Origin of the sequence: Anaerobacillus sp., from assembly GCF_046314235.1 — a bacterium.
Taxonomy (GTDB): Bacteria; Bacillota; Bacilli; order Bacillales; family Anaerobacillaceae; genus Anaerobacillus.
The window spans coordinates 1-115343 of sequence record NZ_JBKBWN010000010.1; the positions used below are offsets into that span (position 1 = coordinate 1).

98 protein-coding genes, 6 tRNA genes, 1 rRNA gene, 4 pseudogenes, 1 riboswitch and 1 other annotated feature (1 of these 111 running past the window's edge) are annotated in these 115343 nt (G+C 35.6%); of the genes and pseudogenes, 81 read left to right on the plus strand and 28 right to left on the minus strand.

What is annotated here, in order from left to right:
* The 9 genes from ACK4M9_RS14315 to dnaA all read right to left on the minus strand — a co-directional run.
* Window positions 1–96, minus strand: a 16S ribosomal RNA gene (locus ACK4M9_RS14315); the annotation flags it as partial.
* 521 nt (window positions 97–617) lie between these two features.
* A complete protein-coding gene (locus ACK4M9_RS14320) occupies window positions 618–1706 on the minus strand; it encodes an HD-GYP domain-containing protein (protein WP_409851862.1) in 1089 nt (362 codons plus the stop codon).
* 223 nt (window positions 1707–1929) lie between these two features.
* Complete coding sequence (gene gyrA / locus ACK4M9_RS14325) at window positions 1930–4446, minus strand: DNA gyrase subunit A (protein ID WP_409851864.1); 2517 nt, start codon at window positions 4444–4446, stop codon at window positions 1930–1932.
* A gap of 199 nt (window positions 4447–4645) precedes the next feature.
* Window positions 4646–6559, minus strand: coding sequence for a DNA topoisomerase (ATP-hydrolyzing) subunit B (gene gyrB, locus ACK4M9_RS14330; RefSeq protein WP_409852226.1), 1914 nt, complete (start codon window positions 6557–6559; stop codon window positions 4646–4648).
* A gap of 116 nt (window positions 6560–6675) precedes the next feature.
* Entirely contained in the window at window positions 6676–6933 is a 258-nt protein-coding gene (remB, locus tag ACK4M9_RS14335) for an extracellular matrix regulator RemB (protein ID WP_409851867.1), read from the minus strand.
* A 9-nt stretch (window positions 6934–6942) separates the two neighbouring features.
* The gene (gene recF / locus ACK4M9_RS14340) at window positions 6943–8058 is read right to left on the minus strand and encodes a DNA replication/repair protein RecF (RefSeq protein WP_409851870.1); all 1116 of its coding nucleotides are present in this window, start codon (window positions 8056–8058) and stop codon (window positions 6943–6945) included.
* A gap of 110 nt (window positions 8059–8168) precedes the next feature.
* Window positions 8169–8390, minus strand: coding sequence for a S4 domain-containing protein YaaA (gene yaaA, locus ACK4M9_RS14345; protein WP_409851873.1), 222 nt, complete (start codon window positions 8388–8390; stop codon window positions 8169–8171).
* Between the two features lie 245 nt (window positions 8391–8635).
* Window positions 8636–9778, minus strand: a complete 1143-nt coding sequence (gene dnaN / locus ACK4M9_RS14350) for a DNA polymerase III subunit beta (protein ID WP_409851876.1) — start codon at window positions 9776–9778, stop codon at window positions 8636–8638.
* A 235-nt stretch (window positions 9779–10013) separates the two neighbouring features.
* Complete coding sequence (dnaA, locus tag ACK4M9_RS14355; RefSeq protein WP_409851878.1) at window positions 10014–11366, minus strand: chromosomal replication initiator protein DnaA; 1353 nt, start codon at window positions 11364–11366, stop codon at window positions 10014–10016.
* A gap of 798 nt (window positions 11367–12164) precedes the next feature.
* Here dnaA and rpmH point away from each other — a divergent pair.
* The 13 genes from rpmH to ACK4M9_RS14420 all read left to right on the plus strand — a co-directional run bounded on the left by rpmH (window position 12165) and on the right by ACK4M9_RS14420 (window position 24099).
* Entirely contained in the window at window positions 12165–12302 is a 138-nt protein-coding gene (gene rpmH / locus ACK4M9_RS14360; protein ID WP_071315349.1) for a 50S ribosomal protein L34, read from the plus strand.
* Window positions 12303–12572: 270 nt separating this feature from the next.
* Complete coding sequence (rnpA, locus tag ACK4M9_RS14365; protein WP_409851881.1) at window positions 12573–12923, plus strand: ribonuclease P protein component; 351 nt, start codon at window positions 12573–12575, stop codon at window positions 12921–12923.
* Window positions 12924–12936: 13 nt separating this feature from the next.
* Entirely contained in the window at window positions 12937–13185 is a 249-nt protein-coding gene (gene yidD / locus ACK4M9_RS14370) for a membrane protein insertion efficiency factor YidD (protein WP_409852228.1), read from the plus strand.
* Between the two features lie 94 nt (window positions 13186–13279).
* Entirely contained in the window at window positions 13280–14053 is a 774-nt protein-coding gene (gene spoIIIJ, locus ACK4M9_RS14375) for a YidC family membrane integrase SpoIIIJ (RefSeq protein ID WP_409851883.1), read from the plus strand.
* Window positions 14050–14673 carry an RNA-binding cell elongation regulator Jag/EloR gene (jag, locus tag ACK4M9_RS14380; RefSeq protein WP_409851886.1) on the plus strand — a complete coding sequence of 208 codons (624 nt, stop codon included), beginning with the start codon at window positions 14050–14052 and terminating at the stop codon, window positions 14671–14673. The genes spoIIIJ and jag overlap by 4 nt, the downstream gene beginning before the upstream one ends.
* 412 nt (window positions 14674–15085) lie before the next feature.
* A complete protein-coding gene (gene mnmE, locus ACK4M9_RS14385; protein WP_409851889.1) occupies window positions 15086–16462 on the plus strand; it encodes a tRNA uridine-5-carboxymethylaminomethyl(34) synthesis GTPase MnmE in 1377 nt (458 codons plus the stop codon).
* A 71-nt stretch (window positions 16463–16533) separates the two neighbouring features.
* Window positions 16534–18438 (plus strand): tRNA uridine-5-carboxymethylaminomethyl(34) synthesis enzyme MnmG, encoded by a 1905-nt coding sequence (mnmG, locus tag ACK4M9_RS14390; RefSeq protein WP_409851892.1) that lies wholly within the window; start codon window positions 16534–16536, stop codon window positions 18436–18438.
* Window positions 18431–19144, plus strand: a complete 714-nt coding sequence (gene rsmG, locus ACK4M9_RS14395) for a 16S rRNA (guanine(527)-N(7))-methyltransferase RsmG (protein ID WP_409851895.1) — start codon at window positions 18431–18433, stop codon at window positions 19142–19144. The genes mnmG and rsmG overlap by 8 nt, the downstream gene beginning before the upstream one ends.
* Before the next feature lie 226 nt (window positions 19145–19370).
* Window positions 19371–20231: a nucleoid occlusion protein gene (gene noc / locus ACK4M9_RS14400; RefSeq protein ID WP_409851898.1), complete on the plus strand. Its 861-nt coding sequence runs from the start codon at window positions 19371–19373 to the stop codon at window positions 20229–20231.
* Between the two features lie 250 nt (window positions 20232–20481).
* Window positions 20482–21243, plus strand: coding sequence for a ParA family protein (locus ACK4M9_RS14405; RefSeq protein ID WP_409851901.1), 762 nt, complete (start codon window positions 20482–20484; stop codon window positions 21241–21243).
* The gene (locus ACK4M9_RS14410; RefSeq protein WP_409851904.1) at window positions 21236–22081 is read left to right on the plus strand and encodes a ParB/RepB/Spo0J family partition protein; all 846 of its coding nucleotides are present in this window, start codon (window positions 21236–21238) and stop codon (window positions 22079–22081) included. Before ACK4M9_RS14405 ends, ACK4M9_RS14410 begins: the two co-directional genes overlap by 8 nt.
* 142 nt (window positions 22082–22223) lie before the next feature.
* On the plus strand, window positions 22224–23384 hold the full coding sequence (locus ACK4M9_RS14415) for an aminotransferase class V-fold PLP-dependent enzyme (RefSeq protein ID WP_409851907.1): 1161 nt from the start codon (window positions 22224–22226) through the stop codon (window positions 23382–23384).
* 13 nt (window positions 23385–23397) lie between these two features.
* A complete protein-coding gene (locus tag ACK4M9_RS14420) occupies window positions 23398–24099 on the plus strand; it encodes a DUF554 domain-containing protein (RefSeq protein WP_409851909.1) in 702 nt (233 codons plus the stop codon).
* A 101-nt stretch (window positions 24100–24200) separates the two neighbouring features.
* Here ACK4M9_RS14420 and yyaC read toward each other — a convergent pair whose 3' ends face one another.
* Complete coding sequence (yyaC, locus tag ACK4M9_RS14425; RefSeq protein ID WP_409851912.1) at window positions 24201–24821, minus strand: spore protease YyaC; 621 nt, start codon at window positions 24819–24821, stop codon at window positions 24201–24203.
* A 98-nt stretch (window positions 24822–24919) separates the two neighbouring features.
* On the opposite strand from yyaC, the gene ACK4M9_RS14430 reads away from it, so the two are divergent.
* From ACK4M9_RS14430 to rlmH, 33 genes and pseudogenes are all read left to right on the plus strand, one after another.
* A complete protein-coding gene (locus tag ACK4M9_RS14430; RefSeq protein ID WP_409851914.1) occupies window positions 24920–25936 on the plus strand; it encodes a YkvI family membrane protein in 1017 nt (338 codons plus the stop codon).
* 250 nt (window positions 25937–26186) lie between these two features.
* Window positions 26187–26387 carry a DUF951 domain-containing protein gene (locus ACK4M9_RS14435; protein WP_409851917.1) on the plus strand — a complete coding sequence of 67 codons (201 nt, stop codon included), beginning with the start codon at window positions 26187–26189 and terminating at the stop codon, window positions 26385–26387.
* A 74-nt stretch (window positions 26388–26461) separates the two neighbouring features.
* On the plus strand, window positions 26462–28468 hold the full coding sequence (locus ACK4M9_RS14440) for a molybdopterin-dependent oxidoreductase (RefSeq protein ID WP_409851920.1): 2007 nt from the start codon (window positions 26462–26464) through the stop codon (window positions 28466–28468).
* A gap of 387 nt (window positions 28469–28855) precedes the next feature.
* Complete coding sequence (gene ychF, locus ACK4M9_RS14445; protein ID WP_409851923.1) at window positions 28856–29956, plus strand: redox-regulated ATPase YchF; 1101 nt, start codon at window positions 28856–28858, stop codon at window positions 29954–29956.
* Between the two features lie 204 nt (window positions 29957–30160).
* On the plus strand, window positions 30161–30448 hold the full coding sequence (gene rpsF / locus ACK4M9_RS14450; RefSeq protein ID WP_261180264.1) for a 30S ribosomal protein S6: 288 nt from the start codon (window positions 30161–30163) through the stop codon (window positions 30446–30448).
* Between the two features lie 33 nt (window positions 30449–30481).
* Window positions 30482–30973, plus strand: coding sequence for a single-stranded DNA-binding protein (gene ssb / locus ACK4M9_RS14455; protein ID WP_409851925.1), 492 nt, complete (start codon window positions 30482–30484; stop codon window positions 30971–30973).
* 97 nt (window positions 30974–31070) lie between these two features.
* Window positions 31071–31310, plus strand: a complete 240-nt coding sequence (gene rpsR / locus ACK4M9_RS14460) for a 30S ribosomal protein S18 (protein ID WP_238938037.1) — start codon at window positions 31071–31073, stop codon at window positions 31308–31310.
* Between the two features lie 327 nt (window positions 31311–31637).
* Window positions 31638–32294 carry a potassium channel family protein gene (locus ACK4M9_RS14465; RefSeq protein ID WP_409851928.1) on the plus strand — a complete coding sequence of 219 codons (657 nt, stop codon included), beginning with the start codon at window positions 31638–31640 and terminating at the stop codon, window positions 32292–32294.
* 162 nt (window positions 32295–32456) lie between these two features.
* Complete coding sequence (locus ACK4M9_RS14470) at window positions 32457–33389, plus strand: YybS family protein (RefSeq protein WP_409851930.1); 933 nt, start codon at window positions 32457–32459, stop codon at window positions 33387–33389.
* Window positions 33390–33404: 15 nt separating this feature from the next.
* Window positions 33405–35375 carry a DHH family phosphoesterase gene (locus tag ACK4M9_RS14475; RefSeq protein WP_409851932.1) on the plus strand — a complete coding sequence of 657 codons (1971 nt, stop codon included), beginning with the start codon at window positions 33405–33407 and terminating at the stop codon, window positions 35373–35375.
* Window positions 35372–35815: a 50S ribosomal protein L9 gene (rplI, locus tag ACK4M9_RS14480; RefSeq protein ID WP_409851935.1), complete on the plus strand. Its 444-nt coding sequence runs from the start codon at window positions 35372–35374 to the stop codon at window positions 35813–35815. Before ACK4M9_RS14475 ends, rplI begins: the two co-directional genes overlap by 4 nt.
* A gap of 101 nt (window positions 35816–35916) precedes the next feature.
* Entirely contained in the window at window positions 35917–37278 is a 1362-nt protein-coding gene (gene dnaB, locus ACK4M9_RS14485; protein WP_409851938.1) for a replicative DNA helicase, read from the plus strand.
* 234 nt (window positions 37279–37512) lie between these two features.
* Window positions 37513–38184, plus strand: a pseudogene (gene queC / locus ACK4M9_RS14490) (7-cyano-7-deazaguanine synthase QueC); the annotation flags it as partial.
* On the plus strand, window positions 38177–38665 hold the full coding sequence (gene queD, locus ACK4M9_RS14495; protein ID WP_409851941.1) for a 6-carboxytetrahydropterin synthase QueD: 489 nt from the start codon (window positions 38177–38179) through the stop codon (window positions 38663–38665). The pseudogene queC and the gene queD, both read left to right, overlap by 8 nt.
* A complete protein-coding gene (gene queE / locus ACK4M9_RS14500; RefSeq protein ID WP_409851942.1) occupies window positions 38662–39387 on the plus strand; it encodes a 7-carboxy-7-deazaguanine synthase QueE in 726 nt (241 codons plus the stop codon). Before queD ends, queE begins: the two co-directional genes overlap by 4 nt.
* Window positions 39388–39390: 3 nt before the next feature.
* Window positions 39391–39882, plus strand: a complete 492-nt coding sequence (gene queF / locus ACK4M9_RS14505) for a preQ(1) synthase (protein ID WP_409851945.1) — start codon at window positions 39391–39393, stop codon at window positions 39880–39882.
* A 377-nt stretch (window positions 39883–40259) separates the two neighbouring features.
* A complete protein-coding gene (locus ACK4M9_RS14510; RefSeq protein WP_409851947.1) occupies window positions 40260–41546 on the plus strand; it encodes an adenylosuccinate synthase in 1287 nt (428 codons plus the stop codon).
* A gap of 215 nt (window positions 41547–41761) precedes the next feature.
* Window positions 41762–41837: transfer RNA gene (locus tag ACK4M9_RS14515), tRNA-Lys, on the plus strand.
* Between the two features lie 13 nt (window positions 41838–41850).
* Window positions 41851–41925 (plus strand) — tRNA-Glu (locus tag ACK4M9_RS14520).
* Window positions 41926–42085: 160 nt separating this feature from the next.
* Window positions 42086–42162: transfer RNA gene (locus ACK4M9_RS14525), tRNA-Met, on the plus strand.
* Window positions 42163–42299: 137 nt separating this feature from the next.
* Window positions 42300–42375 (plus strand) — tRNA-Asp (locus ACK4M9_RS14530).
* Between the two features lie 42 nt (window positions 42376–42417).
* Window positions 42418–42493: transfer RNA gene (locus tag ACK4M9_RS14535), tRNA-Phe, on the plus strand.
* Window positions 42494–42509: 16 nt separating this feature from the next.
* A tRNA-Thr gene (locus ACK4M9_RS14540) sits at window positions 42510–42582 on the plus strand.
* Window positions 42583–42789: 207 nt separating this feature from the next.
* A complete protein-coding gene (locus ACK4M9_RS14545) occupies window positions 42790–44304 on the plus strand; it encodes a peptidoglycan DD-metalloendopeptidase family protein (RefSeq protein WP_409851950.1) in 1515 nt (504 codons plus the stop codon).
* A gap of 194 nt (window positions 44305–44498) precedes the next feature.
* Window positions 44499–45200 (plus strand): response regulator YycF, encoded by a 702-nt coding sequence (gene yycF / locus ACK4M9_RS14550; RefSeq protein ID WP_409851952.1) that lies wholly within the window; start codon window positions 44499–44501, stop codon window positions 45198–45200.
* Window positions 45201–45205: 5 nt separating this feature from the next.
* Window positions 45206–47035, plus strand: coding sequence for a cell wall metabolism sensor histidine kinase WalK (gene walK / locus ACK4M9_RS14555; RefSeq protein WP_409852231.1), 1830 nt, complete (start codon window positions 45206–45208; stop codon window positions 47033–47035).
* Window positions 47028–48392, plus strand: a complete 1365-nt coding sequence (locus ACK4M9_RS14560) for a YycH family regulatory protein (protein ID WP_409851954.1) — start codon at window positions 47028–47030, stop codon at window positions 48390–48392. Before walK ends, ACK4M9_RS14560 begins: the two co-directional genes overlap by 8 nt.
* A complete protein-coding gene (locus ACK4M9_RS14565) occupies window positions 48379–49176 on the plus strand; it encodes a two-component system regulatory protein YycI (RefSeq protein ID WP_409851956.1) in 798 nt (265 codons plus the stop codon). The genes ACK4M9_RS14560 and ACK4M9_RS14565 overlap by 14 nt, the downstream gene beginning before the upstream one ends.
* 13 nt (window positions 49177–49189) lie before the next feature.
* Window positions 49190–49984, plus strand: a complete 795-nt coding sequence (locus ACK4M9_RS14570) for an MBL fold metallo-hydrolase (RefSeq protein ID WP_409851958.1) — start codon at window positions 49190–49192, stop codon at window positions 49982–49984.
* Between the two features lie 235 nt (window positions 49985–50219).
* Window positions 50220–51437, plus strand: coding sequence for a S1C family serine protease (locus ACK4M9_RS14575; RefSeq protein WP_409851960.1), 1218 nt, complete (start codon window positions 50220–50222; stop codon window positions 51435–51437).
* Window positions 51438–51576: 139 nt separating this feature from the next.
* Complete coding sequence (locus ACK4M9_RS14580) at window positions 51577–52995, plus strand: sodium/glutamate symporter (RefSeq protein ID WP_409851963.1); 1419 nt, start codon at window positions 51577–51579, stop codon at window positions 52993–52995.
* Window positions 52996–53176: 181 nt separating this feature from the next.
* Window positions 53177–53335 carry a CxxH/CxxC protein gene (locus ACK4M9_RS14585; RefSeq protein ID WP_409851965.1) on the plus strand — a complete coding sequence of 53 codons (159 nt, stop codon included), beginning with the start codon at window positions 53177–53179 and terminating at the stop codon, window positions 53333–53335.
* Between the two features lie 68 nt (window positions 53336–53403).
* Window positions 53404–53883, plus strand: coding sequence for a 23S rRNA (pseudouridine(1915)-N(3))-methyltransferase RlmH (gene rlmH, locus ACK4M9_RS14590; protein WP_409851968.1), 480 nt, complete (start codon window positions 53404–53406; stop codon window positions 53881–53883).
* 474 nt (window positions 53884–54357) lie between these two features.
* Here the strand turns inward: rlmH and ACK4M9_RS14595 are convergent, their stop codons facing one another.
* On the minus strand, window positions 54358–55269 hold the full coding sequence (locus ACK4M9_RS14595) for a nuclease-related domain-containing protein (RefSeq protein ID WP_409851970.1): 912 nt from the start codon (window positions 55267–55269) through the stop codon (window positions 54358–54360).
* A gap of 311 nt (window positions 55270–55580) precedes the next feature.
* Window positions 55581–55680, plus strand: a riboswitch (purine riboswitch).
* 20 nt (window positions 55681–55700) lie between these two features.
* Between ACK4M9_RS14595 and ACK4M9_RS14600 the strand changes: the two genes are divergently transcribed.
* Window positions 55701–56990: an NCS2 family permease gene (locus ACK4M9_RS14600; RefSeq protein WP_409851972.1), complete on the plus strand. Its 1290-nt coding sequence runs from the start codon at window positions 55701–55703 to the stop codon at window positions 56988–56990.
* A 580-nt stretch (window positions 56991–57570) separates the two neighbouring features.
* Here ACK4M9_RS14600 and ACK4M9_RS14605 read toward each other — a convergent pair.
* The gene (locus tag ACK4M9_RS14605) at window positions 57571–58020 is read right to left on the minus strand and encodes a hypothetical protein (RefSeq protein ID WP_409851975.1); all 450 of its coding nucleotides are present in this window, start codon (window positions 58018–58020) and stop codon (window positions 57571–57573) included.
* 671 nt (window positions 58021–58691) lie between these two features.
* On the opposite strand from ACK4M9_RS14605, the gene ACK4M9_RS14610 reads away from it, so the two are divergent.
* The 11 genes and pseudogenes from ACK4M9_RS14610 (at window position 58692) to ACK4M9_RS14660 (ending at window position 75511) form a co-directional block, all read left to right on the plus strand.
* Window positions 58692–59918 carry a GGDEF domain-containing protein gene (locus ACK4M9_RS14610; RefSeq protein ID WP_409851977.1) on the plus strand — a complete coding sequence of 409 codons (1227 nt, stop codon included), beginning with the start codon at window positions 58692–58694 and terminating at the stop codon, window positions 59916–59918.
* Window positions 59919–60570: 652 nt separating this feature from the next.
* Complete coding sequence (locus tag ACK4M9_RS14615) at window positions 60571–61839, plus strand: response regulator (RefSeq protein ID WP_409851980.1); 1269 nt, start codon at window positions 60571–60573, stop codon at window positions 61837–61839.
* Window position 61840: 1 nt separating this feature from the next.
* Window positions 61841–62920: a HEAT repeat domain-containing protein gene (locus ACK4M9_RS14620; RefSeq protein ID WP_409851983.1), complete on the plus strand. Its 1080-nt coding sequence runs from the start codon at window positions 61841–61843 to the stop codon at window positions 62918–62920.
* Window positions 62913–64358 (plus strand): glycosyltransferase family 2 protein, encoded by a 1446-nt coding sequence (locus ACK4M9_RS14625; protein WP_409851985.1) that lies wholly within the window; start codon window positions 62913–62915, stop codon window positions 64356–64358. Before ACK4M9_RS14620 ends, ACK4M9_RS14625 begins: the two co-directional genes overlap by 8 nt.
* Window positions 64359–64373: 15 nt before the next feature.
* Window positions 64374–67592 (plus strand): hypothetical protein, encoded by a 3219-nt coding sequence (locus ACK4M9_RS14630; protein ID WP_409851988.1) that lies wholly within the window; start codon window positions 64374–64376, stop codon window positions 67590–67592.
* 70 nt (window positions 67593–67662) lie between these two features.
* The gene (locus ACK4M9_RS14635; RefSeq protein ID WP_409851990.1) at window positions 67663–68547 is read left to right on the plus strand and encodes a hypothetical protein; all 885 of its coding nucleotides are present in this window, start codon (window positions 67663–67665) and stop codon (window positions 68545–68547) included.
* Between the two features lie 77 nt (window positions 68548–68624).
* Window positions 68625–68819, plus strand: a pseudogene (locus ACK4M9_RS14640) (nucleotide excision repair endonuclease); the annotation flags it as partial.
* A 238-nt stretch (window positions 68820–69057) separates the two neighbouring features.
* Window positions 69058–69405: pseudogene (locus ACK4M9_RS14645) on the plus strand (CDP-alcohol phosphatidyltransferase family protein); the annotation flags it as partial.
* Between the two features lie 351 nt (window positions 69406–69756).
* Window positions 69757–70821 carry a diguanylate cyclase gene (locus ACK4M9_RS14650; RefSeq protein WP_409851993.1) on the plus strand — a complete coding sequence of 355 codons (1065 nt, stop codon included), beginning with the start codon at window positions 69757–69759 and terminating at the stop codon, window positions 70819–70821.
* Between the two features lie 219 nt (window positions 70822–71040).
* A complete protein-coding gene (locus ACK4M9_RS14655) occupies window positions 71041–73866 on the plus strand; it encodes a sensor domain-containing phosphodiesterase (protein ID WP_409851996.1) in 2826 nt (941 codons plus the stop codon).
* Window positions 73867–73876: 10 nt separating this feature from the next.
* Window positions 73877–75511, plus strand: coding sequence for a thiamine pyrophosphate-binding protein (locus ACK4M9_RS14660; RefSeq protein ID WP_409851998.1), 1635 nt, complete (start codon window positions 73877–73879; stop codon window positions 75509–75511).
* 82 nt (window positions 75512–75593) lie between these two features.
* Here the strand turns inward: ACK4M9_RS14660 and ACK4M9_RS14665 are convergent, their stop codons facing one another.
* A complete protein-coding gene (locus tag ACK4M9_RS14665) occupies window positions 75594–75890 on the minus strand; it encodes a hypothetical protein (protein ID WP_409852001.1) in 297 nt (98 codons plus the stop codon).
* 159 nt (window positions 75891–76049) lie between these two features.
* Here ACK4M9_RS14665 and ACK4M9_RS14670 point away from each other — a divergent pair, with 159 nt between their 5' ends.
* Entirely contained in the window at window positions 76050–76607 is a 558-nt protein-coding gene (locus tag ACK4M9_RS14670) for a DUF6944 family repetitive protein (RefSeq protein WP_409852004.1), read from the plus strand.
* A 54-nt stretch (window positions 76608–76661) separates the two neighbouring features.
* Here ACK4M9_RS14670 and ACK4M9_RS14675 read toward each other — a convergent pair whose 3' ends face one another.
* Entirely contained in the window at window positions 76662–78584 is a 1923-nt protein-coding gene (locus tag ACK4M9_RS14675; protein WP_409852006.1) for a triple tyrosine motif-containing protein, read from the minus strand.
* Between the two features lie 362 nt (window positions 78585–78946).
* Between ACK4M9_RS14675 and ACK4M9_RS14680 the strand changes: the two genes are divergently transcribed.
* Window positions 78947–80605 (plus strand): glutamine--tRNA ligase/YqeY domain fusion protein, encoded by a 1659-nt coding sequence (locus tag ACK4M9_RS14680; RefSeq protein ID WP_409852009.1) that lies wholly within the window; start codon window positions 78947–78949, stop codon window positions 80603–80605.
* 978 nt (window positions 80606–81583) lie between these two features.
* Here the strand turns inward: ACK4M9_RS14680 and ACK4M9_RS14685 are convergent.
* Both ACK4M9_RS14685 and ACK4M9_RS14690 read right to left on the minus strand, forming a co-directional pair.
* A complete protein-coding gene (locus ACK4M9_RS14685) occupies window positions 81584–82405 on the minus strand; it encodes a histidinol-phosphatase HisJ family protein (RefSeq protein WP_409852233.1) in 822 nt (273 codons plus the stop codon).
* A 108-nt stretch (window positions 82406–82513) separates the two neighbouring features.
* A complete protein-coding gene (locus ACK4M9_RS14690) occupies window positions 82514–83719 on the minus strand; it encodes an NAD(P)/FAD-dependent oxidoreductase (protein ID WP_409852012.1) in 1206 nt (401 codons plus the stop codon).
* A 427-nt stretch (window positions 83720–84146) separates the two neighbouring features.
* Here ACK4M9_RS14690 and cshA point away from each other — a divergent pair, with 427 nt between their 5' ends.
* The 3 genes from cshA (at window position 84147) to ACK4M9_RS14705 (ending at window position 87428) form a co-directional block, all read left to right on the plus strand.
* A complete protein-coding gene (cshA, locus tag ACK4M9_RS14695) occupies window positions 84147–85664 on the plus strand; it encodes a degradosome RNA helicase CshA (RefSeq protein WP_409852236.1) in 1518 nt (505 codons plus the stop codon).
* 152 nt (window positions 85665–85816) lie between these two features.
* Window positions 85817–86497 carry a beta-phosphoglucomutase gene (gene pgmB, locus ACK4M9_RS14700; RefSeq protein ID WP_409852014.1) on the plus strand — a complete coding sequence of 227 codons (681 nt, stop codon included), beginning with the start codon at window positions 85817–85819 and terminating at the stop codon, window positions 86495–86497.
* Entirely contained in the window at window positions 86478–87428 is a 951-nt protein-coding gene (locus ACK4M9_RS14705) for an aminoimidazole riboside kinase (protein WP_409852017.1), read from the plus strand. The genes pgmB and ACK4M9_RS14705 overlap by 20 nt, the downstream gene beginning before the upstream one ends.
* 67 nt (window positions 87429–87495) lie before the next feature.
* Here the strand turns inward: ACK4M9_RS14705 and ACK4M9_RS14710 are convergent, their stop codons facing one another.
* The gene (locus tag ACK4M9_RS14710; protein ID WP_409852020.1) at window positions 87496–87636 is read right to left on the minus strand and encodes a YfhD family protein; all 141 of its coding nucleotides are present in this window, start codon (window positions 87634–87636) and stop codon (window positions 87496–87498) included.
* A 158-nt stretch (window positions 87637–87794) separates the two neighbouring features.
* Window positions 87795–87973, plus strand: a binding site (T-box leader).
* A gap of 254 nt (window positions 87974–88227) precedes the next feature.
* On the opposite strand from ACK4M9_RS14710, the gene ACK4M9_RS14715 reads away from it, so the two are divergent.
* Window positions 88228–89613: a glycine--tRNA ligase gene (locus ACK4M9_RS14715; protein ID WP_409852023.1), complete on the plus strand. Its 1386-nt coding sequence runs from the start codon at window positions 88228–88230 to the stop codon at window positions 89611–89613.
* A gap of 346 nt (window positions 89614–89959) precedes the next feature.
* Window positions 89960–91978 (plus strand): methyl-accepting chemotaxis protein, encoded by a 2019-nt coding sequence (locus ACK4M9_RS14720; protein WP_409852026.1) that lies wholly within the window; start codon window positions 89960–89962, stop codon window positions 91976–91978.
* A 149-nt stretch (window positions 91979–92127) separates the two neighbouring features.
* On the opposite strand, the gene mutT is transcribed toward ACK4M9_RS14720, so the two are convergent.
* Complete coding sequence (mutT, locus tag ACK4M9_RS14725; RefSeq protein WP_409852029.1) at window positions 92128–92520, minus strand: 8-oxo-dGTP diphosphatase MutT; 393 nt, start codon at window positions 92518–92520, stop codon at window positions 92128–92130.
* 116 nt (window positions 92521–92636) lie between these two features.
* On the opposite strand from mutT, the gene ACK4M9_RS14730 reads away from it, so the two are divergent.
* The 5 genes from ACK4M9_RS14730 (at window position 92637) to ACK4M9_RS14750 (ending at window position 95361) form a co-directional block, all read left to right on the plus strand.
* Window positions 92637–93317 (plus strand): uracil-DNA glycosylase, encoded by a 681-nt coding sequence (locus ACK4M9_RS14730; protein ID WP_409852032.1) that lies wholly within the window; start codon window positions 92637–92639, stop codon window positions 93315–93317.
* Window positions 93318–93352: 35 nt separating this feature from the next.
* Window positions 93353–94219: an NAD(P)-dependent oxidoreductase gene (locus tag ACK4M9_RS14735; RefSeq protein WP_409852034.1), complete on the plus strand. Its 867-nt coding sequence runs from the start codon at window positions 93353–93355 to the stop codon at window positions 94217–94219.
* Between the two features lie 35 nt (window positions 94220–94254).
* Window positions 94255–94524 (plus strand): DUF5327 family protein, encoded by a 270-nt coding sequence (locus tag ACK4M9_RS14740; protein ID WP_409852037.1) that lies wholly within the window; start codon window positions 94255–94257, stop codon window positions 94522–94524.
* A 67-nt stretch (window positions 94525–94591) separates the two neighbouring features.
* Window positions 94592–94906, plus strand: a complete 315-nt coding sequence (locus ACK4M9_RS14745) for a hypothetical protein (protein ID WP_409852040.1) — start codon at window positions 94592–94594, stop codon at window positions 94904–94906.
* Between the two features lie 80 nt (window positions 94907–94986).
* Window positions 94987–95361: a DUF423 domain-containing protein gene (locus ACK4M9_RS14750; RefSeq protein WP_409852043.1), complete on the plus strand. Its 375-nt coding sequence runs from the start codon at window positions 94987–94989 to the stop codon at window positions 95359–95361.
* Between the two features lie 90 nt (window positions 95362–95451).
* Here ACK4M9_RS14750 and gerQ read toward each other — a convergent pair whose 3' ends face one another.
* The 6 genes from gerQ to ACK4M9_RS14780 all read right to left on the minus strand — a co-directional run bounded on the left by gerQ (window position 95452) and on the right by ACK4M9_RS14780 (window position 100963).
* Window positions 95452–95889 (minus strand): spore coat protein GerQ, encoded by a 438-nt coding sequence (gene gerQ, locus ACK4M9_RS14755; protein WP_409852238.1) that lies wholly within the window; start codon window positions 95887–95889, stop codon window positions 95452–95454.
* Window positions 95890–95940: 51 nt separating this feature from the next.
* Complete coding sequence (locus ACK4M9_RS14760) at window positions 95941–96372, minus strand: cell wall hydrolase (RefSeq protein ID WP_409852046.1); 432 nt, start codon at window positions 96370–96372, stop codon at window positions 95941–95943.
* A gap of 251 nt (window positions 96373–96623) precedes the next feature.
* Window positions 96624–97367 (minus strand): hydrogen peroxide-dependent heme synthase, encoded by a 744-nt coding sequence (hemQ, locus tag ACK4M9_RS14765; RefSeq protein WP_409852048.1) that lies wholly within the window; start codon window positions 97365–97367, stop codon window positions 96624–96626.
* A 213-nt stretch (window positions 97368–97580) separates the two neighbouring features.
* Window positions 97581–98327 carry an enoyl-CoA hydratase/isomerase family protein gene (locus tag ACK4M9_RS14770; RefSeq protein WP_409852051.1) on the minus strand — a complete coding sequence of 249 codons (747 nt, stop codon included), beginning with the start codon at window positions 98325–98327 and terminating at the stop codon, window positions 97581–97583.
* Window positions 98328–98344: 17 nt separating this feature from the next.
* A complete protein-coding gene (locus ACK4M9_RS14775) occupies window positions 98345–100273 on the minus strand; it encodes an oxidoreductase (RefSeq protein ID WP_409852053.1) in 1929 nt (642 codons plus the stop codon).
* Window positions 100274–100369: 96 nt separating this feature from the next.
* Window positions 100370–100963, minus strand: a complete 594-nt coding sequence (locus ACK4M9_RS14780) for a TetR/AcrR family transcriptional regulator (RefSeq protein ID WP_409852054.1) — start codon at window positions 100961–100963, stop codon at window positions 100370–100372.
* Window positions 100964–101167: 204 nt separating this feature from the next.
* Here ACK4M9_RS14780 and pta point away from each other — a divergent pair, with 204 nt between their 5' ends.
* Window positions 101168–102145 (plus strand): phosphate acetyltransferase, encoded by a 978-nt coding sequence (gene pta / locus ACK4M9_RS14785; RefSeq protein ID WP_409852056.1) that lies wholly within the window; start codon window positions 101168–101170, stop codon window positions 102143–102145.
* Between the two features lie 76 nt (window positions 102146–102221).
* Here the strand turns inward: pta and lipL are convergent, their stop codons facing one another.
* Window positions 102222–103043 (minus strand): octanoyl-[GcvH]:protein N-octanoyltransferase, encoded by an 822-nt coding sequence (gene lipL / locus ACK4M9_RS14790; protein WP_409852058.1) that lies wholly within the window; start codon window positions 103041–103043, stop codon window positions 102222–102224.
* 181 nt (window positions 103044–103224) lie between these two features.
* On the opposite strand from lipL, the gene ACK4M9_RS14795 reads away from it, so the two are divergent.
* The 3 genes from ACK4M9_RS14795 (at window position 103225) to ACK4M9_RS14805 (ending at window position 105453) form a co-directional block, all read left to right on the plus strand.
* Complete coding sequence (locus tag ACK4M9_RS14795; protein WP_409852059.1) at window positions 103225–103446, plus strand: YuzB family protein; 222 nt, start codon at window positions 103225–103227, stop codon at window positions 103444–103446.
* 198 nt (window positions 103447–103644) lie between these two features.
* Entirely contained in the window at window positions 103645–104940 is a 1296-nt protein-coding gene (locus tag ACK4M9_RS14800; protein WP_409852061.1) for an HD domain-containing protein, read from the plus strand.
* A gap of 12 nt (window positions 104941–104952) precedes the next feature.
* Complete coding sequence (locus ACK4M9_RS14805) at window positions 104953–105453, plus strand: YwgA family protein (RefSeq protein WP_409852064.1); 501 nt, start codon at window positions 104953–104955, stop codon at window positions 105451–105453.
* Window positions 105454–105574: 121 nt separating this feature from the next.
* On the opposite strand, the pseudogene ACK4M9_RS14810 reads toward ACK4M9_RS14805, so the two are convergent.
* Window positions 105575–105763: pseudogene (locus ACK4M9_RS14810) on the minus strand (2-hydroxymuconate tautomerase); the annotation flags it as partial.
* Between the two features lie 160 nt (window positions 105764–105923).
* Between ACK4M9_RS14810 and ACK4M9_RS14815 the strand changes: the two are divergent.
* Entirely contained in the window at window positions 105924–106439 is a 516-nt protein-coding gene (locus tag ACK4M9_RS14815; RefSeq protein WP_409852070.1) for a YwhD family protein, read from the plus strand.
* Between the two features lie 156 nt (window positions 106440–106595).
* Here ACK4M9_RS14815 and ACK4M9_RS14820 read toward each other — a convergent pair whose 3' ends face one another.
* On the minus strand, window positions 106596–108683 hold the full coding sequence (locus tag ACK4M9_RS14820) for a transglycosylase domain-containing protein (protein WP_409852072.1): 2088 nt from the start codon (window positions 108681–108683) through the stop codon (window positions 106596–106598).
* 466 nt (window positions 108684–109149) lie between these two features.
* Between ACK4M9_RS14820 and speE the strand changes: the two genes are divergently transcribed.
* The 6 genes from speE (at window position 109150) to ACK4M9_RS14850 (ending at window position 114790) form a co-directional block, all read left to right on the plus strand.
* On the plus strand, window positions 109150–109977 hold the full coding sequence (speE, locus tag ACK4M9_RS14825; RefSeq protein WP_409852074.1) for a spermidine synthase: 828 nt from the start codon (window positions 109150–109152) through the stop codon (window positions 109975–109977).
* A gap of 13 nt (window positions 109978–109990) precedes the next feature.
* Window positions 109991–110863: an agmatinase gene (speB, locus tag ACK4M9_RS14830; RefSeq protein WP_261180350.1), complete on the plus strand. Its 873-nt coding sequence runs from the start codon at window positions 109991–109993 to the stop codon at window positions 110861–110863.
* 371 nt (window positions 110864–111234) lie between these two features.
* Window positions 111235–111678 carry a YwiB family protein gene (locus ACK4M9_RS14835; protein ID WP_409852077.1) on the plus strand — a complete coding sequence of 148 codons (444 nt, stop codon included), beginning with the start codon at window positions 111235–111237 and terminating at the stop codon, window positions 111676–111678.
* Complete coding sequence (gene argS, locus ACK4M9_RS14840; protein ID WP_409852080.1) at window positions 111675–113345, plus strand: arginine--tRNA ligase; 1671 nt, start codon at window positions 111675–111677, stop codon at window positions 113343–113345. The genes ACK4M9_RS14835 and argS overlap by 4 nt, the downstream gene beginning before the upstream one ends.
* 343 nt (window positions 113346–113688) lie before the next feature.
* A complete protein-coding gene (locus tag ACK4M9_RS14845; RefSeq protein WP_409852082.1) occupies window positions 113689–113859 on the plus strand; it encodes a XapX domain-containing protein in 171 nt (56 codons plus the stop codon).
* A 151-nt stretch (window positions 113860–114010) separates the two neighbouring features.
* Window positions 114011–114790 (plus strand): alpha/beta fold hydrolase, encoded by a 780-nt coding sequence (locus ACK4M9_RS14850; protein ID WP_409852085.1) that lies wholly within the window; start codon window positions 114011–114013, stop codon window positions 114788–114790.
* Window positions 114791–114846: 56 nt separating this feature from the next.
* Here the strand turns inward: ACK4M9_RS14850 and ACK4M9_RS14855 are convergent, their stop codons facing one another.
* Window positions 114847–115343, minus strand: the end of a protein-coding gene (locus ACK4M9_RS14855) for a heavy metal translocating P-type ATPase (protein WP_409852088.1). Its footprint extends 1420 nt past the window's final position; 497 of the gene's 1917 nt are visible here — the last part of the coding sequence; its start codon lies beyond the right edge, outside the window; it ends in the stop codon at window positions 114847–114849.

The following is a 115343-nucleotide window of genomic DNA, read 5'->3' on the forward strand; positions in this document are numbered from 1 at the left end:
AGAAAAAAAGTAAACTTTTTTTCAACTCCGCTCGACTTGCATGTATTAGGCACGCCGCCAGCGTTCGTCCTGAGCCAGGATCAAACTCTCCATAAAAGTGTTTGATATAGCTCAAAAAAATGTTACATTGACGAGATATTACTATCTCTTTAATTCGCTTGGCTGTGTGTTCAGTTTTCAAAGAACAAAGCTACTGACCTCAATCACATCATGTGAAAACTTCTTAGAATTTACTTCGTGCAGCTTTGCGACGAGAAAGTGACGCAAGGAACGCGCAGGAGCAATTTACTAAGTTATTGTCAGTACACTACTTAACTTTTGTTGTTGTCATTTCAACGACAAGAAATTAATTATATCACAATAATTTGTTTTCGTCAATAGTTTTCTTTTTATCAAAAAATATTGTTGTCGTTTGAAGCAACCTAGTTAGTATATCATCTAGTTTCTAACGTGTCAACATTTATATTAACTATAATGTCATCTCGTCGTTGCGTGAAAGTCATCATAGCATGGCTCTTGTTATTATGTAATAGTTTTATACAACAACTTAACAGGTGTATCAACACTAGTTGTGTAATTACTTCTTTTTTAATAGTATTCACAACTAGCATTGTTTTTTAACGATTGACTACTTCTTCTATATAAAGATCACTTCGATTTGCTAATTTTACATATTCATTAGTTGTTTGAATTCTAATCATCGGACGGTTAGGTACATGAGGCTCTAGAAAAACAACTTCACCAATATCTCCGTTATTAAGCCTTATAATTGTACCTACTGAAAAGTTTGAAATAAGCATTGCTAACATTTGCACAACTTTTATATCAAACAGTCCGAAATTATCTTTTTCAATTAATTCGATTACTCTAAAAGGTGATTGCTTTATTTTATAATATCGTTCTGATGTCATTGCGTGAAATACATCAACGACTGCAATGATTTTACTAAACTTATGTAACTTTTGGGATGATACTGACATTGGATACCCACTTCCATCCACACGCTCATGGTGCTGTAATACGCCTAACAAAACACCATCTGTCACTCCTGGGATACCTTTAATCATTTGATAACTAAACATAGAATGATTTTTCATTTCTTCATATTCTGAGCTAGTAAGGTGCCCCTTTTTACTTAATATACTATTTGGTATCTTAGCCATTCCACTATCAGACATCATTCCAGCAATTCCAACTTGGATTTGTTCTGCTGAAGTATAGTTAAGTTTTCTTGCTAGATAAGCAGATAGAACGCCTACTGAAACTGCATGGTGAAAAATATAATCCTCTTTTGTTGCATAGTGATGAATTGAAGTGATTTCATCCGGATCCTCATTTAACTTTTCAAGAAGCGAAAGTAGTGTCTTTCTAATTATTAAAATATCTACCTTCATTCCAGCTTGCCAGCCTTGAAAAAGTTTTTTATATATTTGAACAGCCTGTAAATATTCCTCCATAAATGATTTCTTTTCAAGCGGAATATTTTTCGTTTTTTCAACCTCAGACTCATTTACCTCTTTAGGCAAGTATGGCTTCCCGTTTGCAAGCGTCCCCTCTACTTCAACTTCTTCAATTAAAAAGGCTTTTAATACATTTATATATTTCTCATGTAGTACAGTTTTTTTACGGATTAATTGATTCGAAAAACAGTTTACATCTTTAGACAATATACATCCAACATCAAGCTGATTTGGTTTAACTCTCATAATAGCCTTCCTCCAAAACCAAAACTTTCAAATATAAATTATTATATCATATTTAAAAAGATCTTTTCCGTAAAAAAAAGAGGCTTATCCCCTTTATAAAATGTCAGTTACCACAAGCCTGAAGATAGAGACATTTATATCTCTAATTAATATCATGCCGTAATTAACTGAAATTTCTAGGTCAGCCTCTTTAAAGAATTGTTCTTATTCTTATTCTTAATTCCTATTCCTCTTCATCATCTTCAATAATAGGGTCTTGGTCTTCAACTGAATTGATAATTGGTGTTTCACCTTGTTCTTCTAGCTCAGCTTCAATGGCTTCCTCATCAATATCAACTTTAGCTACAGTTGCTACACCTTCACCTTCGCCTATTCTAATTAAACGAACACCTTGTGTATTTCTACCTGTTCTCGAAATATCTTGAACATGCAAGCGAATAATAACACCATTTACAGAAATAATCATTAAATCATGTTCGTCTGAAACAACACGCAATGATACAACATGACCATTTTTTTCCGTAATATTACATGTTCTAATTCCCTTACCACCACGATTTTGGATACGGTATTCTTCGATAGGTGTTTTCTTTCCATATCCTTTTTCAGTTACAGTTAGAACATCAAAGCCTTCTTCGATAATATCCATTCCAACAACTTGATCATCCTTAGAGAGTGAGATACCTTTTACGCCACCAGCTGTTCTTCCCATTAGACGTACATCATTTTCATGGAAATGAATCGACATTCCCTTTTTCGTACCAATAATTATTTGTTTATCACCATCTGTTAGACGTACCCCATGCAATTCATCATCATCACGTAAATTGATTGCAAAAAGACCACCTTTACGAATATTAGCAAATGAACTCAATTCAGTACGCTTAGTGATACCATGTTTTGTCATGAAGATTAAATAGTTACTATTAAATTCTTCTATAGGAATAACCGTACTAATATACTCACCAGGCTCAATTTGTAATAAATTAATAATTGGTATTCCTTTTGCAGTTCTACCTAACTCAGGGATTTCATAACCTTTTAAGCGGTATACCTTCCCCTTATTTGTGAAGAATAACAATGTGTGATGCGTACACGTTGTAAATAAGTGTTCAACAAAGTCATCATCATTTGTTCCCATACCTTGGATACCGCGTCCCCCTCGTTTTTGACTACGATATGTGGAAATTGGAAGGCGTTTAATGTAGCCATTATGGGTAAGAGTGATAATAATATTTGTTCTTGGGATAAGATCCTCATCTTCAAAACTATCTTCATCAATAGAGATAATAGTTTTTCTTTCATCATTAAATCTTTCTTTAACTTCCGTTAGCTCTTCACGAATAATTTCTAGAACTTTTTCCTCATCAGCTAAAATTGCTTTTAACTCAGCTATTCTCGCTACCAACTCTGCATATTCATTTTCAATTTTGTCACGTTCTAGACCAGTTAAACGTTGAAGACGCATTTCTAAAATGGCTTGAGCTTGTTCAAAGCTTAAAGAGAATTGCTCCATTAAACCAGTTCTTGCAATATCAGTTGTTTGAGATGCACGAATTAAAGCTATTACTGCATCTAAATGATCAAGAGCTATTCTTAATCCTTCTAGTATATGTGCTCTAGCTTCTGCTTTTCTTAATTCAAATGCTGTACGACGCTTTATAACTACTTTTTGATGCTCTAAATAATACTCTAGGCATTCCTTTAAATTTAAAACTTTAGGTTGGCCATCAACTAAAGCAAGTAAGTTAATTCCAAAACTTGTTTGCATTGCTGTTTGTTTATAAAGATTATTTAAAAGTACATTAGCATTTACATCCCGACGTAATTCAATGCAAATACGCATACCAGTCCTGTCAGATTCATCGCGTAAATCAGTAATACCATCAATTTTCTTTTCCCTAACTAATTCAGCAATTTTTTCAATCAATTTTGCTTTATTGACTTGGTAAGGAATTTCAGAAACAATGATACGTTGCTTGCCGCCATTCATATCTTCAATAGCAGCTTTTGCTCTTAGTACAATTGAACCTCTACCAGTTTGATAGGCACGACGGATACCTGAGATACCAACAATTTCAGCTCCAGTAGGGAAATCTGGACCAGGAATAACTTCCATTAATTCAGGTAAAGTTATATCTGGATTATGACTAACAGCTAGTACACCATCAATAATTTCCCCTAACTGATGTGGGGGAATATTTGTCGCCATACCAACAGCAATTCCAGTAGCTCCGTTTACTAGCAAATTAGGAAATCTAGCAGGTAAAACCTTTGGCTCACGTTCTGAACCATCGTAATTATCTTGATAGTCAATGGTATCCTTATTTATATCACGAACCATTTCCATTGAGATTTTTGACATTCTTGCTTCTGTATAACGCATTGCAGCCGCAGAATCTCCATCAACTGAACCGAAGTTACCATGCCCATCAACAAGCATGTACCGGTAACTAAAATCTTGTGCCATCCTAACCATTGTTTCGTAAACAGCAGAATCACCATGAGGGTGATACTTACCAATTACTTCACCAACGATACGTGCAGACTTTTTATAAGCTTTATCGGAAGTCATTCCTAGTTCATTCATTGCAAATAAAATACGACGATGAACAGGCTTCAAACCATCACGAACATCAGGCAGCGCACGACTTACGATTACACTCATGGCATAATCCATAAACGACGTTTTCATTTCCTGACTGATATTTATCTCTTTAACTCTAGATTGATTTTCCATCTAGTCCTACCTCCACTTCCCTTTATCCAAAACATTTAATGTAGACTTTAGGATTAGAATTCGGCGCAAATAATGTTTGGTAGCAAACCGTATAATTCTTAGATCGTAAAATACTAGTGATATATTTTTGGATGGAGTAAACTATCATAATTCAACTTATAATTGCTCATTTATCACTTCATACAAGCAATTGGAATTTTTAAATATCTAAATTTTTCACATAGATTGCATTTTCCTGAATGAAATCTCGACGTGGTTCAACTTTGTCTCCCATTAATGTCTCAAAAGTTTCATCCGCTTTTATCGCGTCTTCTAACGTTACCTGTAAAAGTGTTCGCGTACTCGGATCCATTGTTGTTTCCCAAAGTTGAGTTGGATTCATTTCCCCTAAACCTTTATAACGTTGAACATTTGGCTTTGGATTTTCTGCCATTTGTGAAAAGACTTCATTCAATTCTTTATCGTTATAAGCATATTCAACTCGTTTTCCTTGTTGAATTTTATATAAAGGCGGTTGAGCGATATAAATATATCCATTTTCAAGTAGTGGTTTCATATAGCGGTAGAAAAACGTTAGTATTAATGTCCGAATATGAGCACCATCTACATCAGCATCCGTCATAATAATCGTTTTATGATAACGAGCTTTTGTGATATCAAAATCTTCGCCAATTCCTGTCCCTAATGCCGTAATAATAGCTCTAATTTCTGTATTAGACAAAATTTTATCTAAACGAGCTTTCTCTACATTTATAATTTTCCCACGTAAAGGTAAAATCGCTTGGAAATGGCGGTCACGTCCTTGTTTTGCCGACCCACCTGCCGAGTCTCCCTCTACGATATAAATTTCACTGATTGTAGCATCTTTTGAAGAACAGTCTGCAAGCTTACCAGGTAATGAACTAACCTCTAAAGCACTTTTACGTCTTGTTAATTCCCTTGCTTTTTTAGCAGCTTCTCTTGCTCTTGAAGCCATAACACCTTTTTCTACTATTTTTTTTGCAACAGCTGGGTTTTCCCCCAAGAATTTTGCAAAGCATTCACTAAAAACAGAATCGGTAATTGTACGTGCTTCACTGTTACCCAATTTCGTTTTCGTTTGTCCTTCAAACTGTGGGTCTGGAATTTTCACTGAGATGATCGCAGTTAATCCCTCACGAACATCATCACCAGTTAAGTTTGCATCATTATCTTTAAATAGATTATTTTTCCTCGCATAATCATTTATTACACGAGTTAAACCAGTTTTAAAACCTGATTCATGAGTACCACCTTCGTGGGTATTAATGTTGTTAGCAAAAGAATAGATGTTACTCGTGTAACTGTCATTATATTGAATAGCTACTTCTACGTGTAAACCCTCTTTCTCAGCTTCAATAAAAATCGGTGGTTCATGAAGAGCTTCACGTGTACGGTTTAAATGCTCAACAAAAGAAGCAATTCCACCTTCGTAATAATATTCCTTATGTTTACCATTTTCTCGCTTATCTTCAATAATGATTGTTAGACCTCGATTTAAGAAAGCTAATTCTCGTAAACGAGTTGCTAAAATATCAAATTCATAAACAATAGTTTCTGTAAAAATTTCTGTATCAGGCTGAAAACGAACCTGCGTTCCACGTCTTTGGGTTTCACCAATAACAGCTAAATCGGCTTGTGGGACACCACGTTGAAATTCTTGATAATAAATTTTTCCGTCTCTGTGAACTTCAACCTCTAACTTACTAGATAGGGCATTTACAACGGAAGCTCCAACACCATGAAGTCCTCCAGAAACTTTATAACCACCACCGCCAAACTTACCACCGGCATGCAGTACTGTCATAATAACTTCAACAGCTGGTCGTCCCATTTTTTCATGTATCCCTACAGGTATTCCTCGTCCATTATCAACTACAGTAATACTATTATTTTCTTCAATTGTCACAGAAATTGTATCACAATGACCAGCTAAAGCTTCATCAATACTATTGTCTACGATTTCCCATACTAAATGATGAAGTCCACGGCTACTCGTTGAACCGATATACATTCCTGGACGTTTTCTTACGGCTTCTAAACCTTCTAGGACCTGAATTTGACTTTCATCATAACTTTGAGCTTGTTGTTCAATTGTCAATATCTTCACCCACTTCTAAATTTGAATATAGCGTTTAAATGTTAAGTGTAGAATTATGAGCAGTCATATTTAAAAGCTTTAACTCACACCATTTTAACTTCTACATTTTCTTATATATCTTCAATATCTGAAACAAAAAGCGCTCTTCGCTTTAAAGTCGAAGAGGAAATAGGAGATAAATAAACTTTTTCGCTTGTAATTACAATAGATTTACTCATATCCTTAGCAATCTCTTCTACTTTGTCTTCTTGTTGATAAAATTCTAGAAATTCACCAATAGTTTCTGATGTTTCCTTTACTTGGCGATCTAAAATGGCAATAACATCTTTGGAACGAATTACAGTGTCTCCTCCTAAATGAATAAACACCTAAACACCTCATTTCAATTTTTGTATATTCCCTTTTTCAACCAAATAAGTAGAAGCCTCTCTCAATGTTTGGTGATCAATACCATCTACACTAGTTGTTGTAACAAATGTTTGTACTTTTCCTTGAATAGTATTTAATAAGTGAGATTGGCGAAAATCATCTAATTCTGATAACACATCATCTAGTAAAAGAATTGGATATTCACCAATTTTATCATGAATTAATTCTAACTCTGCCATTTTTAAGGAAAGAGCTGTTGTTCGTTGTTGCCCTTGTGAACCATAAGTTTGGACATCACGTCCATTGACATGGAAAAGGAGATCATCGCGATGAGGACCAACTAACGAAGTTCCACGTTCTATTTCCTTCGTTTTCATTTTACTAAAGTTTTCTTCTAATATCTCTTCTATTTTCGACAATTCTCTAGTTTCTGATACCTTAATTGATGGTTTATATTCAATTACTAAATCTTCTAAACCCCTACTAATATCATGGTGAATTGGCTTTGCCCAATGCTCTAGCATCCCAATAAACTCATAGCGCTTAGCAATTACTTTTGCTGCTTGTTCTATGAGTTGATAAGTTAATATATCTAGTAGGCCATTATCTGTTTTTTTACGTTGTAAATCTTTCAACAGATGATTTCTTTGTTGTAGTATTTTTTGGTACAGTGACAAATTATACAGGTAAAGCGGATTAATTTGCCCTATTTCCATATCAATAAAACGACGTCGTACTTGTGGACTTCCTTTTACGAGATTTAGATCTTCAGGTGCAAACATAACAATATTTAAAGCACCTATATATTCGCTAAGTTTACGTTGTTCTAAGCGATTTAACTTAACTTTTTTTCCTTTAGTTGATATGATCACTTCTAACGTTAAGGGGCCGGTACGCTTTTGGACTCTACCTTCTATTTTAGCATATTCTTCATCCCAGTATATAAGCTCTCTGTCACGGGTAGTACGATGCGACTTTGCTAAACCAAGAACGTAAATCGATTCCATGACATTTGTTTTACCTTGAGCATTTTCCCCTAAAATAACATTTACGCTATTTTCAAAGGTTACTTGTTGTTTTTTATAGTTACGATAATTAGTTAAAGTAAGATCATTTATATGCAAAACTTTCCCCCACTTTAGTTAGAAACATCCAAGCATTTTATATTTAAAATATTTTAAATTAAGTAAGTATTTTTCCCTCTAGTTCATGTTGTCGTATAACACTTTGAGAACTAGCTGTCGGTTACTATGCGAAATGTACCATGTGAAGGAATCAAAATAACATCGCCGTTATACAGCTTCTTCCCCCGCCTATTCTCAAGCTCGTTATTTAAGAAAACTTCATGTTCACTTAAAAACCATTTAGCCATACCACCAGTATCTATAATTCCTACTTCTTTAAGTAATTGACCTAAAGTAATAAACTCCGTTGAAACATTTATGTTTGTTTCCACTATTACACCTTCTTTCTATTGGCTGAAGGAATTAGTTTCAAAAGTTTTAAAATCCCTTAATATTGTCTACAATTCTATACGTTCTTATTTTGCCCTTAAATTACATTGTACTAAACTCAAGAGACTAACACAAACTCATTTTGACCAAATTTAACAGTTAAAAAGCTACCTTGAAAATACAATGTAAGGTAGCTTTTTTAACATTAAATAGTTTTCGTATCGATAAATGATGTCTTTTTTTTATATTAGTAGGTTCTTACAGGTGAAAATAAATGTAATGCTTTATCACTTTCACTTGGTTTTAATAAAAACGGACTCATCGCGCCTGTGAATGATATTTTAATTTCATTACTATCAACAACTTTTAACGCATCGATAATATTTTTCCCGTTAAAAGAAATTCTCAATTCTTCGCCATTCAAATGTTTTGTATTAATTTTTTCTGTAACACGTCCAATTTCAGGGGTTACCGATGTAATTTCAATAACGCCATTTTCTAATGTTTTAAAATTAACAACATTATTCTTTCCGTCACGAGAGAGTAGAAGTGCTCTTTCAATCGCTTGTAAAAAACCCTTTGTCTCTAAAATAATTTCCGTTTTAGAATGATCAGGTATCATATTTTTTGTTGCAGGATAATTCCCATCTAATAACCTTGAGAAGAATAATAAGTTTTTTGATTTAAATAATATTTGGTTTTCAGTAACGATAATATCTAGCAGCTCATTATTGTCATCAATTATTTTACTTAATTCATTTAAACTTTTTCCTGGTATAACCACATTGCTAAAACTTAAGCCTTCTACATTAGTTTCTATTGTTGCTTTTCTCATCGCCAGTCGATGACTATCTGTTGCAGTACAGATCAACTGCTTACTATCTACTTGCCAGTTTACACCTGTCAAGATAGGGCGTGTTTCTGCCGCGGACACAGCAAATACTGTTTGTCTAATAATATTTTTCATCAAGTCATTTTGTATCTGGAATAAATTATCTTCTTCCACTTGTGGTAAACGTGGATACTCTTCAGGATCAAGACCGTTTAGATTAAAAACGGAAGAACCAGATCTTAATGTCGTAGCAAATTGATCTTGAACGACAACTTCTATTTTATCTTCAGGTAATTTTTTTACAATTTCAGCAAAAAACCTTGCTTGTAGAACAATACTGCCTTCTTCGATAATTTCTACTAGTTGTTTTCCATCTTCTTCAACCGGAATAAAACATTCAATTGATATATCAGAATCACTACCTGTTAACGTGACTCCTTCATGATCTGCAACGATTTTAATACCGGTTAAAATAGGAATCGTAGTTCTTGACGAGATCGCTTTTGAAACATTTTGGACACTATGAACAAAATAATCTCGATTAATGACAAATTGCATTGTAAACCTCCTGATACTTAATAATTTTTTAGTTATATTTATTATTATTTTTTATAAAAAAAAGTAATAGTAATAGTAATAGGGCCTGTTAATTTGTGGATAACTGGTTGAAGTCTAATGTTACCAACTTATACACATGTTGATAACGTGTTAGTAAACTCAACCACTTTATTAACAAATTTCCCGGTTGAGCTTTTGAGTTTTTGGTACCGCTGATTTCTAAATTTCAAAAAAACTAAATTTTAAGTTGCTCTTTAATTTCAGCTATTTGTTTTTGAAATTCTAAATCTGAAGATAATAATTTTGATATTTTTTCGTGTGCATGAATGACTGTTGTATGATCTCGCCCACCAAATTCACTCCCGATTTTTGGTAACGAAAACTCGGTAAGCTCTCTTGATAAATACATCGCAATTTGTCTTGGAAAGGCAACGCTTTTTGTTCGCTTTTTAGCCTTGAAATCATCTAGTTTTATACTATAGTGATCACCAACAACACGTTGAATATCGCTAATCGTAACTACTTTTGGTTTAGAATTAGGAACAATATCTTTAAGTGCCACTGCAGCTAGATCGGCATTCATATCTTGATTAATTAATGATGAATAAGCGACAACTCGAATCAATGCTCCCTCTAACTCACGAATGTTTGTATCAATTTGATTTGCAATATACAACATAACTTCGTTAGGAATATCCAAATTTTCTGCTTTTGCCTTTTTCCGTAAAATAGCAATTCTTGTTTCTAAGTCTGGAGGTGTAATATCAGTAATCAACCCCCATTCAAAGCGAGACCTAAGTCGATCTTCAAGCGTGGGTATCTCTTTTGGCGGTCGATCACTAGAAATAACAATTTGTTTACTATCATCATGTAGTGCATTAAAAGTATGGAAAAATTCTTCTTGAGTTTGTTCTTTTCCAGCTAAAAATTGAATATCATCAATTAATAGAACATCGACGTTTCGATATTTGTTACGAAAATTTACAGCCTTATTATCACGAATCGAGTTAATAAATTCATTTGTAAACTTTTCTGAAGACAAATAAACAACCTTAGCATTTGGATTATGTTCGATTACATAGTGGCCAATCGCATGCATAAGATGTGTTTTACCTAATCCAACACCACCATAAATAAATAAGGGATTATACGCTTTCGCTGGAGCTTCGGCAACTGCTAATGAAGCAGCATGTGCAAAGCGATTACCGGCTCCAATAACAAAGGTATTAAAAGTGTACTTCTGATTAAGCATGTTTTTAGGGGTTTCTTCATAATTAGGGTTAACTTTTGGTGGTACTTTCGAAATATTTTCAATAATCTCGTCATCATCTTCCTCAATGTTTTTGGGAATAACAATCTTCACTTTAAGCTCAGCACCAGTAATATCTTGTAATGTTTCAGATATAAACTTGATGTAACGATTTTCTAACCAATCTCTTGCAAATTCATTAGGAGCGGTGATGGTTATCGTATCATTTTTAATCATTTCAGCCTTTGTTGCTTTCAACCAAGTATCGAAGCTCGGTTTACTAACTTTGGATTCCATTTCTGCTAAAGCCTTATTCCATAAGTCAGTTATATTTTGCAAACTGCTCCCTCCTTACCTTTAGAAAAACGCGGCTTGTTACGTCAGCCTTAAATACATAACTATAAGTGCTTATAGTAATTTTTTGGTTAATAACTTATTCTTCTAAATAAAGTTCATGTTTAACCAAGCGTTATTCGACGAAATGTCGTCTGTACAACAAATGTATAACACAAGTGAATAACACTGAATAAATATAAATTAACAAAAGATGTGGAAATATATATAATATAGTAGAAAAGTGTAGAATACAAGCCTATTAACAATCCTGTGGACAAGCAATAAACACCAATTAGAAAATGTCCACAACCTTACCCACAGGTTGTGGACAACTTCCAGTACAAAAAACATATCCACCGCTGAAAACATTTTAATAATAGCAGAAAAAACATTGATATGCAATGGTTTCTGAGTACTTATCCACACCCAACTACACCTTGTGTTTAGAAGTTGTCCACAACACAAGATACTGTGTGAAACATGTCAATAAGTGAGGAAGAAGAGAAAAAAATGTCAAAAATGTTATCCACAGTTTAAAAAACTCCCAAATTGCAGATTAAAAGTTATTGTAGGAATTTATTGATTATTCTAGGTAGGGTAGACATTCTTGAATTCAAATAATAATTTACTGAAGGAAAACCAAGGACTGAAGATCGAATAGATATTTAAAATGCCGGTATACTGTTTTGGTAGCATATATAAAATATAGTTACTTTTTGGGGGGACTTGACATTTGTGGGCATAGTCCTTATAATTTACAAGACTGTCTTAATCGAGTATTTCCTCAGGGAGGTGTAATAAATGGGAAAACCAACTTTCCAACCAAACAATCGTAAGCGTAAAAAAGTCCACGGTTTCCGTGCAAGAATGGCTACTGCAAATGGTCGTAAAGTACTAGCGCGTCGTCGTCGTAAAGGAAGAAAAGTATTGTCTGCATAGGCCACTGTTGTCAGTGGTCTTTTTTTCTAGTACTAAACCAGCCCTGGTTTTTTATTTTTTTTGTAGTACCGGGGTTTACATATTATTAAATTCTTTGAATGGTGTTTAGAAACGCAAATTTTTGATATGATGAGAATATACTCGAAAAATCAGAAAGCGTTTTATTTTTGGAATTACGTCATCCGCTTTTAAGGTAACTGCAACAGTTTGGTATTTTGAACTTCTGTTTAGTTCCAGTGGTCTTTCGCTTTTATAATTGAGGTGTAGTGGTTGAAGAAAGAATATCGAGTCAAAAAAAATGATGAGATTTCTCTGATCTTTAAAGAGGGGAAGTCTGTTGCAAACAAACAGTTTGTTCTATATATGTTAGAAAAAAAGGAGCAGACTCATTTAAGGTTAGGTGTATCTGTTAGTAAAAAACTAGGCAATGCAGTTACTAGAAATCGAATTAAAAGGTTAATGAGAGAATCTGTATTTCAACTAAGTGACGAGTTGAAACAATCTTATGATTATCTACTTATTGCGAGAATGCCTTGTGTAGAAATGGATTTCCATGAAATGAAAAAAAGTATTTCCCACGTTTTTTATCGGAGCTATGCTTTTAAAAAGAAGGGTGAGTAAACTTTTGAAGTTTATTAAAGCGTTGTTAATTGGGATTATTCTTTTCTATCAAAGATATATTTCAAGATTTACACCCCCTACTTGCCGTTTCTATCCAACTTGCTCCCATTATGGCTTAGAAGCAATAAAACGCTTCGGTCCGATTAAAGGCAGCTGGTTAACTTTGAAACGTATTTTCAAATGTCATCCGTTTCATCCGGGGGGCTTTGATTTAGTACCAGAAAAAAAAGAAGAATTTAGTAGTCATAATAAACATAAGTAGGCTTGTATTATTACCTTAGTATGCGTTATCTTTAAGTTAGAGTTTATGGCTCTTTTTTTAATAGAATTTGTTGGATTGCAGGGAGGAAGTATTGGTGAAGAAAAAGTTATTGTTATTGGCAATGCTGCTTGGTTTTGTTCTACTTGCAGTAGGTTGTGGGAATCTTGAAGTTCCGATTACTCCAGAGAATAAATCCGGTATCTGGGAAAATTATTTTGTGTATCCTTTATCTTGGCTAATTATAGAAGTAGCTACATTTTTTAATGAAAATTACGGGCTATCAATTATTATTGTTACTATAATTATTCGTATTGTTCTATTACCTTTAATGATTAAACAAACAAAAAGTTCTAAAGCAATGCAAGCAATACAGCCTGAAATGGCGAAGTTAAAAGAGAAATATAGTGCTAAAGATCAAAAAACACAGCAAAAGCTTCAACAAGAAACAATGAAGTTATTCCAAGATCATAAAGTAAACCCACTCGCTGGGTGTTTACCAATTTTTGTACAAATGCCAATCTTATTTGCATTTTATCATGCGATTATTCGTACAGGTGAAATTGCTGAGCACCAATTTTTATGGTTTGATTTAGGATCTGCTGATCCATACTATATTTTACCGCTTGTAGCAGGTGCTACAACTTTTATCCAACAAAAGATGATGATGATCACGGATAACCCGCAAATGAAAGCACTACTATATATCATGCCAGTGATGATTATTGCATTTGCAGCCTTTTTCCCATCAGCGCTAGCGTTATATTGGGTAGTAGGTAATATTTTTATGATCGTTCAAACATATTTTATTACTGGACCGAATGTAGGCAAAGATAAAGTTGATGCTAAAACAGGGGGAACAAAAAAGTGAAAAAAGTAACTGTTTCAGGGAAAACTGTTGATGAAGCTGTTCAATCTGCTATAACGCAATTAAATACAACGAGAGAAAGAGTTTCAATTCAAATTGTAGAAGAACCTCAAAAAGGATTTTTAGGTTTAATTGGTGTAAAGCCAGCGGTCGTTGAAGTTGAAATTGTACCTGATGCAGCAGAAGAAGCTGTTAATTTTCTTCAAGATGTTACGAAAAATATGGGTGTTTCAGTAGAGATTAATAAAATTGAAACAAAAGATGGTTTAATCTTAAATCTGAGTGGAGAAGGCATTGGTATGCTTATTGGTAAAAGAGGTCAAACCCTTGATTCACTTCAATATTTAGTAAACTTAGTAGCAAATCGGTATTCGGAGCAATATATGCGAATTGTATTAGATGCTGAAAGTTATCGTGATCGTCGTAAAGAATCGCTGGAGCAATTAGCAAAGCGTCTCGGTCATAAAGCAATCAGAACGCGAAAAGAAGTTATCCTAGAACCAATGAATGCTCTAGAAAGAAAAATCATTCATACTGCATTACAAGAAATAAAGGGTGTAAAAACGTTTTCCGAAGGTGTAGAGCCAAATCGTAGAATTGTTGTTGCGCCAGCTAATAAATAAATAAATAAATAAATAAATAAATAAATAATTCAAAAGCCAATACCAGTGATGTCAAGCTGGTATTGGCTTTTTTGTAGTAATGTAGTAACCAATAGTGGTTATTACATCTATCAAGAATTTGTCTCTGGACTGTCTTAAATACTATCTATAATTAGTTAGAGTTTTACAGAGAAATGAAAGGAATACCAGTGAATTTTATTGTTAATTCAAGATTTATTCACATGTGGAAAACTTGTTAATTGACGAAAAAACAAACAAAGAAACTTGTTGTGGATATGTTTATGGTTGATAACAATAAAAAACGGTGATAATAGTAGGATAGAGTAAATGGAAAATCTTTTTATTAGGTGAAGACTGTGGTATTCTTGTTAGTTAGGGACAGTAGGTGTTTTATTATAACGAGGTGAGGATTATGGAGTTTGATTCAATTGCAGCAATTTCCACAGCGATGGGGGAAGGAGCGATCGCGATTGTTCGCGTTAGTGGTGAAGAAGCGGTTGCGAATGTGAATAAAATTTTTAAAGGGAAAAATTCTTTGATAGAGGTGGAAAGTCATACGATCCACTACGGTTATATTATCGATAAAAATACAGAACAAATTATAGATGAAGTAATGGTGACTGTACTGAAGGCACCAAGAACGTTTACAAGAGAAGATATCGTTGAAATAAATTGCCATGGTGGCTTAGTATCAGTAAACCGTGTATTGCAACAAGTATTAAAGACTGGGGTACGTTTAGCGGAGCCAGGAGAATTTACAAAACGAGCATTTTTAAATGGAAGAATTGATTTGTCACAAGCAGAAGGTGTCATTGATTTAATTCGCGCAAAAACAGATAAAGCAATGAATATAGCGATTGGTCAAGTAGAAGGTAAATTATCGAAAAAGGTACAAAAATTACGGCAAGCATTACTGGAAACAGTAGCTCATGTTGAGGTAAATATTGATTACCCAGAATACGATGCTGAGGAAATGACAACTAATCTGCTTTTAGAGAAAGCTAAGTATGTTAAGGATGAAATAACAAAAATTCTCAACACTGCTCAGCAAGGTAAAATATTAAGAGAAGGTCTATCAACCGTCATAATTGGAAGGCCCAACGTAGGGAAATCTTCATTATTAAATAGTTTAGTTCATGAAGCAAAGGCAATTGTCACGGATATTCCTGGGACAACAAGAGATGTTATTGAGGAATATGTTAATGTTAGAGGTGTACCGCTACGTTTATTAGACACTGCTGGTATTAGAGAAACAGAAGATATCGTTGAAAAAATAGGTGTTGAACGATCACGCAAAGTTGTAAAAGAAGCTGAGCTTGTTTTACTTGTCTTAAATTATGGTGAGCACTTAACAAAAGAAGATGAGAGTCTGTTTGAAATTGTAGAAAATATGGATGCTATCATTATTGTCAACAAAACTGACATCTCTCAAAAAATCGATTTAGAAAAGGTTAAAGAACTTGCAAAAGGAAGACCGATTGTTACTACTTCATTAATAGAAGATGAAGGTATTGACGAATTAGAAGATGCAATTTCAAAACTATTTTTCCAAGGAAATATTGAAGGTGGAGACTTAACATATGTATCTAACTCAAGACATATAGGTTTATTGCATCAAGCCCTAGAAACGATCGAAGATGCAATTTTAGCACTAGAGTCAGCTGTACCAATTGATATGGTTCAAATTGATATAACAAGAACATGGGAAATTTTAGGTGAGATTATTGGCGATACTGTATCGGAAAGTTTAATCGATCAACTTTTTTCACAATTTTGTTTAGGTAAGTAGATGTTATGGTTTAGAGATTAATGTTCTTTATATAAAATAAGCTTTATACTGCAATAAGAGGAGGAAATTAGATGGAATACCATGCTGGTGAGTTTGACGTTATCGTTATTGGAGCGGGGCATGCAGGGGTAGAGGCTGGCTTAGCAGCAGCTCGAATGGGTGCAAATACATTAATGTTAACGTTAAATTTAGATGCAGTCGCTTATATGCCCTGTAATCCTTCTGTAGGTGGGCCTGCAAAAGGAATTGTTGTTCGAGAAATAGACGCTCTCGGTGGAGAGATGGGTAGAAATATTGATAAAACCCATATCCAAATGAGAATGTTAAACACTGCAAAGGGGCCTGCAGTACGTGCACTGCGTGCTCAAGCGGATAAATATTTATATCAACATGAAATGAAAAAAACAATTGAAGAACAAGATAATTTATTGTTACGTCAAGGAATGGTAGAAAAACTAATTGTTGAAGATGGTGTTTGCAAAGGAGTTGTTACTAATACGGGTGCTACATATAAAGCCAAAGCAGTCATTATTACAACTGGTACTTATTTACGAGGGAAAGTTATTCTTGGTGATTTAGCCTATGAAAGTGGACCGAACAATCAACAGCCGTCTGTTAATCTAGCTTATGATTTGATAAATCACGGTTTCCAACTAGTTAGATTTAAAACAGGAACTCCTCCACGTGTTCAAGGGGATACGATTGACTATACTGTGACAGAAATTCAACCTGGTGACGATGAACCTCGAGCTTTTTCATATGAAACGAAAGAATTTAATGTCGATCACCAATTACCTTGTTGGTTAACGTATACGACAGAAGAAACTCATGGTATTATTAATGCCAATTTGCACCGTTCACCTATGTACTCAGGTGTAATAGAAGGGACTGGTCCAAGGTATTGCCCATCAATTGAAGATAAAATTGTTCGTTTTAGCGATAAGCCAAGACATCAAATCTTCTTAGAACCCGAAGGCAAAAATACATCTGAAGTTTATGTTCAAGGGTTTTCAACAAGCTTACCGGAAGAAGTGCAGCTAGAAATGCTAAAAACGATTAAAGGGTTGGAAAATGTAAAAATGATGCGACCAGGTTATGCTATTGAGTATGATGCAGTCGTACCAACTCAACTTTGGCCAACTCTTGAGACCAAACTAGTTCAAAACCTGTTTACAGCAGGTCAAATTAATGGTACATCAGGTTATGAAGAGGCTGCAGGGCAAGGGATTTTTGCAGGGATTAATGCAGCGTTAAAAGCATCGGACCGCGAGCCAATAATTCTTGATCGTTCAGAAGCTTATATTGGTGTTTTAGTTGATGACTTAGTTACCAAAGGTACGAATGAACCTTACCGTTTACTTACTTCAAGAGCAGAGCATCGCTTAGTGCTGCGTCATGATAATGCTGATTTAAGACTTACAGAAATTGGATATAAAGTCGGGCTTATATCTGATGAACGTTACCTACGTTTTGTTGCAAAGCAAGACCAAGTTAAACGGGAAATAGAGCGTTTAGAACAAACGATGATTAGGCCAACAAGTGAAGTGCAGTCATTACTTGCCGATATAGGATCTTCACCTTTGCAAGATGGTTATAAAGCGTCTGTGCTATTAAAACGCCCTGAAATTACGTATCAATTTATTGCGAACCTTTTCCCTAATGAAGAAGAAGTTTCGGCCGAAGTTGCTGAACAAGTTGAAATTCAAATTAAGTATGCTGGATATATTGAAAAGCAATATCAACAAGTTGAAAAAATGAAGAAAATGGATGATAAAAAAATACCTGAAAATCTTGATTATCATGCAATTTCTGGACTAGCAACGGAAGCTCGTCAGAAATTAAGTGAAGTAAGACCACTTTCTGTTGGGCAGGCTTCAAGGGTTTCGGGCGTTAATCCGGCTGACGTATCAATTTTATTAGTCTATTTAGAGCAAGGTAAATTAAAAAGAACGAAAGAAAGTGATGTTCATGAATAAATTACAGTTTCATTCTAGCTTAGCAGAAAAGGGGATTGTTCTGAATGAAACCCAAATGCAACAATTTGAGTCATATTTCCGTGAATTAGTTGAGTGGAATAATAAAATGAATTTAACCGCAATTACTGATGAAGAATCCGTGTATTTAAAGCATTTTTATGATTCGGTTAGTGCAACTTTTTTTCATGATTTTACTAAGCAGTTGCGTCTTGTAGATGTAGGTGCAGGTGCTGGATTTCCAAGTATACCCATTAAAATTTGTTTTCCTCAATTAAACGTAACGATTGTCGATTCTTTAAACAAACGAATATCCTTTTTACAACATTTAGCTACGACGTTAAAGTTAAAAAATGTGTCATTTTTTCATGATCGTGCTGAATCTTTTGCAAAGAAAAAAGAACATCGTGAAAATTATGATTTAGTAATAGCAAGGGCTGTGGCGAGAATGCCGGTTTTAGCTGAACTTTGTTTGCCTTTAGCGAAAGTTGGTGGCTTATTCTTAGCAATGAAAGGTCCAGAAGTAGTTAATGAAATTGCAGATAGTAAAAAGGCGATTGCTACTCTCGGTGGGAAAGTTGTTAGAAATGAAAGCTTATTATTGCCATTTGAAGAGAGTACAAGACATTTTGTTTTTATAGAAAAATCCAAGAAAACACCGAATTCCTACCCAAGGAAACCGGGAACACCTAATAAACAGCCATTATAACAGTTGAATTGGAAGCTGGAGTTAATGAATACAGCTTCCTCTCTAAATCGAGCTGTCTTTTAGTGTAATTATTGTTTCACTAGAGTAGTAGTCTTGATTAAGTTTTTTCAATAAAAATGTTTCACGTGAAACATTTTTGTTGATAATCATGTTATTATAAAGAAGGACTTTCTATCAGTCATGTAGAATTATGGTAGAAAGGTAGTTATCAGAGGGTGGTGTCGCGATGAAGCCGTTTTCACGCCTGTTCGGTTTTAATGAAAAGAGCGAAGAAATAATTGAGCAAGTAGAAAAAATTGAAGAAATTAGTGAAAATGAAGAAGTGAAGCAAATTGCTGTTAAGGATATAGTTCCTAACCGTTTTCAACCACGCACAGTTTTTGTTGATGAACGAATTGACGAATTAGCTCAAACAATAAGAACACATGGGGTAATACAGCCGATTGTTGTCCGTGAACGAGACGGCAGATTTGAAATTATTGCTGGTGAACGACGTTGGAGAGCTGTGACAAAATTAGGGTGGGACAATATTCCTGCGATTGTTAAAGAGTTTAATGATTCGCAAACAGCTTCGGTGGCTTTGATCGAAAATTTACAGCGTGAAGGGTTAACAGCTATTGAAGAAGCGATGGCTTATGCAAAGTTACTAGAATTACACAATTTAACTCAAGAGAGTTTGGCACAACGTCTTGGTAAAGGTCAATCTACTATAGCTAACAAACTTCGTTTACTACAATTACCAGAGAAGGTACAGGAAGCTATTTTAAATCGAGTGATTTCAGAACGTCACGCAAGAGCTCTTCTTTCTGTAAAGGATTTAGTAATACAAGAAAAAATCTTAACTGAAGTTATTGAAAAAGGGTTAAATGTTAAACAAACAGAGGAACTTGTGAAAAAAATTTTAGAAGGTCCTGTTAAGAAGAAAAAACCACAAAGAAAAGCATTCTCAAGAGATATGCGGTTAGCGATGAATACTATCCGTCACTCTTTAGATATGGTAATGAAAAGTGGACTAACGATTGATACAGATGAGGAAGATCACGACGATTATTATCAGTTTACAATTAAAATACCGAAAAATAAATAATTATTGACTAATAAAATTTATGATTATTCTTATTGCTCACTTCCTCGGATTTGAGTTCTTTTTTTGTCCATCACTTCAGAATTTAATAGAAACTGGTTTTTTTTGATTTTTTATTTTAAAAAAATACCTTAGTTTTAAATTTTCATGATAAAATGATACTAATGCAATTTTCGTTAATATACTTTTTCAAACTATTTATTAATATATTTAATTGTAAGATAGAAAGACATGTAAGAGAGTAGGTGAAAGAATGGGGAAAGTAATTGCAATTGCCAATCAAAAAGGCGGTGTCGGTAAAACAACCACAGCAGTCAATTTAAGTGCTTGTCTAGCTCACATTGGGAAAAAGGTATTATTGATAGATGTCGACCCTCAAGGTAATACTACTAGTGGAATCGGAATAGATAAGGGTGATGTAGATAATTGTATTTATAACATTTTAGTCGATGATATAAGCACAAAAGAAGTAATTAGGAAAACATCAGTAGAAGGCCTACATATTATTCCTTCAACTATTCAACTAGCAGGTGCAGAAATAGAACTTGTTCCAACTATTTCAAGGGAAGTTCGTTTAAGAAGAGCTCTTGAACAGGTTGAACTACAGTATGATTACATTATTATTGACTGTCCACCATCATTAGGTTTACTGACAATTAATTCATTAACAGCTGCAAATTCCGTATTGATACCAGTTCAATGTGAGTATTACGCCCTTGAAGGCTTAAGTCAACTTTTGAATACTGTTAGATTGGTTCAGAAGCATTTAAATAAAAACTTAGAAATTGAAGGTGTTTTATTGACAATGCTAGATGCCAGAACTAATTTGGGAATACAAGTGATTGATGAAGTGAAAAAGTATTTCCGAGAAAAGGTTTTTAAAACGATAATTCCAAGAAATGTCCGCTTGAGTGAAGCGCCAAGTCATGGACAACCGATTATTAGTTATGACCCAAAATCTAGGGGTGCTGAAGTATATGTAGATTTGGCAAAGGAAGTGGTTGCGAATGGCTAAAGGTCTAGGCAAGGGAATATCAGCATTTTTTCCAGATGCTATGGACGATAAGCAAGAGCAAATTCAAGAGATTTCTTTAAGTGAATTAAGACCAAATCCTTATCAACCACGAAAATTTTTCTCGGAAGAGTCAATAACAGAGTTGAAGGAGTCCATTTTAAATCATGGAATTTTACAACCATTACTAGTTCGTAAAAGTATTAAAGGCTACGAAATTGTAGTAGGAGAGCGTCGTTTTCGTGCTGCTACAGAAGCGGGTCTAAAAGCAGTCCCTGTTGTTATCAAAGATTTAACAGAAGACAAAATGATGGAATTTGCTCTTATTGAGAACCTTCAACGGGAAGATTTAAATCCTATTGAGGAAGCTGTTGCTTATGATAAACTTATGAAACATTTACAAGTTACTCAAGAACAACTAGCTAAGCGCGTAGGGAAGAGTCGCCCACATATTGCTAACCATTTACGTTTGTTGCAATTACCAAATCAAGTTCAAGCATTAGTCGAAAATGGACAACTTTCAATGGGGCATGGACGGGCTTTACTTGGCCTGAAGAACAAAGAAAAACTGGCGCTTCTACTTAAAAAAGTGCTAGACGAAAACTTAAATGTTCGTCAGTTAGAACAACTAGTTCAGAGTTTAAATGAAAATGTTTCACGTGAAACAATTCGTAAAAAACCGGAACCTTCAATATTTATTAAAGAAAAAGAAGAGTATTTAAGAGAACGATTCGGTACTGCTGTTGCAATAAAAAAGAATAAAAAAAGAGGAAAAATTGAAATTCAATTTTATTCGGAAGATGATTTAGAACGAATATTATCTTTAATAGAAGGATCATAATAGAAGCATCGATTGATCTACTCTATGATCTAATATAGATGTCTCTTAAGAGGTCTGACCCAATCCTTAAGGGTGAGTCTCTTTTTTTATTTACTGTATAACTGTATGAAGTATTGAAAGGTTCATGTAAGGAGGGTAATTTGTGCCAATTATTTATTTTGATCAAGCGGCTTCTTCTTTTCCAAAACCACCAACCGTTGCTAATGCTGTTGCTAAAGCAATCAATGAGTATGGAGCGAATCCTGGACGAGGTGGACATCAATTAGCGAATGATGCGGCATCTGTAATTTATGAAACAAGAGTAAAGTTAGCGAAGCTTTTTGGTGAAAAAGATCCAAAAAATGTTATCTTTTGTCATAATGCAACCCATGCATTAAATCAAGCTATTATGGGTTTTAACTTTAATAAAGGTGATCACATTCTTTCGACATCTTATGAACATAATTCAGTACGAAGACCATTAGAATATTTAAAAAAACAAAAAGGTGTTAAAGTTACGTATTTAAATAGTAATCACAATGGTTACATATCTAGAGAACAGTTATTAAAGGCTATTTCACCTGGGACTAAAATGATTGTTGCAACACATGGTTCTAATCTAACAGGGACAATTTTCCCTATAGAGATGATTGGATCTGTTTGTAAGGAAAAAGGTATTACGTTCTTAGTAGATGCTTCACAAACTGCAGGGATCCTTCCAATTCATATGGGAGAGATGAATATTGATATGCTAGCATTTCCAGGGCATAAGGGCTTACTCGGGCCACAAGGTACTGGTGCACTCATTATAAAGAAATCAGTTGAACTAACGCCACTTTTTTTTGGTGGAACTGGCAGTCACTCTGAGGAAAAAGACCAACCTAATGTGCGTCCTGACCGATATGAAAGTGGTACCCTAAATACACCAGGCATTGCAGGGTTATCTGCGGGAATTGATGAAGTTATTAGTCGAGGTATAGATAACATTTTTCAACACGAGTGGGAGTTAACAAAATATTGTTTAGAAAGACTTCAAAAAATCGCAGGGGTAACATTTTTTGGTCCAGATGTTGATATCAAAAGGTTAGCAGTAATTCCTTTCATTATAGACGGAACAGATGTCCAAGAAATTGCTATGATATTTGACCAACACTATCAAGTAGCACTAAGGGCAGGTCTTCATTGTACACCATTAGCACATGAAACAATTGGAACGTTGGAAGGTGGAACATTACGAGCTAGTTTTGGTTTATATAATACAATAGAAGAGATTGATCAGTGGATTACGATGGTTGAAGAGATAAAAGAAAGTTTAATGGGATAGGAGAAGAAAGTAAATGGTGTTGTTGGGGACAATTGTTAATGGTTTAGCAATTATTATTGGCTCTTTAATTGGTACAAAACTAAGGAATATCCCAGAGAAAGTAAAGGTAACAGTAATGCAAGCTATTGCCTTGGCTGTTATTATCATTGGAGTTGGAATGGGTTTAAAAAGTGAAAACTTCTTAATTGTTATTGGTAGTTTAGCAATCGGCGCAGTTTTAGGTGAAAGATGGGATTTAGAAGATAAACTCAATAGGTTAGGGAAGTGGTTAGAGCTTAAAACAGGCGCGAAAGAACAAGGATCATTTGCTAAAGGGTTTGTAACGGCGACATTAATTTATGTAGTAGGTGCGATGGCTATCGTTGGGGCCCTAGATAGTGGACTTAGAAATGACCATGCAGTACTTTATACTAAATCAATGCTAGATGGTTTTTCTGCGATCTTGTTTACTAGTACACTTGGAATAGGTGTGCTATTTTCAGCTTTCCCTGTGATAATATATCAAGGTACAATTGCTGTTCTTGCGACACAAATTACTCAATTTGTGCCTCAGGAAATAATGGATGCATTTATCGTCGAAATGACTGCAACTGGTGGTGTGATGATATTAGCTATTGGTCTAAACATCCTTGGAGTAACTAAAATAAGAGTAGCAAACTTATTACCAGCAATTCTAGTAGTAGCGGTAATTGTTTCTCTCTTAAGTTTAATTTAACTTTTTTTCACAAAAGATCATACACAAATAATTTACTCATAAAAGAAGACAACCTTTACATATACATGTAAGGAGTTGTCTTTTTTCTATGATTTAAGTAATTAACTAGAAAATAAATTAGGTTTTATACTCTTTAGCATTGAACGTTGTCTTTCTTTATTTAGTTTCAAATCAGTAAGCAGGATACTATCAGCAATTTTGTTGGCCATTTTAATCACGAAGTGAAGTCGAGTGTTCTGAAGAACCATATACTCCATAAATCCACCAACATTTACAATCCCGGTAATATGAATATCTCCGACAGGTGGAAGATTTTTATTTACAGCTGCCCCTGGTTTAACAGGGCCATCAGCAATTGAAATAAAACCAACACTTGTAGAACGTCCTAGACAAGCATCAATTCCAATTACAAAAGAATCAGGATGTTTAGCGTTAATTTCTGATAGTTTTTCTTCTAAGTTTACTGCGTGAATGGGATCTTCTAAAGTTCCGTAAATGTGAAAGAAATTAAGTTTTCTTTCTCTCAATTTTGAACCGATCAATGGACCTAATGAATCGCCTGTTGACCGATCAGTTCCTATGCAGACTATAACAATATCTTTATTTGGTAGTTTTGGTATAAGGTCTAGAAGTTGGATAGAAAAGTCATGTGCGGCATTGCTTTCATCAATATGAACTCGAAAAGGTAGTTGTCTCTTTTTAAAGAGATTACGTGAAATCATCCTATGACCTCCCATCTAATAAATAGTAGTAATAGTATACGGATTAATTTTCCTTTCTATACATATCGTGCGAATAAATTTTGAAAGGTTGGGTTTATATGATAAAAGCAGGACTAAAATGGATGTTTTTAATAATAGGTACGATGATTGGTGCAGGATATGCATCTGGTAGAGAGTTATGGGAGTTTTTTGGTAATGAAAGTGGATTTGCGATTGTATTATTTTCTGTTTTGTTTAGTATATGCTGTTCAGTAATAATGAGAATAAGTTACAGTCAAAAAACAATTCACTACTTGCCAGTGCTACAACTTTTAATGGGAAAAAAGCTAACTAAATTATATGACTACATGATTATTTTGTACTTATTTTCAGTTACAGTCATTATGTTAGCAGGTGGGGGCGCTACATTAGAGGTTTTTAACTTGCCTTATTGGCTAGGTATAATTATTATTTCAGGTTTATTAATTGTATTGTTTTTTTGGGATACAAAGGGGATAACTTCAATGAATTCTATAGTTGTTCCAGTTTTAATTACCTTTTTATTATCAATTTTGCTTTCGTTTCAATTTAAAGAGGGTTTTTCAATTAATTTAAACTTGAATAGTCAAGGGAATTGGCCTTCGGCATTTACTTTTACAGCACTAAACATTTTACCTCTTGTCGCAGTATTAGCTGGAATTGGAAGTGAAATAAAATCCAAAGCAGAAATTTGGATTGCAAGTGTTGGAAGTGGTTTAGTATTAGGGGGGATTTCCTTTCTTTATAACGAATCTTTATTAAAGGTTGCGCATGATATTATGTTTTATGAAATTCCCTTATTTGCAATTCTAAAACAATATCCGTATTTCATGGTACTTGTAATGTCGGTTCTTCTATGGGTTGCAATTTATACAACTGCAGCTTCAGGGCTATTTGGCTTAACAACAAGATTTAGAAGATATCTTTCAGTACCACTATGGGCGTTAGCTTTTTTCTTAATCTTAGCTATGATTCCATTGACAAAAATCGGCTTCTCAACGTTAATTGCGGTTCTATATCCACTTTATGGTGTGCTTAATTTATATATCTTAGCGTCAATCCTTCTATATCCAATAGCAAAGAATTATAGTAGTTAAACAAAGTGGAGGAGAGTACAAAATGTGTTCTCTTCCACATTTATTTTTAAAAGGATGTATTAAATAATAAACTAGGCATCAGTACGTTGATATTTGCGATATATGTTAACTGTTAATGTTTTTGTCTATGAATGAATTTCATTATTGTGCACATTGTTTTACAATAGTTCTTAAGTGATGTGTATTGTATAATAACATATAGATAATGTAGTAAAGATCTGCAATATATAAATTAAAGGAGGGGACGTAAATGGAAAATCAAAAACAATTTGAATTAAATGACGTTGTTGAAATGAAAAAACCTCATCCTTGTGGAGAAAATCGCTGGAAAATCATTCGTTTGGGCATGGATATACGAATAAAATGCCTTGGTTGTGAACATAGTGTATTAATTCCTCGTAAAGAGTTTGGAAGAAAAATAAAAAAAATACTGATAAAGCACGTAGAATAACAATTTAGCAAAAAAGTTAGCACGTTGATAGAAAAATAAACTAAATAGTGCATATGTTGAAGGGAGAGGTTTATATGGAGAAGAAAAGTATATCAGCCTGTCCCCTTAATTGCTGGGATACATGTAGCTTCACTGTAACAGTAGAAAATGACGCTGTAGTCAAGGTAGATGGAAACAAACAACACCCTATCACGAAGGGGCATATATGTAGTAGAGGGAGAATGCTAGAAACACGGACAAACTCTAGTTCCCGAATTATAAAGCCAATGAAGAAGATTGCAGGTAAATTTTCAGAAATAACCTGGGAGCAAGCACTTGATGAAATATCTGATAAGCTAATTTTCAATAAACAAAATTATCGATCTACATCAATTCTTCATAGCCACGACTACTCTAATAATGGTTTATTAAAAAATTTAGATCAGCGCTTTTTTAATTGTTTTGGTGGAGTTACAGAAGTGATAGGTAGTTTATGTTGGGGTTCAGGTATCGAAGCGCAAATATGGGATTTTGGCAATAGTGAGGCACATGCTCCAGAGGATATATTTAATAGCAAGTATACTATCATATGGGGAAGAAATGCTGCTAGTACAAATATTCATTTATACGCTAACTTAATAGAAGCGAAAAAAAGAGGGGTTCATGTAACCGTAATTGATCCACTTTTTCATCAAACGGCCAAATTAGCCGATACCTATATTACTGTTCGGCCGGGGATGGATGGTCTTTTAGCAATTGGTATTATAAAACAGTTAAAAGAGTTAAATTCAATAGATAGCAATTTTGTAGAGAACTACTCATATGGTTTTCAAGAGTTCTCAGAGTATCTTGATACAATTAAAATGTCAGAAATTGTGGCGCAAACCTCAGTTTCTGAAGAAATAATAACGTTATTAGCTAAACAATATAAAAATGGCCCTACTTCTACTTATTTAGGTTTAGGCATACAAAGGTACGCTAATGGTGGACACACAATTAGATTAATAGATGCACTAGTTGCATTAAGTGGAAATGTTGGCATAAAAGGTGGTGGAGCGAATTATGGACATCTCCCAGTAGGCCAATCTTTTGATGTTTCAAACTTAACTTTATCTAATCTAAAGCTTGAGAGTAGGACGTTTACACGAATGAATCAAGCAGAAAAAATATTATCTGAGCAAGACCCGCCTATTAAAATGGCTTTTGTAACTAGAGGTAATCCACTAACACAATTACCAGATACAAACCGTGTAGAAGAAGCATTTAGGTCGATAGAGACGTTAGTTGTTATTGACCAGTTTATGACGGATACTGCAGAATTAGCGGACTACGTACTTCCTTGTACAACAGTATTTGAGGAAGAGGATATTTACTATGCTTCTATGTATCATAGTTATGTAAATTATGGGCCAAAACTTGTAACACCAAAGGGTGAAGCAAGATCTGATCGATGGATTTGGACAGAGCTAGCGAAGCGTTTAGGATTTGGAGAAGATTTCGCTTTTAGTGATGAAGAGTTTTTTCAAATGGGATTACAGTCGTTAAATAAGCACGGGTTTACCTTAGAGAAAATAAAATCAGAAGGATTTCTAAAGCTTCCGATTCAAGAAGTGCCGTGGGCTGATTATAAGTTTAAAACACCAACAGGAAAATACGAGTTTAATTCAACCCTAGCTATAAAAGAAGGAGATGAAGGACAGCTTATCTTTAAATTTCCTTTGGAGTCGAAAAAAAGTCGAAAGGCAAAAGAATATCCGTATCATCTATTGTCGAAGCACCCAAGTAGGTCAAACCATTCGCAAAATTATCATCTAATTGGAGATGACAAATTGGTTGTAGAAATATCTGAAAATATTGCCATTGAACAAAACATTACTGAAGGAGAGGAAATTATTATTTGGAACGACCGTGGCGAGCTCACAGGTTTTGTTAAGATTATGAAAAATTCTCATCCTGAAACGATAAACATTGATGAAGGAAGATGGAAAAAGCTTGGTGGCTCTGTAAATGTACTAACATCATCCGGACAATCGGAAATTGGGTTAGGTGGTATTCAGTATGACTGTTTAGTTGCAATCAAGAAAAAACAAGCTGCGTTATAGAGCTTGTTTTTTCTTTTATGATGCAACGCAGATACCATCGTTTCACTAGAAGTAAATAGAATTGTCCCTATACGATTTGAAAAAGTTGGAGTAGAAAAGCAATCTATTGATAATTTAATGCGTGCTTGTCGTAGCTTACAGGGGTGCTTGCACTTTTCTTGTTTAATCAATATAATTGGGAAGGATTAGAAAGTTTTAGTAAACGTTGAAATAATACTTAAATGTATATAAAAGAGTGAATTTCATAATTACCTTAATCGAGCTATTTCAATCTAAATGTAGTGGCGAATGGTTTTAACGCCACTACATTTAGAACTTAGTAGCGAAAATAATCAATTATGAAATTCATTGAAATACTAATATATTAATGAAGGAAGTGTACGTCGAATGGCTTTAACAACTGGAATTGTTGGTTTGCCTAACGTAGGAAAATCAACATTATTTAATGCAATTACTCAAGCAGGAGCTGAATCTGCTAACTACCCATTTTGTACAATTGATCCTAATGTCGGAATCGTTGAAGTTCCAGATCATCGTTTAACAAAGCTAACGGAGCTGATTGTACCGAAAAAAACAGTTCCAACAGCATTTGAATTTACTGATATTGCTGGAATTGTAGAAGGGGCAAGTAAAGGTGAAGGACTAGGAAATAAATTTTTATCGCATATTCGTCAAGTTGATGCCATCTCACATGTTGTTCGTTGTTTTGAAGATGAAAATATTACGCATGTCTCAGGAAGTGTTGATCCAATTCGTGATATTGAAGTTATTAACTTAGAATTAATTCTTGCTGACCTTGACTCAGCGGAAAAGCGGATTATGCGTGTAGAAAAATTATTGAAACAAAAAGATAAAGAAGCAATGGCCGAGTACGAGATTTTAATTTTACTTAAAGAAGCATTCGAAAATGAGAAACCAGCTAGAAGTGTAGATCTAACAGATGAGCAGAAAAAGATCGTTCAAGGTATGCATTTCTTAACGATGAAACCAGTATTATATGTGGCAAACGTTAATGAAGATGGTTTGCTAGTCGCTGATGAAAACCCACTAGTTCAAAAAGTAAGAGAATTTGCAGCAGCAGAAAACTCTGAAGTTATTGTCGTTTGTGCAAAAATTGAAGAGGAAATCTCTGAGCTAGATGGCGATGAAAAGGCTATGTTCCTTGAGGAGTTAGGGATTAAAGAATCTGGTTTAGATCAACTTATTCGTGCTGCGTATAGCTTATTGGGATTATCAACCTATTTTACTGCAGGTGTTCAAGAAGTTCGGGCATGGACAATACGTAAAGGTACAAAAGCACCACAAGCTGCTGGAGTTATTCATACCGACTTTGAACGTGGTTTTATCCGTGCTGAAGTAGTTGCGTATGATGATTTAGTTGAAGCAGGTTCCCATGCTGCCGCTAAGGAAAAAGGAAAAGTAAGATTAGAAGGAAAAGAATATGTAGTTGCAGATGGCGACGTTATTCATTTTAGATTTAACGTATAGAAGGATACTAATTGATTAGGTAATAAAGACTGTCAAGCTATTATTTAATAAATGTTGATGTTGCATAGAAAATAAGCTTGTTTTGAGGAAACGTTTCTGTTATAATCGATAAATGCGAGTAAATGACTTTTTAAAATTGTTATTATTCGCCCCTTGCTCCTCGATAGAAGAGGGGCCGTTAGACCAAAAGGAGGTGACGTACAAATGCGTAAATATGAAATCATGTACATTATTCGACCAAACCTAGAAGAGGCTGCAACGAAGGAATTAGTTGAACGTTTTAACAATGTTTTAACTGATAACGGAGCTACTCTTGATAAGGTTCAGGAAATGGGTAAGCGTCGTTTAGCTTATGAAATTGAAGACTTCCGTGAAGGCTTCTATGTATTACTAAACGTAACAGCTGAGCCAGCAGCAATCGCTGAATTCGATCGTTTGATTAAAATCAACGAAGATGTAATTCGTTTACTTATCACTAAAGACGAAGAATAAGAACTAGTAGATATATAATGGGGAGGGGTTCTGATGCTTAACCGTGTCGTTTTGGTAGGTCGCCTCACAAGAGATCCTGAACTTAAGTACACGCCGAATGGAATTGCTGTAGCAAGTATTACACTTGCTGTAAATAGACCATTCTCAAATCAACAAGGCAACCGAGAAGCAGACTTTATTAACGTAGTCATTTGGCGTAAACAGGCAGAAAATGTTGCAAATTACTTACGTAAAGGAAGCTTAGCTGGTATTGATGGTCGACTACAAACTCGTAACTATGAAAACAATGAAGGTAAGAAAGTTTTTATAACAGAAGTTGTAGCAGACAGTGTGCAATTTCTTGAATCTAAAGGCTCTAATAATCCTGGTGGAAATCAGGGTGGTGGAGACTATTATGGCTCTCCTAATCAAGGAGGAAATCCTAACAACCAGAATCAAGGCCGTAGTAATCAGTCATTTTCTGATGATCCTTTTGCTAGTGATGGCAAGCCAATTGACATCTCAGATGATGATTTACCATTCTAGATCTATTGGCTTTCTAAATTAAATTTTTATAGGGGAAACCCTTTTGGCAGATATAAAGCTAACATCATCTTTAACAAAGGAGGTTTTTTGAATGGCAATGGGAGGACGTCGTGGTGGCCGTGGTGCGAAACGCCGTAAAGTATGTTACTTTACTGTAAACAAAATCACGAAAATCGACTACAAAAACGTAGAATTACTTAAGCGTTTCGTTTCAGAGCGTGGTAAAATTTTACCTCGCCGTGTAACTGGAACGTCTGCTAAGTACCAACGTCAGTTAACAACTGCAATTAAGCGTGCACGTCAAATCGCTTTATTACCGTATGTTAGTGGCGAATAATTAATGTGAAAGGGGATGGCTTATAAGTCTATCTCCTTTTTTTATTTAAGAGAATTAAGAACGATGTTAATTTCTAATCTGAAAACTTAATTCGTTAAAGAGGGTTTCTAGTTGCTTGATTAAGCTTTATTATTAGAAAACACATTGTAGCGAAAAATTTGTTTAAACTATACATAGGAGTGAATTTCATAATTACCTTAATCGAGCTATTTCAAATTAAATGTAATTGCGAATGGCTTTAACGCAACTACATTTAGAACTTAGTAGCGAAAATAATCAATTATGAAATTCATTGATAGAACAAGTATTATAGTGAGGGGGGATAGTATGAGGAAACAATTTGCAGTAGTTGGCCTTGGTAGGTTCGGTGGAAGTGTGTGTAGGGAGCTTTATTCGATGGGACATGAGGTTTTAGCGATTGATGTTAACGAAGATCGAGTACATGACTTTGCAAACTATTCCACTCATGCTGTGGTCGCAAATGCTACAGATGAAAATACATTATTATCTTTAGGAATAAGAAACTTTGAGTATGTCATTGTTGCCATTGGTGATAATATACAGGCTAGTATCCTTTGTACGTTGCTATTAAAGGAATTAAATGTAAAGCACGTATGGGTAAAGGCTCAAAATCATTATCACCATAAAGTAGTTGAAAAAATTGGTGCTGACCGAATTATACATCCTGAAAAGGATATGGGTGTAAGAATTGCGCATTATTTAGTTTCAGAAAAAATAATTGACTACATCGAACTTTCTCCTGATTATAGTATCATGGAGCTTATTGCCTCAAACAAAGTTGCAAACAAAACCATTGCCCAACTAAATATACGTGCTAAGTTTGGTTGTACAATTTTAGGTATAAAAAGAGGCGAAGAAGTGATCGTTACCCCTTTCCCAGAGCAATTGATTTTGGAAAAAGATATCTTAATTTTAATTGGGCATAACAATGACTTGAAACGTTTTGAGGAAGAAGGCATTTAATTGCGTTAGTTAGGAGATTTTTCTTATACTATCAAAGAAGAGTTGAAGCATCTAAATGCAGAAAAAACCGATTAGAAAAGAATTAATAACTCTGATAGTATAAGAAAAGTTCGATTTTATTGCCCTTATAGTATTTGTATTTATGGAAATGAGGTAAGCAAAATGAAGAAAACAAAGGTTCTGACTGAAGGGGCAATTTTTGCAGCGATTTATGCAATAATGGCCTTTATGACTGTTATCATACCAATTTTAGCTACAGTATTACTATGGATCCTTCCATTACCTTTTATTATTTATACGGTTAGGAATGGCTGGAAGGCTGGTTTGATGCTATGGATTGTTGCCTCATTTGTATCCTTTATTATTGGCGGATTAGTTCTAATTTTTAGCGCAATTATCTTTGGAAGTACTGGAATTATGATTGGGCAGCTATATAGAAGTAAGAAGTCGGCATTTACAGTCCTATTTGGCGGAAGTATAGCGTCTATTGCTAATTTAATCTTATTTTTTATTCTAAGCATCGTTGTTTTAGATATTCACCCAATTGAAGGGATACAAGAGTTGATGAGAACTTCAGTTGAGACAGCGGAAGTTATACTTATTTCAATAGGGCAAGATGGTAAACAACTTGAGGAATTTTTAACTTTCATAGACCGTCTTATGGTTTTAGCTCCAGCGTTATTGATTTCAACAGGAATATTTTATGCTCTTTTTATACAATTAATAGCATATGCTGTTTTAAAGCGAATTGGTGAAAAAGTTGCTCGTTTTCAACCTTTTAGAGATTGGTCTTTCCCTAAGTCTTTTCTATGGTATTATTTAGTTGCATCTATTCTTATTTTAATAGGTTTAGATGAAGGAACAGCTCTTTATATGGTAATGTGGAACCTTTTTCCGCTTTTAGAAATTGCTATGACAGTTCAAGGATTAGCTGTTATTATGTTTTATTGCCACGCTAAGGGTCTAAATAAATCAATTCCAGTATTTATTATTATCGTTACATTTATTGCCCCATTTCTTCTTTATATCTATCGAATATTAGGTATAATTGATTTAGGGTTTGAACTTAGGAAAAGAATAAAAAACGTGGATTAATTAGGAGTTGAAATTATGCCAGAGTTCTTATTAAAACGGTGGCATGGATACCATATAATTGCTTTATTTGTTATGGCAGTTATTTTTGTTGTGATTTTAACTATATACGAATGGGTAATTGGCTTACTCGGTTTTTTAAGCTTAGCTATTCTACTTTTTTACACTATACAGGCAAAGAATTCCTTTAAAAAGGATTTAGAACAATATATATCGACACTGTCATATCGTGTAAATAAAGCTGGAGAAGAAGCAGTTTCCAAGCTTCCAATAGGAATGCTTCTTTATAATGAAGATAAGGTAATTCAATGGGCTAACCATATGGTGATGTCAATTATTGAAGCAGATTGTATTGGTGAACCGGTTTCTCAAATTGCTGATGAACTGGAGAACGCTCTTGGTAGTGACCAAAAAGAAATATCAATTCAAATTGGTGAGCATGTCTTCCAGGCTATCTTTAGACGAGAAGAAAGGCTAATTTATTTCTTCGACATTACTGAAGAAGTTAAAGTGAAAAAGCTGTACGAAAAGGAACAAACTGTTATTGCTATTATCTATTTAGACAATTATGATGAAGTTACTCAAGGAATGGAAGATCAGATTAGAAGTAAATTAATGAGCCAAGTCACATCATCTCTTAATAGCTGGTCTAAAGAACATGGGGTCTTTTTAAGAAGAACATCTTCAGATCGGTTTTTAGCCATTTTTCGACATGAGGTTTTAGAAAAACTTGAAGAAACGAAATTTGACTTACTTGATGAAGTTAGAGAAGCAACTGCTAGACAAAAAATCCCAATTACATTAAGTATTGGCGTTGGTAGTGGACAAGGAACGCTTCAAGAAATTGGCACTCTTGCTCAATCAAGTTTAGATTTAGCACTTGGTAGAGGTGGTGACCAAGTTGCAATTAAGCAAAAAAATGGGAAAGTTCGCTTTTATGGTGGGAAGTCTAATGCTGTAGAAAAAAGGACTAGAGTAAGGGCAAGAGTAATTTCTCATGCCATTCGGGACTTTATATTAGAAAGCGATCGTGTCATGATTATGGGACACGTTAGTCCAGACATGGATGCTATTGGTGCCTCAATTGGTGTATTAAAATTAGCTGAGTTAAATGGTAAAGAAGGTTATATTATATTAGATCGCAATAATATTAGTAGAGATGTTAGGAAACTAATGGAGGAAGTAGAAAAACATGACCGCTTATGGGCACATTTTATTACCCCTGAAGAAGCATTAGAAGAAGTAACACCTAATACACTTTTGGTTGTTGTTGATACCCATAAACCTTCTTTAGTCATTGAACCAAAATTATTAGATAAAATTGATCGTGTGATTGTTTTGGACCACCATCGTCGTGGTGAAGAGTTTATTGATGAAGCAGTACTTGTCTATATGGAGCCATATGCATCTTCAACTGCGGAGCTAGTAACAGAACTTCTAGAGTATCAACCTAAGCAAACAAAACTCGATTTACTTGAAGCAACTGCTTTGTTAGCAGGGATAATTGTCGATACGAAAAGCTTTGCTGTCCGTACAGGCTCACGAACCTTTGATGCTGCCTCTTATCTAAGGTCGCAAGGGGCCGATACTAGTTTAGTTCAAAACCTATTAAAGCAAGATTTAGAGCAATATATTAAACGATCACGCTTAATTGAGAGTGCTCATATATATCGAAATGGTGTAGCTATTGCCAAGGGAAATCCTAATGAAGTATGTAGCCAAGTACTTATCGCTCAGGCAGCTGATACTCTTCTTTCAATGAATGGTGTTGTCGCTTCTTTTGTTATCTCGAAACGAAAAGATGGCGCAATAAGTATTAGTGCGAGGTCACTAGGTGATGTGAATGTACAATTAATAATGGAAATGCTCGACGGTGGAGGGCATTTATCAAATGCTGCAACTCAGTTAGGTGATGTCACCTTAGATGAAGCTGAAACTTTATTAATGGAAAAAATAGATGAGTATATTGAAGGGGGAAAAGAGGAATGAAAGTAATTTTTCTTCAAGATGTTAAAGGTAAAGGGAAAAAGGGTGAAGTTAAAAATGTCTCAGAAGGGTATGCGAGAAATTTCTTACTTCCTAATAAGCTAGCTGCAGAAGCAAATGCAGGAAATTTAAAAACGTTAGAAGTGAAAAAGCAGGGTGAAGAAAAGCGGGCTGAAGAATTACTTAATGAAGCAAAAGCTTATAAGGAAGATTTGGAGAAATTAACGGTAGAAATTAAGGCTAAATCTGGAGAAGGTGGTCGTCTTTTTGGTGCCGTTACAAGTAAGCAAATCGCAGACACTTTAGGCGCAATGAAGAAAAAAGTAGACAAGCGTAAGATTGAATTGGACGAGCCTATTAGAGCATTAGGTTTCACCAATGTTCCAATAAAACTGCACCCAGAAGTGACCGCAACAATTAAGGTCCATGTTATTGAAGGGTAATCTAAAAATAAGAGTGATAACTTTAAGGGTTGTCACTTCGTTTTACTAAATAAATTATATATTCTAGGTCACTATTAATATAAAAGGTAGGTGAAACCATCATGAGTGAATTGTATGCTGATCGCACCCCACCACAAAATATTGAGGCGGAACAAGCGGTATTAGGAGCAATATTTCTTGAACCAGAGGCTCTTGTTACAGCGTCAGAAAGACTTGCATCGGAAGATTTTTATAGAGCGGCACATCAGCGAATTTACAGCGTGATGATCCATTTAGCCGAAAGAGGTAAACCTGTTGATTTAATTACAGTTACAGCTGAGTTACAGGATAAAAAATGGCTTGAGGAAATAGGTGGAGTTTCTTACTTAAGTGACTTAGCGAGTTCGGTTCCTACTGCTGCAAATGTTGAATACTATAGCAAAATTGTTGAAGAAAAGTCTTTGTTAAGAAGGTTAATCAGAGTAGCGACAAACATTGCTGCCGATGGTTATGCTGAAGAAGAAGAAGTAGATACAATTCTAAATGAAGCAGAGAAAACGATTTTAGAAGTTTCCAATAAAAAGAATGCAAGTGCCTTTGTATCGATAAAGGATGTTCTTGTTGAAGCATATGATAATATTGAAAAACTTCAAAATAGAACTGGAGATATTACAGGCATTCCAACAGGGTTTTCTGAACTAGATCGGATGACTGCAGGCTTTCAACGCAATGATTTAATCATTGTTGCTGCACGTCCATCTGTTGGTAAGACGGCTTTTGCCTTAAACATTGCTCAAAATGTAGCAACAAAAACAGATGAAAATGTGGCTATTTTTAGCCTAGAGATGGGTGCTTCCCAACTTGTTATGAGGATGATTTGTGCAGAAGGGAATCTTGACGCACAACGATTACGGACAGGGTCGCTTATAGAAGAGGATTGGACCAAGTTGACGATGGCAATGGGAAGCCTCTCAAAAGCAGGTATTTATATTGACGATACGCCCGGAATTCGTGTTAATGATATTCGTGCAAAGTGTCGAAGGTTGAGCCAGGAAAAGGGCTTAGGAATGATTTTGATAGACTATCTACAGCTAATTCGTGGTGATGGCAGAAGTGGTGAAAACCGTCAGCAGGAAGTTTCTGAGATTTCAAGATCTCTTAAGTCATTAGCGAGGGAGTTAGAAGTCCCTGTTATTGCTCTTTCTCAGCTTTCCCGTGGTGTAGAATCTCGTCAAGATAAGCGTCCAATGATGTCTGACATTCGTGAGTCAGGAAGTATTGAGCAGGATGCTGATATTGTTGCTTTCTTATATCGTGATGATTATTATGATAAAGAAAGTGAAAACAAAGATATTATTGAAATTATTATTGCAAAACAAAGGAATGGTCCTGTTGGAACGGTTGAGCTTGCCTTCGTAAAGGAGTACAATAAATTCGTAAATTTAGAACGCCGTTTTGATGAACCAGTAGGTGCAGGAGCATAACTTTAATATAGAAAAAGGAAAGCAATTGTTTTGCTAGTGCCCCATCAATTGAATGGAACAGCAACTTACCAATTCCCCTTTAGTGCTTATAGTACTGGAGGGGGATTATTGTATTAATTTGATCAAATATAGGGACTAACATATAATGAAATGTACATTAAGTGACAACAAAAGTTAGTAAGTCACAAGACTCGAGAGTTCGCGATCTCCTCTCGTTAAAAAAAACTAGGGAGTGTTAAAATGAAAAAAGCAGTGGTGGTGTTCAGTGGCGGTCAAGATTCAACGACTTGTCTTTTTTGGGCATTGAAAAACTTTGATGAAGTAGAAACAGTGACGTTTGACTATAATCAAAGGCACAAACAAGAAATAGAAGTAGCGAAGAAAATTGCTCATGATCAAGGTATCCAAAACACGGTCATAGATATGAGCCTTTTAAATCAACTTACCTCAAATGCATTAACAAGAAATGATATCGAAATAGAAGATGGAGGAGCTGGGAGTTTACCGACTACCTTTGTTGATGGTCGTAATCATCTCTTCTTATCTTTTGCAGCGATTATGGCAAAATCGAAAGGGATCAATCATCTAATTACAGGTGTGTGTGAGACAGATTTTTCAGGTTATCCAGATTGTCGTGATATGTTTGTTAAATCGCTAAATGTTACGTTAAATTTGGCAATGGATTATAACTTTGTTATCCATACTCCGTTAATGTGGATTGATAAAAAAGAAACGTGGGCTCTAGCAAATGAGCTTGGAGCATTTAAGTATATAAGAGAAAATACTCTTACTTGTTATAACGGCATAATTGGTGATGGTTGTGGAGAGTGTCCTGCTTGTAAACTTCGTAGTGAAGGGTTACAAAAATTCTTAAACGAACAAGAAGGAGGGAAACTCGATGTGTAGTAATGATGGTTTATTTGGTTTTCGTATCGTTGATAAGCTTCAGAAACTTGGTGAAGACATTCAAATTGAAGACCTAAAGTACCATAATAAACGTGTGTTAGTAAGCAAAGAGTTTACCTTTGATTCAGCTCACCATCTTCATCACTATGAAGGAAAGTGTAAAAATTTACACGGCCACACGTATAAAGTTATTTTTGGCATCAGTTCATTAACAGATGAGATTGGAATCGCTATTGATTTCGGTGATATAAAAAAGATCTGGAAGGAACAAATTGAAATATATTTGGATCATCGTTACTTAAATGAGACTTTACCGCCGATGAATACGACTGCAGAAAATATGGTTGTTTGGATCTATGAGAAAATGGCTGACTTTTTAAAGGAAAGTCAATTTAAGAGATTAAAACCGAGAGTCGAATTTGTTCGCCTTTTTGAAACTCCGACAAGTTATGCTGAAGCTAGAAGAGAGTGGATGGAATGAAAATACCTGTACTAGAAATCTTCGGCCCGACGATTCAAGGTGAAGGAGCAGTAATCGGAAAGAAAACAGTGTTTATCCGCACCGCAGGTTGTGATTTCCAATGTTCTTGGTGTGATTCTGCATTTACTTGGGATGGAACTGGTAAAGATGATATAAAAATGATGACAACTAATGAAATAATTGCTGAATTAAAAAAAATTGGATTAGAACGGTTTCAGCATGTAACCATTTCTGGAGGTAATCCTGCCTTATTGAAACAGCTTGATGGTCTAATTGAAAGTCTAAAAACTTTAAACCTAAACATTGGTCTTGAAACACAAGGAAGTGTTTGGCAAGACTGGATGGCGGCGATTGATGATTTAACAATTTCACCAAAGCCACCTAGTAGTGGCATGGAGACGGATTATAACCGTTTAACATTAATACTGGATAATTTAACCGAGAGTATTAACAAAGGTCGTGTCAGTTTAAAGGTTGTTATTTTCGATGAAAAAGATTTGCAATATGCAAAATTTGTTCATAGAAAGTACGCCAATATACCTTTTTACTTGTCAGTTGGTAACGAAAATTTAGCAATGCAAGATGAAGAAGAACTTGCTCAAAAATTATTAAAAAAGTTAAACTGGCTCGTAAATAAAGTTATTATAGATGAAGACTTCAACAACGTAAGAGTATTGCCACAACTACATGCCCTACTCTGGGGTAATAAAAAAGGAGTGTAGAAAGTGAGAAAAGATCATGAATTAGAAGGTGTATCGTTACTAGGTAATCAAAATGTAGAATACAAATTTGAATACGATAAATCGATCTTAGAATCGTTTGAAAATAAGCATATAGACAATGATTATTGGGTGAAGTTTAATTGTCCTGAATTCACTAGTCTTTGTCCTAAAACTGGTCAGCCTGATTTTGCAGCTATCTATATTTCATATATACCGAGTCAAAGAATGGTGGAAAGTAAATCGCTAAAGCTGTACTTGTTTAGTTTCCGTAATCAAGGCGACTTTCATGAGGATTGCATAAACATTATTATGAAAGACTTAATTGAATTAATGGACCCAAAATATATTGAAGTTTGGGGGAAATTTACACCGCGTGGTGGTATTTCCATTGATCCTTACGCAAACTACGGAAAAAAAGGCACGATCTTTGAAGAAATGGCAAAACACCGCATGTTTAATCATGACATGTATCCAGAGAAAATAGATAATCGTTAAATGTAAGAGGCTTTCCCAGAAGGGTCAGAGAAACTCGAAGTGCTACTATATAGAAGTGTATGTAGTAGACGAGGTGACTGATACTTGCTTTTGGAATAGCCTCTTTTTCATTATATTTTTTGTCAGATGACTTATGAGCAAGCTTTCTATACTTAAACTCGATACCAGCGTTCTAGATGGTGGCGTCAAATTTTTGCTTGGCCATAGACGTTTTTATATGAAAGTAGTTATCCGAACAAATAAATATTTAATATGAAAATTGTTCGGATTTCATTGACTTCAGCAGAGTAAATTGTTACACTAGCTTTGGTTTTGAATGAATAAAGTAGAACTAGTTAAAAATATATATGCATTGATTATTTTGGAGGTGTACATAAATGGCATCAGTTGTTGTTGTTGGAACGCAATGGGGAGACGAGGGAAAAGGAAAAATCACAGACTACCTGTCAGAAAAGGCGGAAGTTGTAGCAAGGTACCAAGGTGGGAATAATGCAGGCCATACAATTGTATTTGGCGGTAAAAAGTACAAATTACATTTAATTCCTTCTGGAATTTTCTATAAAGATAAAATTTGCGTCATTGGAAATGGTTTAGTGATAGATCCAAAAGCATTGGTTCAAGAGTTAAAATATCTACATGACCAAGACGTTGATACTAGTAATTTAAGAATTAGCAACCGTGCTCACGTTATTCTTCCGTATCATATTAAGCTTGATATCGTAGAAGAAGAGAGCAAGGGTGAGAATAAGATTGGAACAACGAAAAAAGGTATTGGTCCTGCTTACATGGATAAAGTAGCCCGTGTAGGAATTCGGATTGCTGATTTATTAGATAAAGAGGAATTCGAAATAAAGCTTGAGAGAAACTTGAAGGAAAAAAATCGTTTATTTGAAAAATACTACGAAGTAGATGGTTTTACAAAAGAAGAGATTTTTGAGGAATACTTTGAATATGGCCAACAAATTGCAAAATACGTTTGTGACACGTCAGTTGTCTTAAATGATGCTGCTGATGAAGGAAAACATATTTTATTCGAAGGCGCTCAAGGCGTTATGTTAGACATTGATCAGGGGACTTACCCATTCGTTACATCTTCTAACCCGATTGCAGGTGGAGTAACAATTGGTTCAGGAGTAGGCCCTTCTAAAATAAATCGCGTTGTAGGAGTATCAAAAGCGTACACAACTCGTGTTGGTGACGGTCCATTTCCAACTGAATTAAATAATGAAATTGGTAATCGTATTCGTGAAGTCGGGAATGAGTATGGTACAACCACTGGCCGCCCACGACGTGTAGGCTGGTTTGATAGTGTGGTTGTTCGTCATGCCCGAAGAGTAAGTGGGATTACTGATCTTTCCTTAAACTCGATAGACGTTTTAACAGGAATTGAGAAATTAAAAATCTGTGTTGCTTACGAGTATCGTGGTGAAGTAATTAAAGAATTCCCAGCAAGTCTCAAAATGTTAGCAGAGTGTAAACCAGTATATGAGGAGTTACCAGGGTGGGTTGAAGATATTACTGGCGTAAAATCTTTAGATGAGCTACCTGAAAATGCACGTAACTATGTAGAACGTATATCTCAACTTACAGAAATTCCATTAACAATTTTTTCTGTAGGACCAGATCGTAATCAAACGAACTTACTGAAGAGCGTATTTGCGTAACCTTAGCAGGGTGGCTATTTTAGCCACCCATTTTTAATATTAAGCTTTCGATATCCAACTATTTACTTTTAAAAACACTTGCTTTCCATGTAAAACTTCTGTAACATATGAAAAGTGGAAAAACACGTATTGAGGAATTATTTCAAAAAAGTTTTTTAAAAAACTATTGCATTAACTATTTTAATATGTTATTATTAATCTTGTCGTCACGAGATGAGCCATTAGCTCAGTTGGTAGAGCATCTGACTTTTAATCAGAGGGTCGAAGGTTCGAATCCTTCATGGCTCACCATTTTCATCTTAGTGGCCCGTTGGTCAAGCGGTTAAGACACCGCCCTTTCACGGCGGTAACACGGGTTCGAATCCCGTACGGGTCACCAATTATTTAGATCTATATTATCGCGGGGTGGAGCAACGAGCGTTACATCATTGAGTACGCAACGAGTTGTTTCGACGCATATGGCTTCGGAGAGTTACTGGCAGAGGAAGAAACAGTCTGTAATTTATAGGAGCAGGATTTAACAAATTTATATTAATTATCGCGGGGTGGAGCAGTCTGGCAGCTCGTCGGGCTCATAACCCGAAGGTCGCAGGTTCAAATCCTGCCCCCGCAACCAATCCGTAAACATCACTGAATATGCTTCTTAGTAGGATTTGCGACGAGGATACGACGTAAGGAGTGCCGCAGGAGCAGAAAAAACCAAGTGATTTTGAAATTCTAAGTTTTTCGTGAGATTTATTGTCTAATTAATACGGACCCGTGGTGTAGCGGTTAACATGCCTGCCTGTCACGCAGGAGATCGCCGGTTCGATCCCGGTCGGGTCCGCCATCTTTATTGATTCATTAGAAAATAGAAAATTTTATAATTGATGGCTCGGTAGCTCAGTCGGTAGAGCAGAGGACTGAAAATCCTCGTGTCGGCGGTTCGATTCCGTCCCGAGCCACCATTTCAAATTATTACATGCCGGCCTAGCTCAATTGGTAGAGCAACTGACTTGTAATCAGTAGGTTGGGGGTTCAAGTCCTCTGGCCGGCACTCTTATATATAACATTTTAAGTCTATCAATTACTTGATAGACTTTTATTTTTGTAAAATTATACCATAAATGATACATTTATATTACGTTTATCTAAATTTAAGACATATAATTACATCTTATGATAAAATACAAGAGGTTATACTTTCGATTCGATATTTTAATAGTTTATATTTTAGACCGTATAGTAGTGTAGGAGGAGAACCATGGAAAGTAATAATAACAGGTTAGATCAACTACAGGAAAAACTAAAAAGCATAACAGATAAGAGTTTAAATTCATTTAAGCAGATTTCAACTAAATATAAGAAAGCTTTAGTAACTAGTCTATGCATAGGAACTATATTAACAACTAGTGTACATACTGATAATGTAAAAGCAGAGGACACGTCTAAACTAAAAGTAGAGACTATTTATCATGTATATGTTGATGATAGTAGAGTTGGTTCGGTAGACAATAAAGAGCTTGTCGATAGCTTAATTGCTAAAAAAATTGAAGAATACAGTAAGAAGTTCTCTGATATAGAGCTTGTTGTAAATGAGGACATTAAGCTAATTCCTGAAGTTGTTTTTAAATCCAGAGCTAATAGTAGTGTAACACTTAGTGAACTAGAGAATAAAATTACAATTAAAGCCGAAGCCGTTGCCTTAAAGGTTGAAGGTAAAGAGGTTGCTTATTTACGTTCAGAAGAGGACCTTGAAACGGTAATAAAGGATTTAAAGTTACAGTATGTTTCGGAAGAAGAATTAGCTATTGTTATGAAAGCAAAAGAAGAAAATACTAAGGTTGCAGAGCCAAAAACTGGTGAAAGTGCAATTTTGGCCGTTGAGTTATCAAAGGAAATTGAGTTTGATAGAGTAACTATTAATCCAACTGAGATATTATCGATAGAGGATACGGTTAAGCAACTTAACCTAGGGACACTAGAAGATGACGTATATGTTGTTGAACCTGGAGATGTGTTGGGGACAATTGCACAAGCGCATGGACTTTCAGTCGAGGAAGTTATCGCACTAAATCCGGAAATTACCGAGAATTCGTTACTTCAAATTGGTGATGAATTAAATGTAACTATATATGAGCCAATCATAAAAGTTATTGTTGAAGAAGCATCTGTTGTAAGTGAAGAAGTCCCATTCCAAACAGAAACAAAAGAAGATTCAAGCATGTGGCGTGGTGACACAAAAATTGAGCAAACCGGCGAAAAGGGCGAAAGAATTGTAAGTTACCTTATTGCCCGGGAAAACGGAAGAACGATTAGTCGAAAAATTGTAAGTGAAGAAGTTACTAAGGAACCTAAAAATCATATTGTTGTAAAAGGTACAAAGGTGTCGCCTTCACGAGGAAGTGGAAAACTAGCATGGCCAGCTGTTGGTGGGTACATCTCAAGTTACCAAGGTACTCGTTGGGGCAGATTTCATAGAGGAATTGACATAGCTAGGCCAACAAATACAAACATTTTAGCTGCAGATAATGGTACAGTCTCATTTGCAGGCTGGGATGGCGGTTATGGTAATAAAGTTATTGTTAATCATAATAATGGTATGACCACCTTGTATGCTCACTTAGCATCAATCGATGTAAACGTAGGGGACTCAGTCGCTCAAGGACAAAAAATCGGTGTAATGGGTAAAACCGGAAATTCCACTGGAGTACATTTACACTTTGAAGTTTATCAAGATGGCGACTTGAAAAATCCGATGGATTATTTAAATAGATAATAATGATGTGTGAGGTCTGACTTACTGGGCAAAAGTATTGGTGAATATATCAATCCTTCTTTGCTAGGAAGTCAGGCCTTTTATTTTGTACCAACTTCTAAACGGAAAATTAAATTAATAGTATGATAAAATATATTAAGATGGTTAATTGGATTTAAATCTTTTTTACATTTAAGTAAGGGGTTGAAGAAGGAATGGAAAAGAAAATTTTAGTGGTTGATGATGAACAACCAATTGCAGATATATTAAAATTCAGTTTAGAAAAAGAAGGCTTTATCGTAGAATGTGCTCACGATGGCGAAGAAGCGATTAAAAAGGTAGTTGAATTAGTGCCGGACTTAATTTTGTTGGATATAATGCTACCTTTAAGAGATGGAATGGAAGTCTGTCGTGAAGTGAGAAAAAAATATGATATGCCTATTATTATGTTGACTGCAAAAGATTCTGAGATTGATAAGGTTTTGGGACTAGAATTAGGTGCTGATGATTATGTAACAAAGCCATTTAGTACAAGGGAGTTATTAGCTCGAGTCAAGGCTAATTTGAGGCGTCATCAGCAAAAGAATGAAGAAGTTATTCCAGATAAAAAGGATTTATATATTGGTGCGCTTGTAATTCAGCCTGATGCCTATTTAGTGACAAAACGAGGCGAAGCTATAGAGCTTACACACCGAGAATTTGAACTGATTTATTATTTAGCAAAACATTTAGGTCAGGTAATGACAAGGGAACACTTACTTCAAGCTGTTTGGGGTTATGACTATTTTGGCGATGTTCGAACTGTTGATGTAACGGTGAGACGGTTAAGAGAAAAAGTTGAAGATAATCCTAGTCATCCAAATTGGATTATAACAAGAAGAGGCGTAGGGTATTATTTAAAGAATTATGAGGAGTAACTATGATGGATAAAGTCGGTTTTTTTAAATCGATACATGTAAAAATAGTAATTATTTATGTATTACTAATTTTAATTGCGATGCAAGTAATAGGTGTTTATTTTACTAAACAGCTTGAAGATCAACTTGTTGACAACTTTTTTGAAATGCTTGATGAAAGAGCCAATTTACTTGCTTATAATGTCGAGCAGGAAATGAAAAAAAATCGTGATCAAACAACATCTTCGTTAAGGGGAGATATTGATAATCTCCTCCGTGAATTTTTTTCTATTGATAATGCGGAAGTACAAGTAGTAGACAAAAACAAGGTCGTTTTAAGTGTATCTAATTTCCAAAAACGACATGTAATTGGGCAAAGGACAACAGAAGTACGTGTAAAAAGGGCACTGCTTGGTTCTGATGATGAAGACATCCTTCGTGATCCTACTACAGGACATCGAATGAGAATATTGGCTGTTCCTGTTAAATCTGATAATGAAACATTGGGTGCTATTTATATTGAGGCCTCAATGGAGGAAATATATGAGCAGATGAGGCAGATCAACCAAATTTTAATGACGGGGACAATTATTTCCTTGTCAATAACAGCTGCTTTAGGAATTTTTCTTGCAAGAACAATCACAAGACCAATCCTTGATATGCGTAGGCAGGCACAAGTACTAGGTAAAGGTGATTTTTCAAGAAAAGTCCATGTATATGGAAGAGATGAAATCGGTCAGTTAGCAATTACTTTTAATGAATTAACAAATAAACTTAAAGATGCTAATGCGACTACGGAAGCAGAAAAGCGCAAATTAACATCTGTTCTCTCTCATATGACTGACGGTGTTATAGCTACTGATAAAGAAGGGCAAATAATTTTAATTAATAAAAAGGGAGAGTTACTTCTCAATGTTATTCAAGAAGATATCATTGGCACTTCAATAGTAGATCTGCTTAACCTCTCTGGAACATTTGAACTAGAAGATCTAATTAAAAACTCAGATTCTTTACTGTTAGACTTTGGAGATCATGATAGGGAATTCTTGTTAGAAGCTAGCTTTTCCGTTATTCAAAAGGACGAGGGTGATTTCAATGGCCTTATAACTGTCCTTCATGATGTTACTGAGCAAGAAAAAGTTGAACAAGAACGTCGAGAATTTGTAGCAAATGTTTCTCACGAACTTAGAACACCACTTACTTCAATGAAAAGTTATTTGGAGGCACTTGAAGATGGGGCATTAAATGATCCAACAATTGCGCCTAAATTTTTAAACGTAGCGCAAACAGAAACGGAACGAATGATTAGGCTTGTTAATGATTTATTGCAATTATCCAAGATGGATAGTAAAGATTATCGTCTAAACATCAATACAATTGATGTAACATCATTATTAAATAGTATCATTGATCGTTATGAGCTAGTGTCTGATAGTGAAAGAATCACGTTCAAACGGAATATTGCTGTAGAACAAGTTACATTTGCAGCTATCGACCGAGACAAGCTAATTCAAGTTCTCGATAATATTATCTCAAATGCCGTTAAGTATTCGCCAGAAGGTGGGAAGATTTCAGTTTCTTTAACAGAAAACGAGAAAGATTTGAGTATAAGCGTTAGTGATGAAGGAGTTGGGATTCCTAAGGAGAGCTTACCATTTGTGTTTGATCGTTTTTATCGTGTTGATAAGGCTCGTTCAAGAAAGTTAGGTGGAACTGGTCTTGGGTTAGCAATAGCGAAGCAGATTATTCTCGCGCACGGTGGTAGCATTTCGATTGATAGCGAATGGAATATTGGAACTACTATCACGTTAACATTACCTTATTCTGACGACAAGGTGGTGGAATACAATGATTGAGCATATAAAGACGACCACGCTATGGTTTTTAATTTTACTAAGTATATTTCTGACTTTTCAAATATGGACCTTCCAACCGAACTATGCTACTTTGAAAAGCACTGAGTACATTGCAAATGCTCATATTGGCGATGAAAAGAAGTTACAGGAAGTAATTAGACCAAAACATATTGTTATCAATCAGGAGGACCTCGTTTTTTCGCCTATCAATAATAAGGCTTTTCTAGAACAATTTTATGAAAAATATTTAGGTTTTTCATTAGAAAGGTTTACACTTACTCCCAATCTAAGGACGTTTAATCGTAACATAAAGGAGTATAAAATAGAATTTGTTTTTCCGACAAGTATACCAGTTGAAGCATTAAAAGACATTTTTCAAATAAGTAGCAGTGATCAATTTTTTATTAGTAATATAGACCGAATTATTTTTTATGTAGTAAAAGAACAAGAACAAGAACAAGTTCATGTGAAGTTAATTTCTGATGAAGCAAAACTAGTTGTCGATGGTCAAACAAATATATCATTGAGCCAATTTAAGGAAGATTTTAATACTATTAATCTTGAAAATTTTTATGAAGTTTTCCCTTATGATATAACCCATTACGGAAATGGGTTTAAAAAGACAGTTTATTTGCCGGTTGAAGCACATTTCCTAGATAGTGTAACTTATTTAGCGAAACCAATTTCAACCGAATTATTTAAACAACTGTTATTTAGTGATCCAAATTTCGTTAAACAATACGTACAATCGAATGGTGAAGAATCTTTTACTGATGGAAATCGAATGGTAAATATTCTACACAGTGGCAACGTTTTAAAGTATATTAACCCTACATTTGGTGATATGATTGAACGTACGGGGAAGCATGTATTATTTAGTGCCTTTGATTTTCTAAACGCTCATGGTGGATTAACAAATTCATTCTACTTTGATTCGAAAAAGTCATTAGGAACTACAGATGAAGTTACCTTTCGCCTATCAATTGATGATATCCCAGTTTACAGAGCTAATCTTTCCGATGTTAATAATTTATTTGAAATTACCTTACAACGGGGAGTGGGACATCAGATTGAACAATACGTTCGACCACTTTTCTTTGTTGAGGAAGAACCAATTAATATAACTAAATCGACTAAGTTACCATCTGGTAAACTATTAATTGAAGCGTTAAATGCTAGGGAGAACTTAGATCCGTATTTATTAACTGATATAACCTATGGGTATTTCATGATAAAACGCCAGTCATTTGTGCTCTTTGAACCTCGCTGGTTCATTGAATATGATGGGGCTTGGGAATTTGTTCATGTTGTAGATGATGAAGGTGATAGTGAGGCGATCAATAGTGGATTGGAGTAGAGCAAAATCAATTTTCATTATTACATTTTTATTACTTAACCTTTTTCTTGGCTATCAACTAAATGAGAAAAGGGATGCTAGTAACATAAGTGTGCTATTAGAGGCAACCTTACATGAAAGACTTTCTGAAATGAATATAGCCATTGCTGTCGAACTTATCGAGGAGCAGATTACTGGGACATATATAAGTGGCTCTAGTGACCTTTCTCTTGAAACAACTATTGATAGTGAGAACCCTACCCAACAATTAGTAGAAGCTGGAGATGAGTTTGTAACGGTAGAACTAAAAGAACCATTTCCACTAATTTATAATGAACACAATAGTATTTCAGTACAAGCACAGGAATTTATTCGCCAACAAATTGTAAATGGTGATGAATATCGCTTTAGTCATTTCGATGAAGAGTTAAAACAAATTTATTTTTATCAAACTTACGAAGGAAAAAAGGTTGATAATTATGAAAGTGGTCGCTTCCCACTTTTACTGCAGTTAGATAAAAAATCGCAAGTTATCTCTTATGAACAAAATTATTTAACAATCCAACCAATCCATCCACAAGGTAAAGAACAAGAGGTTATCACAAGTATTAAAGCGATTGAGAAACTATTTAATGAACAACTAATACCACCAGATAGCGAAATTAACAAGGTTGAACTTAGTTATTTTAGTTTCTTTAATCCACTTGGAGAAGTACAAGTATTTGCTCCGATGTGGAATATCGGAGTAAATGAACAGGTTTATTATGTAAATGCCATTGATGGGGCGATTCAAAATATACAATAATGGAGAGAAAAAAATGAACTTAAAATTCAGTGTTTTAGCAAGTGGTAGCTCTGGGAATGCCATTTATGTAGCTACTGAGAAACAACGAATTTTAGTAGATGCAGGCTTAAGTGGAAAGGCAATGGACGAGCTTTTTAAAAAAATTGATTGCTGTCCTAGCGACTTAGATGCAATACTTGTGACTCATGAGCATAGTGACCACATTAAGGGAGTAGGAATATTAGCTAGAAAGTACAATATTCCAATTTTCGCAAATGAAAAAACGTGGCATGCTATGGATACCGCATTGGGAAATATCCCTTTAGAGCAAAAGTTTATCTTTAATATGGAGGAAACAAAAGTTTTCGGCGACATCGATATTGAATCCTTCGGAGTTTCACATGATGCAGCAGAACCAATGTTTTATGTCTTTCATCATGAAGGTAAAAAACTATCAGTTATTACCGATACAGGTTATGTTAGTGATCGGATGAAGGGTACGATTAGAGAATCGGATGTTTATATCTTTGAATCAAACCATGATATGAACATGCTAAGAATGGGTAAATATCCATGGAGTGTAAAACGGCGAATCTTAAGTGATGTTGGACATGTTTCGAATGAAGATGCTGGACTTGCTTTAGCAGAAGTAATTGGAACAAAACCGACTCGGGTTTATTTAGCGCATTTAAGTAAAGATAATAATATGAAGGATCTTGCCCATCTAACGGTTAAACAAACTTTAGCGGAACAAGGCTTTGAAGTTGGAGATGATTTAAAGTTATATGATACCGATCCTGCCAAACCTACGGAATTATTAACAGTTTAAAAGATTAATATATTGGAAATAACTGACCAAGAAAAAATAAATGAAAATACTGGATTTTTTCGTTAAATTTGATAAATTATATATGATTGAATGAATTTCATAATTACCTTAATCGAGCTATATCAATCTAAATGTAGTTCGAATGGTTTCTACGCAACTACATTTAGACCTTAGTAGCGGAAATAATGATTTATGAAATTCATTATATATGAATAAATTTAAGGAGGGTATTTTTTTGGGATACTACGATGAGCATTATCAAACAGAAACAAGAAAAGAGAAAAATACTGTTAAAAGCATTGGAGCAGCTTTCTTAACTTCCGTTGTCGGAGGATTGCTTGTCATCCTATCAGTTCCATTTCTCTCCAATGCCGGTTTACTTCCATATGAAGTTGTTCCGAAAGGGCAAAGCTCTGAAACTATACCTACTGAAAGTGAGCCTGTATCTTCTCAGGTTGGTAGTACAATAAATGTAACGGTAAATTCAGATGTTATCAATGCTGTAGAACGTGTATCTGATGCTGTAGTAGGGGTTATTAATATTCAACAATCTAATTTCTGGACAGCGACACAAGGTGAAGGAACAGGTTCTGGTGTAATTTATAAAAAAACAAATGATCATGCTTATATAGTTACTAATCATCACGTTATTGAAGGTGCCAATCAAATTGAAGTATCTTTAAGTGATGGTTCAAGAGTTCCAGCTGAATTACTTGGAACTGATATTATTACCGATTTAGCTGTCTTGAAAATATCTGCAAAAGGTATTAATGTCGTTGCTGAATTTGGCAATTCAGAGTTACTTCGTGTCGGTGAACCAGCAATTGCAATTGGAAATCCATTAGGATTACAATTTTCTAGAACCGTTACACAAGGAATTATTAGTGCAACAGAAAGAAGTGTGCCAGTCGATTTAAATAAAGACGGTCGTGTTGATTGGGAAGCAGAAGTATTACAAACTGATGCTGCAATTAATCCCGGAAACAGTGGAGGAGCACTCATTAACATTCAAGGTCAAGTCATTGGAATTAACTCGATGAAAATTGCTGGCTCTGTTGAGGGTATTGGCTTTTCAATCCCTAGTGCTATTGCCATTCCAGTTATAAACGACTTAGAGACCTATGGCGAGGTTCAGCGTCCGCAAATGGGTGTTGTCATTCGATCATTATCTGAAATTCCAAGCTTTCACTGGAAAGAAACATTTAATCTTCCTGATGAAGTAAAAAAGGGAGTTATTTTAGAGCGTGTTGAGCCAATGTCTCCAGCAGATCGAGCAGGGTTACAACAATATGATGTCATTGTAGCTTTAGATGGCACGGAAATTCAAGACACTCATGACCTTCGTAAGCATCTTTACACAAAAAAGAAGATCGGTGATGAGTTGGAAGTAACATTCTACCGTGATGGTAAAAAAGAAACGACAACAATTACATTAGTAAAGCAAACTTTATAAACTGAGAGGCTGCAAAAGGGGAAGCCCTAATTTGTAGCCTTTTGTTTTAGAATGAGAATCTTTGCATCATTTTTAGACGTTTATAGACATAGTATTAGGGTAAAGAATTAGAGAATGTACATATTTAGGAGGGAAAACATTGTCACCGAATATGATTGGCTTTAGTTTTATTTTGTTAGGGATTTTTCTCATTATCGGAAAACTTTTTAGAAGTAAAATTGAAGTCTTAAGGAAACTATTTTTACCTAGTTCTATTATCGCAGGATTTGTCGCTCTCCTTGTTGGTCCTGAAGTTTTAGGAAGAATAACTAGTAGATTTTTTGCTGAAGAGTCATTTTTCTATACGGGGTTACTTCCTGAATTTATTTTAAACGTTTGGAGTACACTTCCTGGCCTTTTCATTAATGTTGTATTTGCTGCTTTATTTTTAGGGAAAGTTGTCCCTAATTTAAAGAAAATCTGGCTTATTGCTGGTCCACAAGTGGTCATGGGACAAACTGTTTCTTGGGGGCAATATGTTGTAGGCATCATGCTCACATTGTTTGTTTTAACACCGTTTTTTGGAATGAATCCATTAACAGGAGCACTAATAGAAATTAGCTTTGTTGGGGGGCATGGGACTGCAGCTGGTTTATCAGGAACGTTTGAGGAATTAAACTTTGCTGAAGGTGCAGATTTGGCAGTCGGTCTTGCAACAATTGGGATTGTTTCGGGTGTTATTATCGGAATTATTTTAATTAATTGGGGGGCTAGAACGAACCGGGCAAAATTTGTTGGTGGAAAAACGCCCTTAACTAAGGAAGAAAAAGAAAAGCTTGCAGAGTTAGAAGAAAGAGAAACAGATCAGAAAACGAAGCATACAACATCAATGGAACCGTTAGCCTTCCACCTAGCAATTGTTGGAGCTGCTATTGCTCTAGGGTATGTTTTATTAAAGCTAATCGTGTTGCTTGAAAGTTATACGTGGGGTGCATGGACCGGTACACATCTTTTTCCTTATGTACCTTTATTCCCACTAGCCATGATTGGCGGCATGCTCATTCAAATTGGTCTTGATCATTACGGAAAAAGTCATTTTATTGATCGAGAAATGGTTAACCGAATTTCAGGGTTTTCCCTAGACATTTTGATTGTCAGTGCATTGGGTACTCTGTCGTTAGCTGTGATTGGTGATAATCTTGTTCCATTCTTATTATTAGCGATTGTAGCAATTGCTTGGAATGTATTTGCATTTCTCGTATTAGCACCACGTATGATTCCACAATTTTGGTTTGAACGGGGAATAGGTGATCTCGGTCAAGCAATGGGAATGACAGCAACAGGCTTATTGCTGATGAAGATTGCAGACCCTGATAATGAGTCGCCAGCCCTAGAAGGTTTTGGGTATAAGCAACTATTATTTGAACCGTTAGTAGGCGGAGGACTGTTTACAGCAGCATCACTGCCACTAATATATCAATTTGGACCTGTGGCAATATTGATTGTATCCATCATTGTTATGACATTCTTTTTACTTTTTGGGATCTTATACTTTGGCGGGAATAAAGCAAAAGCATAGCTAATTTTCCAAATCATTAGAAGTGCAAATAATGGCGACGAAGTCAGCTTAGCTAGAAGTATAAAAAGATCTGTTCACAAGTTGAGCAGATCTTTTTTCTGATTGTGGATAAAATTGTGGAAAATAGTTAAAATGGGTTAATGACTAATTTAAGTTATTATTAAGAAAGAAGTGATTTGGAATGTATAATTGCTGTGAAGAGCATGTAGATTTAGCGATAGATATAGTAGTAGACGAAACGGAGTTAGCACCAGTGATGGTGAAATTGGAAGCTGAAGAACGTTTATCCACAACATGCGATTTCTGTAATGAACAGGCAATTTATAAAATAAGTGGATAAAATGACAGTTTCCTGTTGATATGTGGATAACTATTGTGGATAAACTCTAAAAAGTGGTGAATAAAGCTGTGAATATCTCAATTATTACTGTAGGAAAACTAAAAGAAAAATATTTAATAAACGGTATTAACGAATACATAAAAAGAATGAGCCCATATGCAAAGATTGAAATGATCGAAGTTGCCGATGAAAAGGCGCCCGAGCAATTAAGTGAAGCAGAGATGATTCAAGTCAAAGACAAAGAAGGTGAGCGAATTTTATCTAAAGTTTCTCAAGATGCCTTTGTAATTGCTTTAGCTATTGAAGGTGAGATGTGGAGCTCTGAAAAGTTGGCAAAAGAAATAGACAAGCTAGCGACATATGGCCGCAGTAAAGTAGCATTTATTATTGGCGGATCGTTAGGCTTAAGCCGTGCAGTCATGCAGCGCGCCGATGCAGCCTTATCATTTTCTAAAATGACCTTTCCCCACCAGTTGATGCGGCTAGTTTTAGTCGAGCAAGTATATCGGGCGTTTCGAATCAATAGGAATGAACCGTACCATAAATAGATTTTTTTTTAGGTTAATGTAAATCAAGGTTAACCTGACCATAAATAGACGCGGTTTTTTGTTAGCATAAATCAAGGTTAACCGTATCATAAATAGGGTGGTTGTTTCTAGAAAAAGCAATTTATTATTATGAACACTACCTATTTTGGGCGGGGGGAGGAGCATATTAACCAAGTTCGAACAGGATTAGACCTAGAAGAACGAAAGTAGTCTGAACTTGAGGTAGGTTCGGACCGGATAAGGAGTAGAAGAAGGAAAGTAGTCTGAACCTGAGCTAGGTTCGGACAGTATTAGGGCTAGAAGAAAGAAAGTAGTCTGAACCTGAGCCAAGTTCGGACAGTATTAGGCATAGAGGGAAGAAAGTAGTCTGAACCTGAGCTAGGTTCGGACCGGATTAGGCTGAGAAGAATTAAAGTAGTCTGAACCTAAGCTAGGTTCGGACCGACTCTTAAATACTAGGAATTAAACTAACGGTTATTCAAAATAAGTATTACTTGTATTCCCGAATACTTTAAAGTGTTTCTTTAAAACTCTAAAAATTGTCTTTCTATTTAAATCTATTCTGCACCAATCAGAGATAACTTGTGTAGTAATCTTTCGATCAGGAAATAGCAATTTAAACTCCTTCACACTCCGTAAGACAGCTAATTGGATTTTTTCCTGCCCTCCACAAGTTCTACAAATCAAATCATAATTATGTTTACTAACTAAAAACGAATTACATTTATAACAATAAACTCCTTTTTGTAGCTGTTCATAAGTATACTGAGGTAGTTTGGTGTAAGGATTTTTAGGTTGATGTAGCGAAAGTAACTTTTTTGCTAGTTTCAAATGTCCGTCATCTAATTTAGAAGAAGATTGATTGAGATCTTTCAAAAAACGGTTTACTTGTGTTGGAAAAATGATAGGTTGGTCCATTGGGGCTTGGTATAAGGTGAACTCAGGGTTGATAAAGATAACGTAGGATTCAACTAGGTAATTTTGTTTGAGGTTTTGAAGCAATTGGCGGAATAGAGTGGCACACCTTTTTAACTGGTCTACGGGGTTTTTATATTCTCGATCGGTTGCCACGGCATACAGTTTGTCCGATTTTATGTAGTAATCGCCGTTAAAATACTTTACATCCAAAAGATGTATAACCCTTTGCGAGATAATCAAATTATCAATTTGAAAATAGGAATTGTTTATCTCAAGCAGCAAGTCATTGATGATATACCTTTCTTCTTGTAGGTCTTTTGCCAGCATATCATCAAATATCAACTCTCCTTGAAAGCCTTTTTCAAGGTTTAAATAGTGGAACTTCTCCTTTTCACTTAACTCCATTCGTATGTTTAAATATCGTAAAATTAACAATTCATCCGACTCAGATCGATCTTTAAGTAACATGTTTCACGTCCTTTCTTAATATGTAAGCTAATTTTATAAAAAAATTGACACCATTTTATATAAGAAATTTGAAAATATTGTTAAAGTTTGAGCAATTTTTGGTGATGCTTATCCTGCTGATTACAGAGTATTAGTTATTATAACTGTAGTATGAGATAATGCCTCTCGGAGAATTTTCAAGGCTGTAATAATTATAAGTTCTATTAGCTAACTTTAAAATGTAATATAATTTAATTATTTACAAAAATACGAACTATTTTCATTGACATCTTATTAATGTTCGCTTAATATTAAATTCGTTGTGAAAATAAGTTCATATTAAATGTTTCGTTCGTATATTCCTGGTAATATGGGCTAGGAGTTTCTACAAGGGACCGAAAATTCCTAACTACGATTGTAGCTAGGAATCTATACTTATGGAGGTTTTGTAGATGGAACGGTTATTTAAGTTAAATGAGTTAGGAACAAATGTCAGAACAGAAGTGATTGCTGGTTTTACGACATTTTTGACGATGGTATACATCGTAGTTGTTAATCCGGCGATTTTATCAGCTGCAGGAGTTCCGTTTGATCAAGTGTTTATTGCCACAATTTTAGCAGCCGTTATTGGTACGTTAATCATGGCCTTTTCAGCAAATTATCCGATTGCAGTTGCTCCTGGGATGGGATTGAATGCTTATTTTACAAGTGTTGTTATCTCCCAAGGAGTCAGCTACCAAGTCGTTTTTGGTACCGTCTTTTTAGCTGGTCTTTTGTTTTTACTATTAACATTCACAAAGTTCCGCGAAATGCTAATTCAATCCATTCCAGCTTCTATTAAATATGGTATTACTTCAGGGATCGGTCTATTTATCGCATTTATTGGGTTACAAATGTCAGGGTTAGTGGTAGCGAGCCCAGCGACACTCGTAACAATTGGAGATTTACGCTCGCCAATTACGGCATTAACGATGCTTGGTTTATTTATTACCTTCGTTTTAATTGCTAGAAATATTAAAGGTGCGTTGTTTATTGGGATGCTAGTAACAGCACTTGTTGGTTATTTTACAGGGCATCTAGAAATCAATGGGATAGTTTCGACACCACCACCGATCGTTTTCTTTGACATCGACATTGCAGGAGTTTTTTCACATGCCTTATATACGGTCGTGTTTGCCTTTTTACTCGTAACGATTTTTGATACAACAGGAACACTAATTGGTGTAGCGGAGCAAGCAGGCTTGATGAAAGACGGAAAAATGAAAAAAGCTAAATCGGCCCTAACAGCTGATGCGGTCGCTACTACGGTAGGGTCTGCGTTAGGTACTAGTCCATCTACAGCTTATATCGAATCATCCGCAGGTGTCGCAGCTGGTGGACGTTCAGGATTAACAGCATTGGTCGTAGCAATCCTTTTCATGGTTGCATTATTCTTCTCACCGCTAGTTTCAGCTATTTCAGCGCTTCCAGCGATCACAGCTCCGGCATTAATCATTGTTGGCTGCTACATGATGGAAGGCTTAGCAAAAATAAATTGGAAGAAGTTTGACGATGCCTTTCCATCATTTGCGATTATCTTAACAATGCCACTAACATCAAGTATTGCTACTGGAATTGCAATTGGATTTATTACCTATCCAGTGATTAAGCTAGTAAGTGGAAAAGGGAAAGAAGTACACCCAATTCTTTATATCTTTGGTATTATCTTCGCGATCCAAATGGTGTTTTTCCCAGCGCATTAAAGTGGCATTTTACAGAAATAAATATTTTTTAAGAAGAGTTGTTCTCAATGGTATTGGGGGGCAACTTTTTTCGTTGTTTAGAATGAAATGAAAACTAAGGGGAGTTTCATCAGTAGTAGACGATAACCGGAGTGGAAGCTGTTTTCAATCAACGCAACATAATAAGCCGTGAATTTTTTTGTGAGACAAGATTTCTTCGGGCAGCCAATGTGACCAAAGTAATGAAGTCTTATCATTTTCCAAAATGACTTTTCCACACTAGTTGATGCGGCTAGTTTTAGTGATAAATTAAATCGGGTGTTTATAATCATTAGGAATGACCCGTATCATAAATATAAGCATAAGCAAGGAGTATCATTTTATTCAGAGGAGATCCTTGTGGTAAATGCACTAATCATCTTCGCAATAAAAAAGTCTAGCAAGGTGCAGGCAAAACCAATGTAGAATGTACAGGATCTCTTGCTTGATAAAGCTTGTGGAGCAAGGTAAATGCTATTATAAAGTCAACGTCGACAAGTCTTTGACTAGGAGATATCCATGTTTTAGGTTACTTCACTTTCCTTCTCAAATGAAGGGTACATCAAGTTAGTTCTTGATCATTTTTGAGATTCGATTTGGGTTGTTTGAACACTTCGTCCTGCCACAGTTGATACAGATAGATGATTAAAGCAAAACCGATCATCATAGCAACAATAGCTATTGTAGACACAGTCGATTCACTCGAAACAAGCCCAATCTTTTGCAATATTGGGTAACCGATATACATAAATAACCCGTCTAAAAGTACATTGACAGTCAAATACAACCGGAATTTTCCGAAAGTAAAGTGGAATACCCAAATAACTATAACTAAATATGCACCATACACCCAAGGAACCGGGATGACTTTATCCCACCCGAAAAGACTGGAATCTGTCTCTTTCCACCATCCGTAATGGTAAGCAGCTTGATATGATAATGTATGAATAACGGTCATAAATAGAGCGACCGGCATGTACCTACGCACAGTATCCATTTTCAAAAAGCACAAGGACCCCCAAGGTAATATCAAGAGTGACCAGAGAATAATCTGTTTCATGTCATTAGAACCCCCAATAGTTTTATGTGTAGTGTTACTCACGGTTCATATATTTATTCGATTTATCCGATTAAAGTAACTGAAAAACCGACTTGGTTTACAGAATTACATAATGCTTGCGGTTCAATACTAAACTTGGCGTTTCAATATTTATGCTGATATTTACTTAATCAAATTGAAATTTGTATTTACATACAATACTGTGAACCTTACTATAAGTAATCGCGATAAATAATAATACAACATTTAAGAAATTGTATGGTTTCTTTTATTATGAAAAGAAGATACTTTTAGTAGGCAAGTTATTATGAATTTATTAGAAATTAAATTCTAGTATCGAGGAAAAATAGAGAATTTTGTGTAAATTCTTATAAATTTATGTTAAAATATTGTATTGTGAAAGATAAGTTGGTTGGTATTTGGTTTGAATAACACTCTGCATGAACGTTGTAAAGACTGCTTAAATTCTGGGGCGGTTGCAAAGCATAGAACGCTTCTGTTAGAGCATAATAGGTTGTTTTTTCTCTAATCATAGTTACAGTAATCTAATATTATTTATAAGAAAGAAATGTATTGTAAAGTCTAGGCTGACAGATATACAATCGGCAAGGTGGAATGTAACGATGACCATTATCAATTTATACAAGCTCAGTCTTTTTGTCACTGTAGTAGTAATAGCTCTATTGGCAAAACCGGTAGAGATTAGTGCGGTAGACTTTGTGATATCGCTTTCCCTGTTCATACTCTTTTCTATCTTTTATGACCGTCTTAGAGTCAGCTTGAAAGAGGGGGATACAGATCTTGAATATGCAATAAATTATGGGCTTTCTATTGCACTCTTTACTGGACCTATTGGAATAATCATTTATGAGATTGTTTTTAGAGTGCTAACACATTGTCTTAATAAATTGAGGGATACAGAATACAACAAGCCGCTCAAGTTTACCTTTTATAATATTAGTACATTTACCTCTGCGAACATAGCCGCATATTATTTGTATATTTGGCTATGGCCTTATTTTATGGACCTTCCCTTTGGTTTCTGGTTGCTCTTCGCACTGCTCGTATTGGTAACAAATTTTCTGTCCGATTCAATTATTCTTATTTATTTTTTCTTAATAAAAGAAATTCGGACATTCAAAGCTGTTTTAGAGTTTTATAAACATTGGAATTTTCTCGACCTTGGAAAAACTGGTTTGATTAACGGGCTTCTGTTTATATTCCTCATAAATGGTCAATGGGAATATCTCGTTGGAGTGTTTATGTTAAATTATTTTGTAAGTCGCTCTATTATATCAAAAACGCAGAATATGAGGGATAGAGATGAGCGGGACAAGTTCAAGGAAATGGCGTATAGAGACTCTTTAACAGGCGCCAATAACCGTGCATATATGGATAGAATGATGGAGGAACTTGGGGAAAAAGGTGAAACTTTTGGTATTGTCGTTGCTGATATTGACCATTTCAAAGTGATTAATGATACCTATAATCATGCAGTTGGTGATGAAGTACTTAGACATTTCACCAAGTTTCTTAAGAGTCATATCCAAGAGGATGACTTTGTTTTCAGGAGCGGAGGAGAAGAATTTACCTTGTTCTTAAAGAACCGCAGTTTTGATGAAATGTATGAACTGCTAGAAACAATTAAACAGGAGCTAGAAGACAGCTTTGTCATGTTGGATTTTAATGGAGTAGAAAAAAGAATTAAATACACATCTTCATTCGGTTTCTACTACAAACATTTCAGTGACCACTCAGCTATTGAAAAAGGGTATATTTACGCAGATAACCTCTTGTTTCAATCAAAGCGGTTAGGACGTAATCGTATTACTGCGGAAAACGGCATGTGAGAATAGACGTAACAGTTTGGCGGATATAAAAAAGAAGTATCCTAACCCTTAAATTCTAAAGGGGTGATGGCTACTTCTTTTTTTATTTTACATATAGGGAAAAGGGACTAAGGTTAGTATTTATAGGCACTTTTAGCGTCTCCAACAACGTGAAGGGTAGGATTTTTTTACTAGATCTTTGAGGGGGGCGTGATTTTTCCTCATTATTATATTTTTAATATATTCTCCTTAGGTGAAAAGTAATAATTATATATTTCAATAAAGTAGTAAAATGACTAGTCAACTTGCATTCAATAGCTTCTGCAACATCACAAGTAAATTTGGTAGTAGAAGCTAAAATTCAATTTTAAAACTTTTGTCATGTATCAGTTCAGTTGAAATTCTAGCGTTGTAATTCAAAGAGGGGAAAACACACAACTAACGAACTAAATTTAAGTGATATTTTCAAGAAGATAAAAAATATATAGTGCTAGGAAGAAAGATATATAGAATAAAGATATTTATACGTTTATAATAGTGTTTATAGTATGAATAGGGATTTTGGACTATAGAGGAAGCTCTACCTTTATTATCACCCACTTAATACATTAAATGTAAATTATGCAGGTACAACTTGCCGATTTAAAAATATTATGTAAAGGATGAAAGTAGTATGTCTAAAAATCAAACTAAACTTTTTGTGATTAATGAAGATTTGGAGTTCCATTCATTTTTAACAAAACATGTAAACGCGTTTACACTTTATTTTTATAATAATCAAGACGATTTATTAAAGCAATTGTATTTAGAACGCCCAGACTGTTTAGTTTTAAACATTGATCAATTATCTGTTGAAAGTGAAACGAGCCTTCAAGATGTATTTGTTTGGAGTCAGTCAAATTTTACTCCAACTATTACAGTGATGAACCGATTTGAACAAAAAGACCGAACAAAATATTTATCCTGTTCTGACAGTGTTTTTAATCATCCTTTAAAAGTTGATGAATTGCTAGCTAGTATTCATATGCATACGCAAAAACGTGCTCAATTCCTTGCTCACTCTTTAGTAGATTCTTTAACAACTGCTTATAATAGTCACTACTTGAGGGATGAGTTACAACGTCAACTTAACGATATGAAGCGTTCACATGAGCCATTAACCTTAGTTTATCTCGAGACTGAAGTAAATAATGTTAACACTCTAAGAGAAATTCAGGTGGTAAAGAGTTTTGTAACTTGTATTAAAAATAGCATTCGTCCGACAGATTTTCTTGGTCAGTACGGTCCTTCTAACGGCTTTGCCTTACTATTACCTAAAACAGTTAAAGAAGATGCGAGAAAGTTACTTAATCGCTTAACGAAAATAGTCTTAGAAAAGGGTGATATCTTATTTGAAAAATCTTCTTTTTCTTTTTCAGCTAAGATTGTAGAAGTGACAGAGCATAATGTTTCACCAGAGGAATGTTTGTCTGCGCTCCCCTTTACTAATAAGGAAGAAGGAGGACAAATTGTTGAAGGAAGCTTAAGTGAAGATGGTATTGGTTTAAAGAGATTAAACATTGCGATCATAGATGACGACCGTTTAATCCGCGAATTATTGAAACATCAACTCGAGGACATTGCAGAAGATGAATATAAGCTTGAGATTAAAACGTTCGCTGAAGGTGAGGAATTTTTCAGTGATCCTTGGCACCGTCAAAATGAGAGATTTATATTAATTATAGATAGAATTATGCCTAAAATGGATGGACTTGAAATACTAAGGAAAATAAGAGCAGAATATGATCGGAAAAGGTATCTTTGCTTTATGCTGACGAGTAGAGGTTCAGAGGCAGATGTGGCCTTAGCTATTCAAAAAGGAGCAAATGACTATATGACTAAACCGTTTAGTTTAAAAGAATTAGAAGTGCGTATAAAAAGACTTTTAAGAGGAAGTCGATAAGATGATGTCAATTGCTGCAATTATTAAAATCACTAGTTTTCTTGGTTTCCTTTTGCTCTGTGCTTATATTTATTTAGTTATTATAAAAATACGTAATACACAAATAAAACAGAAAAAACAAAGTTGGATTGACCAACATCAAGAAGAAATTGAGGCATACTTTTTACATGGTGATATAGAAAAAGTTACGTTTAGACCAACTAAACCTTATCACTTTAGTGCATTAGAAGACTTTTTTAGCTTGTATTTAACTAACTATAAAGTTGATAAAGCGAATGACCCTATAAAAAGATTTATTGAACACTTCTTTTTAGATGAATATCGGAAAAGGTTAAAAGATCCGGTTTGGAGTGTTAGAATGAATACCCTTTACTTTTTAGACTTATTTCAAATAGAGGAAATGCAAAATGATTTATTAGATCATTTAAATAGTAAAGACCTGACGAATGAGGAAGAATATCAAATTTATATTTTATTAGCTTCGTTAGGTTATGAAAGACTGTATGAACTTTTTAAAGAATCAAAAGGATTACCGCCATTCCTATTAAATGTTATGTTAAATCGGTTAGTCCATGAAGAAAATATAGATGATTACATTGATAATTTTTATCAGTTTCAACTTTCCTGGCAATTAAGCCTATTAGATTTAATTCGCAATAAGAATTTACGATCGTGGAAAATAGTCAATTTTTTAGAAGGTTTACTGCATACGGAGGATATGGAGTTGAGAATAAGAGCTTTAAAGACTTTTGCACATATCGGTTATGTAAGCTCTAGCCAAGTGATCAGCAAATGGTATGAAGAAAACTCTAACCGAGAAGATTGGTTGAGCAATGCAGCAACTGGTGAACGACTGATATTCGCTCGCTTGTTAGGAATGATAAAAGATGAAAGTTTCCTACCCTTACTAGAAGAACTTATTACAGATGCAAAATATAATGTTCGTGCTGAAGCAGCTAAATCAATTCGAAAATATAAAAATGGGAAAAATAAGTTACAGGAAATTGCTGCTAATCATTCCGATAAATACTCAAGAAATATTGCAATGGAGTGGGTAGAAAGGAGTCTAGATTATGAGTGAAATATGGGAATTGGGAAGAAGTCTATTAATCTTCTTTAATAAATTTGTAATATACTACATTATTTTAGCTTGTTTCATTTATTTAGTCTTTTTTCTTTTTTCCTTTGTGAGAATTAAAAAAGAAAGAGGCCTTCATAAAGTAGAGCCCTACAAGCAGTTAAAAAGCTCTCGATTTACCCCACCTTTATCAATTTTAGTACCAGCGTATAATGAAGAAAAGGGGATTATCGGCACTGTACTATCGCTTATTACTGGTAGTGGTCGTTTAGATTATCCAGAGTTTGAAGTGATTGTTATTAACGATGGTTCGAAAGATACAACAATAGAAATAATGATGCAAAGGTTTCAAATGAAAGAAATGAAAAATAAAGTATATGAAAAAAGAAACGGAATTGCAACACAACCCATTAAAGCTGTTTTCCAATCTGAAATTTACCCCTATTTATTAATGATAGATAAAGAAAATGGAGGGAAATCTGACGCTTTAAATGCGGGGATAAATTTTGCGAAATACCCATATTTCGCTTCGATTGATGGGGATACGATTTTGGAACCAGATTCATTTCTTAAAATAATGAAACCAATTATTGAAAATCCAGATGATGAAATATTGGCTACAGGTGGAAATGTTTTAATTGCAAATGGAAGTATGATAGATAAAGGCCAGTTGCAAGAGAAAAGACTATCAAACAAACCTTTAGTCATAATGCAAACGATTGAGTACATGAGGGCCTTTTTATTAGGAAGAATTGGCTTAAGTAATAACAACATACTTCTAATTATATCTGGTGCTTTTGGGGTCTTTAAAACATCGAGAGTCATTCAAGCTGGTGGGTATAGAGTTAAAACAGTTGGAGAAGATATGGAGTTAGTTGTAAGGCTACATGAAATGAATATAGATAATAAGTTGGGCGCAAAAATAATGTTTGTTGCTGATCCTGTTTGTTATACTGAAGTGCCTGAAAAACTAAAAGATTTAAAAACACAGCGAATGCGTTGGCATCGTGGGTTATTTGAAAGTTTATGGTACCATAAGAAAATGTTTTTTAATCCAAGATATAAAGGTGTCGGACTGTTTGCAATGCCTTATTTTTTATTTATTGAGCTTCTTGGTCCACTTATCGAGGTTATAGGTTATTTAGTTGTTGTTCTAGGATTAATTTTAGGAGTTGTAAACATTGAATATTCTATCCTACTTTTAGTAATGCTCATTATTTACGGTTCATTCCTTTCGTTAGGAGCCGTATTATTAGAAGAATGGCGTTTAGGAAGATATCAACGAGTTTCTGAATTAAATCGGCTAGCTTTCTATTCTCTAACTGAATCTTTGTGGTATCGTCCACTTTTAGCCATTTGGCGTGTAGAAGCATTTTTTATTTCGATCTTTAAAAAAGATCAAAGCTGGGGTGAAATGAAACGTAAAGGCGTTTCTACGTAGAAGGAGGAAATTATTTTGAGATGGAAAAAGAGTCTATTTTTGCTAACTGTGCTTGCTGTTTCCCTTCCTTTCATTTTATGGTGGATAGAAAAGCCTACAAAACTAGAAGTTGTAATTATTAATAAGACTGCTCATGATCAGTCATTTCAAGAACATTCTGGGATAACATGGCTTTTAAACCATCTCCGTTATGTGAAAGAAGAGAATGTGAAATACCAAAAAGATTTAGACTATTATGGTTTTTTCTCTGATAGTCAGAATAAAACGTATACTATTCGGGATTTGCCGCCTTCAATGGAGAATATTGATCTGTTTTATATTGGTAATTTATATGGTGTGTATGAAGACGATCTAGAGTTTATTGAAGAAGATACTACAAGCCCACTAATCTACGGCGGACTAAACGAAGAAGAATGGCAATCAATTCTTACAAGAATATCAAGTCAAAAAAGAAGTACTTTAATTATGGAAAACAACGTGTTTAGTACCGCAACAGCAGATTATGTTCAAGAAGATGTTAGTGAGTATCTTCAGCTAGATTTGTCAGGATGGTCCGGGAAATTTTATGAAGAACTTGATCCATTGATAAATGAAGATATTCCTCAATCATTGTTACAACTGAATGAAAAAGTTTTCAAAACGGCTTGGGATTATCAGGGGGCAGGTTTTGTCTTAGTAAACGAGCAAACAGAACAGCTTCAAGTTTTATTGGATGAACATTATCTTGGAGATGGAATTAATGTAAAGTTTACAGAAGCAGGTTTAGAAAAGTTTAAACTAAATAATGAGTACATTTACACAGATTGGTTTACCATTGTTACTGCAAAAAGACCAGAGGATGTCTTAGCTGAATTTTCATGGAACCTAACCGATTTAGGTATAGCAGAGTTAAAAAGGCTAAATATTCCGGTAGAATTTGCGGCAATTATTGGCCAAAATCGTTCTAGTTCACAAAACTATTTTTTTGCAGGTAACTTCTCAAAGAATAGTAAGGTTCCTAATTTTTATCAATTAAAAGGATTAAGTAAGCTGAAAAGTGTATTTAATTGGAATTTTTCCGCTGAGGAAAAGTTTTTTTGGCAATTATATGTTCCAGTCTTAACAACGATACTGGGAGAAAGTTTAGATGAAATAGATAATACTGATAGTTCTCAAGTATCAGTTGCAACAGAAGGAACGTTAGCTTATACATCCCGCATCCATGATAATTCATTCGAAGTGTTTTTAAACGGGAGTTGGAGTAAGTTACAGATAAAGGGTGTAAATATGGGGATGGGCAAGCCAGGTGCTTTTCCGGGAGAAGCAGCGATAAATGAAGCTGAATATTTCCGCTGGTTTCAATCTATAGGAGAAATGGGCGCAAATACAATTAGGGTTTATACACTTCACCCTCCTAGCTTTTATAATGCACTTAAGGATTATAATGAACAACATGATGACCCAATTTATTTACTTCATGGGGTATGGATAGATGAAGAACCTTTAGAAGAAAGCTTGGATGCATTTATACCAGAAATAACGAAAGAGTTTCAAGAAGAAATGAAACGTATCGTAGATGTCATTCACGGAAATGCATTTATTGAAAGACGTCCTGGCCATGCTTATGGCTTTTATCAAGCTGATGTATCTTCTTATGTAATTGGTTGGATATTAGGGATTGAGTGGTATCCTTTCATGGTAAAAGAAACGAATGAAAAGCATGTTTCAATAGGAGACTACGATGGAAAGTATGTTATGACAAATGGAGCTCTTCCATTTGAACATTGGCTTGCAGCACAGTTTGATAAAATAATCGACTATGAAATAGAGCAATATCAATGGATTAGGCCGATGAGTTTTACTAACTGGGTAACAACCGATTTACTTAACCATCCTGCAGAGCCTAATGAAGAAGAAGACATGGTTAGTGTTGATCCAAATGTAATAAAGTTAAAAGGTCCACTTATGGCTACTAACCAATTTGCATCATATCATGTTTATCCTTATTACCCTGATTTTCTAAACTATGAAGAAGATTATGTAAATTACATAGATCACCGTGGAGAATTAAATAACTATGCAGCCTATTTAAAGGACTTGCATGCGGCTCACACAATTCCGGTTTTAATAGCTGAGTTTGGTGTTCCTGCGTCAAGAGGCATAACACATGAAAATCCATTTGGTTGGAACCAAGGCTTTTTAAATGAAGAAGAACAAGGTGAAATTATTGTTCGGCTTTATGAAGATATCGTTCACGAAGGATTGCTTGGTGGGCTCATTTTTACTTGGCAGGATGAGTGGTTTAAAAGAACTTGGAACACGAAGGATTATGATAATCCAGAGCGTAGGCCATATTGGTCGAATGCTCAAACAAATGAGCAACAGTTTGGGTTGTTAAGTTTCGATCGTCATAAGATTAAAGTAGATGGTGAAATAAACGATTGGGAGACTGTTTCGCCGTTTATTACAAAAGAATTAGGATTATTGAGAAACCTTTATATGGATCATGATGAACGATACCTTTATTTCCGTTTAGACATAAGTTCAACAAATGAAGATTTTTTTACAAAAGGTTTTCCATTAATTCTACTAGACACAGTTCCCAATCAAGGTAATTCTAAGCCTGAAATGATTGAGGAAGTAACGTTTGAAAACGGTATTGATTTTATCATTAACTTAAATGGTCTAAATCAATCTAGAGTATTAGTTGATACCTATTATGATTTGTTTTCTTTACAATACCGTAAGGATTTACAATTAAGTGAAGATCCTCCTATTAATAATAGCGGGAAATTTGCGCCAATCCATTATGCTCTTAATAGAGAAATGACAATACCATCACAAAATAAAACATACCCTTTCAGCTATTATGAAACTGGGAAATTACGATATGGTAATGGTAATCCTCATTCTTCAGACTATGACTCGTTAGCAGACTTTTATATTGATCAAAATCAAGAAGTACTTGAAATTCGAATTCCTTGGTTATTACTTAATTATAGGGATCCAAGTCAACGTGAAGTAATTTCTGATATTTATGTTGAAAAGGAAGGAGAAGAGGAAGAGGAAGGAGAAAAGACAGATGGAATTTTCGTCAGTGCATTGTTAGTGAAGCCTTCAGATTCCGAAGGACTTAAGGTCATAGATTCTTTCCCTTCATTTAAACTATATTCGTGGGAAGAGTGGGACCTTCCAGTTTATGAAGAAAGGTTGAAGAAATCCTATGAAATCGTAAAAAAGACATTTTCAAAATGATAAATTGTTGCTCTAGAGGATGTATAGTTACATCCTCTAGTTTACTTTTTTATGGAACGAGTTGGGAAAAATGAAAAAAAGAAACTATAAACTAGTTAGCATCGTATTTTTAGTAGCAATTTTATTTCTTTTATATTCCTTTATTCAAGAAAATAAGGAATTAGAACGTGCTACTTGGTTGTGGGATACTCAATTGATTAAAGATGATGCAAAAACAATTACAAATTTAATTAAAGAAAAAAATCTTACGACTGTTTATGTCCAAGTTTCAACGGACATTGAGATGAGTTATTACCAGAAATTCATCAAGGAATTAAAGTTGATAGGTGTCAATGTTCACGCATTAGATGGTTCACCTACATGGGCAAACTCACTCGATGAAGAAGAAAACTTTCTGACATGGTTTCGTACATATCAACAAAACTCAAACCCAGAAGAACAATTTAAAGGAATCCACTTAGATGTAGAACCTTATTTGCAAGAAGGGTGGGAGTCAAAACAAGAAGAGATAGTAGAAGAGTATCAAGCAATGGTAAAAAGGGTAAACGAGATAAGTATTGAATTGAACGTTGTTTTCGGTCTTGATATTCCATTTTGGTATGAAGAAATTAATTTTTATAATCAATTTGGACAAGGGAATCTTGCAAAATGGTTAATAGAAACCGTTGATGAAATAACAATTATGGCATACCGTAATTTCACCAAAGGTGAAGGCGGCATAATTGAAATTAGTCAAAATGAAATAAAATGGGCAAACGAAGCAAATAAAAAAGTAATCATAGCTGTTGAAACAGTAGAATTACCTGAAACCTATACTTCTTTTTATGGGATGTCCAGTAATTACTTAGATAATGAGTTAGAGATTTTGAGGACAAATTTTAATAGAGATAAATCTTTTTCGGGAATAGCTGTTCATCACTTAATATCTTGGAAAGAACTGAATATGGACAGGTAATAAATAAAAAGAAATATTGAGGGACACCTATTTAAATCATTAGCCCCCTCCTGTAAAGACCTAGGGCTAACCAGTAAAGACCTAGAATAAAAAAACGTTTTGAGGATACTGTATCTTTCATCAAAAACCACAGAGGTGAAGTAACTAAAATAGCTGTTTGTTTTGATGAAAACCCTGTTAATAGAGAAATCTATGAAACGTATATTATTAATAAGCTTAAGGCAAAGTACAATCTGGAGAAAGTGTTTTTTAAAATAAAAACCGCGAAATAAAGTAATAAGTGTAGTCATGGTGACTATATTTATTGCTTTATTGTAAATGTCAACCTAAAAGTTGACCACCCTCTTGTTAGTACGAATAGGTTTCTTTGAGACGATAGTTTTCATCGAAAATAGGTGGCATTGTGAGTGATTCGATCTAAGAAGGCGGCGGTCATTTGATCATCGTGAAAGCTTCATTCCATCTGCTGAATTCTACTTTGCTTGTGATAATCATACTTCCCGGCTCGTAACGAAGATGACTCCTTTCGGTACCGTCTTAGACGTTAGTTATGATCGCTTAGTTAAGTGTAATTCTAGGATTAGCATTTCGGTTTCCAGAAGCGATGTGGGCCCTGCTTTTATTAAGCGTTTCAATAATATGCAATGACAATCTTTTTAACCGTAGGTGCAGTAACCGAAAAAAGTGGTTTATTACCAGCCAGGACTCGCAGAAAGAACAGAAGGATTTATCCTGTTTTTGTTAATGATTTTACTACCTAATTACATGATCTGGATAACGCTTGTCTTTTTAGCTGTAGAGATCTTTACTTCATTACAGAGATTGAAAGAGGCGAAGCGGATACTAAAGGGGTCATGAATGTAGCAGAGGATATTTTAAGATTTGCAAGAACTATTGTTGCTTTAATATTATAAAGTACCTTGTCATTGAAGCATCCTTATAGCCTTTATTTTGTGTTAGAAAATTGTTTAAGATTGATAATTAGATAATAAGCAGCCCAAGGATAAAATTCTCTAGATTGTATTTCTGCATATTTGACCAGTAATAACAGACAACTATAAATAAAAATCTATATTCGAATATTCTTCTCTTCAGTAATGCATTTAACGAAACTTTTCCTCAAAAATTTTAATTTACATAATCTTCTAATGTACGTATAATTTGTTTAGTAGTAGAAGTTTTAGAAGGGGAGTGAGTACGCTGAGTACAATGAAAAGACTAGTAAAACAAGCTTATCAATCAGACCATGGTCTTGAAATCATTTTCTCTTCGTTAAGATGGTTATTTCTTTTGTTGTCTATCCTGGTTTTTTACATACAATATAAGAGTAATCCAGTAGATTTATACTTATACTTGTTTATAACCCTAGTAATCTTTGGATTTATCTATATGGCTTTATCGGACCTTTGTTTACACCTGACTCCAGAAAATTCATTTGTTTATAATACGATGACAAAAGGTGGGCCATTTTTTGATTATATTTCTTATTTTGCCCTAATCGCACTAACTGGTGGAATATATAGTCCACTAATTCCAATTGCATATTTAATTATTTTACATGTGACGGTTTATTGGAAATTCATTGGTGGAATGATAGCTTCGCTCTTGTTTATGGTAGGGTATACAATCGTTTTTATGATCCAAGCTAGTAATAAATTATCATATGACTATATGACTTACTCAACACAACTTGTGTTTTTGCTGCTGATTGGCTTTTTAGGAGGCATTGTTGTATCTAGAGAAAGACAGCTTTTTACTGAAAAGAATGTTTTAGAAAACTTGGCCAATAAGGATCACCTTACCAATCTTCATAATCACCGCTCTTTTCAAGAACAGCTAAGAGTATCAAAAGAAAAGAATTTAGTATTCTATCTTGTATTTGCTGATATTGACGAGTTTAAGAAAATAAATGATAAATACGGACATGTTGTTGGAGATCTCGTCTTGAAGAAGATTGCTAAAGTTCTAAGTACAAACATTCCCCAAAACGTTGGAACCGTTTATCGTTACGGTGGAGAAGAGTTCGCTATTTTATTATTTACAGATCAGTATTGTCTTGTAGAGAGACTTCTTGAAAATCTAAAGCTGAAAATTTCTGAAGAAGTTCATTACTGTCATGGTGGTAAGTTTTCAGTAACGATGAGTTTTGGTTGTAGTAAAAATGGGAGTGAAGAACCAATTCAGTTAATTGAAGAAGCAGACCGGTTATTATACGAAGCAAAACGGCAGGGTCGTAACCGGATTATACATAAACAAGAGCTTAAAAGCGGGTAATTATCTTCGGAATCAATTCGAGTCTTTGTCGACATAGAAATTAAATTAACATTCAGAAGCTGTCCTAGAATATTTCTAGGCCTTTTGTCGTTTTTTTAATAAAAAAAACAAAAAATAGCAAGCTTACTCGAATTGTAGCAGGAAGAAGTAGCGAAGATGTCGAATTATATAAGGATATATTATAAACATTCACGGTTTCGCATAGGAGGAAAGAACCAAATGCCCCGACACAAAATGAGAAATTCACGTCTTGTCAAAATTACAAAGTTAATAAGTACAAGTATAGAAGTACAGGAAGTATTTGAGCATGTAGTTAATGCTATTTCGGAAGAGTTTGTAAACTGTAATTCGGTGGGGATTTTCTTGCTACAGCAAGATGGGACATTTCAATGGTTCTTTGGTAAGACAGATTTGCTCTATGGAGCATTGTTGGAAAAGCATGTTATTGACCCGAAAAACGATATGCTAGCTAAAGAAGTTATTGAAACGAACAAAACGGTTACTGTTTGTAAAATAAAAAAGGAAGACCTTTTAGATAAGCAGCTAGTTGATGCTTTACATGTTAATTCGTTACTTGTTTCACCTATTTCAAATGGTGATGAAGTATACGGCCTCATATACTTAATCGACCATGAAAATCCATTAGGGATAACTGAAAAAGATATAGTTTCAGTAGAAAGAAATATTAATTTGGCTGCAGTAGCTATGTTAAATGCTGACAACTTAACACCTGTAGAAACTTTACTTTATGAGAAGCAGTTGTTACTAGACGTTACAAGAGATTTAGCACTTTGCTCAACAATGCAAGAAGTCTTAGATAAATGTTTCTATTACCTATCACAAGTCTTAAATAACGATAATATAGGTGCTCATATTTTAGATCCAATTGCTGATAGAAAAATTAAGCCGGCCCGACTAAATAGGGATAGTGATATGTCTGAGGAAGAATGGTTAGAAAAACATCGACAGTTAGAGATTGATCATAGCAAAGACCCGCTATTCCAAGAGGCTGTTAAAACGAAAAAATCGATATTTATTCCCGATGTTTTTGCCGATGCAAGACCTAATCATAAAGCATGTCGAGCATTTGGAATTAAAGGCTTATTCCGAATTCCTTTAGTTGCTATGGGAGAAGTTCTTGGTATTATATCTGTTGTAAATTTAGATGATAAGAATAGAACTTATTCAAAAGTTGAAATGCGCTTAGCACAATCTATCGTGGATGCAACTGCATTAGCATTGTCTAATTTACTTTTCCGAGAAAAACAAGAGATTATTATTCAAGAACGAACAGAAGAAATAACCTTAAAAAATAATGAACTAGAGAAAGTTGTTAGGGAACTGCAGCGTTTAAGTCGAGAAAAAGAACTAATTCTAAATTCAGCTGGAGAAGGGATTTTCGGATTAGGAACTGAGGGTGAGATTACGTTTTGTAACCCGGCTGCAGCAACGATGTTAGGCTATGAAAACAAGGAAGAATTGATAGGTAAAACATATTATAGTATTTTTCTTCGAATTAAAACGAGAAACTTACGTAAACATAAAAATTTCTCATTATACATTGAGAACAATCTTAGCAGTCAAAGTAATAATGAAGAATTTTTTAGGAAAGATGGAACACGTTTTCCTGTTGAATATGCAGTATCACCGATAAAAGAAGGTAAAAAACTAACCGGTTATGTAGTCATTTTTAAAGATATAACAGTCCGTAAGCAAATGGAAGAAAAGATTAAATACCATGCTTATTATGATAATTTAACGAATTTACCAAATCGTGTTCTATTAAAGGATCGCTTAAGTCAGGCACTTACGTATGCTCAGTTACATAACGAAAAATTAGCAGTTATGTTTATTGATTTAGACCGTTTTAAGCTAGTTAATGATACTCTTGGCCATAGTTATGGAGACTATTTATTACAACAAGTAGCGAAGCGTCTAAGAGGTTGCGTTCAAAAAGGATCTACTGTTTCAAGGCAAGGCGGCGATGAATTTACGATTATTTTGCCTAGTATTCATAAAGAAGCTGAAATTACAGCGGTCACGGATAGGATTTTAAAAGCTTTTTCTAGTTCCTTTGATTTGAAAGGGAATGAGGTTTTTATTAAACCTAGTATTGGAATTAGTATTTTCCCTGAAGACGGTGATTCAGTGGATTCCTTAATTAAAAATGCCGATACCGCGATGTATAAATCAAAAGAATTACACGGAAACAACTATCAATTCTATAAACCGTCGATGGAGAAGCGAAATTTAAAGAGTGTAAAAGTAGAAAATGCCCTTTATAGAGCATTAGATAATGACGAGTTTATCTTACATTATCAACCACAGATTAATTCCAGGACGAATAAGGTGGTTGGTGTTGAAGCCTTATTACGCTGGAATCACCCGACAATGGGGTTGATTTCACCGGCCGAATTTATTCCTGTTGCAGAGGAGACGGGTTTAATTGTTCCAATTGGGGAATGGGTACTTCGTAATGCTTGCAAACAGGTTAAGGCTTGGCATGAATTAGGTTTCACCTCAATCGTTATGTCTGTGAATTTATCGGCAAGGCAGTTTGAGAAGAAAAATTTAGTTGAATTAGTGGAAAGTATTTTAGTAGAAACAAAGTTGGATCCAAGTTTCCTAGAGTTAGAGCTTACTGAAAATTTAATTATAAAAAATACAGAATCTACGCTAGAAACAATGGAAAAGTTATGCGATTTAGGTATTAAAATATCTATTGATGATTTTGGAACTGGTTACTCATCATTAGGATATTTAAAGAGTTTTCCAATTAATACGTTAAAAATTGACCGTTCCTTTGTACACAATGTCATCGGTGACTTAGCAGATGCAGCGATAACCAATACAATTATTACTTTGGCTGATAATTTAAGTTTAAATGTTATTGCCGAAGGAGTAGAAACAGAAGATCAAAAGAACTTTCTCTCTTCTAAAGGATGCTTCCTTATGCAAGGCTATATGTTCAGTCCACCGATTAGAGCCGAGGAATTCAAGGAGAAATATTTTACGCATAAAGAAGAGAACATACTTTTGAATTAAGGAGACCACTATGAAAGCCGTACGTGCAGTATTGCATTTTTTAAAAAGGGGCGGAGTTAAGTATATTTTCGGAATACCAGCGGGTTCCGTAAATGCCTTTTTTGATGAATTGTATGATATGAAAGAATTAACGCCAATCATCGTAAAGCATGAGGGGGCCGCGTCTTATATGGCTGCGTCTTATGCAAAATACGGTAATGGTTTAAGTGTTTGCATTGCTAGTAGCGGTCCGGGTGCTACTAACTTACTTAGTGGCTGCGCAAACGCGATGCGTGAGCATCTCCCGGTATTGTTTTTAACAGGTGCAGTACCTGTGCAGGCAGTAGGGTTGAATGCATCGCAAGAGCTTAATGCAGTGCCAATTTTTCGTTCAATTACAAAGTATAGTGTAACGGTGAACAACTCTAAGGATTTACTTTCAGAAGTAGCGAAAGCTGTTGAGATTGCGATAAGTGGTGTACCTGGACCTGTTCATATTGAAATGCCTATTGATGTACAGCTTGATCAAGTAGATTTAGCTAATATCCCACCATTTCCAAAACGCGAACCCGTTTATCCCGATATGACAATTATCAAGCAAGCAGCTATCGCCTTACGGAGTGGTGAGACAGGCTATATTTTCGTAGGGCAAGGAGTCAGGGGTTCTGTTTCTGCGTTATTAGAAGTGGCAGAACTGCTACAATGGCCGATCATTGTCACTCCTCAAGGAAAAGGGTTAATCCCTGACGATCATCCACTATTTGCTGGAGTTTATGGCTTTGCTGGTCATGAATCTGCTTCTAAGTTAATTAATGATCAAGATCGAAAGGTTGTCCTTATTGTAGGTTCCAGTTTAGGAGAAACGGCAACAAATAATTGGAATGAAAATATAACAAAAGATCGCTTTACACTTCAGCTAGATTTTGATAGTACGGTTTTTCACCGCAAATATCATATTGATCTTCCGATACTAGGTGATATTGACTTAAGCTTACTATACTTAATTGAATACCTAAAAGATTTAGGTTTATCGAAAGAGAACGGAAAACAAATCGAGAAAAGCACATATATTTCAGCGAAGGAATATATTTCTCAAGATGTATTGTTAAAATTGCAGGAGCATTTACCATCATCAACTCGTTATACGATAGATGTTGGCGAGTTTATGGCGTATGTAATTCATTATATGAATGTCAAAGATTCGGATACGTTTGATATTAATATTCACTTTGGTGCTATGGGACAGGGGATAAGTGCCGCCTTTGGTTCAAAACTAGCTGAACCTGACAGGCCGGTTGTTTGCATTACTGGAGATGGCTGCTTTTTCATGCACGGTATGGAAATGTTAACAGCCAAGGAATATAAACTACCTATTTTATTTGTGATTATGAATAACGCACGTTTAGGGATGGTTTATCATGGTCATTCGCTACAGTATAATCGTTCCCATCCCCGCTTTGAGCAGCAGGCAGTAAATATTACGGCTATGGCTGAAGCCCTTGGAATTCCAAGTGTTCGGGTTGAAAGTATGGATGATATTAATAAATTTATTATGAATCATCTAATGAGTTTTGAGGGACCAGCAATTTTAGAAGTCTCATTAGTAGATGATAATCCACCGCCTATGGGCGAAAGAGTTAAGTTTCTCTCTTCATTTGGTAAGTAGTCTTTAAAGCCCCTTTAAAAAGGGGCTGTTTTATTTTGGAAAGGATATTTTAAAAGTCGTATTAAAATATATGTGTATAACTTTATTCTCCACTCAACGCCCTCAAATAACCTTTTTGACCTAATGTTTCTTTACCATTAATACAATCTAATATATATTCTCTTAAACGTTGATTTTGTTTAAACATTTGCTCGTTAGCCGCTGTTAGATATTCAATTTTTGTATTAGTAGATTGTGTAAGGTCTTGATTTGAAACTGAATTTGGTTGAAATTTTTCAATTAGAAGCTGAAGTTCATGGATATGTGCAATCATATGCTTTCGGTCTTTTTCGAGCTGTAGTAAACGAGTTTCAATAGTCTCTAGCCGTTGTTCAATCATTTTTTCCCCCTTAAACATAATTACTTGTTTTTTACTGATGTATGAATAATAAAGATATATTATTCCTATTTATGATTTTCTACGCACCTGACTTCACTAAACTACGATAAGACGAATATAAATAACTATTCAAAGTTAAATTGGATTGGTGGGAAACAGGTGACAGACGATTACAAACTTGTAACAGGCGCCTGGATGGAGGCAATCGGGACAATCATCTCAGCACTTGCTGAAACGAGGGAATTGGTTGGAATTACGGAATTTAATAATAGAATAGTTGCTGTAGGCAAAGGTCTTCAGGCTGTTGGCTCTATGTTAATCGGGACTGTTGAAACAGATGACCCACTCAATTTTGCTGGGAATTGGATTGATGGAGCGGGGGCAGCAGGGAGTTCAATTGCATCTTACTTGAAATATCTTGAACCTGAAAACAGGGAGGCGAATATTCGCCTTGAAATACTCGGGGACTCTTTCCAATCGATGGGAGCATCAATTAGTGCCCTAGCTGACCATTTAGCAGGTGAGGAAGCTTTAGCACTAGGTAACGCGGCACAAGGCTTAGGCGCTGGGCTAGAAGCTATCGGTGCAAATTATCGCTTAAAAGATCGCAGAGAAGAAGGTCAATCTCTGATTACAATTGGAGCGATTATCCAAGCTATTGGTGCTAATTCTAACGCTATTGTCATAACAAGGCAACTAATTGATACTGAAAGTTAAGAAAGCTACTCAACCGTTAATAAAGGAGAGTAGCTTTTTAGTGTTGTTAATAAATTATTCTATTACAAAAGTCATTTCTTTACTATCGTCGAAATTGTCATTAGACAACCTATGCTTTACTTCAGTCCTAATTGTATAAGTACCAGTATTTGTAGGGTACCAATTGTAGTAGTTTTGCTGAGAATAGTCCTGAAGAACAGACCATTCTACGCCGTTGTAAATAGAAAATTTATATAAGTGGTCATTTGTCTCGTTTGACTGAGCAGAAAATTGAATTTCAGTATTAGCCAATTCCGGACTAGTTTTATCTACATCGAAATTCGTTAGCAGTGCAGGTGTGAAAACGGTGTAATCAATTGTTTTTTGACTATCATATTTATTCTTTGAATCTTTATGTTTGGCAAGTACCTTGATTTGGTATGAACCGGCTTTAGTTGGTTTCCAAGATGTTTGGTTTTTACTAGCAAAGTCTTGGATGGTTACCCACTTATCACCGTTATAGATTTGAAATTTGAATACGTTATTGTTTTTGCTGTTAGATTGAGCTGTTATATTAATAGTACTATTAATAGGTTGCGGGCTTTGCTTATTTACCAATAGTTTGTTTATTTTAGCCTCGTTGAAAATGTCATAACTGATAATAGTTTCTGACTCAAACTTTTTATTGGAATTTTTATTTTTAGCTAGAACTTTAATTTGATAGGATCCAGCTTTAGTAGGTTTCCATGTTGCTTTATTTTTACTAGAAAAGTCTTGAATAGTAACCCATTTGTTACCATTGAAAACTTGGAATTTGAATAGATTATTTTTGTTATTATTAGATGAAGCTGTGATACGTAAAGAGCTATTAATAGGTTGCGGGCTTTGCTGGCTGACTACAACTTCATTTATTTTAGCTTTATCAAAGATTTTATAGTTAATTATCTTTTCACTATCAAATTTTTTCTTCGAAAGTTTATGCTTGACTTGAACTCGAATTTTATAAGATCCTGACTTTTTAGGAGTCCATGTAGCTTTAGATTTTGTAGAGAAATCTTGGATAGTAACCCATTTCTCGCCATTGTAATAGGAAAACTTATATATGTTATCCGATTTATGATTCGTTTGAGCTGAAATTGTTAACGTTGTTTTAGTAGGTTGAGGACTAACTTTATGAACTTTTAAAGAATTAACTTTAGCTTGTTCAAAAACAACGAAATTCAATATTTCTTTCTCATCATCAAAACTATTTTTTGAATGTTTATTTTTAACTTGGACTTTAAGCGTATACAATCCAGGTTTGGCTGGTTTCCACTCAATTTTATTAGTTTTTGAAAAATTATTAAGAGTAGTCCACGATTTGCCATCATGCACCATAAACTTATATAACGTATCTGATGTAGATCCACTAGATAAAGATGTAGTAACTGTTATGGAGGTATTGACTGGCTGCGGACTTGTCTTATTGACTATTATTTTATTAATCTTACTTCCTACAATATAGCCATTAGCTGTTGCGATGCGATCAAAACTATCTTTTGAACTTGTAATAATGACAGGAGTATTTAGACTAACTTGTTCGAACAACCAACGTACATCGTCATTGTACATCCGAACACAGCCAGCACTGGCATATGTTCCAATAGAATTTGGATTATTATTACCGTGTATTGCATAAGTAGTTCCATAAGTTCCTCGAGCATTTAGGCCAAGCCAACGATCTCCTAATGGGTTGCTTGGATCTCCACCAGGGATATTATCCTTATAATATGGACGGTTTTTAATCTTGTTAACAATCTTAAAGCTACCTTCAGGAGTGTAGTTACTCTGTCTACCTGTGGTGACTTTGAATTTTTTTTCAAGTTTACCTTGATTATAGTAGGCAAGCTCGTTTGAGTTTTTATTAATAATAATCATTTTACTACTATTACTTGCAAAAGCAGAAGTACCTCCAACAAAAAGGAAAAGCAATAGAAATAAACATGTTAATTTTTTCATAATCCACCCCGATTTATACAATAAATATTGGATTCTATCATAAAAGTAAGTGTATTTTAAAATAATAGAAATATTTGTAAAAAGGTAGGGTGAAAACAATAAAATGTTTCGACAATTTTTATGGGAAGTTTACAGGTTTCAAGAACAAAAAAGTTGTTTTATAAAGATTGACCTATTAACTAGGGTGAACTTTTAACTAAATAAATAACCAATTCTTTTAGTTCAAAGCGAAGTTATGAAAATTAAATTGACGGGTTTATTCTTTTACGGACTCAGATACAATACATACATAGATATATTTGATTTTTTATGATATAACTACAATTAATGTTAACTAGAGACTGGAGAAAGGTTGGTATTAAATGGAGAATAAATCGAGCAGTTCTAATTTTATAAAACATATTGTCGTAGAAGACTTGAAAGCAGGAAAGTATGATCAAATTGTTACTCGCTTTCCCCCAGAGCCCAACGGATATTTACATATTGGACATGCAAAATCAATCGTACTTAATTTCGAATTAGCTGACGAGTTTAAAGGAAGAACAAACTTACGTTTTGATGATACGAATCCTTTAAAAGAAGATGTAGAGTTTGTTGAATCTATTAAAGAAGATGTGAAATGGCTTGGATTCGGTTGGGATGGATTATTTTTTGCATCTGATTACTTTGATGAAATGTACGATCGAGCAGTTCTTCTTATTAAAAAGGGGCTTGCTTACGTTGAAGATATGTCACAAGAGGAAATTCGCGCTTACCGTGGTACATTAACTGAGCCGGGTAAGGAAAGTCCGTCTAGAAGCCGTTCTATGGAAGAAAATTTAGACCTTTTTGAAAGAATGAAAAATGGTGAATTCCAAAATGGTGAAAAAGTTCTCCGTGCAAAAATAGATATGGCGTCGCCAAATATCAACCTACGTGATCCAGTTATCTACCGTATTTCACATACAACTCACCATAATACTGGTGATAAGTGGTGCATTTATCCGATGTATGCTTTTGCACACCCATTAGAAGATGCAATTGAAGGTGTGACTCATTCTATTTGTACGTTAGAGTTTGAAGACCAACGCCCATTTTATGATTGGGTGGTAGAACAATGTGAAATGGAATCAACGCCAAGACAATATGAGTTTGCGCGCTTAAACTTAACGAATACGGTTATGAGTAAAAGGAAGCTTAAGCAATTCGTTGATGAAAATATTGTTGATGGTTGGGACGACCCAAGGATGCCAACAATTTCTGGCTTAAGAAGAAAAGGCTATACGCCAGAAGCGATCCGTCAATTTTGCCGTGAAATAGGTGTTTCCCGTGCATTTAGTACAGTTGACGAACAAATGTTAGAGCACTTTATTCGTGAAGATTTGAAGTTAAAAGCACCTAGAACAATGGCTGTTTTGGAACCATTAAAAGTTGTAATTACAAACTACCCAGAAGGACAAGTTGAGTGGTTAGATGCTGAGATTAACCCTGAAAACGAAGAAATGGGCTCGCGTAAAATCCCATTTTCCCGTGAAATCTATATTGAACAAGATGATTTTATGGAAAATCCACCGAAAAAATACTTCCGCTTATTCCCGGGAAATGAAGTCCGCTTAAAGCATGCGTATTTTATTAAATGTGAGGAAGTAATTAAAGATGAGAATGGAAAAGTTGTTGAACTTCATTGCACGTATGATCCTGATACAAAGAGTGGTTCAGGATTTACTGGCCGCAAAGTAAAAGGAACGCTTCATTGGGTAGAGGCAACAAATGCAATTGAAACTGAGTTTCGTTTATATGAGCCGTTAATTCTTGACGATGCTGGGGACGATGGCGAAGATAAGAACTTCCTTGAAAAAGTTAATCCTAATTCAATGGAGATCTTGAAAGGGTTTATTGAGCCGAATATGGCTGATTCAAAAGGTCATGATAAATTCCAATTCTTTAGACACGGATATTTCAATGTTGATCCGAAGCAAACGATTGAAGGCAAACCAGTTTTTAATCGAATTGTTTCGCTGAAAAGCTCGTTTAAAATATAAGATTATAAAAACCAAGTCTTAGAAGGAAGTGCTTCTAAGACTTGGTTTTTTTAGTGTATTGAAAAGGTCATTTGCAGAGAGCGTTGCCAAACAAGGCTTGGTTGTTCATGCATAGTGTGCGAAGTTTGTAGCCTATTTAGGTGGTGGGATATAAAAAAAGCACGAGGGATTATTCTGGGTATTGTCAGTTTCTATTCAAATAAAATTTAGGGATGTACGCACTCGAATTCTTAAAATCAGCCTCTATTCTGTCCAAGGTTGGGACAACCTTACTCTTTTTCAGCTAGAAGCAATCCGAAGTTGACTAAGTTTTGGACTACTTTTCGTTTTTTCAGCTAGAACTGCCCGAAGTTGACCAAGGTTGGGACTACTTTTCGTTTCTTCAGCTAGAACCTGTCCGAAGTTGACCAAGGTTGGGACTACTTTTCGTTTTTTCAGCTAGAACCTGTCCGAAGTTGACCAAGGTTGGGACTACTTTTCGTTTTTTCAGCTAGAACCTGTCCGAAGTTGACCAAGTTTTGGACTACTTTTCGTTTCTTCAGCTAGAACCTGTCCGAAGTTGACCAAGGTTGGGACTACTTTTCGTTTCTTCAGCTAGAACCTGTCCGAAGTTGACCAAGGTTGGGACTACTTTTCGTTTTTTCAGCTAGAACCTGTCCGAAGTTGACCAAGGTTGGGACTACTTTTCATTTTTTTAACCTGCTCCTGTCCAAATCTCAACCGCAGTCGTTACTAATTTATCCTGCATTGATAACCACTAATTGACATAGGCTGTACCGCACGGAAGTATGACTGCAGGCCATGTGACAAGTATAGTTACAAGTGAGATTGATATAGATATCTATAAAGACCCAGAACAACAAATTGAAATTTCAGCATAAATAAAATAGGAGGCTGACGTTGTATCAGTCTCCTACTTTTCATGGGTTTTTGATCTTGATCAAATCAGAAAATTTTAGGTCAGTCCTGCTCAAAAAATTACTTTAATATTCCACTCAAAGAAACAAAGGTTGGTTTTCGTTGACGAAACGTCGTAACATACTTAAACCCTGCTTGCTCCAATAACTGATAGCCAAATTCCAAATGTTTGCCAACAAAATGCTTGCTATGGGCATCAGTTCCGACAGTGATAATTTCACCGCCGACATCCTTGTAGAGTTTGAGAAAAGGAAGGTCCGGTAGAGCGCAATCGATCCGGTACCGAAACCCGGACATATTGACCTCAATGCCTCGTTCAGATTCAATCAGAATTTTAAATGTATTCTCAATAATGTCGTAATAATTTTTCCACTGCACATCAGCCCAATAAGCTTTTACATAATGCAAATAACGCTTAATAAGAGTCAAATGACCCAACACATTAAAGTCAGCAAATTCCTTCACATATTGATTAATCGTTAGAAAGTATGTTTCGAGAGCCTCGTCCAAGGATTTTCCCTTAAAGTAGTCGCCATTATGAAGATCAAGGTCGTCAGCTAGGTGTACCGAACCAATGATAAAATCAAAATCATTAGCTTTAGCAAACATGCTGTTCTCTTTGTGTTTAAACGGATGGATTCCAATTTCCACCGCTTTAAGGATCTTGAGTTTATTTAAATATTGTTCTTGGACCTGGTCAATGGCTTTAGCATATTCCTGATAATCAAAGTCAAAAATAAGATCACAATTCGGATAAAAATAGTCAATGTGCTCAGTGAAGGCAATTTCCTTTACTCCGGCTTCAATAGCAGCTTCACATGCTTCTGCTAACTTCATTTTTGAATCGGCGCTAAACAGTGAATGTACATGATAATCAAACATACCCAAAATCCTCTCCATGTAGTTTGATCATATTTTACCACATAACAATTCTGAATAAGTGAAAATGAGGTCCTCCAAGTAAAGCCGATGTATTGTTTTTCTATTAAGCTAACGTAGTGAACGTGTTTGAATATATAGATCTAGGTTAGGGTTTGCACCTTGAACAATTAAGTCACGGATTATTTTGGCCAGCACCATATTGTAGACGGTCCCATTATCACCGTAGCCGTAAAGGAAGTAACAGTTAGGATGGTCATCGTACAAGCCGAGTATTGGCATTCCATCATGAGTACCACCGTAAAAAGCAGCTAAGTAAAATTCAGGTTTGAAGTGGATATTAGGAAAAAATTTATTAAATTCTTTGACTAACTGATCACGTTTATGGAGTAACATTGAGTCACGTCGGTCTACGAATGAAGTAGACTCGTCTAGCCCACCAAAAATAATTCGATTGTCATGGGTTGTTCGCATATAGAAATAAGGGCGGTCAGTCTCCCAAATTAACGTTCGATTATACCAAAATTCTTCAACAGGGTTACTAATAATTGCATAAGAGCTAGTTATATCAGCATTTTTTTCTTTTTTAAATTCCAATCCTTCATACCCAGCAGCAATAATGACATGCTTTGCCTTAATAGTTTTCTGTTCTTTCGTTACAAATTGTACAAAATCGGGTGCAATTTTTTTCTTGCTTACTTCAGTGTTGGAATAAACTCTTACACCGTTACTCTCTGCTTTTTCTAAAAGTCCGTAAGTAAAAGCTAATGGATTAAGTTCAGCGTCGTTTAAAGAGTAGATAGCAGCAGGTGCATAAAAAGGGTAATGCTTTTTAACTTTATTTTCATCAAAATATACAACATTAAAATCATGCTTTTTCAACAAATTATATTCCCTATCAATTTTTTCTATATCTTCTAAAGAGCTAGCAAAATACAAACTATCTCTCCGTGTAAAGTGGCAGTCAAGGGGAAGTTCTTTTGCTGCTTTTTCAATTTCATTAATCGCTTGCTCGCAAAGCTTTAGATGACGAGTTGCCCGGTCTTCACCAAATGTTTGAGCAAGCTCAAAAAACATTTTATCACCTGAATATTGAATTAAAGCAGTATTTGTACTTGTACTTCCTAAGCCAATCTCTCGTTTATCAACGACAACAACATTCAAATTATCTTGAGATAAATAATAGGCACATTGTGCCCCTGAACTACCGCCACCAATAATTAAAACATCACAAGATACATCTTCTTCTAACGGTGGATATGTAGGTTTATTTGTAATCGTTGTAGGCCAATAAAATTTGCCACTCTGTAGGTCCATTTACTTACAACTCCTTAAAAAAATTGTACCGTTAAATAGTTTCTCCTATTAAAAAATAAAAATAATCCTTTATTTAATTGTTAAATAGTAGTAAGATAGGTAGGTTGCATTCATTCTTGAATTTTATGGTTAAAAAACTGTTAGGTAGGGAATGAATGAAATGAGATGAAAGAAATGTTAGAAACATCGTTTTTAATGGGCGGTTATGGGGTTGACTTGGATGGAGATAAATTCTCCCATGTTAAGTGCGCTAAAATTGGGCACTCTATTTTTATACTTAAGTTAGATAATGAAGTATAAAATGGCAAGTTTTATTGTAAACTTGGTTGTTGTTATTTACAACAACCAAGTGGGGAAGTTTAATAAAGTCAACCTCTTATACCGCCCGTCAGAAGGGATAAAAACCACTTATAAAGGAGAAATGAATTTGGCAACTTTTAACGACTTTGGTTTAGACCAAAAAATTATTCGCGCAATATCAGATATGGGATTTGAGGAAGCAACTCCGATACAAGCACAGACGATTCCTACGGCAATCGCAGGTAAGGATTTAATTGGACAAGCGCAAACAGGAACAGGGAAGACAGCAGCATTTGGTATCCCACTTATTGAAAAAGCAGATACTAGTCAAGCGGATATTCAATCAGTTATCCTTACACCAACACGAGAATTAGCAGTCCAAATCGCAGAAGAAATAAACAAAATCGGTCAATATAAAGGTGTAAAAGCATTACCAATTTACGGTGGGCAAGATATCAGTCGTCAACTTAGAGCATTAAAGCAAAGACCGCAAATCGTTGTTGCAACACCTGGTCGTTTTATGGACCATATGCGTCGTAAAACAATCAACCTACAATCGATTAGTATTGTTGTTCTTGATGAAGCAGATGAAATGTTAAATATGGGCTTTGTTGAAGATATTGAAACAATCTTAAAAGAGGTTCCTGCATCTCGCCAGACATTACTTTTCTCTGCAACAATGCCAAAACGTATTCAAACTCTTGCTCAAAAGTTTTTACGTGAGCCAGAATTTATTACTGTAAAAGCAAAAGAGATGACAGTAGAAAATATTGAGCAACAGTACATGGAAGTTTCAGAAAAACAGAAATTTGATGCACTATGCCGTATGCTTGACATTCATACACCAGATCTTGCAATTATTTTTGGACGCACAAAGCGTCGTGTTGACGAGCTTTCAGAAGCGCTACTTAAACGCGGTTATATTGCTGAAGGAATCCATGGCGATTTAAACCAAGCAAAGCGTGATAGTGTTATTCGTAAGTTTAAGGAATCAACAATTGAAGTCCTTGTAGCAACTGACGTAGCTGCCCGTGGTATTGACGTTAGTGGCGTAACTCACGTTTACAACTTTGATATTCCGCAAGACCCTGAGAGCTATGTTCACCGTATTGGGCGTACAGGTCGTGCTGGGAAAACAGGTTTAGCATTAATGTTTGTAACACCGAGAGAAATTGACCACTTGAAGTCAATTGAAAAGATGACAAATCGTAAAATTACTCGTATTGCAGTACCGACTTTTGCTGAGGCGATTGAAGGTCAGCAACGATTAACGATTGATAAACTTTTAGAAACTATTGAAGAAAAAGAATATTTAGCTTATAAAAATAGTGCAGAGCAGCTTTTAGAAGAAATTGACTCGGTAACGCTTGTAGCTGCAGCTTTAAAAATGTTGGTAAAAGAACCGAATACAACACCTGTAAAAATTACTGGTGAAGCGCCACTTCGTGTCAAAAAAGCCAAGTTTGATGGTAAAAAAGGCGGCGGTGGTAACTACCGTGGTGGTGGTAGCGGCGGCGGAAGAGACCGTGATCGTGATCGCAACCGTGGTGGGGGCGGTAGTCGTCCACGTAAAGAGGGCGAAGGACGTCCACCAAGAAATAATGCAGAACGTAGCTTTAAAAAGAGAAATAAGAGTAAAGAATAAGAAAAAGGGGGATCCAAATTGGATCTCCCTTCTTTCATTACTAGCAATAAGATGTTGATCATCTATATTATTAGGGTTAAAATTACGGTTGGAGTCTTCTTTTTGTTTACTATACCTGAAGTTTTTTAGATGAGAAGGATTGATGAAATATTATGAAAAAGTTAGCAGCGGTTATTTTTGATTTAGACGGTGTCATCGCTAATACAGTCGAATTATATTTTGAAGCAGGAAAACGGCTTGCCGATGAACTAAATGTCCCTTATAGCAGAGAATTAAATCAAAAACTTCAAGGTTTAAACCGTTATAAAACAGTGGAGATTATGTTAGGAGACAAAGTTAATCTATATAGTGAGGCTGAAATTTGCTCGCACGGGGACCTGAAAAGTGAATATTACCGAGAATTGCTGGAAACATTATCAGAAAAAGACGTCCTCCCAGGGATATTAGACTTTCTTAATGAAATTAAAGAATTTCGAATTAAAACTGCGCTTGCTTCTTCAAGCTCTAATGCTGATCTAGTGCTTAAGAAACTAGGAGTTGAAAAATACATAGATTATGTTGTTGATATTAGAGAAGTAAAAAACGGCAAACCGTCACCAGAGATCTTCTTATTGGCAGCAGAAGGTTTAGGTATTGCCCCACATAATTGTGCCGCAATAGAAGATGGGGAAGCAGGGTTAGCGGGCATTATGGCAACAGAGATGTTTTCAATTGGAGTTGGAAAACATAAAGAAATGGCTAAAGCTAATTGGTATATTGAATCGACTACAGAATTGCAGCTAAATACATTACTAGAAAAATGGGGGGATTTTCATGAAAAAAGGTGTTATTAGTTTAGGAGAAGCGTTAGTTGACTTTATTCCAGTAGATAGTACAAATACGAGCTACATGAAAAGTCCAGGAGGGGCACCAGCAAACGTAGCTGTGGGTGTTGCCCGACTAGGAGCAAGTTCAACTTTCCTTGGTAAGGTGGGTGATGATGTTTTAGGGCAATTCCTAAAGCAGACACTGAAAATAAATGGAGTTTGGACAGATCAATTATTTTTTACTGATGCTGCAAAAACAAATTTGGTGTTTGTAACGTTAGGTGAAAATGGTGAGCGAAGCTTTGATTTTTTCATAAAGCCTAGCGCAGATCAATTACTACATGAGGATGATATTCAAGAACGGGTTTTTCAAATTAGTAAAATTTTGCACTTTGGTTCAATTAGTTTAATTAATGAACCAGCAAGAACTGCGACAAAAAAGGCCGTGCAGATAGCTAAAAAAAATGGCATGATTGTATCATATGATCCAAACATACGCTTGGGGCTGTGGGAAAATGAAGACATAGCACGTCAAACAATCATATCCATGTTACGTGAAGCAGATGTGTTAAAAATTTCCGAGGAAGAGCTTGAATTCATAACTGGAGAAAAAGATATTGAAAAAGGCTTAGCTAATTTAGCTGAACACCAAATTACTTTAATCCTCGTTACATTAGGTAGCGAAGGGAGTTATCTATATTTAAATGGCGAAATAGCTCATGTAGAAGCGATGAAGGTTGAAGCGATCGATACGACTGGGTCTGGAGATGCTTTTGTTTCAGCGATATTATATAAATTAGAAAAGCGAGGCAAGGGTCTCCTAAACTTGACGCTAAATGATGCGATAGAGATCGTGCGTTTTGCAAGTGTTTCCGGTGCTCTTGCAGCATCTACAAAAGGAGCAATGACAGCCTTGCCAACATTAGCACAAGTAAAAGAGATATTAGAAGGAAAATAAAACAGTGTATAAGTTATTATTAACGGGTAGGAGTGTAGAGAATTGTAATGCTCTACACTCTTACTTTTTAATCTCTTACATCGTAACGACCATCAATTTCTTTTGCCCACTGTAAATCATCATCAGTAGTAGCTATGTCTTTTTTAGGTGTTTGCGGCAAGCTATTTTTATTTTTATCACGTGTTTTTTGTTTACGAGCACGTCCCATTCATATCAGCTCCTTTCGTTTTCTATTTTTTGCGAAGAGTTAAATGGATATGTAACGAAAAATAACTTATTAATATGTATAAATTTCATGCTTTTTTCTGAGAATAAGTTTGACGAGACGTGTAAGATTTGATATGATGAACTACAATAAAATTTTATACAAAAACAGTGAAAGACGAATAGTAGTTAAATTAAGCTTCCAAAGCGAGCTAGGGATGGTGTGAGCCTAGTGAAGAGCTTTAACGAAACGGCAGTCTGGAGTTTTTATGATAAAGTGGGTATATGACATCGTATACCAACTAGGGTGGAACCGCGGGAGCTAAACTCTCGTCCCTAGGCTAGAAAAGCCTAGGGACGGGAGTTTTTTTTATTTACTCTTACGTCTGTTTTGGCTTTTCAGACAAATTAATAAGGTGTCCGCCTCAGATGGAAAAACTAGTAGTTTTGTCCATTTAGGGTGCCAGGCACCAATGAAAGTTCACTTTCACCAACACAGGTGTAAAATTGATCGACACAAAAAATCCAATTGAAGAAAGTGAACTTTCCTGTAGATACTATTTATAGGGTAGACACCAAATAAGGAGTGGGTAAAATGTCAAAGGTAACAATGGATCAAATCGTATCACATGCTAAACACCGTGGGTTTATCTTTCCAGGGTCTGAGATTTACGGAGGCTTAGCTAATACTTGGGATTATGGTCCCCTTGGTGTTGAGCTAAAAAACAACGTGAAAAAAGCTTGGTGGCAAAAGTTTGTTCAAGAGTCACCTTATAATGTCGGTCTAGATGCTGCGATCTTAATGAACCCTCGTACGTGGGAAGCTTCTGGTCATATCGGCAACTTTAATGATCCGATGATCGATTGTAAAAAGTGTAAAGCTAGACATCGTGCTGACAAAATTATCGAAAATGCCCTAGATGCAAAAGGAATTGAAATGATTGTTGATGGACTTTCGTTTGAAAAGATGGAAGAATTAATTCAAGAGCATAACATTGTTTGTCCTGATTGTGGTGCGATGGATTACACATCAATTCGTCAGTTCAACTTAATGTTTAAAACATTCCAAGGGGTAACTGAAACAAGCACAAATGAAATTTACCTTCGTCCAGAAACAGCACAAGGAATCTTCGTAAACTTTAAAAATGTTCAAAGAACAATGCGTAAAAAGTTGCCGTTTGGAATTTGCCAAATCGGTAAAAGTTTCCGTAATGAAATTACCCCGGGTAACTTTACGTTCCGTACTAGGGAATTTGAGCAAATGGAGCTTGAATTTTTCTGTAAGCCAGGAGAAGAACTAAAATGGTTTGATTTCTGGAAAGAAGAAGCTGACAAGTGGTTAACTGGACTTGGGTTATCAAAGGAAAATGTCCGTATGCGTGATCATGCAGATGATGAGTTATCTCACTACAGCAACGCTACTACTGACTTTGAGTATAAGTTTCCGTTCGGTTGGGGCGAGCTTTGGGGTGTTGCTTCTCGAACAAACTTTGACTTAAAGCAACATATGGAGTTTTCTGGAGAAGACTTCAACTATCACGATCAAGAAACAAATGAGCGTTTTATTCCATACTGCATCGAGCCTTCACTAGGTGCTGATCGCGTGACATTAGCCTTTTTGATTGATGCATTTAAAGAAGAACAGCTAGAAGATGGCACAAGCCGCACAGTGATGCAACTGCACCCAGCCTTAGCACCATTTAAAGCTGCAATCTTACCACTATCAAAAAAATTATCTGAAGGTGCTCAAGCTGTGTTTGCTGACCTTGCCAAGCACTTCATGGTTGATTATGATGAAGCTGGTTCAATCGGAAAACGTTACCGTCGTCACGACGAAATTGGAACGCCATTCTGTATTACGTACGACTTTGACTCCCAGGAAGACAATATGGTGACTGTTCGTGATCGTGACACGATGGAGCAAACTCGCGTTGCAATTGCAGAACTAAAGAGCTTTTTAGAAGGGAAAATGCAATTCTAAGTGAGAAAACGAGTGAGGCCTGTGCCTGCTCGTTTTTTTTTGCATATGGCTTGTCTTGCACTACTTTTCTAGAATAAAGAAGCCTTAGAAATAAATTCGACACAATTCAACATATTTAATTTGTGAATTCAAGTGAGATCTATAATGATATCCTAAAATCAAAAGTAGACAATTGTTATATTAATATAATTAATTATGGAGGTGTCGGTCTCCTGTTCACTTACAGAATGCTAATTCCCACACATTGCTATTTTTGTCAGTGCCAAATCTTATTGATAGTTTAATTTTATTGAAATATAATGAAGTATAAATAAGATTTTAAGTTTACTAGGGGAGTAGGGGAATTATGAAGAGTATTAAAACGAAGTTAGTTCTACTTTTTTCGACAATTATCTTTTTAGCGTCATCCGCATTAGGTTTCTTTGCATTGAACAATGCTAGTCAATTGATTGTTGCAGAAGCCGAAGCTGGACTAGAAGCAGTAGTAACAGAGGGAGCGCGACTTACAGAAAGTCGTATTGAAAGTCAGTTCAGGTATTTAGAAGGTTTAGCAAATATTGACGTATTGTCAAATCCAAATGAAGACATTGAAAAGAAAATGCAAATTTTACTTGAAAAAATAGATGAAAGTGGTTACATCAGAATTGGTGTTACTGATTTAAAAGGGAATCTTTATTTGTCTGACAGCTATGGCTTAAAAAAGCAAATTGTTGATGTAAAAGAGCGAGGCTACTATCAAAATTCTCTTCAAGGTGAGCGTCAAATTATGCCACCTGCAATCAGTGTTAATCCTGATGATAATGGTGGGATGGTTATGGTAAGTTCAATCCCGTTATATCATAATAAAAAAGTAAGTGGCGTATTGGTAGCAGTAGGAAAAGCAGATTTTTTAAATAATATTGTTGACGATATGAGTTACGGCGAACAAGGCTATGGCTATATTATCGATGGCAAAGGAACCGTAATTGCTCATCCGAACCGTGATCTTGTTATTGAACAATTCAATCCAATTATCGGGCAAGAAACAGATGACAGTCTGAAGTCGTTAGGAAATATATTTACACAAATAATCGAAAATCATAAAGGTATTGATGAGTACACCTTTAACGGAAATGTTTTGTATGCTGGCTATGCTGAAATTCCAAGTACAGACTGGTCTTTAGTAATGGCTGCACCTGAAAAACAAGTACTTGCAGCAGTGCCGGTCCTATCAAGGGAAATATTGTTCATAACGCTAATCGTTTTGGCCATTAGTATAGTTATAACTTATTTTGTAGGATCTTCAATAACTAAGCCTATCATTTCAGTAATTAGGCACTCCGACAAAATTGCATCACTTAATCTTACTGAAGATGTGCCAAAATCACTATTAAACAAAAAGGATGAGGTTGGCGGTCTAGCAAAAGCACTTCAAACGATAACAGATAGCTTGCGTTCAGTAATTAAAGATATTACAGAATCGGCAGAGCATGTTTCGGCTTCATCAGAAGAGCTTACAGCTACCTCGCAACAATCAGCAAGTGCTACTGAAGAAGTAGCAAAAACAGTCGCAGAAATAGCTAGTGGTGCTTCAAGTCAAGCTCAAAGTACAGAACAAGGCTCAGAACAGGCATTTATGTTAGGGGAAACAGTTGCCAAAGATCAGGCTTATTTGAGACAGCTGAACGCCGCTTCACAAAAAGTTAATCAAGTTGTTGAAGAAGGGCTATTGGAAATCGATAATCTAATAAAAATTTCGAACGAAAGTAGTAAATCTACAAAAGAGGTAGAAGAAGGTATCATTAAAACGAATGAAAGTGCTCAAAAAATTGGTGAAGCAAGTAGTGTCATTGCAACAATTGCTAATCAGACAAATTTATTGGCATTAAATGCAGCGATTGAGGCGGCACGTGCAGGCGAGGCGGGAAAAGGATTTTCTGTTGTTGCCGATGAAATTCGCAAACTAGCAGAACAATCAACGAACTCTACTAAAGTCATTGACGAAGTTGTTCGTGAATTACAGATTAATTCAAAAGCAGCTGTAGAAGTTATGGAAAGAGTCTCTGCGATATTAAGAGATCAAGAAGTTAGTGTTAGAGAAAGTAAGAAAAAATACGAGACTATTGATCAAGCTATGAAAGAGGCTGAAGCAATAGAAGAAAAACTTAATGTATCAGGAGACGAAATGGAGCAGATGAAGGATGCGATTATCGACACGTTGCAAAGTCTCTCGGCAATCGCTGAAGAAAATTCCGCTTCAACTGAAGAGGTAGCAGCAACAATGGAGGAGCAAACAGCCTCGATTGAAGATATCTCACGAGCTAGTGAAGATCTTTCCAACTTAGCACAAAATTTACAAGCGATTATTACGAAGTTTAAAGTATAAATTCAGTGAGGCTGTCCCATAAGTGTCAGAGCACCTCAAGTCAGACTATAGATAGAAGTGTATGTTTTGTACAAAATCTATTTATAGTAGGCGAGGTGACTGATACTTTGCTTTTGGGACAGCCTCATTTGTTTTGTTTTCCGTTCTATTTAACTGCAACTTATAAGTGTTTCAACCGTTGGCAAATCAGCAGGTGCCCATTTTAATTCGGCTAAGTTTTCTTTTCTCACCCAACGTATCTCAGCATGTTCTAACGCAATCGGTTCACCCTCTTGAATGGTCGCCAAATACGTAAGCAAGTTAACAGTAATGGTCGGATATTCATATGTAATATCTTTTAGCAAAGACCCTATTTTTAGTGTGCATCCTAACTCTTCATGGATTTCTCGGACTAGAGCAGTTTCCGGCAATTCACTACCCTGAATTTTCCCGCCAGGAAATTCCCATAAGTTTGGCATCGACATGTTAGCCGATCTGATTGCACATAAAATTTCACCATTCTCATTTTCAATTACTGCACCAACAACTTTTACAGTTTTCATACTAAGAAACATCTCCTGAAGAATTTTTATTCTTTCCTATTTTCTATTTTATCACTTTCTTTAGACTCGCAACTAAAAGTATAATAATGTTAACATAAAGCAAAGGAAGCAAATGGATGAATAAGATAATAAATGACTGGAACGAGTTATTACAAGACGAATTTCAACAGCCATACTTTCAAGAATTACAACATTTCTTAAAAGAAGAATCAACTATTTTTTTTCCTGATCAAAGAGATATTTTTAATGCTCTTAATTACACAGCTTACAAACATACAAAGGTTGTCATTCTTGGCCAAGATCCTTACCATGGCAAAGGACAAGCGCATGGCCTTAGCTTTTCTGTACAACCTGGTGTAAAACAGCCACCTAGTTTGAAAAACATCTTTAAAGAGCTAGAGACTGACTTAGGGCACCCCGTACCAAACCATGGCTATTTACAATCCTGGGCGGATCACGGGGTACTATTACTGAACACAGTACTAACAGTTAGAGAAGGTCAGCCTAACTCCCATAAAGGAATAGGTTGGGAAAAGTTCACGGATAAAGTAATCTCGCTACTAAATGATCGTCAGCAACCAGTTGTTTTTATCCTGTGGGGTAAACATGCATCCCAGAAAAAAGAACTAATCTTGGCACCGCAGCATTTTATCATTGAGTCACCTCACCCTAGTCCTTTTTCGGCACACCGTGGTTTCTTTGGTAGTCGACCTTTTTCTAGAGTAAACCAATTTTTACAGTCCATTCATTGTAGCGAAATCGACTGGGAAATCCCAAGTGTTTACGAAGAAGAGTAAAAGCAAAATAAATTTTATTTTAAGGAGGCGTATGTATGGTATTTAAAAAGATTGGTTTCATCGGTATCGGCGTAATGGGTCAGAGCATGGCATCGCATTTAATGAAGGCTGGCTATGAAGTGATTGTTTACAATCGAACAAAAGAAAAAGCTATGTCTATCATCGAAGAAGGTGCTAAGTGGAAAGATTCAGTAGCCGAAGTCGCTGAAGCAGCTGAAGTTATTATTACAATTGTAGGTTATCCTCATGATGTGCAAGAAGTTTACTTAGGAGAAGCAGGGTTATTGAACAATGCTAAGCCGGGTACATACTTCATCGATATGACAACTTCGAAACCTTCACTAGCACAACAGATTTTCGAAGAAGCGAAAAAACGCAAGATGTTTGCATTAGATGCACCTGTTTCCGGTGGAGATATTGGTGCGAAAGAAGCTCGTCTGGCGATTATGGTTGGTGGAGAAGAAGAGGTATTTACTGAACTACTACCAATCTTTGAAAAAATAGGTAAAAATATTATCCTTCAAGGTGGACCAGGGGCAGGACAATATACTAAAATGTGCAATCAAATGGCAATTGCTACCGGTATGATTGGTATTTGTGAGGCATTGGCATATGCCAAAAAAGCTGGTCTTTCTCCTGAAAAGGTACTACAAACGATCGAAACCGGAGCTGCAGGAAGTTGGTCGTTAAGCAACTTGGCACCGAAAATAATCGCCGGAAATTTTGAACCAGGCTTTTACGTAAAACACTTTATTAAGGATATGACAATTGCGCTTGAAAGTGCGGAAGAAATGGGTCTACTAACGCCTGGCTTAAAGTTAGCTAAAGAATTATATGAAAAGCTTGCTGAACTTGGTGAAGAAAATAGTGGAACACATGCATTGTATAAATTATATCGCTAAAATGTATAGTGAAGAGGCGAGCTGTGAGGGATAAAATGATTATTGGAACAGAAGTCATTATTAAAAAGCTAGAAGAAAAAATGATAGCTATAAAAAGTACGATTTATGAGGGAGATAATCAAAAACTTACAGAGAATTTGATTAGTATAAAGGCATACTGCGATTTACTCCTTGAAGCACAAAAAAATACTAGTTCATTATATGAGCCGATTAGCCCAAAAGTTAGTCTAGAGAAAAAGAGTCCTGAGAAACATAAGCGTGTTTTCAGTGAGAAGCCTGAAACTGACAGTTTGTTTGATTTTTAATTCATAAGAAACGATGATTAAGACCAAATTAAGATACGTAAGTATAATTTCTTGGAGGTCTTAAAAAATGATCAATAGTAGCAACAATAATTTTGGCAATTTAGGAGTACCACTGTTTTTCAATTTGCGAGATGACGCCCTTGATACAACAAAGTTATTTGAAGATCGTTATGAGGTCTTTGTAGAAGGAAAATACGTAGGGGAGAAAGCGCTATATGCACAAAATGAAGATATTCATGATGTCGCTGATTTTTTGGAAAAACAGGGCTACGAAAATGTTCAGGTTGAACTAAATGGCGACCATATTATTGTTCATGCTGACAATAGTGGTGAAGCAGAGAAAATGAGACAAGCTCTTGAAGTATATTTAAAGAACCGATAATCCAAAATTTTGAAGAAGCTTAGGAACTATGCTATTCTGTTCTCATGAAGGCAACAAACTAAAAAAGGAGCATAGTTACTATGTTAAAAATATTTTTGATTATTGGAAGTATTAATATGGTTTTAGCTGTAGGTTTAGGGGCCTTTGGTGCACATGGTTTGCAAGCTAAATTGACGGAGAGAATGATGGAAATCTACCAAACAGGAGTACAGTACCATATGATCCATGCAGTTGGGATATTAGTTATCGCAGTAGTAGCAGATCGGTTTGCTAATCCTACATTGCTATCTTGGGCAGGATGGACAATGTTCCTTGGTATTATCTTTTTTTCAGGAAGTCTATACATATTAAGTATTTCTGGAATTAAGGTATTAGGTGCAATAACGCCTATAGGTGGATTACTCTTTATGGTCGGTTGGGTGTTGCTAGCTTTAGCGGCGTTTAAAGGTATATAAGCGAAAAATAATGAGGCCATTCGGTTAAGAATTGGCCTCTTAATTTTTTTTACAATGTTACCATTAAGAACGTTAAGTAGAAAAATCTATTTATCTAGGTGAATAAGTAGCAACTTGTGCTGGTGCAGCTCCAAATGGATACTCATATTCGATCGGCTCATCAAATATTACATAATCCAAATTAAGCATAAGTAATAAATAATACTTCCCAGCTTGTGGATCGCTAATAATAATATGGTCGCGTCCGGCTTCTTCGACAATCCCTCTGAAAATCTTGGCATTCCATTCAACGTTATTTTCATATGTCATATAAAATGTTCCGACTTTTCCTCGATTTAATCGTAATATATTTTCTATATAAGATTGCTCAAGAGGAAGCATACCTGGCTGTGGAGGTGGTGTCAAAGGAAACTGCTGTGTGAAACCAGGTGGAACTGGCATAGGAGCACCAGGTAAAAATTGTTGCTGTTGTGGAATTTGGTACGGTAATGCTGGTGCCTGTTGAGTTGTTGTTAACGGTTGTTGCATCCAAGGTTGTTGATACAAAGAACTCACTCCTTTTATAAATAATAAATACACTTAATATGTTGAATAAACTGACGGACATTCACTGGCTAAAGGTGTGTAGAAGCAATGTAATTTATATCTCCCAGAGTTCCATTGTCCCCACCATTGCGCTGGGCATCCAGCTTCAGGGCGAAAAAACCAAAGCGCAAAATCTGCTGGATGGTGACGTTCTCCATTAATAAGTTTACGAGCGAGACGAATTTCTCTTTCCCTAGCGCCTTGATAAAAATAACCTTTCTGCACAGCTTCAAATCCACCTGGCGATTGAAATGCCATTCTATCGACCGAGTTTATATCTCTAAAATCTAGACAGTTAGCACGAACTCGGTTAACCATGACATTACCTGCCATCAGCATACCCAAATCGCCCTCACCTTCAGCTTCAGCCCTCATTAATCGAGCTAGAACTTTTACGTCATTATCTGTAACTTTAATGACTGCCATTTACTCACCTCCTCTATTTATGTAGGCTACAAAGATGAACATAAGGAGAAAGATAATTACTATGGTTAATGCGAATTTGGCAAAAATTAAATTACAGATAATCTACATAAATTGTCGTCTACTTCTTCCACTATCTTATGCCTATGACTTACAATTAAGAATAATGAATTAAAATATAATATCGATTGAGGTCGTACTTCTAGCATCTCAAACTAAAAAAAGCCAGATCATTAAGATCTGACTTTAGTTAATTATATGTGTAAGTAATTAGGCACTGACTCTTTTAATAAAAGGTTTCCAACGAAAAATGATCCGAATTCTCCGTAGCGGGCGCTCACTTCATCAAAACGCATTTCATATACAAGCTTTTTGAACTGAAGGACATCGTCTGAGAATAGTGTTACGCCCCACTCCCAATCATCAAACCCTACGGAACCAGTAATAATTTGTTTTACTTTCCCTGCATAACCCCTACCGATCATCCCGTGACTACGCATTAGTGTTTTACGTTCGTCCATAGGTAACATATACCAATTGTCATTCCCTTCACGACGCTTATTCATTGGATAGAAACATATATGTTTTGATTTTGGCAATGTAGGCTTTAAGCGTGCCTGAATTTCTGGATCTTGATTAGGATCAACATTGGCAGGAAGGTAGTTACTTAACTCTACTACAGAAACATATGAGTATGTAGGAATTGTGTATTCGGCGAAACGTGTTTTATTGAAGGCATTTTCTATTTCATTGAGTTCTTCCATTGTTGGACGTAACAACATAAACGAAAGGTCAGCTTTCTGGCCAACGATACTGTAAAGTGCATGGCTTCCAGCCTTTTGTGCTTCTGTTGTTTCCCATTTTTCTAATAAGCCTAATAATTCATTTGTAATTGATTGTCGCTCTTCTGTTGAAAGGTACTTCCATTTCTCCCAGTTAATCGCTCTAAAATCGTGTAAACAATACCAGCCTTCTAATGTTTTAGCTGCTTCACTCATTCATTATCCACTCCTTAAAACATATCTAATTTTAAAAAAACGATACTAATTATTTTTTGGTAATTACTATATCTAAGCTCATTATACTATTTACAAAGTGAAAAACCAAATTAACTGGTTTAAATAATGAATTATCAGAAGTAAATAAATTAAATTCAAATTCCAAATTCAAAAAAGAGAATGCCCTCATTAGCATTCTCCGATTAGTAGTTTTTACTTCAATTTTTGGACAAAGTTTTGAATTGCCTTTATATGCTCAGGAGATTTACCGGCTTTTCGTTGGCTTTCAACTTCCAACTGTAATACTTCGGCAAGTGATTTATCATAAGAGTTCCGGATATTTTTTTTCATTAATCCAAATGTTGTTTTGGGTACTAGTGTTAGCTTTTTCGCAAATTCATCGGGAGAACCTATGCTATTAATGAGACCGCAACGAAGTGCCTCATCTGCTGTAATTGGTTCCCCTAAACAAAGCTCTAATGCCTTTTGTAGCCCAACAATTCGCGGTAGATAGTAGGAAGCACCTGCATCAGGGACAAGTGCTATCTTTAAAAAACTAACCCCTAAAACTGCCTCTGGGTTCGCATAGCGAAAATCACAAGCTAAAGCAATACTTAAACCTGCGCCAACACTGATTCCGTTTAAATAAGCAATAATGGGTTTGTCAATATTTTCAATAATCTTAATGAGCTTATTATACGTGTTCGCAAGGTAATCACCGTGGTCAAACGAAGCAAAATCATCAATAGGAATACTTTTTAAATCTGCTCCACTAGAAAATGCGCCATCTTTACCCTGCAGTATAATCACCTTTACATCTCGGTCAGTACCGGCGATAGTAAAAGCTTGCTGTAAATCTTCGTGCATTGCTAAATTAATAGCATTTTTGACTTCTGGCCTATTTAAAGTAATCTTCGCAACTCCTTCGTGAGTTTCAAGCAATACAGTTCCATTTTTCATGTTTTTAACTCCTTTTTTTAAATTAGCCTTGCAACGATAGCCCCGTCGTAAATTGCTTTTTTGGCATCTAGGTCTCCGGCGTCTTTCGCTCCACCGATAATGTGAACTTGTTTGCCTTTTTCTATTAGACGGTTATATAAGCTGTTGTTAGGTAGTTGTCCACTAGCATAAACGACTAAATCGGCAGCAACTGAGTGTTGTTTTCCATTTTGTAAATAAGAAACTGCACCATTCTCAATCGATCTATACTCGCTGATACCACCAATCATCTCGACTTTTTTCATTTTTAATTCCATTATCGTTGCCCAACGGGTTGTTTTCCCAATCCCTCTTGCAAATGCTTTGCCCCGCTGTAGCATTGTAATATGCTTAGCTCCTTTTTCCTTCAATAAGAAAGCCAAATCACAGGCGATGCCACCGCCCCCAATAATAACAACGTTCTCAGTTGTGCTTACTCTATCTTCAAAAATATCTTTATAGGATACGACATGTTCACTATCTATACCTGCTATATCAGGCTTTCGAGGTACGATACCTGTGGCGATAACAACTTCATCCGCCTCATTAACTAACGGGTCATCACTAGTAATAGGGTGTTTTAAGCGAACGTTGACGTTAAGTTTTTTTAATTGCGTCTTATAATACCGAATTGTCTCGTTAAATTCACTCTTTCCAGGGACAATTCGTGAAAAATTAAGCTGACCACCAATAGCTTCAGCTTGATCGGCAATCGTAACAGTATGTCCTCGTAGTGCTAATACTCGAGCAGCTTCAATCCCACCTGGACCTGCTCCAATAACTAAGACTCGTTTCTTTTTAGTAGCTGGGATAAGTTGCATTGCTAATTCACGTCCAGCCTCTGGATTTACGAGGCACGATGCAGATTTCAACTCGAAAACATGATCCAAGCAAGCTTGATTGCAAGCAATACATGTATTGATGTCTTCAGTCCTTTTTTCATAAGCTTTCGTTAAAATCTCTGGGTCTGCTAGAAAAGGTCGAGCCATAGAAACGAGATCAGCATCTCCATTTACAAGAATTTTTTCTGCATCATCAGGATTATTAATTCGATTACTAGCAATCACAGGAATTGTAACCGCACTTTTAATAGCAGCTGCTATGGGGACAAACCGATTTCTTGGCACTTTCATAGAAATTGTAGGGACTTTTGATTCGTGCCAGCCGATCCCGACATTTAATAAATCAACACTTACTTTCTCCAGTTCCTGCGCCCATAGTTTTGTTTCTTCATCAGTTGTACTATTTTCGATCAGATCGAGGCCCGACATTCGAAAAATAATTGGATATGTTGGTCCGACGTTTTCTCGAACTGCTTTAACAATTTCAAGGGAAAATCGCATTCGCTTTTCGAATGAACCGCCCCATTCATCGGTTCGTTGATTCGTTACGGGCGATGCAAACTGATTAATTAAGTAGCCTTCTGAACCCATAATTTCAACAGCATCAAAACCAGCTGCTTTTGCACGTTTGGCAGCGCTTCCAAAAGCGGTGATTGTTTCCTCAATTTGTTCACTTGTTAACGCTACCGGTTTATCTGGGTTAATTGGTGATTGTATTGCAGAAGGTGCAACAACATCGCAGCCAGTTAGGGCTTTATAAGCATAGCGACCAGCATGAAAAAGCTGCAAGGCAATCTTGCCACCAACTTGGTGAACACTATCTGTTAACGGTTTCCAATATGTGATATCTTCATCTTTATGGATTGACATAAAGTGAACACCACCACTCCCCTCTGGACAGACAGCAGCTCCACCTGTGACAATTAACCCAACTTTGTTTTTTGCCCGTTCTTGGTAAAATGCGATTAATTTTTCTAGACCATTTTCTTCCCCCTCTAAACCGACATGCATTGACCCCATAATGACTCTTGATGGTAATGTTAGCTCATTAATTGTGATAGGATTAAAAAGTAATTGATATGACATACAATAACCCCCTAATTGATTTTATATTGAACGGTCAATATAAATAAAAGCTTATTTAATAACTTATCATCACCATTATATAAATGAAGTTACCATTTATTCAATATATTTTTTGAATATTTCAACAAAATCACGATTAATTTTATCTTTATGTATTTTTTCATTTGTAATTAAGTAGTAAAAGGCGATACCCATCGCTTGCGAAAGAATTAAATTAGCGGCAACTCCTTTTTCAATTTTTTTAATAACACCTTCTTTATAGCCAATTTGCAAAATCCCTTCAATAAATTGACCTAAGTTTTGAAAAAAGCGAGTAATAATTTTCTTCAAGTCCTCATTGTACGGCGCTTGGGCCAAAAAGTTTAACAAAATAAGATAAAAATCAGGGTTTTCGTCTGGTACTTTAGCTACCGTTTCTAAATAGGCACTCATTTTATTTTTGTAGTCAACAGCGCTTTCAACATTTCTTTTTACAAGTTGTTCGGTTTCAGAAAAGGAGTCTTTCAATACTTCTACAAGTAAATCGTCCTTATTTTCAAAATAATGATAAATAACACCCGTACTTAATTTTGCAACTTTGGCAATGTCTTTAATTGAAAAATGAGGTAACCCCTTTGTTGCGATACAATGTTTTGCAGCTTGAATAATTTGTTGTCTACGAATTGGTTCCATACCAATTTTCGGGCTCATCCGATCACCTCTTTTTCTTTATTTTAGCATAAAAAACTTGATAGGTTGTTTTAATGAGTCTTTTGAGGGAAAACTAAAAGTATGTAAGTTTATTAAGTCAGAAAATTTAAACTTTGTCTACAATCCCAAACTTAGTTTATTTTTCTTTAAAGAAGGAGTATTCTAGACTATATGATGATCTGATGTTTATTTAGGAGGAAGAAAATGAGCAGGTTATTTGAACAAATTGAAGCAAATGTAAAAGATCAGTTTCCAACGATCGTTTTTCCAGAAGGAACAGACGAAAGAATATTACAAGCTGCAGTTAAGTTAGGTGATAATAAGGTCCTGCACCCAATTGTGATAGGAAGTAGTGAAGCGGTACATAAAAAGGCAGAAGATCTTGGTCTTTCTCTTGACCAAGTAGAAGTTATTGATCCATCAAACTATCCTGGATTTGATGAACTTGTTGCTGCCTTTGTCGAACGTCGTAAAGGAAAAGCCTCAGAAGAAGATGCACGGAAACAATTATTAAATGTAAACTATTTCGGTACAATGCTTGTTTATGTAGGGAAAGCCGCTGGACTAGTAAGTGGTGCTGTCCATTCCACAGGAGATACGGTTCGTCCAGCATTGCAAATTATTAAAACAAAGGCTGGAATTCGTAAAACTTCTGGTGTATTTGTGATGGTAAAAGGCGATACAAAATTAATCTTCGGTGACTGTGCCATTAATATTGCACCAGATAGCAATGATTTGGCTGAAACGGCAATTGTAGCTGCTGAAACGGCCCGCGTATTCAATATTGACCCGAAAGTTGCAATGCTGAGCTTTTCAACGAAAGGCTCTGCAAAATCACCAGAAACAGAAAAAGTAATAGAAGCAACACGTCTTGCTAAAGAAATGGCCCCAGATTTAGTGATTGACGGTGAATTTCAGTTTGATGCAGCCTTTGTGCCATCAGTTGCAGCGAAAAAAGCACCGAATTCTCCACTAAATGGTGAGGCGAACGTATTTATCTTCCCGAGCCTAGAAGCTGGAAACATTGGTTATAAAATTGCGCAACGCCTAGGTGAATTTGAAGCAATTGGGCCAATCTTACAGGGGTTAAACATGCCTGTAAATGACCTATCACGTGGTTGTAACGTAGAAGATGTTTACAAACTAGCGTTGATTACAGCTATGCAAGGAGTAAACGGGTAAAAAACGGACTGACTAGAAAGGTTAAACAGGCCTTTTTAGTCAGTCTTTTTGAGGATTCACTAAACCTACTACAAGACTACACAAACTCCTCATTTCTTTTCTTCATCCGCATAAGGTTAGTCTCAAATAGTGGTAATTCTTCCGTAAGTAATTGTGTTTGTTGAATGGTAATAGAAGAATTATGCTTTATAGTTTTTAAAAGACGTATCATTACATCTGGAATGGTTAAGTTAAGCCCAAGTAATTCATTTAATGATGCCATCGTGTTTGGAATAATAACTGGGTAAGTAAACTTTGTTTCGCTTTCATTCACAGCGATATCATAGAATTGCTTGATTAGAGCAGCGCGCTCACTACCACTCCCCTTTACACATAAGTAAATTTGCACTGCAACCCCACCGCGCACCCTCCGCTGGGATATGCCTGCAAATTTTTTACCATCGATGCTTAAATCGTATGTGCCAGGACAGTAAGAACCGACAATTTCCCGTGCTTCAATCCTGGTTGTTTTATCAGCAAACATAGTCTTTATTAGTTCATACATAGCATCATAGCCATTATTTATCGATATTTGTTTATCTTCCTTAAAGATTAACGAAATGTTAAGAATCCCATCATCTAAAACGACTGCTAAGCCGCCCGAGTTTCGTACAATCGCTTCGTAACCATACTTTTGTAAGTAGGCAACTCCATCATTAATAAACGGTAACCTACTGTCTTGAATTCCAAGTACGACAGTGTGGTGGTGAATCCATGTTCTAATCACTGGCTCTGACACACTTTCGCCTACAGAAGTACATAGGGTATCATCGGTAGCGAAAGATATAAGTGGACTAAAGGTTGGTCCAAAGGTTGTTTGATCAATAAATCGCCAATTTGTTATCGTATGTATACTCAACGTTTAATAGCTCCTTAGTAAAATGCTAATGTTCCTTCATAATAGCAAATCTTTCATTTGCATAACAAGTACTATCAAGTGTAAAATACAGTTTAGACTTTATCTCAAACATACTAAAATTTTTCTAATACTATCAGCGGATTTTTATGAACAAGATAGTAAAATGAAAGGGTTTTGATATATGAATAATGAAATAAAAATTTGTGATGTTTGCCAGGCTACGAATATTAAAACACTTGTACCTCGCTTAAAAGATTTAGATCCAAAGGCAGAACTTCACATTGGTTGCCAATCGTATTGTGGCCCTGGCCGGAAAAAATCTTTTGCTTTTGTCAATAATCGTCCAGTTGCTGCGCCAAATGAGGACCAACTAATTGAGAAAATACAGAAGAAGCTTAAGTAAGACCGTCGCTTTGCTCCTTGAAGGCGACGTTTTTTTTTGAAAAAAGTAAAAATAAAAAAGTATAACTTTTTTGAACTTTAAAAGTTGTCTAGCTCCGAGCGCTCTGCGCTTTTCTTATAAATATCAAGTAGCAAATATTACACTTTTTAATTTATAATAAGTTTGGTAAAGACGGAATAGTTGAAAGGGGTGCTAGTTGTGACGAATATATTAGGAAAACTTGAAGAAGAAAAGGTTTTTAAAGATCCTGTACATAGATACATTCATGTTAGAGACCAGTTAATTTGGGAACTAGTCGGAACTAGAGAATTCCAACGCTTAAGAAGAATTCGTCAATTAGGAACTACCTATGTTACGTTTCATGGTGCCGAGCACACAAGGTTTAATCACTCTCTAGGTGTTTACGAAATTATGCGACGTATTATTGAAAATTTCGATGGTAGGGAGCACTGGGACGAAAGTGAAAGATTAGTATGTTTATCAGCCTCACTCCTCCACGATATCGGTCATGGACCGTTTTCTCACACCTTTGAAAAAGTTTTTCATACAGATCATGAAGAATGGACTCGAAAAATTATATTAGGTAATACAGAAATTAATAAGGTTCTCCGTAAAGTTAGTAGTGATTTTCCAAACAAGGTCTCAAATGTTATTGCCAAAACGTATTCAAACAAACTTGTTGTCAGTCTGATTTCCAGTCAAATTGATGCTGATCGAATGGACTATTTACAACGAGATGCTTATTATACGGGTGTAAGTTATGGTCACTTTGACATGGAACGGATTATGAGGGTCATGCGTCCAACTGAAGAGCAAGCTGTTTTTAAACAAAGCGGTATGCATGCGGTTGAAGATTATATTATGAGCAGGTATCAAATGTACTGGCAAGTGTATTTTCATCCAGTTACAAGAAGTGCTGAAGTAATTTTGAGTAAAATTCTCCACCGTGCAAAATTATTATATCAACAAAATTACCAGTTTAAACAGGCACCGACCCATTTTTTCTCCTTATTTAATGAAAAACTGAGTTTAGAAGATTATTTGAGGCTAGATGAGGCGATAATCATGTATTATTTCCAAATTTGGCAAGATGAAGAAGATAGAATTTTAAGCGACTTATGTGTTAGATTTAATGATAGAAAATTGTTTAAGTACGTCGAATTTAATCCTAGTAAGCAATGGAATGAGTGGCCAACACTGATTGACCTTTTCAAGCAAGCAGGGATAGACCCTGAATATTATTTAGTCATTGATTCCTCATCTGACTTACCATACGATTTTTATCGGCCAGGTGAAGAAGGAGAACGAATTCCGATTTTCCTATTAACTCCTGGTGGTGATTTACGAGAGTTATCAAGGGAATCTGATGTAGTTGAAGCAATTTCAGGGAAAAAGCGAACAGACCATAAATTATATTTTCCATTAGATGTTTTAGCTGATGAAACAAAGCATAAAGAGGTTAAGAGACAAATTAAAGCAATACTTTTTAAATAGGGGGAGAATAGGTTGTTAAATGAGCACGCAAAAATTATGGCGTTAATTCGTGAAGCAGGAGAAGTCATTGGACGTAAAAAACTGCAAAAAATCATTTATATCGCCAAAAAAATCAATTTCCCATTTCAAGAGAGATATAATTTCCACTTTTATGGACCTTATTCAGAAGAGTTGACTTTAAAGATTGAAGAGATGTGCAACCTAGGTTTTGTTCATGAAACAAAAGAACAAAAAGGTGGATACTACCAATACCGCTATACACTATCAGAAGAAGGAACGAACTTCTTATCAATGTCGAGCTTAGAGATGCCAAACTTAAGAGACTTTACGTTGGATATAAATGAAAAGAGCTCCCGTTTCTTGGAGCTCGTCTCTACTCTTCTCTTTTTTGAAGATTTAACAAAAGAAGAAATGATTGAAAAAGTCCAAACCGTAAAGGCAAAGTTAAACTACACGGAAGAAGAAATTACTGATGCCTTTACCTATATCGAAAATTTACGGCAATTAACCTAAAAAATTGGACAAGCCTTAGCTATAAAAATAGGCCGGATAAATAAAATGAGAGGGTGACTCAAGCAAAGTGACTGACACTTATGAGTTACCCTTTTTGAATTAACTTTAGGACACAATTTTTTTATTGGTCACTTTTAAGAACGCCGCCCACCGCTAAGTGGTTTTTAGTCATTTCTTCAATGATCACAAAAATATTTTCTTTAGGTGCATTTGCAGTTTCACTAACTGCTTCAGTTACTCTTTCTACTAAAGCCTTCTTTTGTTCTTCTGTTCTTCCTTCTAGCAATTTAACGGTTATAAATGGCATAGCTGTTAATCTCTCCTTTTAAATAAATCAAAATTAGGTACACTATCTATTATCATTCGACAAACAAAAAAAAATTCCTTCAGTAAAAATGGAAGCTCCGAACGTGCATAGAGGACTTTCATTATGATAAACTGAAAAAAATCAGAAAAAGGTGGGATAGCAAGTGGACCTTTTAAATAATAAAAACAGTAAAAAAGGCAGTGGTTTTAATATTTTAGGCGGCGAATCGACGCATGGCGGCTACGGTGCTGGTACTTTAAATTTAGATAATATGACTCCTGTATTTGTAGATGTTCTTTCAGGTGAAACTTACGTTGATATGGGGGCAATGCATGCAAGAAGTGAGGTAGAAAAAGGAATTAAATTTTTACCGAACAAAGATGAAGTGCCAAATGGTAAGCCGTATTGGTTAATTTGGATTACGGTTGATCATAATGCAAAAGGTGCATATTATGCAGGGGTAACTGCTTGTGAATTAACTGTTGATCGTGAAATTCGTCGCGGCTATAAAAGTTTACCAGACCATGTCAATAAAATGGATAAGTCGTTAAAAAGACAAATTATCGTTGAACATATGGATAGCGTATCTAAACAAGCTTTAGGTAAATTTCTAAAAGGCTTCAACGAAAAAATGTGGGATAATTCTGAACAGAAACTTCGAGAGGACCTCGGTGTTTAGTTGTGAACAAATTGTGAATTCCTTGTAATTTGTTTACACTATAAGTAAACTGGAATTAGTATAAATGTTCTTTATACTAGGACACTAAAAGGAGCTAACTTCTACTCAAAGTTAGCTCCTTTAACTATAGATAAAAATCCCACAGTTACAAATACCTCATTCTCCGCCGCTAAACCACTTTAAAAAGCGATCAAATACCTTTTCTTTTTTTGTCTCTTCAATTTCTGCAATCTCTTCTTTTGCTCTTTCTATACTTTCTGGGTTACTAAGATGCTCTTGGCAATATTCTACAGGTTCAGTGCCTTTTACAAAATAGCTAACATGTTGTACTGGGCAAGCATCTGTGGCAAGACGGCCGTTATCAGGGTTAATTTTCACTGCTACAACATTTGCAGGTTTTGCAAATGGAAGCTTGAGCTTATCTTCTAATGCATCTTCAAGAAACTTAGCCCAAATTCGCTTCGCATGTTGCCCTTCTCCGCTTTTCAATTTACCTCTGTCATGCCCAACCCAAACACCAGTTAGTAATTGTGGTGTATAGCCGATCATCCAACTATCTGATTCAGTCGTTCCACTCTTTCCTGCGACGGGTCGATGTAAAAGATGAAGAATACTTCGCCCTGTAATGTCACTATGGTCGCTACTAAGGTTTAAATTGAACATTCCTCTCATTAAATCGGTCATAATATAGGCTAAATTTGGATCAATTACTTGCTCAACAATAGGTTCTTGGTCGATTATAACTTTTCCATTACTGTCAATCACTTTTGTAATAAAACGTGGCTCGACTCTCTTTCCACCATTAGCAAAGGCGCTATAACTGTTGGTGATTTCTAAAACTCGTACAGGTTTTGTTCCAAGCGCTAATGAAGGAAGTTCGGTGAGAGTACTCTTAATTCCTAGTGTTTTTGCAGTGTTTACTAGTTGATCAAACCCAAGAAAAAAGTGCGTTTTCGTCGCATAAATGTTATCAGATAAAGCAATAGCTTTTGCTAATGTCATAAAGTCATTTGCGAATTTTCCGTTAAAGTTGCTCGGAGAAAAAGTATCTCTACCTTCATCAAAAACAAAAGTCGTTTCTTCACTTGTTAATGGTGTAGCTGCAGTAAAACCATTTTCCAAGGCAGCATAATAGAGTAACGGCTTCATAGCTGAACCAGGTGATCTTCTTGCCATAGTTGCACGGTTATATTGACTCTCTTGATAGTTTCTACCCCCGACCATAGCCTTGACGTCGCCAGTACGAGGATCGATCGCAATAAGTGCAGTTTGGAGCTCGGTTCCTTTTAATTCTTCTTCGACCCACTTCTCTGCTTTTCTTTGCATGTTAGGGTCCAGGGTTGTGAAGATTTGTAAACCGCCGGCTTCAATGAGTTGCGGGTCTACCCCATATTCAGCAGTCAAAATTTGGTCGACAACGTCTTGAAAGTATGGCCCAATAGCAGCTGAATGCATCGCTTCTTCATGATCTAGCTCTAACGGTGCATCATAAAAGTCTCTAGCTTCTTCTATGGTAATATAGCCTTCTGCTGCCATTGCGTTTAGAACTTGCTGTTGTCTTCCTCTAGCACGTTCATAATTTCGGATCGGTGAATAGTATAAAGGTCCTTTTGGAATACCAACAAGCATAGATGCTTCAGCGATGTTTAAATCCCTAGCGCTTTTCTGAAAATAGAAGTTCGCTGCAGCCTCAATGCCGTAAGCACCGTGACCATAATAAATCGTATTTAAATAGCCCTCTAAGATTTCTTCTTTTGAATAGTTCATTTCAAGCCGCAAAGCATAAATCGCTTCATTCCATTTACGTTTCCACGTTTTATCGTGACTTAAAAATAAGTTTCGCGCATATTGTTGGGTAATTGTACTAGCACCTTGTGCTTTTGTACCTTGTTGAATATTTTTAACTATCGCTGAACCAATTCTTAAAAAATCAAAGCCATAGTGGCGGTGAAATTTTCGGTCTTCAATGGCAATTGTAGCTTCGATAACTGAAGGGGTTATCTCATCAAGAGAGATCCAATGTCGATTTTGACCGACAACCCGCTGGCCGATAATAGATTGATCACTGCCGTAAAAGACAGTTGTTTGTTGAACTTGCAAAGGTGGAGGTCCTTGCATTTTGGCATACGTTAATAAACCAATAACGCTTCCCATTACTATAATACCTACAACTAAAATTAGCCTGATAAGTCTCCTTACTAGACCAACTCTTCTATGATATTTTTTTCTAGTGATGACTTCCATCGTATCCACCCTTTACTTAAGAAGATTGTAGTTTTAGGTGTAGAATATTGAAACTAGAGCTTCAAGTATGCTTTTGTAATTTTTGCATTCTACATCGTAAATTCTACTTGCTTACGATTTTTTGAAATTGTGTTTAATACAACTATTTTTAAAGACGTTAAGTTAATTTCCATTGTTGGATTTAACAGGCATTTTTATACTCCTAAGGTGAGATTTGAGAAACAATGAAAATTTTTCTTGATTTTTAAGAAAAGTCATATATACTTTTTTTGTAGTGCGCATGATCATATTGGTAGGAACTAAGCAACTCGGTGCTAATATTCCGGGTTTTTTATATTTTAATAAGCAGCTAAAGTTCGATTTTTACGAAGCCTCATCGTTTTTTATAGCTAAAGAAAAAAGCGTTATTGTACCAAATTTAGGGAAAGATAAAGAAAGAAAAATATAAATGTAGAGGTGAATTAAAATGGGATTATGGTTTACAGAGAAGCAAACAGAGTATTTTGGGATTACAGCAGAAATTAAGCGTACGTTACATACAGAACAAACAGACTTTCAAAAATTAGATATGGTCGAAACTGCTGAGTTTGGTAACATGCTCATTTTAGATGGGATGGTTATGACAACAGAGAAAGATGAGTTTGTATATCATGAGATGGTAGCTCACGTCCCATTATTTACACACCCGAATCCTAAAAACGTTCTAGTAGTAGGTGGCGGTGATGGAGGAGTTATTCGTGAAGTTCTAAAGCATCCATCTGTTGAAAAAGCGACTTTAGTAGAAATTGATGGGAAAGTTATTGAGTACTCTAAAAAATACTTACCTAGCATTGCAGGAGCATTAGAAGATCCTCGTGTTGATGTTAAAGTCGATGATGGCTTTATGCATATCGCTAAAAGTGAGGCAGTTTATGATGTAATTATGGTTGATTCTACAGAGCCGGTAGGACCTGCAGTAAACCTATTTACAAAAGGTTTTTATGAAGGAATTGCAAAAGCACTTAAAGAAGATGGTGTTTTCGTAGCGCAAACCGATAATCCTTGGTTCCATAGTCATTTAATTACAAACGTTCAAAGAGATGTGAAAGAGGTATTTCCGATTACAAGACTTTACACAGCGAATATCCCAACGTATCCAAGTGGACTTTGGACATTTACAATTGGCTCGAAAAAATATGATCCACTAGAAGTTGAAGAAGAGCGTTTCCATGAAATTGAAACAAAATATTATACAAAAGAGCTTCATAAAGCAGCATTTGCCTTACCGAAGTTCGTTCAAGATTTAATAAAGTAAGGGGGAAAATAAAATGCGATTTGATGAAGCCTATTCAGGTAATGTGTTTATTGCAACAAATAGCACTTATGAAGAAAGTAAGGCCGTTCTTTACGGAATGCCTATGGATTTTACGGTGAGTTTTCGTCCTGGTTCTCGTTTTGGTCCAGCTAGAATTCGTGAGGTGTCTCTTGGATTAGAAGAATATAGCCCATATTTGGACCGACATTTGGAAGAGGTAAACTTTTTTGATGCGGGAGATATTCCGCTCCCATTTGGAAATGCCCAAAGAAGCATTGATATGATCGAAGAATTTGTTGACAAGCTTTTAGCTGACAATAAATTCCCGTTAGGACTGGGTGGAGAGCACTTAGTATCTTGGCCGATTTTCAAGTCGTTAAAGAAAAAGTACAATGACTTTGTCATTATTCATATTGATGCGCATGCTGATTTACGTGAACACTATGAGGGTGAGCCATTAAGCCACTCCACTCCAATTCGCAAAGCTTGTGAATTAATTGGACCACAAAATGTCTATTCATTCGGAATTCGTTCAGGAATGCGTGAAGAGTTCCAGTACGCAAAAGAGTCAGGCATGTACATGGCTAAATTTGATGTTGTAGAACCATTAAAACAAGTCCTACCAACATTAGCAGGTAGAAATGTTTATGTTACCATCGATATCGATGTATTAGACCCGTCCGCAGCTCCTGGAACAGGAACAGCTGAAGCAGGAGGAATTACTTCAAAAGAGCTTTTACAAGCAATCCATTTAATTGCCGATACGAATATCAATGTGATTGGTGCTGACATTGTAGAAGTAGCACCAGTTTATGACCATTCTGAGCAAACACAAATTGCCGCTAGTAAATTTGTTCGTGAAATTTTATTAGGTTGGGTTAAATAAGAAATGCGAAGAGCGCCTGCTTAGCGGCGTCAAGCAAATGTTCTGACAGGAAAAAAAGTGTTTTTTACTTTTATTCCTGTCAGGTTGACCTCGAGCCAAATACTTCTGTGAGCTACTTCTCCGCAATTTTGCGACGAGTAACCGCAGGAGCAGTTGGCGCTTGTAGCTGGATAACTTTTCAGTTTCTAAGGATATAACAATTTAGAGTTTAGAGTGTAGAGTGTAGAGTTGTGAAAGCCGTGCTTCGTAGCCTACATTCTAACTTTAAACTCTTTTTTCTATGTTGTATAATAGTGAAGGCTTATTTGAAAGAGCTTTACGCGGTGCCGGGCACCGTCCTAGACGTTATGGTTAGAAAAGGATGAAGAACATTGGCTAATCAAGAAGGGACTTTAGTTTCTGTCTCCCTAAAAACACAAATAACAGATGGTGATCAAAAACAAGTTATCGATCTATCTACCGAGGGAAGGCTGTTTAGAAAAGCTAGCGGTCTTTATCTTCAATTTAAAGAAGAAAATCAAGAAGTCGGCCCAGTCAACCAAATTGTAAAAATTGGTGAAAGTGGTACCGTGTCAGTCATCCGTCAAGGTGCAGTCTCGATGAAGCAACTTTTTATTGAAGGGGAAACAACGGAGGGTGTTTATCGTAGCACTTTTGCGACAATGCTGATGAATACAACAACGAAGCAAATTAACATCGAAATAACTGAAAAGGAAGTGCTAGGAAGCATTCACCTTTCTTATCAATTACATATGCAGTCAGAATTTGCAGGGAACTATGAAGTGACGATTAATTTTAGGAGGAAATATTTATGAATACTGTTGAGCAAGTGAAAGAAAATTTAAAGCAAGAAATAATTGCCTCAATTGAAAAGGCTGAACTAGCTACTAAGGAGCAAATTCCTGATATTGTTTTGGAAATCCCAAAAGATAAAGTAAATGGAGATTATGCTACAAATGCAGCAATGCAGCTTGCCCGGGTTGCCAAAAAAGCGCCACGCCAAATTGCAGAACAGCTAGTTGCTCAATTTGACAAAAGCAAAGCTTCTATATCAAAAATTGAAATCGCTGGCCCTGGCTTTATTAACTTTTACATGAATAATAGTTATTTAACAGATTTAATTCCAGCGATTTTAAATGCTGGTAGTGAATATGGCCAAACAAATGTAGGGAACGGTAAGAAAGTCCAAGTCGAGTTTGTTTCTGCTAATCCAACGGGAAGTTTACATCTTGGACATGCCCGCGGCGCTGCAGTAGGGGACTCACTATGTAACATTCTAGCAAAAGCAGGCTTTGATGTTTCTAGAGAATATTATATTAATGATGCAGGTAATCAAATTAATAACCTTGCCTTGTCAGTTGAAGCTAGATACATGCAAGCATTAGGACTAGCTGGCGAAATGCCAGAAGGTGGTTACCATGGTGAAGACATTATTGGCTTTGGCAAAGAGTTGGCCGAAGAGTTTGGTGATCGTTTCGTGAATGACACAGAAGAAGAGCGCTTAGCGTTTTTCCGTGAATACGGTTTAAAGAAAGAGCTTGAAAAACTAAAGAATGACTTGAAAGAGTTTAGAGTCGAGTTTGACCATTGGTTTTCAGAGACTTCTCTTTATACAAATGGGAAGGTAGTTGAGACCCTCGAGCTTCTTAAAGAAAAAGGCGAAACCTATGAAAAGGATGGAGCTACTTGGTTCCAATCGACAGTTTACGGTGACGATAAAGATCGTGTTCTGATCAAAAATGATGGTTCTTATACCTATTTAACTCCTGACATAGCGTATCATCGCGATAAGCTAGAAAGAGGTTTTGAGAAGCTAATTAATATCTGGGGTGCTGATCATCATGGTTACATTCCAAGGATGAAAGCGGCAATCCAAGCATTAGGCTATCATAAAGATCAGCTAGATGTTGAAATTATCCAAATGGTTTCTCTTTATCAAAACGGCGAAAAAGTAAAAATGAGTAAACGAACAGGTAATGCTATTACATTACGTGACTTGATGGAAGAAGTAGGCATTGATGCCACTCGTTATTTCTTCGCAATGCGCAGTGCCGATACGCAACTAGACTTCGATATGGACTTAGCTGTTTCCAAATCTAATGAAAACCCAGTCTTCTATGCACAATATGCTCATGCTCGTGTTTGCAGTATTCTAAGGCAAGGAGAAGAAATGGGACTTTCAATTAGTAATGATATTAACTTCTCCCTAGTAGAAAGTGAAAAAGAATTTGATTTGTTGAAAAAATTAGGTGAGTTTCCAGAAGCAGTTTCAGAAGCGGCCCAAAAGTCAATACCACATCGAATTACGAATTATGTCTATGAGCTAGCAGCAGCATTACATTCTTTTTACAATGCTGAAAAAGTTCTTGATCAAGATGACCAAGAAAAAAGTAAAGCGCGTCTTGCGCTTATGAAGGCGGTACAACAAACAATTCAGAATGCGTTAACGTTAATTGGTGTAACTGCACCAGAGCGAATGTAGGCAATTGTACAATTTAGTTTAGTCGATTATGAGGTTTTCCCATAAGTGCCAGCGCACCTCGCTGCTATAGATGTGTATGTACGTACACAATTAAAAAATAGTGAACGAGGTGTCTACCCTGTAAATAGTATCTACAGGAAAGTTCACTTTCTTCAATTGGATGTTATGTGTCGGTCATAGTTACATCCGTGTTGGTGAAAGTGAACTTTCATTGGTGTCTGATATTTGCTTTTGGGAAATCTTATTTTTATATAGTCGTCTGACATCAGACGTGTTACAATAAGTGTGGATTTCTCTTAATAGAAAATATTTAATATTCATTTTAGTAAGGAAGTGAACAATTGTGAATGAAATTTTCATGGCATTAATTGCAGGGTTAATCGTTGGCTTTATTTTTGCTTTTCTAAAATTACCTATACCGGCACCACCTGTGCTATCAGGTATTATGGGTATTATGGGAATTTTCTTAGGTTATAAAGCGTTCCAAATGCTACTACCACTAATTACAAAGTAGATAGCAAGTCTATAGCTTCAAAGGCATTAGTTCTTGCAAACTATGATAGATATGTACCTTTGAAGCTAATTCTTTTCACTAATAAAGCATAAATTCGCCATCTCAGTAAACAATACTAATATCGAAAAATACTTTGGTGGTGTACATAATCATGCCTTTTGCAAAACATCGTGATTCAACTGAAATTTACTATGAAACGTATGGAGAAGGAACGCCGATACTATTTATTCATCCCCCGGCGATGGGTCATGTTACCTTTAAACGGCAACGTCCTTTAGCTGATCATTTTAAAATGATTACTATCGATTTACGTGGCAATGGTAGAAGTACCAATGAAGCTGCAGAAATTACGATGTCTCTCATTGTAGAAGATATATTAACAATAATAGATGAAATTGGTGCTGAAAAGGTCGTTGTTTGTGGTTATTCTAACGGTGGTTCAATCGCCCAAGAATTTGTATTGACTTATCCTGATCGTGTTCTTGGTCTTATTCTTTGTGGGGGTTTCCCTGAAGTTAATAGCTTTTTATTAAAAAATGAGTTTCGTTTGGGAATTTATGCCGCTCAGTTTAAATTAATGAAGCTTATGTCCTTTGCGCTAGCTACCTCGCATACAAGGTCTAAGCTTTACGAGTTAGAATTAGCGGATTATGTAAAAAAAACAGATCCAGAAGTGTTGCGTCATATGTACAACGAAGGTCTCCATTACAAATCGACTGACCGTCTTCATGAATTAACTGTGCCACTACTACTTGTGTATGGTGCAAACGATCATTATGTTCATGATTATCAAGAACTCTTTTTGAAAAATGTTCCAACCAATGTTGATATCGTTTATATCACCGGTGCAAAACATCAAATTCCCACTAAACATAGTAATGAATTAAATAAAATCATCTCTAATTTTATCAAAAGAAAAATCGAGCGATAAAATGACATAATACAAAGAGGTAGTAGGGTGCTACGCATTACTACCTCTTTATAAAGTTATCCTCTCAGTAACCTCAAGCCATTAAGTATAACTAAAATGGTACTCCCCTCATGTCCAATTACGCCCAGTGGTAGGGATACTTGCTGAAGGAAGTTTCCAATGATCAAAAGGACAATGATCGAAAGAGAAAAAACTATATTTTGCTTAACTATTCGGTTCATTTTTTTAGATAGTTCAATAGCCTTTGCAATCTTTGCTAAATCATTTTTTACTAGAACAATATCTGCTGTTTCAATTGCTACGTCTGTGCCTGTTCCCATTGCAAAGCCAACAGTAGCGACTGCTAATGCTGGGGCATCATTAATGCCATCACCCACCATAGCTACCGACCCATACTTTTCCTTTAATTGTTTTACTTTCTCAACCTTCGCTTCAGGTAAGCAGTTTGCAATATGTTCATCGATGTTTGTTTCTTTGGCGATTGCCTGAGCTGTTTTTTCGTGATCACCAGTAATCATAATTGAGTGAATTCCTGCTTCGTGGAAGCGGCGAA

Bases quoted from the DNA above. Each gene is read 5' to 3' on its own strand.
- ACK4M9_RS14320 (WP_409851862.1), bottom strand. From the start codon at position 1,706: ATGAGAGTTAAACCAAATCAGCTTGATGTTGGATGTATATTGTCTAAA.
- gyrA (WP_409851864.1), bottom strand. From the start codon at position 4,446: ATGGAAAATCAATCTAGAGTTAAAGAGATAAATATCAGTCAGGAAATG.
- dnaN (WP_409851876.1), bottom strand. From the start codon at position 9,778: ATGCAATTTGTCATTAATCGAGATTATTTTGTTCATAGTGTCCAAAAT.
- rpmH (WP_071315349.1), top strand. From the start codon at position 12,165: ATGGGAAAACCAACTTTCCAACCAAACAATCGTAAGCGTAAAAAAGTC.
- mnmE (WP_409851889.1), top strand. From the start codon at position 15,086: ATGGAGTTTGATTCAATTGCAGCAATTTCCACAGCGATGGGGGAAGGA.
- mnmG (WP_409851892.1), top strand. From the start codon at position 16,534: ATGGAATACCATGCTGGTGAGTTTGACGTTATCGTTATTGGAGCGGGG.
- rsmG (WP_409851895.1), top strand. From the start codon at position 18,431: ATGAATAAATTACAGTTTCATTCTAGCTTAGCAGAAAAGGGGATTGTT.
- noc (WP_409851898.1), top strand. From the start codon at position 19,371: ATGAAGCCGTTTTCACGCCTGTTCGGTTTTAATGAAAAGAGCGAAGAA.
- ACK4M9_RS14405 (WP_409851901.1), top strand. From the start codon at position 20,482: ATGGGGAAAGTAATTGCAATTGCCAATCAAAAAGGCGGTGTCGGTAAA.
- ACK4M9_RS14410 (WP_409851904.1), top strand. From the start codon at position 21,236: ATGGCTAAAGGTCTAGGCAAGGGAATATCAGCATTTTTTCCAGATGCT.
- ACK4M9_RS14420 (WP_409851909.1), top strand. From the start codon at position 23,398: ATGGTGTTGTTGGGGACAATTGTTAATGGTTTAGCAATTATTATTGGC.
- yyaC (WP_409851912.1), bottom strand. From the start codon at position 24,821: ATGATTTCACGTAATCTCTTTAAAAAGAGACAACTACCTTTTCGAGTT.
- ACK4M9_RS14430 (WP_409851914.1), top strand. From the start codon at position 24,920: ATGATAAAAGCAGGACTAAAATGGATGTTTTTAATAATAGGTACGATG.
- ACK4M9_RS14435 (WP_409851917.1), top strand. From the start codon at position 26,187: ATGGAAAATCAAAAACAATTTGAATTAAATGACGTTGTTGAAATGAAA.
- ACK4M9_RS14440 (WP_409851920.1), top strand. From the start codon at position 26,462: ATGGAGAAGAAAAGTATATCAGCCTGTCCCCTTAATTGCTGGGATACA.
- ychF (WP_409851923.1), top strand. From the start codon at position 28,856: ATGGCTTTAACAACTGGAATTGTTGGTTTGCCTAACGTAGGAAAATCA.
- rpsF (WP_261180264.1), top strand. From the start codon at position 30,161: ATGCGTAAATATGAAATCATGTACATTATTCGACCAAACCTAGAAGAG.
- ssb (WP_409851925.1), top strand. From the start codon at position 30,482: ATGCTTAACCGTGTCGTTTTGGTAGGTCGCCTCACAAGAGATCCTGAA.
- rpsR (WP_238938037.1), top strand. From the start codon at position 31,071: ATGGGAGGACGTCGTGGTGGCCGTGGTGCGAAACGCCGTAAAGTATGT.
- ACK4M9_RS14465 (WP_409851928.1), top strand. From the start codon at position 31,638: ATGAGGAAACAATTTGCAGTAGTTGGCCTTGGTAGGTTCGGTGGAAGT.
- ACK4M9_RS14470 (WP_409851930.1), top strand. From the start codon at position 32,457: ATGAAGAAAACAAAGGTTCTGACTGAAGGGGCAATTTTTGCAGCGATT.
- ACK4M9_RS14475 (WP_409851932.1), top strand. From the start codon at position 33,405: ATGCCAGAGTTCTTATTAAAACGGTGGCATGGATACCATATAATTGCT.
- rplI (WP_409851935.1), top strand. From the start codon at position 35,372: ATGAAAGTAATTTTTCTTCAAGATGTTAAAGGTAAAGGGAAAAAGGGT.
- dnaB (WP_409851938.1), top strand. From the start codon at position 35,917: ATGAGTGAATTGTATGCTGATCGCACCCCACCACAAAATATTGAGGCG.
- queD (WP_409851941.1), top strand. From the start codon at position 38,177: ATGTGTAGTAATGATGGTTTATTTGGTTTTCGTATCGTTGATAAGCTT.
- queE (WP_409851942.1), top strand. From the start codon at position 38,662: ATGAAAATACCTGTACTAGAAATCTTCGGCCCGACGATTCAAGGTGAA.
- ACK4M9_RS14510 (WP_409851947.1), top strand. From the start codon at position 40,260: ATGGCATCAGTTGTTGTTGTTGGAACGCAATGGGGAGACGAGGGAAAA.
- ACK4M9_RS14545 (WP_409851950.1), top strand. From the start codon at position 42,790: ATGGAAAGTAATAATAACAGGTTAGATCAACTACAGGAAAAACTAAAA.
- yycF (WP_409851952.1), top strand. From the start codon at position 44,499: ATGGAAAAGAAAATTTTAGTGGTTGATGATGAACAACCAATTGCAGAT.
- walK (WP_409852231.1), top strand. From the start codon at position 45,206: ATGGATAAAGTCGGTTTTTTTAAATCGATACATGTAAAAATAGTAATT.
- ACK4M9_RS14560 (WP_409851954.1), top strand. From the start codon at position 47,028: ATGATTGAGCATATAAAGACGACCACGCTATGGTTTTTAATTTTACTA.
- ACK4M9_RS14570 (WP_409851958.1), top strand. From the start codon at position 49,190: ATGAACTTAAAATTCAGTGTTTTAGCAAGTGGTAGCTCTGGGAATGCC.
- ACK4M9_RS14585 (WP_409851965.1), top strand. From the start codon at position 53,177: ATGTATAATTGCTGTGAAGAGCATGTAGATTTAGCGATAGATATAGTA.
- ACK4M9_RS14595 (WP_409851970.1), bottom strand. From the start codon at position 55,269: ATGTTACTTAAAGATCGATCTGAGTCGGATGAATTGTTAATTTTACGA.
- ACK4M9_RS14600 (WP_409851972.1), top strand. From the start codon at position 55,701: ATGGAACGGTTATTTAAGTTAAATGAGTTAGGAACAAATGTCAGAACA.
- ACK4M9_RS14610 (WP_409851977.1), top strand. From the start codon at position 58,692: ATGACCATTATCAATTTATACAAGCTCAGTCTTTTTGTCACTGTAGTA.
- ACK4M9_RS14615 (WP_409851980.1), top strand. From the start codon at position 60,571: ATGTCTAAAAATCAAACTAAACTTTTTGTGATTAATGAAGATTTGGAG.
- ACK4M9_RS14620 (WP_409851983.1), top strand. From the start codon at position 61,841: ATGATGTCAATTGCTGCAATTATTAAAATCACTAGTTTTCTTGGTTTC.
- ACK4M9_RS14625 (WP_409851985.1), top strand. From the start codon at position 62,913: ATGAGTGAAATATGGGAATTGGGAAGAAGTCTATTAATCTTCTTTAAT.
- ACK4M9_RS14635 (WP_409851990.1), top strand. From the start codon at position 67,663: ATGAAAAAAAGAAACTATAAACTAGTTAGCATCGTATTTTTAGTAGCA.
- ACK4M9_RS14650 (WP_409851993.1), top strand. From the start codon at position 69,757: ATGAAAAGACTAGTAAAACAAGCTTATCAATCAGACCATGGTCTTGAA.
- ACK4M9_RS14655 (WP_409851996.1), top strand. From the start codon at position 71,041: ATGCCCCGACACAAAATGAGAAATTCACGTCTTGTCAAAATTACAAAG.
- ACK4M9_RS14660 (WP_409851998.1), top strand. From the start codon at position 73,877: ATGAAAGCCGTACGTGCAGTATTGCATTTTTTAAAAAGGGGCGGAGTT.
- ACK4M9_RS14665 (WP_409852001.1), bottom strand. From the start codon at position 75,890: ATGATTGAACAACGGCTAGAGACTATTGAAACTCGTTTACTACAGCTC.
- ACK4M9_RS14675 (WP_409852006.1), bottom strand. From the start codon at position 78,584: ATGAAAAAATTAACATGTTTATTTCTATTGCTTTTCCTTTTTGTTGGA.
- ACK4M9_RS14680 (WP_409852009.1), top strand. From the start codon at position 78,947: ATGGAGAATAAATCGAGCAGTTCTAATTTTATAAAACATATTGTCGTA.
- ACK4M9_RS14685 (WP_409852233.1), bottom strand. From the start codon at position 82,405: ATGTTTGATTATCATGTACATTCACTGTTTAGCGCCGATTCAAAAATG.
- ACK4M9_RS14690 (WP_409852012.1), bottom strand. From the start codon at position 83,719: ATGGACCTACAGAGTGGCAAATTTTATTGGCCTACAACGATTACAAAT.
- pgmB (WP_409852014.1), top strand. From the start codon at position 85,817: ATGAAAAAGTTAGCAGCGGTTATTTTTGATTTAGACGGTGTCATCGCT.
- ACK4M9_RS14705 (WP_409852017.1), top strand. From the start codon at position 86,478: ATGAAAAAAGGTGTTATTAGTTTAGGAGAAGCGTTAGTTGACTTTATT.
- ACK4M9_RS14710 (WP_409852020.1), bottom strand. From the start codon at position 87,636: ATGGGACGTGCTCGTAAACAAAAAACACGTGATAAAAATAAAAATAGC.
- ACK4M9_RS14715 (WP_409852023.1), top strand. From the start codon at position 88,228: ATGTCAAAGGTAACAATGGATCAAATCGTATCACATGCTAAACACCGT.
- ACK4M9_RS14720 (WP_409852026.1), top strand. From the start codon at position 89,960: ATGAAGAGTATTAAAACGAAGTTAGTTCTACTTTTTTCGACAATTATC.
- mutT (WP_409852029.1), bottom strand. From the start codon at position 92,520: ATGAAAACTGTAAAAGTTGTTGGTGCAGTAATTGAAAATGAGAATGGT.
- ACK4M9_RS14730 (WP_409852032.1), top strand. From the start codon at position 92,637: ATGAATAAGATAATAAATGACTGGAACGAGTTATTACAAGACGAATTT.
- ACK4M9_RS14735 (WP_409852034.1), top strand. From the start codon at position 93,353: ATGGTATTTAAAAAGATTGGTTTCATCGGTATCGGCGTAATGGGTCAG.
- ACK4M9_RS14740 (WP_409852037.1), top strand. From the start codon at position 94,255: ATGATTATTGGAACAGAAGTCATTATTAAAAAGCTAGAAGAAAAAATG.
- ACK4M9_RS14745 (WP_409852040.1), top strand. From the start codon at position 94,592: ATGATCAATAGTAGCAACAATAATTTTGGCAATTTAGGAGTACCACTG.
- ACK4M9_RS14750 (WP_409852043.1), top strand. From the start codon at position 94,987: ATGTTAAAAATATTTTTGATTATTGGAAGTATTAATATGGTTTTAGCT.
- gerQ (WP_409852238.1), bottom strand. From the start codon at position 95,889: ATGCAACAACCGTTAACAACAACTCAACAGGCACCAGCATTACCGTAC.
- ACK4M9_RS14760 (WP_409852046.1), bottom strand. From the start codon at position 96,372: ATGGCAGTCATTAAAGTTACAGATAATGACGTAAAAGTTCTAGCTCGA.
- hemQ (WP_409852048.1), bottom strand. From the start codon at position 97,367: ATGAGTGAAGCAGCTAAAACATTAGAAGGCTGGTATTGTTTACACGAT.
- ACK4M9_RS14770 (WP_409852051.1), bottom strand. From the start codon at position 98,327: ATGAAAAATGGAACTGTATTGCTTGAAACTCACGAAGGAGTTGCGAAG.
- ACK4M9_RS14775 (WP_409852053.1), bottom strand. From the start codon at position 100,273: ATGTCATATCAATTACTTTTTAATCCTATCACAATTAATGAGCTAACA.
- ACK4M9_RS14780 (WP_409852054.1), bottom strand. From the start codon at position 100,963: ATGAGCCCGAAAATTGGTATGGAACCAATTCGTAGACAACAAATTATT.
- pta (WP_409852056.1), top strand. From the start codon at position 101,168: ATGAGCAGGTTATTTGAACAAATTGAAGCAAATGTAAAAGATCAGTTT.
- ACK4M9_RS14795 (WP_409852059.1), top strand. From the start codon at position 103,225: ATGAATAATGAAATAAAAATTTGTGATGTTTGCCAGGCTACGAATATT.
- ACK4M9_RS14820 (WP_409852072.1), bottom strand. From the start codon at position 108,683: ATGGAAGTCATCACTAGAAAAAAATATCATAGAAGAGTTGGTCTAGTA.
- speE (WP_409852074.1), top strand. From the start codon at position 109,150: ATGGGATTATGGTTTACAGAGAAGCAAACAGAGTATTTTGGGATTACA.
- speB (WP_261180350.1), top strand. From the start codon at position 109,991: ATGCGATTTGATGAAGCCTATTCAGGTAATGTGTTTATTGCAACAAAT.
- argS (WP_409852080.1), top strand. From the start codon at position 111,675: ATGAATACTGTTGAGCAAGTGAAAGAAAATTTAAAGCAAGAAATAATT.
- ACK4M9_RS14850 (WP_409852085.1), top strand. From the start codon at position 114,011: ATGCCTTTTGCAAAACATCGTGATTCAACTGAAATTTACTATGAAACG.